This is a genomic window from Aquiflexum gelatinilyticum, assembly GCF_024741135.1.
Taxonomy (GTDB): Bacteria; Bacteroidota; Bacteroidia; order Cytophagales; family Cyclobacteriaceae; genus Cognataquiflexum; species Cognataquiflexum gelatinilyticum.
Window position 1 is genome coordinate 115344 of sequence record NZ_JANSUY010000010.1, and the last position, 105495, is coordinate 220838.

The 105495-nt window shown below is 38.5% G+C and carries 92 protein-coding genes (1 of these 92 cut by a window edge); 50 read left to right on the plus strand and 42 right to left on the minus strand.

The window, feature by feature from the left end; genetic code table 11:
• On the plus strand, positions 1-430 hold the 3' portion of the coding sequence (locus NU887_RS12160) for a DUF7010 family protein (protein ID WP_258423653.1). The gene continues 128 nt to the left of window position 1, outside the view; 430 of the gene's 558 nt are visible here — the last part of the coding sequence; the start codon falls outside the window, past its left edge; it ends in the stop codon at positions 428-430.
• Between the two features lie 318 nt (positions 431-748).
• Here NU887_RS12160 and NU887_RS12165 read toward each other — a convergent pair whose 3' ends face one another.
• The 9 genes from NU887_RS12165 to NU887_RS12205 all read right to left on the minus strand — a co-directional run bounded on the left by NU887_RS12165 (position 749) and on the right by NU887_RS12205 (position 9857).
• The gene (locus tag NU887_RS12165; protein ID WP_258423654.1) at positions 749-2758 is read right to left on the minus strand and encodes an alpha amylase C-terminal domain-containing protein; all 2010 of its coding nucleotides are present in this window, start codon (positions 2756-2758) and stop codon (positions 749-751) included.
• 310 nt (positions 2759-3068) lie between these two features.
• Complete coding sequence (locus NU887_RS12170) at positions 3069-3284, minus strand: hypothetical protein (protein WP_258423655.1); 216 nt, start codon at positions 3282-3284, stop codon at positions 3069-3071.
• A gap of 86 nt (positions 3285-3370) precedes the next feature.
• Positions 3371-4408, minus strand: coding sequence for a LacI family DNA-binding transcriptional regulator (locus NU887_RS12175; protein WP_258423656.1), 1038 nt, complete (start codon positions 4406-4408; stop codon positions 3371-3373).
• Between the two features lie 205 nt (positions 4409-4613).
• Positions 4614-6326, minus strand: coding sequence for an OmpA family protein (locus NU887_RS12180; protein ID WP_258423657.1), 1713 nt, complete (start codon positions 6324-6326; stop codon positions 4614-4616).
• Between the two features lies 1 nt (position 6327).
• Positions 6328-7299, minus strand: coding sequence for a deoxyhypusine synthase family protein (locus tag NU887_RS12185; protein WP_258423658.1), 972 nt, complete (start codon positions 7297-7299; stop codon positions 6328-6330).
• Positions 7300-7396: 97 nt separating this feature from the next.
• On the minus strand, positions 7397-8005 hold the full coding sequence (locus tag NU887_RS12190) for an OmpH/Skp family outer membrane protein (protein ID WP_258423659.1): 609 nt from the start codon (positions 8003-8005) through the stop codon (positions 7397-7399).
• 74 nt (positions 8006-8079) lie between these two features.
• Positions 8080-8322 (minus strand): hypothetical protein, encoded by a 243-nt coding sequence (locus tag NU887_RS12195; protein WP_258423660.1) that lies wholly within the window; start codon positions 8320-8322, stop codon positions 8080-8082.
• A 4-nt stretch (positions 8323-8326) separates the two neighbouring features.
• Positions 8327-9229: a histone deacetylase family protein gene (locus tag NU887_RS12200; RefSeq protein ID WP_258423661.1), complete on the minus strand. Its 903-nt coding sequence runs from the start codon at positions 9227-9229 to the stop codon at positions 8327-8329.
• 64 nt (positions 9230-9293) lie between these two features.
• Positions 9294-9857 (minus strand): hypothetical protein, encoded by a 564-nt coding sequence (locus NU887_RS12205; protein ID WP_258423662.1) that lies wholly within the window; start codon positions 9855-9857, stop codon positions 9294-9296.
• A 127-nt stretch (positions 9858-9984) separates the two neighbouring features.
• On the opposite strand from NU887_RS12205, the gene NU887_RS12210 reads away from it, so the two are divergent.
• On the plus strand, positions 9985-10416 hold the full coding sequence (locus NU887_RS12210) for an AlbA family DNA-binding domain-containing protein (RefSeq protein ID WP_258423663.1): 432 nt from the start codon (positions 9985-9987) through the stop codon (positions 10414-10416).
• A gap of 3 nt (positions 10417-10419) precedes the next feature.
• Here the strand turns inward: NU887_RS12210 and NU887_RS12215 are convergent, their stop codons facing one another.
• The gene (locus NU887_RS12215; protein ID WP_258423664.1) at positions 10420-10791 is read right to left on the minus strand and encodes a phage holin family protein; all 372 of its coding nucleotides are present in this window, start codon (positions 10789-10791) and stop codon (positions 10420-10422) included.
• Positions 10792-11125: 334 nt separating this feature from the next.
• Here NU887_RS12215 and NU887_RS12220 point away from each other — a divergent pair, with 334 nt between their 5' ends.
• Both NU887_RS12220 and NU887_RS12225 read left to right on the plus strand, forming a co-directional pair.
• The gene (locus NU887_RS12220) at positions 11126-11875 is read left to right on the plus strand and encodes an acyl-CoA desaturase (RefSeq protein WP_258423665.1); all 750 of its coding nucleotides are present in this window, start codon (positions 11126-11128) and stop codon (positions 11873-11875) included.
• 258 nt (positions 11876-12133) lie between these two features.
• Positions 12134-12499 (plus strand): BlaI/MecI/CopY family transcriptional regulator, encoded by a 366-nt coding sequence (locus tag NU887_RS12225; protein ID WP_258423666.1) that lies wholly within the window; start codon positions 12134-12136, stop codon positions 12497-12499.
• A gap of 250 nt (positions 12500-12749) precedes the next feature.
• Here the strand turns inward: NU887_RS12225 and sixA are convergent, their stop codons facing one another.
• Positions 12750-13229, minus strand: a complete 480-nt coding sequence (gene sixA / locus NU887_RS12230) for a phosphohistidine phosphatase SixA (RefSeq protein WP_258423667.1) — start codon at positions 13227-13229, stop codon at positions 12750-12752.
• A gap of 155 nt (positions 13230-13384) precedes the next feature.
• Here sixA and topA point away from each other — a divergent pair, with 155 nt between their 5' ends.
• The 6 genes from topA (at position 13385) to mgrA (ending at position 21454) form a co-directional block, all read left to right on the plus strand.
• The gene (gene topA / locus NU887_RS12235; protein WP_258423668.1) at positions 13385-15709 is read left to right on the plus strand and encodes a type I DNA topoisomerase; all 2325 of its coding nucleotides are present in this window, start codon (positions 13385-13387) and stop codon (positions 15707-15709) included.
• Between the two features lie 121 nt (positions 15710-15830).
• Positions 15831-16523, plus strand: coding sequence for an SIR2 family NAD-dependent protein deacylase (locus tag NU887_RS12240; RefSeq protein WP_258423669.1), 693 nt, complete (start codon positions 15831-15833; stop codon positions 16521-16523).
• The gene (locus NU887_RS12245) at positions 16516-17865 is read left to right on the plus strand and encodes a flavin-containing monooxygenase (RefSeq protein WP_258423670.1); all 1350 of its coding nucleotides are present in this window, start codon (positions 16516-16518) and stop codon (positions 17863-17865) included. The genes NU887_RS12240 and NU887_RS12245 overlap by 8 nt, the downstream gene beginning before the upstream one ends.
• 61 nt (positions 17866-17926) lie before the next feature.
• The gene (locus tag NU887_RS12250; protein ID WP_258423671.1) at positions 17927-19258 is read left to right on the plus strand and encodes a YfcC family protein; all 1332 of its coding nucleotides are present in this window, start codon (positions 17927-17929) and stop codon (positions 19256-19258) included.
• 134 nt (positions 19259-19392) lie between these two features.
• Entirely contained in the window at positions 19393-20415 is a 1023-nt protein-coding gene (locus NU887_RS12255) for a patatin-like phospholipase family protein (protein WP_258423672.1), read from the plus strand.
• Positions 20416-20434: 19 nt separating this feature from the next.
• A complete protein-coding gene (gene mgrA / locus NU887_RS12260) occupies positions 20435-21454 on the plus strand; it encodes an L-glyceraldehyde 3-phosphate reductase (protein ID WP_258423673.1) in 1020 nt (339 codons plus the stop codon).
• A gap of 59 nt (positions 21455-21513) precedes the next feature.
• On the opposite strand, the gene NU887_RS12265 is transcribed toward mgrA, so the two are convergent.
• The gene (locus NU887_RS12265; protein WP_258423674.1) at positions 21514-22305 is read right to left on the minus strand and encodes a hypothetical protein; all 792 of its coding nucleotides are present in this window, start codon (positions 22303-22305) and stop codon (positions 21514-21516) included.
• A 223-nt stretch (positions 22306-22528) separates the two neighbouring features.
• Here NU887_RS12265 and NU887_RS12270 point away from each other — a divergent pair, with 223 nt between their 5' ends.
• The 3 genes from NU887_RS12270 to NU887_RS12280 all read left to right on the plus strand — a co-directional run bounded on the left by NU887_RS12270 (position 22529) and on the right by NU887_RS12280 (position 24904).
• Positions 22529-23653, plus strand: a complete 1125-nt coding sequence (locus NU887_RS12270) for a pyridoxal phosphate-dependent aminotransferase (protein WP_258423675.1) — start codon at positions 22529-22531, stop codon at positions 23651-23653.
• A 9-nt stretch (positions 23654-23662) separates the two neighbouring features.
• On the plus strand, positions 23663-24223 hold the full coding sequence (locus tag NU887_RS12275) for a GNAT family N-acetyltransferase (RefSeq protein WP_258423676.1): 561 nt from the start codon (positions 23663-23665) through the stop codon (positions 24221-24223).
• 63 nt (positions 24224-24286) lie between these two features.
• A complete protein-coding gene (locus tag NU887_RS12280) occupies positions 24287-24904 on the plus strand; it encodes a hypothetical protein (protein WP_258423677.1) in 618 nt (205 codons plus the stop codon).
• On the opposite strand, the gene NU887_RS12285 is transcribed toward NU887_RS12280, so the two are convergent.
• A complete protein-coding gene (locus tag NU887_RS12285; protein ID WP_258423678.1) occupies positions 24905-26245 on the minus strand; it encodes a Gfo/Idh/MocA family protein in 1341 nt (446 codons plus the stop codon). It lies immediately after the preceding gene.
• 318 nt (positions 26246-26563) lie between these two features.
• On the opposite strand from NU887_RS12285, the gene NU887_RS12290 reads away from it, so the two are divergent.
• Positions 26564-27121: a ferritin gene (locus NU887_RS12290; protein ID WP_258423679.1), complete on the plus strand. Its 558-nt coding sequence runs from the start codon at positions 26564-26566 to the stop codon at positions 27119-27121.
• A 59-nt stretch (positions 27122-27180) separates the two neighbouring features.
• Here the strand turns inward: NU887_RS12290 and NU887_RS12295 are convergent, their stop codons facing one another.
• Complete coding sequence (locus NU887_RS12295; protein ID WP_258423680.1) at positions 27181-27819, minus strand: sterol desaturase family protein; 639 nt, start codon at positions 27817-27819, stop codon at positions 27181-27183.
• A gap of 602 nt (positions 27820-28421) precedes the next feature.
• Between NU887_RS12295 and NU887_RS12300 the strand changes: the two genes are divergently transcribed.
• The 3 genes from NU887_RS12300 (at position 28422) to NU887_RS12310 (ending at position 31226) form a co-directional block, all read left to right on the plus strand.
• Positions 28422-29426 (plus strand): helix-turn-helix domain-containing protein, encoded by a 1005-nt coding sequence (locus tag NU887_RS12300; RefSeq protein WP_258423681.1) that lies wholly within the window; start codon positions 28422-28424, stop codon positions 29424-29426.
• A 216-nt stretch (positions 29427-29642) separates the two neighbouring features.
• Positions 29643-30251, plus strand: a complete 609-nt coding sequence (locus NU887_RS12305; protein WP_258423682.1) for an HdeD family acid-resistance protein — start codon at positions 29643-29645, stop codon at positions 30249-30251.
• A gap of 483 nt (positions 30252-30734) precedes the next feature.
• On the plus strand, positions 30735-31226 hold the full coding sequence (locus NU887_RS12310) for a hypothetical protein (RefSeq protein WP_258423683.1): 492 nt from the start codon (positions 30735-30737) through the stop codon (positions 31224-31226).
• A gap of 91 nt (positions 31227-31317) precedes the next feature.
• On the opposite strand, the gene NU887_RS12315 is transcribed toward NU887_RS12310, so the two are convergent.
• Entirely contained in the window at positions 31318-33879 is a 2562-nt protein-coding gene (locus tag NU887_RS12315) for a glycogen/starch/alpha-glucan phosphorylase (RefSeq protein WP_258423684.1), read from the minus strand.
• A gap of 194 nt (positions 33880-34073) precedes the next feature.
• On the opposite strand from NU887_RS12315, the gene NU887_RS12320 reads away from it, so the two are divergent.
• Entirely contained in the window at positions 34074-34547 is a 474-nt protein-coding gene (locus NU887_RS12320) for a copper resistance protein NlpE (RefSeq protein WP_258423685.1), read from the plus strand.
• 38 nt (positions 34548-34585) lie between these two features.
• A complete protein-coding gene (locus NU887_RS12325) occupies positions 34586-35236 on the plus strand; it encodes a hypothetical protein (protein WP_258423686.1) in 651 nt (216 codons plus the stop codon).
• A 90-nt stretch (positions 35237-35326) separates the two neighbouring features.
• Here NU887_RS12325 and NU887_RS12330 read toward each other — a convergent pair whose 3' ends face one another.
• Complete coding sequence (locus NU887_RS12330) at positions 35327-36097, minus strand: DUF2490 domain-containing protein (RefSeq protein ID WP_258423687.1); 771 nt, start codon at positions 36095-36097, stop codon at positions 35327-35329.
• Between the two features lie 253 nt (positions 36098-36350).
• Here NU887_RS12330 and NU887_RS12335 point away from each other — a divergent pair, with 253 nt between their 5' ends.
• Positions 36351-37580, plus strand: coding sequence for a porin (locus NU887_RS12335; protein ID WP_258423688.1), 1230 nt, complete (start codon positions 36351-36353; stop codon positions 37578-37580).
• 316 nt (positions 37581-37896) lie between these two features.
• Here NU887_RS12335 and NU887_RS12340 read toward each other — a convergent pair whose 3' ends face one another.
• Positions 37897-39300, minus strand: coding sequence for a DUF1254 domain-containing protein (locus NU887_RS12340; RefSeq protein WP_258423689.1), 1404 nt, complete (start codon positions 39298-39300; stop codon positions 37897-37899).
• Between the two features lie 182 nt (positions 39301-39482).
• The gene (locus NU887_RS12345; protein WP_258423690.1) at positions 39483-40652 is read right to left on the minus strand and encodes a helix-turn-helix domain-containing protein; all 1170 of its coding nucleotides are present in this window, start codon (positions 40650-40652) and stop codon (positions 39483-39485) included.
• 203 nt (positions 40653-40855) lie between these two features.
• On the opposite strand from NU887_RS12345, the gene NU887_RS12350 reads away from it, so the two are divergent.
• The 4 genes from NU887_RS12350 to NU887_RS12365 are packed head-to-tail and all read left to right on the plus strand — an operon-like array spanning position 40856 to position 47626.
• Positions 40856-42805, plus strand: coding sequence for a site-specific DNA-methyltransferase (locus NU887_RS12350; RefSeq protein ID WP_258423691.1), 1950 nt, complete (start codon positions 40856-40858; stop codon positions 42803-42805).
• Entirely contained in the window at positions 42805-44004 is a 1200-nt protein-coding gene (locus NU887_RS12355) for an RNA-binding domain-containing protein (RefSeq protein ID WP_258423692.1), read from the plus strand. The genes NU887_RS12350 and NU887_RS12355 overlap by 1 nt, the downstream gene beginning before the upstream one ends.
• A complete protein-coding gene (locus tag NU887_RS12360; protein WP_258423693.1) occupies positions 44001-44975 on the plus strand; it encodes a ParA family protein in 975 nt (324 codons plus the stop codon). The genes NU887_RS12355 and NU887_RS12360 overlap by 4 nt, the downstream gene beginning before the upstream one ends.
• Positions 44972-47626: a restriction endonuclease gene (locus NU887_RS12365; RefSeq protein WP_258423694.1), complete on the plus strand. Its 2655-nt coding sequence runs from the start codon at positions 44972-44974 to the stop codon at positions 47624-47626. The genes NU887_RS12360 and NU887_RS12365 overlap by 4 nt, the downstream gene beginning before the upstream one ends.
• Before the next feature lie 581 nt (positions 47627-48207).
• On the opposite strand, the gene NU887_RS12370 is transcribed toward NU887_RS12365, so the two are convergent.
• Positions 48208-48687 carry a hypothetical protein gene (locus tag NU887_RS12370; protein WP_258423695.1) on the minus strand — a complete coding sequence of 160 codons (480 nt, stop codon included), beginning with the start codon at positions 48685-48687 and terminating at the stop codon, positions 48208-48210.
• Positions 48688-48960: 273 nt separating this feature from the next.
• Between NU887_RS12370 and NU887_RS12375 the strand changes: the two genes are divergently transcribed.
• On the plus strand, positions 48961-49170 hold the full coding sequence (locus NU887_RS12375) for a hypothetical protein (protein ID WP_258423696.1): 210 nt from the start codon (positions 48961-48963) through the stop codon (positions 49168-49170).
• Positions 49171-49258: 88 nt separating this feature from the next.
• Here NU887_RS12375 and NU887_RS12380 read toward each other — a convergent pair whose 3' ends face one another.
• The 5 genes from NU887_RS12380 to NU887_RS12400 all read right to left on the minus strand — a co-directional run bounded on the left by NU887_RS12380 (position 49259) and on the right by NU887_RS12400 (position 56621).
• Entirely contained in the window at positions 49259-50146 is an 888-nt protein-coding gene (locus tag NU887_RS12380) for a DUF2490 domain-containing protein (protein ID WP_258423697.1), read from the minus strand.
• A 57-nt stretch (positions 50147-50203) separates the two neighbouring features.
• Complete coding sequence (locus NU887_RS12385; protein WP_258423698.1) at positions 50204-51442, minus strand: BamA/TamA family outer membrane protein; 1239 nt, start codon at positions 51440-51442, stop codon at positions 50204-50206.
• A gap of 307 nt (positions 51443-51749) precedes the next feature.
• Entirely contained in the window at positions 51750-53870 is a 2121-nt protein-coding gene (locus tag NU887_RS12390; RefSeq protein WP_258423699.1) for an alkyl/aryl-sulfatase, read from the minus strand.
• A 124-nt stretch (positions 53871-53994) separates the two neighbouring features.
• Positions 53995-55149, minus strand: a complete 1155-nt coding sequence (locus NU887_RS12395) for a helix-turn-helix domain-containing protein (RefSeq protein ID WP_258423700.1) — start codon at positions 55147-55149, stop codon at positions 53995-53997.
• Between the two features lie 311 nt (positions 55150-55460).
• Positions 55461-56621 (minus strand): helix-turn-helix domain-containing protein, encoded by a 1161-nt coding sequence (locus NU887_RS12400; protein ID WP_258423702.1) that lies wholly within the window; start codon positions 56619-56621, stop codon positions 55461-55463.
• A 214-nt stretch (positions 56622-56835) separates the two neighbouring features.
• Here NU887_RS12400 and NU887_RS12405 point away from each other — a divergent pair, with 214 nt between their 5' ends.
• The 6 genes from NU887_RS12405 to NU887_RS12430 all read left to right on the plus strand — a co-directional run bounded on the left by NU887_RS12405 (position 56836) and on the right by NU887_RS12430 (position 61222).
• Complete coding sequence (locus NU887_RS12405; RefSeq protein ID WP_258423703.1) at positions 56836-57138, plus strand: DUF4136 domain-containing protein; 303 nt, start codon at positions 56836-56838, stop codon at positions 57136-57138.
• On the plus strand, positions 57104-57475 hold the full coding sequence (locus NU887_RS12410; protein ID WP_258423704.1) for a DUF4136 domain-containing protein: 372 nt from the start codon (positions 57104-57106) through the stop codon (positions 57473-57475). The genes NU887_RS12405 and NU887_RS12410 overlap by 35 nt, the downstream gene beginning before the upstream one ends.
• A gap of 4 nt (positions 57476-57479) precedes the next feature.
• The gene (locus tag NU887_RS12415) at positions 57480-58082 is read left to right on the plus strand and encodes a hypothetical protein (RefSeq protein ID WP_258423705.1); all 603 of its coding nucleotides are present in this window, start codon (positions 57480-57482) and stop codon (positions 58080-58082) included.
• A gap of 42 nt (positions 58083-58124) precedes the next feature.
• Entirely contained in the window at positions 58125-58586 is a 462-nt protein-coding gene (locus NU887_RS12420; RefSeq protein WP_258423706.1) for a hypothetical protein, read from the plus strand.
• 135 nt (positions 58587-58721) lie between these two features.
• Positions 58722-59789: a formylglycine-generating enzyme family protein gene (locus NU887_RS12425; protein ID WP_258423707.1), complete on the plus strand. Its 1068-nt coding sequence runs from the start codon at positions 58722-58724 to the stop codon at positions 59787-59789.
• A gap of 236 nt (positions 59790-60025) precedes the next feature.
• Positions 60026-61222 (plus strand): outer membrane protein assembly factor, encoded by a 1197-nt coding sequence (locus NU887_RS12430; RefSeq protein ID WP_258423708.1) that lies wholly within the window; start codon positions 60026-60028, stop codon positions 61220-61222.
• A 273-nt stretch (positions 61223-61495) separates the two neighbouring features.
• On the opposite strand, the gene NU887_RS12435 is transcribed toward NU887_RS12430, so the two are convergent.
• Both NU887_RS12435 and NU887_RS12440 read right to left on the minus strand, forming a co-directional pair.
• Positions 61496-62710, minus strand: coding sequence for an iron-containing alcohol dehydrogenase (locus NU887_RS12435; protein ID WP_258423709.1), 1215 nt, complete (start codon positions 62708-62710; stop codon positions 61496-61498).
• A 77-nt stretch (positions 62711-62787) separates the two neighbouring features.
• The gene (locus NU887_RS12440; RefSeq protein WP_258423710.1) at positions 62788-64212 is read right to left on the minus strand and encodes an aldehyde dehydrogenase family protein; all 1425 of its coding nucleotides are present in this window, start codon (positions 64210-64212) and stop codon (positions 62788-62790) included.
• Between the two features lie 265 nt (positions 64213-64477).
• Here NU887_RS12440 and NU887_RS12445 point away from each other — a divergent pair, with 265 nt between their 5' ends.
• On the plus strand, positions 64478-66898 hold the full coding sequence (locus tag NU887_RS12445) for an arylsulfatase (RefSeq protein WP_258423711.1): 2421 nt from the start codon (positions 64478-64480) through the stop codon (positions 66896-66898).
• 155 nt (positions 66899-67053) lie between these two features.
• A complete protein-coding gene (locus tag NU887_RS12450) occupies positions 67054-67464 on the plus strand; it encodes a hypothetical protein (RefSeq protein ID WP_258423712.1) in 411 nt (136 codons plus the stop codon).
• A 203-nt stretch (positions 67465-67667) separates the two neighbouring features.
• Here NU887_RS12450 and NU887_RS12455 read toward each other — a convergent pair whose 3' ends face one another.
• The 9 genes from NU887_RS12455 to NU887_RS12495 all read right to left on the minus strand — a co-directional run bounded on the left by NU887_RS12455 (position 67668) and on the right by NU887_RS12495 (position 72822).
• On the minus strand, positions 67668-68198 hold the full coding sequence (locus tag NU887_RS12455; RefSeq protein ID WP_258423713.1) for a DUF6586 family protein: 531 nt from the start codon (positions 68196-68198) through the stop codon (positions 67668-67670).
• Positions 68199-68913: 715 nt separating this feature from the next.
• Positions 68914-69390 carry a hypothetical protein gene (locus NU887_RS12460; RefSeq protein WP_258423714.1) on the minus strand — a complete coding sequence of 159 codons (477 nt, stop codon included), beginning with the start codon at positions 69388-69390 and terminating at the stop codon, positions 68914-68916.
• A 31-nt stretch (positions 69391-69421) separates the two neighbouring features.
• Positions 69422-69664 (minus strand): hypothetical protein, encoded by a 243-nt coding sequence (locus NU887_RS12465; RefSeq protein ID WP_258423715.1) that lies wholly within the window; start codon positions 69662-69664, stop codon positions 69422-69424.
• A gap of 41 nt (positions 69665-69705) precedes the next feature.
• Positions 69706-70131 (minus strand): hypothetical protein, encoded by a 426-nt coding sequence (locus NU887_RS12470; RefSeq protein ID WP_258423716.1) that lies wholly within the window; start codon positions 70129-70131, stop codon positions 69706-69708.
• A gap of 509 nt (positions 70132-70640) precedes the next feature.
• Positions 70641-70991, minus strand: a complete 351-nt coding sequence (locus NU887_RS12475; RefSeq protein WP_258423717.1) for a cupin domain-containing protein — start codon at positions 70989-70991, stop codon at positions 70641-70643.
• An 89-nt stretch (positions 70992-71080) separates the two neighbouring features.
• A complete protein-coding gene (locus NU887_RS12480; protein ID WP_258423718.1) occupies positions 71081-71641 on the minus strand; it encodes a helix-turn-helix domain-containing protein in 561 nt (186 codons plus the stop codon).
• Between the two features lie 207 nt (positions 71642-71848).
• Positions 71849-72073, minus strand: coding sequence for a general stress protein CsbD (locus NU887_RS12485; RefSeq protein WP_258423719.1), 225 nt, complete (start codon positions 72071-72073; stop codon positions 71849-71851).
• Positions 72074-72201: 128 nt separating this feature from the next.
• Complete coding sequence (locus NU887_RS12490) at positions 72202-72357, minus strand: lmo0937 family membrane protein (RefSeq protein ID WP_258423720.1); 156 nt, start codon at positions 72355-72357, stop codon at positions 72202-72204.
• Between the two features lie 153 nt (positions 72358-72510).
• Positions 72511-72822: a hypothetical protein gene (locus NU887_RS12495; RefSeq protein ID WP_258423721.1), complete on the minus strand. Its 312-nt coding sequence runs from the start codon at positions 72820-72822 to the stop codon at positions 72511-72513.
• 599 nt (positions 72823-73421) lie between these two features.
• On the opposite strand from NU887_RS12495, the gene NU887_RS12500 reads away from it, so the two are divergent.
• The 8 genes from NU887_RS12500 to NU887_RS12535 all read left to right on the plus strand — a co-directional run bounded on the left by NU887_RS12500 (position 73422) and on the right by NU887_RS12535 (position 80793).
• Positions 73422-74597 (plus strand): helix-turn-helix domain-containing protein, encoded by a 1176-nt coding sequence (locus tag NU887_RS12500; protein WP_258423722.1) that lies wholly within the window; start codon positions 73422-73424, stop codon positions 74595-74597.
• 308 nt (positions 74598-74905) lie between these two features.
• Positions 74906-75241, plus strand: a complete 336-nt coding sequence (locus tag NU887_RS12505; RefSeq protein ID WP_258423723.1) for a helix-turn-helix domain-containing protein — start codon at positions 74906-74908, stop codon at positions 75239-75241.
• An 11-nt stretch (positions 75242-75252) separates the two neighbouring features.
• On the plus strand, positions 75253-76815 hold the full coding sequence (locus tag NU887_RS12510) for an arylsulfatase (RefSeq protein WP_258423724.1): 1563 nt from the start codon (positions 75253-75255) through the stop codon (positions 76813-76815).
• Between the two features lie 115 nt (positions 76816-76930).
• Positions 76931-77641 (plus strand): outer membrane beta-barrel protein, encoded by a 711-nt coding sequence (locus NU887_RS12515; protein WP_258423725.1) that lies wholly within the window; start codon positions 76931-76933, stop codon positions 77639-77641.
• Between the two features lie 31 nt (positions 77642-77672).
• On the plus strand, positions 77673-78206 hold the full coding sequence (locus tag NU887_RS12520) for a hypothetical protein (protein WP_258423726.1): 534 nt from the start codon (positions 77673-77675) through the stop codon (positions 78204-78206).
• 16 nt (positions 78207-78222) lie between these two features.
• Entirely contained in the window at positions 78223-79233 is a 1011-nt protein-coding gene (locus NU887_RS12525; protein WP_258423727.1) for an HAD family hydrolase, read from the plus strand.
• A gap of 1 nt (position 79234) precedes the next feature.
• Positions 79235-79990, plus strand: coding sequence for a DUF3575 domain-containing protein (locus tag NU887_RS12530; protein WP_258423728.1), 756 nt, complete (start codon positions 79235-79237; stop codon positions 79988-79990).
• A 149-nt stretch (positions 79991-80139) separates the two neighbouring features.
• A complete protein-coding gene (locus tag NU887_RS12535) occupies positions 80140-80793 on the plus strand; it encodes a DUF4136 domain-containing protein (protein WP_258423729.1) in 654 nt (217 codons plus the stop codon).
• A gap of 153 nt (positions 80794-80946) precedes the next feature.
• Here the strand turns inward: NU887_RS12535 and NU887_RS12540 are convergent, their stop codons facing one another.
• From NU887_RS12540 to NU887_RS12555, 4 genes are all read right to left on the minus strand, one after another.
• On the minus strand, positions 80947-82500 hold the full coding sequence (locus NU887_RS12540; RefSeq protein WP_258423730.1) for an alpha-amylase family glycosyl hydrolase: 1554 nt from the start codon (positions 82498-82500) through the stop codon (positions 80947-80949).
• Positions 82501-82564: 64 nt separating this feature from the next.
• Positions 82565-83626: a class II fructose-bisphosphate aldolase gene (gene fbaA / locus NU887_RS12545; protein ID WP_258423731.1), complete on the minus strand. Its 1062-nt coding sequence runs from the start codon at positions 83624-83626 to the stop codon at positions 82565-82567.
• Between the two features lie 20 nt (positions 83627-83646).
• The gene (locus tag NU887_RS12550) at positions 83647-86424 is read right to left on the minus strand and encodes a DUF4961 domain-containing protein (protein WP_258423732.1); all 2778 of its coding nucleotides are present in this window, start codon (positions 86422-86424) and stop codon (positions 83647-83649) included.
• 257 nt (positions 86425-86681) lie between these two features.
• Positions 86682-87764, minus strand: coding sequence for a SusE domain-containing protein (locus NU887_RS12555; protein WP_258423733.1), 1083 nt, complete (start codon positions 87762-87764; stop codon positions 86682-86684).
• Positions 87765-88114: 350 nt separating this feature from the next.
• Here NU887_RS12555 and NU887_RS12560 point away from each other — a divergent pair, with 350 nt between their 5' ends.
• The 4 genes from NU887_RS12560 to NU887_RS12575 all read left to right on the plus strand — a co-directional run bounded on the left by NU887_RS12560 (position 88115) and on the right by NU887_RS12575 (position 94108).
• Positions 88115-89146: a LacI family DNA-binding transcriptional regulator gene (locus NU887_RS12560; protein WP_258423734.1), complete on the plus strand. Its 1032-nt coding sequence runs from the start codon at positions 88115-88117 to the stop codon at positions 89144-89146.
• Positions 89147-89356: 210 nt separating this feature from the next.
• Positions 89357-91783: a glycoside hydrolase family 31 protein gene (locus NU887_RS12565; RefSeq protein ID WP_258423735.1), complete on the plus strand. Its 2427-nt coding sequence runs from the start codon at positions 89357-89359 to the stop codon at positions 91781-91783.
• 43 nt (positions 91784-91826) lie between these two features.
• On the plus strand, positions 91827-93161 hold the full coding sequence (locus tag NU887_RS12570; protein ID WP_258423736.1) for an MFS transporter: 1335 nt from the start codon (positions 91827-91829) through the stop codon (positions 93159-93161).
• Between the two features lie 77 nt (positions 93162-93238).
• Positions 93239-94108: a substrate-binding domain-containing protein gene (locus tag NU887_RS12575; protein WP_258423737.1), complete on the plus strand. Its 870-nt coding sequence runs from the start codon at positions 93239-93241 to the stop codon at positions 94106-94108.
• On the opposite strand, the gene NU887_RS12580 is transcribed toward NU887_RS12575, so the two are convergent.
• From NU887_RS12580 to NU887_RS12590, 3 genes are all read right to left on the minus strand, one after another.
• Positions 94083-95963, minus strand: a complete 1881-nt coding sequence (locus NU887_RS12580) for a tetratricopeptide repeat-containing sensor histidine kinase (RefSeq protein WP_258423738.1) — start codon at positions 95961-95963, stop codon at positions 94083-94085. The two genes, NU887_RS12575 and NU887_RS12580, sit on opposite strands and share 26 nt — an antisense overlap.
• 149 nt (positions 95964-96112) lie before the next feature.
• Positions 96113-97351 (minus strand): S8 family serine peptidase, encoded by a 1239-nt coding sequence (locus NU887_RS12585; RefSeq protein WP_258423739.1) that lies wholly within the window; start codon positions 97349-97351, stop codon positions 96113-96115.
• A gap of 25 nt (positions 97352-97376) precedes the next feature.
• Positions 97377-98057 (minus strand): hypothetical protein, encoded by a 681-nt coding sequence (locus NU887_RS12590; RefSeq protein WP_258423740.1) that lies wholly within the window; start codon positions 98055-98057, stop codon positions 97377-97379.
• A 94-nt stretch (positions 98058-98151) separates the two neighbouring features.
• Here NU887_RS12590 and NU887_RS12595 point away from each other — a divergent pair, with 94 nt between their 5' ends.
• The 5 genes from NU887_RS12595 (at position 98152) to msrB (ending at position 104124) form a co-directional block, all read left to right on the plus strand.
• Entirely contained in the window at positions 98152-99045 is an 894-nt protein-coding gene (locus tag NU887_RS12595) for a class I SAM-dependent methyltransferase (protein ID WP_258423741.1), read from the plus strand.
• 233 nt (positions 99046-99278) lie between these two features.
• Entirely contained in the window at positions 99279-100460 is a 1182-nt protein-coding gene (locus NU887_RS12600; protein WP_258423742.1) for an aspartate aminotransferase family protein, read from the plus strand.
• A 243-nt stretch (positions 100461-100703) separates the two neighbouring features.
• Positions 100704-103094, plus strand: coding sequence for a penicillin acylase family protein (locus NU887_RS12605; RefSeq protein ID WP_258423743.1), 2391 nt, complete (start codon positions 100704-100706; stop codon positions 103092-103094).
• A gap of 154 nt (positions 103095-103248) precedes the next feature.
• Entirely contained in the window at positions 103249-103617 is a 369-nt protein-coding gene (locus tag NU887_RS12610) for a four helix bundle protein (RefSeq protein ID WP_258423744.1), read from the plus strand.
• A 90-nt stretch (positions 103618-103707) separates the two neighbouring features.
• On the plus strand, positions 103708-104124 hold the full coding sequence (gene msrB, locus NU887_RS12615; protein WP_258423745.1) for a peptide-methionine (R)-S-oxide reductase MsrB: 417 nt from the start codon (positions 103708-103710) through the stop codon (positions 104122-104124).
• Positions 104125-105495: the final 1371 nt, after the last annotated feature.

Consider the following 105495-nt stretch of genomic DNA (forward strand, 5'->3'; position numbering starts at 1 on the left):
CTCATACAACAAAAGTATATTGACTTTCATGGTAGGTGCTTTTTTGCTTCCACTTGCTTTAGGATTTTCCAAAATCATGGGAACAAATTGGAAGGTAACCAATAACCAACTTCAATCACTTGGACTTTGGTTAAACTTTGCCCAATTAATTTATTTTCCATTTTTGATTTTCATTTTGATTAAATATCCTGACTACTTCATCATGACCTATGCAATCATAACAGGTGCTCATTTATTTCCATACGCATGGTTTTATGATGAAATGGGATATGCAGTTTGTGCTATCACAATTTCCTTTGGGGTATTGTTGATGACATTCAATATGGATCAAGAACAGGTATGGACAATACCTCTTTTTACTTCAGCGATGTTTTTTTTACTGGGAGGTTGGATTGGAATGAGGATTATGAAAATTAAACTTAACACTTAGGAAAGTCTTTTTGAAAGTGCACCCCATAGGTCCTTAAAAAAGGGTCCCTTTCCAATCGGTCATTTTGAGGATTAAAGCCATATATATTGAAAAAGGAAACCAAATTAAATCCGAGGAACAACATCCCTCTTATTTGATCACTCAAAGATTTATATTACCTATTAATATTTTTAATTTAACAAACGCGGTTTTAGTTCGTTGATAATCTTGACAATGGCCCGGAATACCTTTCTGCTCATACGGAGAGTAAGGCTTTTCTTGAAGTTTAGTTGATACCTACTGTCATTGCTTATAAAAATAAAGGGGCTCTGTGCCCCTTTATTGTTTTTTGAAAACCAAACAAGTACGGTTTGGAAGATAAATCTGGAGTTGCTGCTTCTTATCCGTAGAATAAATAGGATTTCCATCTATTCTTGAAAATCCACCAAATTTTTTGTCGTCGGAGTTCAGGATGATTTTGTACTTTCCTTTCTCAGGAACCTTGAATTCAAAGCCAAAATAGGATTCGGAAACATGGAAGCAAAACGCAAAAATCAACCCAGCCCTTTCAAAAACGAGGATTTTTTTGTCAGGATCAAGATGTAATTGGTTTGCAGGAGGAGAAGCTAGTACCTGATGATCAGTGACCAATTTGATCATGGCTTTATCCCAATCAAACAAATCGCGGTAGCGGAGGTGATCTGTATCCACCAAGGACCATTGCCTTCGGGCATATTGATAGCTCCAATCATTGCCTTTTCTGGGAAAATCTATCCATTCGGGATGACCAAATTCATTGCCAATAAAGTTAAGATAAGCTTCCCCACCAAGTGAAATGGTAATCATCCGGATCATTTTGTGCAATGCTACTCCCCTGTCCACGACAAGACTTGACTGAAGCTTTGACATGCTGGAATACATCTCTTTGTCCATCAGCCAAAAAGCAATGGATTTGTCACCAACCAATGCCTGATCGTGGGATTCTGCGTAGGCAATTGTTTTTTCAGTTGCTGGTCTATTGGTCAACTCGTGCCACATGTTGAAAAGATCCCAATGCTCATCAGGTTGATGTTTCAGTGTTTTGATCCAAAAATCTGGAATTCCCATTGCCAACCGGTAGTCAAACCCAATTCCGCCATCCTCGATTTTCCGGCAGAGACCCGGCATACCGGTAACCTCTTCAGCTATGGAAATGGCATTTTGGGAAAATGCATGGATCAACTGATTGGCCAATTGCAGGTAAATCACCGCATCCACATCCACACCTGCGTCGAAGTATTTTTCCAAATTATCAAATGAAATGTTTCCATGGTGAAGGTAGATAATGGAGGTTGCCCCATCCCATCTAAAGCCATCAAAGTGAAATTCCTCAAGCCAATAGCGCACATTGGATAGTAAGAAATGCTTGACTTCCAATTTGCCATAATCAAACAGTTTGGAGTCCCAACCTTCATGGTATCCCCTCGGACCGGGATGAAAGTATTGGTGGTCCGAACCATCAAACTCGTTCAAACCTTCAAACACATTTTTGACAGCATGTGAGTGAACAAGGTCCATCACAACAGAAATTCCCATTTCATGGGCTTTGTTGATTAAAAACTTCAATTCTTCCGGAGTTCCGAACCTTGAAGTCGGACAGAAGTAATTGGAAACGTGATAACCAAATGATCCATAATAGGGATGCTCCATGATTGCCATCAACTGGATAGTATTATATCCTGCAGATTTGATTCTGGGAAGTATGTTTTCAGCGAATTCCATGTAGGTACCCACTCCCAGTTTTTCTTGAGCCATCCCAACATGGCATTCATAGATTAGGGGTTGCTTGAGATTTTCCGTAGGGTCAAAACCCAGGTCAGTCCATAAAAATTGCTCCTCCGGGAACCAAAGTTGCCCCGTAAAATCATGCGTGGCTTCATCCTGAATCACTCTCCGGATATAAGCAGGTATCCTGTCCAAGGCTCCATTTTCACCTTCGATGTGTACCTTGACCTTACTTTGATGGACAAATGAATTCTTATATTCATCATAAGGTAAAAATATTTCCCAATCACCTCTGGGCCCTTTTTTCAATGGATGGCTATACCGATTCCAATGATTGAAATCACCCATCAAAAATAGATTATTTGCTTTTGGGGCCCATTCACGATATACCCACCCTTTCCTAAAGTAGTCAAAATGGATACCATAGTGTTCATGAGCCCTCGCAAACTCCAATAGGTTACCATAATCATGGTTAATAAATCTAATTGTGGCTTGGTATCTTTCATACCTCTCTTGGATATCATCTGCATGGGCTTCAAGCCATGGTGAATCTTGAATTATCTGTAAAATCTTAGGGTTGCTCACGAAAAACCAATTTGTATTTTTCTAATTTAAATAATAATCATCAGGCAAACCAAATCTACAACTATTTTAAAGTTAAAAATGGACGACTCCAAGATGATTGTATCAGCATTTTTAAAATACTTTTTGAATTAAACTAGACTGACTTTTTGCGAATGGTCCGTTAGCATCATTACACTTTTACTTCAAAATAAAGAAGCGATGAAAACCCTAAATTGAATTTCTTTAAATTACTTAACCCATAAAAATAGTGTTATCAATTTAAAAAAATCAAAACTTTCAATTCAGGTTTCTTATTGAACCTTTTTTGATTTTAACTTATAAAAATAAAAACCATAGTTGCAGCCAAAGAATATCCCATCAAAAAAGAAAAGAATATAGGAGCGCTCAAAGAAAACTTACTGTATTCAGGAAAGTTTTTGTGGTTGTAAATGTGACTGATTTTTCTGAGATACTTTTCTGGATAGATAGATAAAAAAAACAAGCCATAGATGACGGTCAATAAGGCTAAGGTGAAGAAAGTCTCCATAAACTGTATTTTGAATACACAAATATAGCATTCAAATCAATCAGATGAACAAATTATTAAAATAACTTTATGAAAATGTTAAGGGATTATTTTATAAAGTCTTTTTTTAAAGAAGAATCTCTGATAACCAGTTTGGTTTTAAGTTCTATTGTTTCCTCATTTTCACAATCTTGGTTTTGGATCAATTCTATAAGCAACTTCATTGCTTTGATACCCATATCATATCCATGTTGGTCTACAGAACTCAATCCAGGGCTGACAACTTCCGCCAGTTTCCAATTACTAAAGCCCATTACTCCAATTTGATACGGGATCTCATACTTTGCCTCTTTAAGGTATCTGATGACACCCAAAGCCACCAAATCGGTAATACAAAAAAACGAATCGGGGGGATTTGCTGATTCCATCATTTCTTTTGCAAAATCATACCCCTCATTCTCACTGATTGCTGAACAGGATTTGACCCAATTTTCAGTAATCTCAACATGGTGGTCTTTCAATGCTTTGAGATATCCTTCATATCTTTCATTGGCATTTTTTACATTTTTTCTCCCCCGGATGTGTGCAATTTTCTTATATCCTTGCTTTATCAAATGATTGACTGCATTATAAGCTCCTTCAAAATCATCTACTGTAACTTTTGGGGTATTAAGATGATCCGTGATTTTATCAAATTGAACCACCGGTTTTCCCTCAGAAAGAAAATCTTGTAAATGCTCCCCTTCCAAAGTTTCATTGGATATTGAAATCAAGAGACCGTCGACGCTCGATGATAACATTGTCCGACACGCTACTTTTTCGTCCTTCAACAAATCATTGGATTGACTTACCAAAACATTATATCCATACTTTTTTGCCTCATCTATGGCTCCACTGATTACTGTAGAAAAAAAATGGTGAACCAATTCCGGTACTATCAATCCGATATTAAAAGTCCTGCTTTTTCTAAAATTAACCGCTAAAAAGTTGGGGACATAGTGGTGCGCCTCCGCATATTCCTTCACAGCCTTTATTGTTTCTTTGGCTATATCAGGATGTTCTTTCAACGCCCGTGAAGCTGTAGAAACAGATATTCCAAGTTCCTTTGCAATATCCTTTAAGGTTAATTTCTTTTTTTCTATCATCGGTTAATTTGGGTATATACTAATATAATCCCTTTAGATTATATTCACTATGCCATACCTGAATTTTTGTTTTTTGTTTTGAATTGAAATAAAATAGAAAAGACTATTCTTTATAAATTCATCTTGACATACAGAAAAAATGGGTATAAAATGTTGAAAAACAATATTTTATACCCATTATATTAAATTGATGAATTTTGTTTTACTAATTTTCTATCAACATTTCCACTCTTCTGTTTTTTGTTCTTCCTTCCTCAGTGTTGTTATCTGCAATCGGTCGAGTTCCGCCCCATCCGGATGTTCTGATTCTTTCAAATTCAATTCCATTGATCGTGAGGTAGGCTCTGATTTTTGAAGCCCTTTTCATTGACAAGTCTTTGTTCAGGGACGGATCACCCGCATTGTCGGTATGTCCCTCCAATCTGATTTTGATTTCAGGATTTTCTTTTAAAAAAAAGACAAAGTCATCTAAAACCTGGATGGATTTTGCATCTGCAAAATCTGACGTCCCTCTATTGAACTGAATATTTTCTAAGATTATCGCAGTTCCTGCAACTGCAGGTTTGAGCAAAATTTCTTTTCCTTCTGATTCAATCCAGCTGTTTTTATCCAATAGTTGTGGAATAAATCCTTTGGAACTGATAGAAAGATTGACCCATTGTGGATCCTCCAATTCATTCCAAAGTTGATTCTGGTTTGGTATTTCTCTTTTTATACCCCTTTCGTTACTTATTTCGATCTTATAGCCTATTGGACTTTGGGTTTGAGCATCCAGGATTTTTACTTCATTCCAATTACGGTTTGAAGTGGAAATTGGAGTTTCAATAATGGTTTCTTCAGGAATGGTTTCTACAATTTTTGAAACCGAATCAACCCTTACCTCAGGAATTACCTGAAGGACAGTGACTTTTTCAATTTTTAAAGTATCCTTTATTTCCGATGCGATGCTATTTTCTATTTTTGGTAGATCCTCATTTTCCAAAGGTTGGGGTATTTCGGTGATTGCGGTTTCTACCTGAACAATCAATGGTTGTATGGTTTGGAATTTGACAATAAAAAAGTCTCCGAAACCCTCACTGTTTTGGGTACTTGTAAAAATCGCATTGTTCTCTCCAGGAAATTTCACATAGCCCATTTCCGAGCCTTGAGTATTGGTAAACCCAATTGGTGTAGGGACAGTCCAACTATCCCATGATGAGCCTGACCTTTGGGAATAATAAATATCTTTTCCCCTCCTGTTTTCCTGGAAGTTTGATGAAAAATAAAGCGTTTGAAGGTCATCAGAAAGGTACGGGCTATGTTCCTGAGCAAAAGTGTTTACCTGTGAACCTACATTTAGCGGAGAGGACCAAACCCCTTCGGATTGCTTGAAACTCACATAAATATCTTCATTTCCAAAGCTCCCAAAAGAATTCATTGACATGATGAGAACATTTCCATCCAAAGAAAGTCGGCCACTGAAATGTGTCCCATTGTTCTTAAAATTACCCATTTCCAGGGGACGAAGGTAATTCCAAGAGCTGCCAAATCTTGAATAAAGGTGTATTCCCTGCTTTTTTCCATTTTGACCACTATGATAGACCATAGCTGTAAGTGCATCCGAAAAACCCACCAATACATCTAAACCATTTGTTGACAAGTCTGAAACTTTTTGGGGAATTTGCCATTCACCCTTATTGTCCGGCTTACTATACCAAATATCTCCAAAATCAATAGGTCCACCGTTATTTTGAGGATTAAAACCTACAGTAAAAAAGAGTTCACCATTGGAAGAGAAAACCGGATTTTGCTCATCATATGGGGAATTCAATGATTTGATCGGGATGATTTCCTGTCCGGTTACTGCCGAAAAAAGGAAAAAAGCAAGCAGGAAAAATCCGCTTGCTTTTAAATAACTACTTAAATTTTCTGAATTCATTTTATTGGTCAAGGACAATGGCGAAAATCAGGGGAGCAACAATCGTCGCATCTGATTCAATGATATATTTTGGTGTATCAAGTCCAAGTTTGCCCCAGGTTATCTTTTCATTTGGCACTGCACCGGAATAAGATCCGTAAGAAGTCGTAGAATCTGAAATCTGACAGAAATATCCCCAAAGTGGTACATTATCTCTTTGTAAATCCTGGTGAAGCATCGGAACGACACATATTGGAAAATCACCAGCAATTCCCCCGCCAATTTGAAAAAATCCTACGGTACTTTCATCTTTTGCATTTTGGGTGTACCATTCTGCAAGAAACATCATGTATTCAATACCGGTCCTTACCGTATGCACATTCTTCACATCGCCTGAGATTACATGACCTGCAAACATATTGGCGAGCGTTGAATCCTCCCATCCAGGTACGATGATAGGAAGGTTCTTTTTAGCGGCTTCCAAGAGCCATGAATTTTTAGGATCTATTTGATAACTTGACTCTAGCTTACCTGATAGAAGGATTTTGTAGAAAAATTCATGTGGAAAATAACTTTCTCCTGCCTGATCTGCTTTGACCCACTCTTCCAAAATCACATTTTCAATCCTTCTCATGGCCTCCATCTCAGGAATGCAGGTGTCGGTTACCCTATTCATGTGTCGGTTTAATAAATCTTGTTCTTGTTCAGGGGATAATTCTCTGTAATTTGGAATTCTCTCATAATAATCATGGGCAACAAGGTTGAAAACATCTTCTTCCAAATTGGCTCCTGTACAGGAAATAATCTGGATTTTATCTTGACGGATCATTTCGGCAAGTGATATTCCCAATTCGGCAGTGGACATGGCTCCTGCTAAGGTCACCATCATCTTGCCGTTGTTATCCAAGTGGGTTTTGTAACCTTCAGCAGCATCAATTAGAGCAGCTGCATTGAAGTGTCTGAAATTATGTTTTAAAAATTCTGTGATTTTCATAATTGGTTGTTGAATTTTTCGGTGCAAAAGTACCAATTTAATAGACATAAAAAAAGCCCGACAAGATATGCCGGGCTTTTCACTATCCACTGAGTAATTACTTGGTGGCTGCCGGAGTCTTTGATGCTTCGTACTTTTTGTTGATACCTTCTACCACAATATCAGTAATGTCCAATGCTTTATTTGAATACCAAATAGCTCCACCACGGGTATAGGACAATATCATTTCCAAGTTGTTGGCTTCCGCATATTCGGTTAAATATACCTGAATCTGATCGTAAACGTCACTGTATAATTTTGCTTCATCTCCTGACAACTCCTGCATGATATTGTCTCTGTAAGTCATCAGGTTTTGTTCTTTCTTGACCAATTCGTCCTGCTTGGCTCTCGCTTGGTTTGGAGTCATAGCTTGAGCCGTTTGTTGGAAGTTTGCAACTTCCTGTTCAAATCCTTTTGCTCTTGATCCCAATTCACTTTCGAAATTTTTTCCTTTTTGGGTGATTTCACCTGATTTTTCTTTGAAATAGGTGTATCTCGCGATCACACTGTCTGTCAGTACATAGGCCACCTTTAGGTCTGCAACACTTACTGACTCACTTGTTTCGGTCGATGCCGTTCCTTCTGTGCTTTTACCGGCTTGGTCACACGAGGAAAAAGTCAAAGCTGAAATACCTGCCAAGACTATTAATTTTGCTGTTCTTTTCACGATTGTCTTTTTTCTAATTGGCGCAAATATAAACAAAGTATCTTTTTTGCAAATTTTATTTAAAGTGACAATTGTTAATTTCCGTTAAAGTCATTTTTCTTTTGGTCCAAAATAGATTTGTAAACTATTCCCTGACCAAAAACTGATAATCCTGCAAAAAACAACAACAATCCCAATGTTCCGAGCAAAAACCAATTCATGAATCCTTTTTCAAATGCTTTGGCCATTGCAGCTTCACCCAAAACACTCAATCCAGCTCCCATGAATAAAATTCCGCTTACTGAATAGATAAGCCATTTTCTTTTTAATTTTTTCATCTTCTTAGAAATATAGATCTTGTGCAAGTCTGTAGGTATTGGCGTGTGCTTCGATAATGAGATTCAATTTTTCAGAATATCCACCTCCCATACAACACATTATTGGTATGCTATGACGCCTGGCAAGTTCCAACACTGTTTTATCTCTTTCCTTACAGCCTGCTATTGTCAATGCCAATCTTCCCAATTTATCTGATGCCAAGACATCCACCCCGCATTGGTACATGATGAAGTCAGGCTGAAATGTTTCTATCAACCGAGGTAAGGTCTCTTTTAAAATTTTCAGATACTGTCCATCATTGGTTTTGTCAGGCAAAGGAATGTCAAGGTCAGATTTTTCTTTGTGCATGGGATAGTTTGAAGCACCATGCATGCTAAAGGTGAATACCGAGGGGAGTTTTTCGAAAATACTTGCAGTGCCGTTTCCTTGGTGCACATCCAAATCCACAACAAGGATTTTTTTCCTTAATCCATTTTCCAGAAGAAAATTTGAAGCAATGGCAATATCGTTTAACAAGCAAAATCCCTCCCCTCTATCTGCAAATGCATGGTGTGTACCTCCGGCAATGTTCATTGCTATTCCATATTCAAGCGCAAATAAGGAAGCCTGTACTGAGCCATGCATAATATGGATTTCTCTATCAATCAATTCATGGCTTAGGGGAAACCCCGTTTTCCTGATTTCAGACTTATTGAGATTGAGGCTAGTTAACTTTCCAAAGTAGGAAGGGATATGTGTGTTTACTATCCATTTTTCTTCCAATTTTTGCTGAGAAAAAAAATTGCTTGACTTTACCGTACCCTCATATAAGAGTTGCTCGGGCAGGATATTATATTTTTCCATAGGGAAGCGGTGACCCTCGGGAAGCGGATGGCAGTATATAGGAGACCAGGCAATTTTAAGCATAACATAAAAAAACGCTTGTTGTGTAACAAGCGCTTTGAGAAATGGTTTGGAAAAGCATCACAATTCAATCATCCACATCCTCTTCTTCGGATTGGAAAGCATAAAGTGTATCATCCAAAACCAAAGTATCATCATTAAATTCTTTGATAAATTTCGTAATCACCTTTTCATTTATATCATCCACATTTAAAGCAGCGTCCAAACCAATTCCATAGTCGTGATTCATATCTACATCGACAAATTCCTGGACTTTTACAGATTCATCTTCTTCAATATCCATAATGATTTCAGTCATAAACCACCCTATCTCTTCCTCCTCGCTACTTAACGGTTTGAGGTTTCCATTTTCATCCTCTTCATAATGGATTCCTTTAAAATTAGAAAATTTCTTCGCCGCCTCATGTTCGGCAAGTTCATAAACCTCGGAAGCATGGTGAAGTCTTAATGTATATAAGGCCGCATCGTAAATTACTTCTTTACCTTCGTGCATGCCAATGAAGTAAAAATTTACAAATTCCTCGGAATTATCCTCTCCGGGAACAATCTTGAAGCTTTTCTTTGAGGCTTCAAGTTCTTTTTTCAAAGCTTCAATCGTTTCAGGTGCAAAACCTTCATTTTTATATTTCATAGGATAAAAGTTGGTAGAATTGGAGACAACATACAATGCTTTCTGTTAACTTAAAAGCATTTTGAGCAAAGAATAAACACTTTTTTAATTTAATTAATTAAAATACAAGTATTTACATTAAAAAAAAATGTTGTTACCAAAAAAAAACGAAGAATTTTTAAAAACCCTTCTGAAATCAAAAGAAGGCATTTCTATGGATTTTAAGCAATCCATCACTTCAGCACAAAAAATAGCAAAAACTCTTGTTGCATTTTCAAATTCGGAAGGAGGTACTCTTGTGATAGGGGTATCCGATAAAAGGCTAATAATTGGAATAGATCCCGAGGAGGAAATTTTTATGGTTGAAAAAGCGGCAAGAGAATTTTGTGATCCACCTATTCATTCGCTTCAATATGAAATCTTGGAAAACATTGAAATAGACCAAAATAAAATTGAAATCGAAAAAATGGTTTTGCTTGTTCATGTCAAAAAATCAAGTCAGTTACATTTTTTCAAAAACCAAAACGGTGAGAAAGTGATTTACCTAAGAAATGGAGATCAAACCCTCCCTCAATCATGATTTTTAATTCCCTCTTTTTCCCCCAACATTTACACCCAATAGGGAATTGACAATACTGAGTATCAAGCTAAACAACAAAGCCCACCAAAATCCATCAACGGAAAAACCCGGTATAATCTCAGCTGCCAATAAAATCAGAATTGCGTTAATTCCGAGCAGGAAAAGTCCAAGTGTCAAAATCGTGATTGGAATAGTCAAAAAAATCAAAATTGGCTTAATAGTCAGGTTCAATAACGTCAGTAACGCTGCAACGACAAAAGCTGTAAAAAAACCATCTACCTCTACTCCGGGAAGTATGTATTGGACAATCAAAACTGAAACAGCCCCCAAAATCAGCTGAATAATAATGTATGAAGCATCATTGGATTTGCTCATCGGAATGGAATTTAAAATTTTTTAAATTTAAGAATTGGATTTTATGGTTCAAATTTTTTACCTGTGCCATTTCATTCTGGGTTTATAATGGTTTCCTATACGCCATATAAATGATATAATAAGAATAGTTGATTCAATTGAGTATTTTTATTTTTCATTCCAATATGTTAGCCACAAACTCAAAGCAAAAAAACAAATGAGCATTGGTATCGGTTTATTATCATTACGAAATGAAAATATTTTAAATAAAATTTCCGTTCCTACAACTTTGATTTAAAATTTTGATTTATGGGTATATCTTTACATCCAGTTATTAATTCTTAATCCCGAAACAGTGATATTGATTGTTTTCTTTCTCTTGCATTGGTATTTCTCTTTGTTCTGCCAAAGTTTCTTCCTCCATAGGTATGCTGCCCATCAGATGTTTTCTATGAACAAATACTGGGAAAAGTTTTTCTATTTCTTTACCTGGGTTTGTCAGGGAAGTTCCTATCTGTCGCCGAGAGCTTATGCGATTCTGCACAGAATGCATCACGCGTACAGTGACACTCCAAAAGATCCACATAGTCCCCATCATACAGAGAATTTATTTACAATGATGTGGAAAACAAAGAATATCTATAATGATTACTTCAGCTTCAAACTGAAACCTGAAGAGAGATTTTCAAAGGATGTACCTGATTGGAATAAATTTGATTTGTTTGCAGACACAATGGCTGTAAGGCTAGCTTGGGGTGTATTCTACGTTTTGGTTTATGTTTTGAGCATATCTGTATTTGAATTGGCAGGTACCCATTGGTGGATGTACTTTTTATTGCCAATACACTTTATGATGGGACCTGTTCACGGAGCAATTGTAAACTGGAGTGGCCACAAGTATGGGTATTCTAACTTTGACAACAACGACAAATCTAAAAACAGTTTATTGCTTGATATTTTGATGCTTGGAGAATTGTTTCAAAACAATCACCATAAATTACCTAACCGACCCAATTTCGCAGTTAAATGGTATGAATTTGACCCCACCTATCCTATTGTGAAGTTACTTCATGCATCAGGAATCATTAAGCTACGAACAATTTAATTGGAATATTTATATTTCATCTCAAAAAACCTCCAAATGGAGGTTTTTTTATTTTGTATCTGTATATTCTATATTGAAATATAGATATTTGTTTTTTATAATTTTTAAATGATTTTTTTTAACTTATCTATCACTTGAACCATAACCGAAAACCTACCTAAAAAAAAATATTAAATCTTGAAAAAAGATTTAATTCCTTTCCTTGGAATTAAGAAACTAAATGGATAAGTTGGAAACGAATTTAAACTTAAACACATTATGAGAGAACTAACCCGCGCAGAAGAACAGATCATGCAGATTCTGTGGGATATCGAGAGAGGATTCGTCAAAGATATCTTGGAAAAAATGTCCGAACCAAAACCAGCTTACAATACGGTATCCACTATCGTAAGGATTTTGGAAAGAAAAGGATTTGTCAATCACAAAGCTTACGGAAAATCCCATGAGTATTTTCCCATAGTTTCGAAAGACGAATACAGAAGCTTTTCAATTAAAAACCTACTTGCAGGTTATTTCAGCGGATCCTTTGCCAAACTGATTTCCTTCCACTCAAAGGATAAAAACCTTGATACAAAAGATCTGGAAAAAATCATGGAAGAAGTAAAAGGTGATCTTAAAAAATAATCCTTGAAATTGTCTTATTTACGAAATAGTCGCTCTTCTTAAGAAGAGCGACTATTTTTTTACCAAATTGAACAGCCTAAAAAGATTTTTTATATAAAAAAAGTTATCATTCTTTCGACGTGTTCATTAATTTCAAACCAAAAGAAAATGAAACTATGGGATTTCTACCAATGAGATAGAGTCTTCAAGTGATTTTTGGTGTAAAAGAAGAATTCAGAAATAGAAAACAGAGAGAATAAGACAAGTAATATTAAAGAGATTCCCTCAGAACCCCAGTTTCACCACCAACCTGATCCCAATCCTCAACCTGAATTTCGATAATTGAAAGCATTCCTGGAAGCATATTAATGGAATCTACTCCTGTAATAAAGGAAACCAAGGAGCTCAATGCGGGATTATGGCCCACCAAAAGTAAATTTTCTACATTTTTATCTGTTTTGTTAATCAGATGCATAAGGTCTATGGTTTCTGCTTCATAGATTTCATCTTCGACCGATATTTTTTTATAATTAATATGTTTTGTTATTATTTCTACAGTCTCAGATGTTCTCGCAGAAGGACTTACCAAAATCAGATCAAAAGCCACACCTCTACTTTTTAGGATATTTGACAGCTGATTAATCTTGATTTTCCCTTTTTCCGAAAGTGGTCTGCGAAGGTCCCCGAGATGGCCGATTCCTGGTTCGGCATCTCCATGCCTAAGGATGAATAAAAGTTTTTGTGGTGCCATTTAATTGATTTTTAGTATCCGTAAAAATGGCTAAAAACGCACCAATTAAAAAGATGATGCTCCTCTTTATTTGGATAGGAATATATTGCAGTCTATTTTTAGGATTTTAATTGGATAGCTAAAGAAGCGAACCAATCTTTAAAAGCAACATACTTATGTCAAAAAATTTAGTAATAGTAGAGTCACCTGCCAAAGCGAAAACCATCGAAGGTTATCTCGGTAAGGATTTTAAGGTTGCCTCCAGTTATGGTCATGTCCGTGATTTGCCTAAAGGAGATCATGCCATTGATGTTAAAAACAAGTTTAAACCGACCTACGAAGTTACTCCTGACAAAAAAGATGTTATCAAACAGCTAAAAAGTTTGGTGAAAGATGCTGAGACCATTTACCTTGCAAGTGATGATGACCGCGAAGGGGAAGCTATTTCATGGCATCTAAAGGAAGTATTGAATCTAAAGGATGAGCAAACAAAACGAATAGTTTTTAGGGAAATTACCAAAAATGCGATCCTCAAAGCTATAGAAAACCCTAGGAAAATTGATATAGACCTTGTCAATGCGCAACAAGCCCGCAGAATCCTTGATAGATTGGTGGGGTTTGAACTATCCCCTATTCTTTGGAAAAAAATAAAAGCCGGACTTTCTGCAGGCAGGGTTCAATCTGTTGCTGTCAGGCTGATTGTGGAGAGAGAAAGGGAAATTGAAAAATTCAAATCGAAATCCTCTTATAAAATCACTGCAATATTTGACATAAAAGGCAAAAGGCTTTCTGCAGAACTCCCCAAAAAATTTGATACTCAGGCTGAAGCAGAGGAGTTTTTAAAGAAATGCCTTTCTGCAGATTTTTCGATTGAAAACCTTGAGAAAAAACCTGCAAAAAAATCTCCCGCACCACCTTTTACAACTTCGACTCTTCAACAGGAAGCAAGTAGGAAATTGAGTTTTTCAGTTGCTCAGACCATGTCTGTGGCTCAAAAGCTCTATGAAGCAGGAAAGATTACTTATATGCGAACAGATAGTGTGAACCTTTCTGAGGACGCTATCACAGCGGCTAAAAATGAAATCAATGCATCTTACGGTCCTGAATTTCATCAGCCGCGAAAGTTTACCACAAAATCTGAAAGTGCTCAGGAAGCTCATGAAGCTATCAGGCCCACTGATTTTTCTAAAAGTGAGGTCAACGGAGACAGAAACGAACAGCGTCTGTATGAATTGATTTGGAAGCGTGCCATAGCTTCCCAAATGGCAGATGCCCAACTTGAAAGAACAATTGTAACTATCGGAATTTCTTCGACCAATGAGAAATTGATAGCTTCCGGCGAGGTGATCAAATTTGAGGGATTCCTGAAAGTGTATCTTGAAGATACTGACGACGAACCTGAGGATGAAGAAAATGGCAATAAAGGTTTGATCCCTCCTGTAAATATCGGTCAAAATCTGGATTTGGAGGAAATGAAGGGTAGAGAAACTTTCTCCAGACCCGCCCCAAGGTATACGGAAGCTTCTCTGGTGAAAAAATTAGAAGAAATGGGAATAGGAAGGCCTTCTACTTATGCTCCTACAATTTCTACGATCCAAAAGAGAGATTATGTAGCTAAGGAATCCCGTGAAGGAACCGATAGAAACTACGTTGAAATGAAAGTTGTCCAAGGTCAATTTTCAAAAGAAACCAAAAAAGAAATAACGGGGGCGGATAAGAACAAGCTTTTCCCAACCAACATTGCCATGGTGGTCAATGATTTCCTTGTTGAGCATTTTCCCAATGTCATCGACTTTTCATTTACAGCCAAAGTTGAAAAAGAATTCGATGATATAGCCCATGGAGGACAGAATTGGGAGGATATGATCGAGGGTTTTTACAGTAAATTTCACCTCCGGGTTGAAGAAACTGCCAATGTTGCCCGTGCTGATATTAACAGTGCGCGTGAATTGGGCAAAGACCCCAAATCGGGAAAATCTGTATTTGCAAGACTTGGAAGATTTGGACCATTGGTCCAGATAGGTGACCAAGAAGATGAACAGAAGCAGTTTGCAAGTATGAAGAAGGGGCAGTTTATCGAGAATATTACCCTGGAGGAGGCTTTGGAACTTTTCAAATTGCCGAGAGAAGTGGGATATTTTGAAGATAAAAAGATCATTGCCGCTGTAGGTAAATTTGGCCCTTATCTCAGGCATGATGAAAAGTTTGTATCACTTGGAAAAGAACAAGACCCGATGACCATTACGGAGGATGAGGCCATCAAACTCATTGAGGACAAACGCGAAGCTGATGATAAAAAGCATATCAAAACTTTTGATGAAAATACAGAAATTCAAGTCCTGAACGGAAGATGGGGACCTTATATCAAGTTTGGAAAAAACAACTTCAAAATCCCTAAAGGAAAAGAAGCTGAAAGTCTTACTTACACTGAAACATTAGAAATAATTGAAAATCAACCTGACACAAAAAAGAAAGGTAAGTTTGCAAAAAAGAAAGCATAACTCAAAAGGGACTTAAAGTCCCTTTTTTTTATCCTTATAAAATTCTTTCTATTTTCTTTTTGTCATTTTTTTCTTGAGATTGAGTGCATTATCACCCTTTCACCTCAATCTGATTTTTGAAATGAAAAAATTAGTGGTTCTTACCGGAGCAGGAATATCTGCGGAAAGCGGTATCAGTACTTTCCGTGACAGCGGCGGGCTTTGGGAAGGCCATGATGTGATGGAAGTTGCTTCTCCTGAAGGATGGAAAAAAAACCCTTCTCTTGTTCTTGATTTTTATAACAAAAGAAGAAAACAGGCACTTACTGTGCATCCCAATAAAGCCCATTATGAACTTGCGCGCTTAGAGCAGTATTTTGATGTGACCATTATAACCCAAAATGTTGACAATCTCCATGAGCGGGCAGGCTCGTCCAAGATTATCCATCTCCATGGTGAACTTTTCAAATCTCAAAGTACCATAGATCCAAGGTTGGTTTACGAAATGAATGAATGGGAAATTAATTTGGGAGATGTGTGTGAAAAAGGAAGTCAATTAAGGCCTTTTATTGTATGGTTTGGAGAAAGCGTTCCGATGATGGAGGTTGCCATCAATGCAACTTTGGATACTGATATCTTTGCTGTAATAGGTACATCTTTGGCAGTTTATCCAGCTGCGAGTTTGATAGAATATAGCCCTGCCAATTCCTCAAAGTATATCATTGATGTTAAAATCCCTCAAATATCATCTTTTGGGAACCTTCGGAAAATAGAAGCTCCGGCGTCAATTGGAACAAAAATCATGTCTGAAGAAATCGTTTTAAATTATGTTTAAAAAAGTAGCTGTCATAGGTGCCGGACCATCAGGTATCACGGCTTTGAAAAATTTATTGGACCAAGGCATCCCTGCTGTTGGATTTGATAGAAATTCAGAGGTAGGAGGAAATTGGGTTTATTCTGAAAATGAAAGCCATTCAAGTGTCTTTGAAACCACACATATCATCAGTTCCAAAACCCTTTCCCAATATTCGGATTTTACTTTTGATGATTTTGACCCAACGGTTTCTGATTATCCTTCTCACGATGAATTGAGAGGGTACTTTCAGGCATACGCCAATCATTTTGGGTTGATCAAACACATCAGGTTCAATACCATGGTTATCCACTGCGAATGGCTAGGCCAAGAAAAATGGGAAATCACTACCGAAACTGATGGAATAAAAAAAGCAGAAGAATTTTCAGATTTGGTAGTCTGCAATGGCCATCATTGGAATCCAAGGTGGCCAAATTACCCGGGGGAATTTACAGGGGAATTTTTGCATTCGCATTCATTCAAAAAAGCTGAGCCTTTCAAAGACAAAAGGGTTCTTGTCATAGGTGGTGGCAATTCCGCATGCGATGTCGCTGTCGAAACTAGTAGGGTCAGTAAAATGACCGCCATTTCTTGGAGGCGTGGTTATAGAATCATACCAAAGTTCTTTTTTGGGCAGCCTTCTGATAAGATCGGCGAAAGAAGTGCTTGGATACCTTTAAAAATCAGAAGTTTCTTCTTTGATATTTTACTCAAAATAATGGTAGGTGATAACCACCTTTACGGTTTGCGAAAAGTGGAAAACAAATTCGGGGAAACCCACCCTACTATTAATGATGAACTGCTTTATAAAATCCGACATGGGAAAGTGAAACCTCGTCCTGATATAAAAAGACTGGAAGGGAAAAAAGTGATTTTTGAAGATGGGACAGAGGAAGAGTATGATACCATTATTGCCTGCACAGGTTATTACCTTTCCCACCCTTTCTTTGACAAAAAACTGATTGACTACAGTTCAGGTCCGGTTCCGCTTTACCTGAAGATGTTTCACCCCGAATTTCGAAATCTTTACTTTGTGGGTATGTTCCAACCTTTAGGCTGTATCTGGCCGGGAGCGGAATTACAGGCAAAGATCATGGCGAGAGAAATAGCCGGTAAATGGGTCAGACCTTCCAATATCAAAGATCTCTGTGAAAAAGAAGTCTCACAGCCCCATTATAAACAGATTGATACACCTAGGCATACCATTACTGTGGATTTTCATGTATTTAAAAAGCAGCTGTTGAAATATCTGCCAAAGGATTATGTTTCAAAAGAAAAAATTGAAACAGGCCAACAACCAATAGCAGTTCCATCTAATTCATAAGGCCTCTTTTCAAATTGTATATTCCACACCGCAAAACCCATATTTCAAAAATCCAACTGAAATGAAAATCTCCTTCCCCCACCCTTTGATTATCATGCTAGTCTTTATAGGATTTGCTGCATTGCTGACCTATTTCGTCCCTGCAGGTTCCTATGACAGGATATTGGATGAAGCTACTGGTAGGGAAATTGTCGTTCAGGGTAGTTACCGGCATATTGAAAATAATCCTGTGAGTATTGGGAAAATTTTTTTGAGTGTACCCGAGGGATTTATTGAAGGAGCAGATGTAGTAATATTGATTCTAATCATAGGTGGCGCTTTTTATGTGGTTGAAAAAACCGGGGCATTCAGTAGTGGCTTGGAGGTTTTGATTTTCAGATTTAGCAAAGCAAAATCTTATCTCATCATAATCTTAGGAATCCTATTTGCTACCATGGGGAATTTGAGCGGATTTCAAGAGGAAGTAATTGCTATGGTACCCCTACTTATGGTGTTGGCTAACAAAATAGGTTACTCAAAAACGGCCGTGATTGCCTTCAGTTTGGGTTCAGCGGTAATTGGGGGTTCATTTGGCCCAACCAACCCTTTTGGGGTAATCATTGCGCAAAAAGTCGCGCAAGTACCGGTTTTTTCAGGTGGTTTGTTTCGTATGGTTTTTCTCATTTTGGCGCTTTCTTTTTGGATCGGTTATTTTATAAAAAACGGGAAAGACAAATCTCTTTCAGAAACTATCTCTGTCAAGGTTCCAAAAAAACTATCTAACATCCATGTATTGATTTTGATTCTTGTTGGCCTGACTTTTGGAATCATGGTATTCGGTTTGACCAATTGGGGATGGAATTACAATGAAATGTCAGCTATTTTCTTTGTTTTGGGAATGACTGTGGGTTTGATAGGAAATCTTGGAATTAATGGAACTGCAAGGGCTTATTCTGAAGGTTTTGGAGAAATGATATTTGCAGGTGTAATCGTTGGTATGGCTAGGAGTATTTATTTGGTTTTACAGGATGGACAGATTATAGATACCATAATACTTGGTTTATTCAGTCCTTTAGAAGGATTGCCGCTCAGTTTATCAGGTATTTTTATGTTGGCAGGACAATGCATCTTGCATATTCCTGTACCGAGTACTTCAGGCCAGGCTGTTCTGACTATGCCTTTGTTGGCTCCTATTGCTGATTTGATCGGTATGTCTAGACAAGTCGTTGTGTTAGCCTATCAATACGGAGCCGGATTGATGGATTTGGTGACACCGACAAACGGCGCATTGATGGCGATATTGGCCGCATCGGGCATTTCTTACAAAGAATGGATGAGGGTGGCGTGGAAACCGATTCTAATTTTGTTGCTCATTGGGTCCTCCAGTATCCTGTTTGCAATTGTTGTTTTCTGATATCAGATTTATTTTTAGCACAAATTAATTAACCTTTATCAGATCTGTTTTTATTTGATTTTTCTTCTCAAAAAGCACCTTTAAATTATTAAATTTAAATAGTCACTATAAAATTTTTACTAAATCCTATCTAAATGAAAAAGGTAACAATCATCTCCATAGATGGAGGTGGCATCAGAGGGATAATTCCCGGGACTATCCTTGCACTAATTGAAAAAAAACTTCAAGATCAATTATCAGGTCCGGACGCCAGGCTCGTAGATTATATTGATTTTGTAGCAGGTACGAGTACAGGAGGAATATTGGGTTGCGGTATGCTTGTTCCTGATCCAAATAATCCAAGTAAGCCAAAATATACTATGGCCGAAGTGGTTGAACTATATTTGCAAAACGGTCAGGAAATTTTCAGTAATCCGATATCTCAAAAAGTCAGGACTCTTTATGGTTTAAAGGATGAGAAATTTTCAAATTCAAATTTGAAAAAAGCCCTTCGTGAATATTTTGGGGATACACTTTTGAGCCAACTGATCAGGCCTTGTTTATTTACATCCTATGATATTGAAAATAGAAAGGCGAAGTTTTTCAAACATGGGAAAGCACGTGAAAATGAAGCGGATGATTTTTATGTAAGGGATTTGAGTTTAGCTACTTCCGCTGCCCCCACCTACTTTGAAACAGCACTGATCCAATCTAAATCTGCGGAATCCTTTCCGTTAATTGATGGAGGTGTTTTCGCCAATAATCCTGCGATGTGTGCTTATGCGGAGGTCAGAAAATGTATATTTGGCGACATTGCCAATCCTACTTCAAAAGATATGCTCATGCTCTCGATCGGTACCGGATCAGTCAAAAAACCCATTCCATACAAAAAGGCAAAAAACTTTGGAATGGTAGAATGGATCAAGCCTTTGATAGATGTGATGATGTCAGGCAATTCAGAAACTGTTTCCCATCAATTGGAATGGCTTTTTGATGCCGGGAACAATAATGAAGGCTATATCCGGTTGGAACCTGAAATAGGAAATGCCAATTCCGATTTAGCTGATGCGACACCAAAAAATATGGCTGCATTAAAAAGAGCAGGTGAACAATTCGTGAAAAAAAATGAAGCCAAAATAGATGAATTGGTAAAGACACTGATTGAAAATAAATCCTAAAACTTATAAATAATATAAAATGAATATCAACGACCATCAACCTCTTCCAATGTACCGTGCTGATGAATCTAGATATGATTCCATGGAGTATAGAAGGTGCGGTAAAAGTGGGGTCATGTTACCTATGATTTCCCTTGGATTATGGCATAACTTCGGACATAATGCTGATTTCAAAAATGCAAGAAATATTCTTCGTCAGGCATTTGACTTTGGAATCACCCACTTTGATCTTGCCAATAATTACGGTCCTCCTTATGGATCTGCTGAAGAGACTTTTGGAAGGATCATGGAAAAGGATTTCAGACCCTACAGGGATGAATTGATCATATCTACCAAAGCAGGATGGGACATGTGGCCGGGACCATATGGAAACCATGGATCTAGAAAGTATTTAATCGCTTCCCTTGATCAAAGTCTGAAAAGGATGGGACTGGATTATGTTGACGTTTTTTATCACCATAGACCCGATCCGGGAACGCCACTTGAGGAAACAATGGGCGCTTTGGACCAAATTGTAAGACAGGGAAAAGCTTTGTATGCAGGTATTTCACAATACAATGCAGAAGACACTGCAAAAGCTTACAAGATTTTGAAAGAAATGGGAACTCCACTATTTATCCATCAACCTAGGTATAGTATGTTTGACAGATGGGTTGAAGGAGGCTTATTGGATGTTTTGGGAGAAAAAGGAATTGGATCAATCGCTTTCTCACCTTTGGAGCAAGGTATTTTGACTGACAAATACTTAAAAGGAATACCTGAAGACAGCAGGATTGCCAAAGACGGTAGGTACCTTAAAAAAGATCAGGTTACTGATGATGTGATCAACAAAGTCCGTGGGCTTAATGATATCGCTTTAAATAGAGGTCAAAGTCTGGCACAAATGGCAATAGCATGGCTGCTCAAAGATCCAAGGATTACAACTGTCCTAGTCGGAGTAAGCAAACCGGAGCAATTGGCAGAAAATGTCGAAGCAGTTAAAAACCTTCATTTCTCTTCCGAAGAACTGGAAAAAATAGAATTGATTCTAAAGAATTAAATAAAAAAACCACCGGATAGAACTGATTTAAATCCTCTCCGGTGGTTGATTTTTTGTGCTTATCGGACAGCGTTTTCCAAAGTCGCCAAATAAATATATTTCTGTTCTCTCGCCTGTATCCCTTTTTCTGCCGCAGCACGCTGTTCTGCAGTAGATTCCATATCCTCATATTCTTGGGCATTGAAAAATTGTAAATAGTCTTTATACATGTTCATGGTCAAGTGGGTATATTTTGCTTCACTTCCAAAAGGCAATGCAGTCCTGAGTAGACTCCAACTACCCATCAATCCCTTTTCAATCCTATTTTGATGTATTTTTAGAAAGACTTCCTTCTCTGCTTTTTCATACTCTTGGAATTTCCCTTCCACTGCTTTCATCATATCAAAAGAAGCCAATGAACCTTTCTTGAGATGAAAGCTGTCTCTCGTTCTTGCAATTTCCTGCATGTAAGCTCTTTGAGCCAAATCCCGGCTACTTATAGCTGCATTGAATTTTTCAACTACCTGTTTTTCGGTGAGGTGGGGATATGCCACCATTGCATATTTGACCATGTCTTCATCCTGAAGCCCGGTCATCATATTCACGGGGTTATCAAAATATGTGATAGTAATGTATTGGAATTCAGTTGGGTCCGCACCTGATTGTAAAGCCCAAAAGTCCCATCCCTTTATCTTTTTATCATTGACAGCAGCCATGTATATTTTTTCCATAAAATCTTTGAATTCAATGAAATCATAAGTTTGGTTCGATTCCACTTTGATAAATTCAAATACCAGATACGTCGGTTCTTGGGCTTTTGCCATTGATATGGCCATAATCCCCATAAACAAGAAAATGCTTAATTTTTTCATAGTATTATAATTTTGGGATTGAAGACTTAATGATAAGTATTTGATAAAATTTAGGAATTAAATTTTGAAAATGATAATTTTTACTGCTGTTTTTTTCTATCATTTATTAAATTGGTAAAATATTATCCAGTTAGGGAATAATTACCAAGATAAATCATTCTTGGCAATATGGATTAGGAATAAAAAACTGATATTATTACATTTTGGTACAAATTGGAATTATATGAAATTTTCAAGAAGAGATTGGTTAAGAAGTGCGTCATTGGCTAGTGGTGCTGCATTGCTTACAGGCACAGGAGCATTCAGTACACTTTCTGCAGAAGAAATCCGCAAATTCAACCCACGGCCATTGGACAACCCCATCAGGTTGGGATCGAATGAAAACCCATATGGACCTTCCCAAAAAGTGAGGAAAGCCATGATTGATGCTTTCGATGTCAGCTGCAGATACCCTTGGTCATATAATGCTCCTCTTGTAGAAATGATTGCAAAAAAAGAAGGAGTGACTCCTGACCATATTGTGTTGGTGGCAGGTTCTACCGAAGGACTTAAAATCACAGGCATTACCTATGCAGGCAAAGGCGATGAGGTAATTTCTGGATTGCCTACATTTTTGTCATTGATGACTTATGCTGAAACCTGGGGTGCAGAAATCAATTGGGTTCCACTTGACAAGGACTTGAATTATGACCTCAAAGAAATTGAAAAGAGGGTTTCACCCAAGACCAAGCTGGTATTCTTATGTAACCCAAACAATCCAACAGGAAAATTGCTGCCTGCAAACGAGGTTTTGGATTTTTGTGAAACTGTAAGCAAAAAAACAATGGTATTCAGTGATGAAGCTTATTGTGATTATATTGAGGATCCAAATTATCCATCTATGGTGAAGCTGGTGAAGGAAGGAAAGAATATAATTGTATCCAAAACCCTATCTAAAGTATATGGACTAGCAGGAATCAGACTTGGGTATTTGGTTGCAAGGCCTGATATTGCCAAAAAGCTCTCCGAACGAGTGGTTGCAAATACAAACATCATGGCAATTGAGGCAGGAAAAACTGCTTTGGAAGAAACAGAATTCTATCAATTCAGTCTTCAAAAAAATCTTGAAGCAAGAAAAATGATAGAAACAACCTTGGACGAATTGAAATTGCCATATCTCCCCTCCCAAGCAAATTTTGTTTTCTTTCATGCAAATCAAGATGCAAAAGAGCTGGCCAAAACGATGCTTTCCAAAGGTGTCATAGTGGGAAGACCATTTCCGCCATTGAATGATTGGTGTAGAGTAAGTACCGGAACTCTTGAAGAGGTGGCATATTTCAACAAGGTATTGAAAGAAACTTTGGGTTAAGGATAACAGATGATCGACTTTAACTTAAGACTTGAAAATGGGTCTGTATTATTAAGGCCATTGGAGGAGGCAGACTTGCCTCCTTTGCTGGTTTTATCTTCCAATCCCGAAATGTGGCGGTTTTTTACACATGACCTTTCAACTATGGATGGGTTATCAGAATGGGCAAGGCCTGCATTTGAAAAACAACGTCTTCAATTTGCTATCATCGAAAAAAAATCTGGAAACCTTATTGGGTCTACTGCCCTTGGAAATATCTCGGAAAGAGATAGCCGGATGGAAATCGGATGGACTTGGCTTGGGGTAAGTTATCATGGAACCGGTTTGAATTCTGTTGTGAAAAAGCTCCTTTTAACATATTGTTTTGAGAAAATCGGTTTAGAACGTGTCGAATTCAAAACAGATGTATTGAATGTTCAGGCCAGAAAAGCGCTTAAGAATATTGGTGCTATTGAAGAAGGGGTACTTAGGAGCCATACATTGATGACTAGTGATAGACGCCGAGATACGATTTATTACAGCATTTTGAAACAAGAATGGGAATATGTCAAAAGAGAAAATGATTGGTAATTGTTATTTTTAAATAAAGGTCTGATTTTTGCTTTTGGAAAAATAAAATTATCTCACTTTACTATGAATTTATATAAATTTTTGGCCTCCAGAACTCTTATTTTCTTAGCAATTTTAGTAGGGTTTTCTGCATGCACTATTACAGATACCGGAGAAGATCCATTTGCAGCATTCAGCAACTTTGACCTAGGGGAGAATCGGATTGAATTTAAATCAGCCAAACTAACCATCACCGGCCCGGTAAATTTCTCTGGAGAAGGTTCCCATGTTTGGGCAAAACTTGATTTATCAACAGATGTCAATTTTTCAATTCCATATATTCCCAATTCAACAATTATGTCAATAGGGATTTATTCTGTTTCCAATGGGAAAACATTACCTGACTTTCCTCTTCAAAGTGGCGAATATGCTGTTTTTCCGTCCTCGGGAATTTCGGATCCAAAAATTATCCCAGCTTTAGAAGGTAAAAATTTTGCATTTGGACCTTTAATCAGCCAAAACTATTTTCCTGATGAATTGGCTTTTCAAAGCCTATCGGATGCCCAAGATGGGAAAATCACCATTCAATTTGATATGGAAAAAAACATGTTAAAAATAACCCATGATTGGGTTACTAAAGATGGGGTGAAGGCTACTGGAACCAATAACCTCCCCCTCAATCTTTCTTCTTTTAATCCTTGATTATACAGTCGGCAATTTCCAGCCGTTGTGGTAATTGGCTTTCATCAAGGCATTCGCTTCAGGATCGGTAAATTGTCCTTTGTTAGCATCCCAATACACTTTCTTGCCTGTTTTGTACGCAATATTTCCCATTTGGGCATTGATAGCAGCAATACTTCCTGTCTCAATTCCACAGGTCAATTTAGAGGCATCGTTTTCAATTATTGAACTTACAAAACCTTTGGCATGGATTTCAAGTGCATTTCCGTTTGGTTTTATCAATTGGATTTCTTCAATTTTATTGACCCTTTTTCCATCCTTGTTTTCAGTTTCAGGAATTACTTTCCATCCTCCCCTATTGACTACCAAAGTTGCATTATTGCCAATAAAAGCAATGCCTTCTGTAGTTCCGTAGTTACCTCCATCTATACCAGTGGCATGTTCCCACAGCATATTGAATCCATCGTATTCATAGACAGTCTGTAAGGTATCAGGGGTTTCGGAAGCATCATCCGGATAGGCAAACTTGCCGCCAGATGCCATTACTGATTTTGGGGCAGTGACTCCCATTGCAAAAAGGGCAATGTCAATTTCATGAACTCCCCAATCCGTCATCAGGCCACCTGCATAATCCCAGAACCACCTGAAATTGAAATGGAATCTATTTTCATTAAATGGACGCTTCGGTGCCGGACCTAACCACATATCATAATCTACTCCCTGAGGAACAGGTCCATTTGGCTTAACCGGAACAGGCTTCATCCAACCCTGATAAGCCCATGTCTTTACCAATCTGATCTGACCCAATTTTCCTGACTTCACATAAGCAATAGCTTCCGCATATTGGGAACCGCTTCTTTGCCATTGCCCAACCTGAACCATTTTTCCATAACGTTGCTTGGCTTTAACCATCAGGTTACATTCTTCTATGGTATTTGCAATTGGCTTTTCGACGTAAACATGTTTTCCTGCTGAAAGACTGTCCACCATCGTTAAGCAATGCCAATGGTCAGGCGTACCGATGATCACCGCATCAATATCCTTATTTTCAAGCATTTTGCGGTAGTCCTTGTATACCTGAGGTTTTTTGCCTCTCTGTTTGTTGACATCCTCTGACCTTTGGTCAAGCACACTTTGGTCTATGTCTGCAATGGCCACACAATTGACGTTCGGCATTTTGAGATGGGCGTTCATGTTAGACCATCCCATACCTTTACATCCGATTACTGCAAAATTCAATTGGTCAGAAGGAGCAATTTTTTTGGTAAGGGCTGACAGAGAATCAGCATGGATCATTCCCGGCATACTTAAGCCTGCTGATAGCAAGATGCCGTTTTGGATGAATTTTCTTCTTGAATTCATGTTTTTCTTTTGGTTATTTATTTGTGGGTAGATGGATTGACATTCAATTTATTAAGTCGAATTCCCTTTGGAATTTAAACATATCAAATGAAATATAGAACATATGCCATAGACCAAAAAGCCGATGGTATAAATGTGTATAAATTTGCTTTGTGATGGTCAATTTCCTACGCTAAAGGAATCAGTTCAAAAGTATCTTTGGATAATTGAAATCGGTATTTAGATTTTTACTTATACCAAATCTAAATTTCTGAAAATATCCCATTTCAAGAACCATATCTTTCCAAATCAGTTAAGTTTGTATAAAATGAAATCATTATGAAAGCAAAAGAAATCGTAACGCTACAGCGTTCTTTGTTACTTGATACAGAAAAATTGTTGAACCAGCAGATAGAAATGGAAGGAAAATCTTCTGCCTATTATCTTTCAATGGCTTCTTGGTGCCACATGATGGGATATGAAAACGCATCCCAATACCTCTATGTCCATGCTGATGAGGAGAGAATGCACATGATGAAAATCTTTCATTATGTAAACGAGGCCGGTGGACACGCCATCCAACCTGAAATTACCGGAATCAGACACCATTTCAATTCTTTGCGAGAGGTGTTTGAACTTATTCTTGAGCATGAAATCAAAGTGACCAAATCGATCAATTCTATTGTAGACCACGCCTTTGGGATCAAGGATTTTGCTACTTTCAGCTTTATGCAATGGTATGTTACCGAACAAAGGGAAGAAGAGACTTTGGCCCGAAGAGCTTTGGAATTGTTTGACATCATCGGCGAGGAGGGAATTGGCCTTTGGACCATCGATCAAGAACTCGGTAAACTTCACGGAAAAGCTGCTGCGGCATCTGCTTCAAAAGCACAATAACAATATCAAAAAGGGAAAAGCGCCACCTGCACTTTTCCCTTTCTTTTTAATTTAGAATTTCAATTTCTGCTTTTTGATTCTTTCATTTCTTTGTCAGGTTTGAAATAAAATCCTAACATTCTTTCCGAAATAACTTCCTCTTTTGGAGGTAAGGTGTGAAACATCCAATCCCAGATAATTGTACTGAATGAAAATCCTTTGTCAGGATATTTTCCATGGTGGTGAATGTGGGCCTTTTGGACTTTGGGAAAAATATAGCGTCCCCACTTTTTGTGTAGCATGATGTGCATTAGGCTGTATAATGTTAGGCCAACATAAAAGCCTAGAAACAAAGTAAAATAATTGTTCCAAATCAAGGCAAAGTAAAATATCCAAATCCCACCCACAAATAAGATGGATCTTTGGGTTCCGTCAATTTTTATTTCCTGAGGATGCTTGTGGTGGTTCATGTGCATGTCGTAGATCTTACTATTGACATTCCTGAAGTGGTTGTGCATCCAAAACCTATGGAGAAAATACTCGGTAAAAGTCCATCCGAGCCAACCCGTGACCAATAGAAACAAAAACTTGAATGTGGACGAGGTGGTCAATCCTGCTCCCAAAACCAATACAGTGGCGATGATAGCGAATACCATGATGCAACTGATGGCTGCTTGAAGTTCTTTTCTTTTTTCTGAGGAGATTTTTTGAGTTTCCATCTTTTTTTGCATTTATGTGAATGAAAAATTCAAGAATGGCGGCTTGTCAAATAAGTACCTGACAAACTGTTTTTTCTTATCATGCCACCAAATTACCTGAGACTTCTACCATTGGCGAATTGAAAAAAAACGTGCCGATGGCCTGATTTGTAATTATTCAGAAAACCACTGGAAGGAAAAGCCCACTTTATTAAAAATTGAAAAAACCACGTCAGTTCGGGCTGACTTTGGATATTTCACACAAAAGTTTTATTCAAATTGGGATTTTGAATAAAAATCAAAAATTAAACTTCATACCTGACTAAAAAAAATTTAAAAAAATCAAAAGCTTGATCCATAAAATCAAATTTGAATAAATCTATTGATCCTAATCCGATCCGATAATGCATAAATTTTTCTTATAATAATCATACTTATTTTTTACAATCATTTTTACTTCTATAATTACACTTTTTTCTTTAGGAATATTCTGTGTACTTCTTTAAATTAGTCAATAACCTATTATTTCCTCAGCCACAACAAAATATTATTCTGATTAATTTAATTCCAATCAAAGAGATATTTTATAAGAAAACAATCAATTCACCACTTTTAATATTGTTATGGGCAATTCAGAAATTCAGGTTCAGTTTTTCCATCATGTAAGAAACCTTCTCCCTCCTTACAAATCCCTTGTAGATGAAGTCTCGGACTTATTGGAAATCAGCAATGATTCTGCCTACCGAAGGATCCGCGGTGAAAAGTTTATTGACCTGGAAGAAATCAAAAAAATCAGCCAACATTTTAATATTTCCCTTGATCAGGTTTTTAATCTTCAGACCAATGCCATAGTCTTCCACGGCAAACTGAATTCATTTACCAAAGACAGTTTTGACGATTGGTTTGAGGACGTCCTGAAGCAAATACAAATGTTTCATATCCAAAAAAAGAAACACATGTATTACCTGGTAAAAGACCTGCCTCCCTTCTACCACTTATATTTTCCTGAATTGGCCTCGTTTAAATTCTTTTTCTGGATGAAATCCATCCTCCATAATGAAAGTCTGAAGAATGAGAAATTCTCTTTCAATAACCTACTCTATTATAAGCTCAAAGACACGAGTACCAAAATGATCAATTTGTTCAATCAGATTCCGACAACGGAGATTTGGAATGAAGAAGGCATCAATGTCACCATTCGGCAGATTGAATTGTACAATGATATGGGTTTGATTCCTTCCCAGAAAGAATTGAAAATCTTGTTTGAGCAATTATTGGATGTTGTCAACCACCTCGAAAAAATGGCGGAATTCGGATTGAAATTTCCAATGGGAAAAGAACCCACAGCTGAGAGTGCGCCTTATACCATGTATGTCAATGACTTTGTCATCGGTGACAATACCATCATTGCTGAGTTAGACAATGTACAGATTACTTACCTCAACCATAGTGTGATGTACTTTATTGGTTCTATGGATCCCAAATTCAATGAAGCCATGTTTTACAATCTCCATAACCTGATCAAAAAATCAACCATGGTCAGTACTGTGGGTGAAAAAGAAAGGATCAGATTTTTTAATAAACTGAGGAAAAAAATTGAAATCAAATTGGCAGCAATTGAGGAATGAGTTGGAGGATATTAATTCATTTATCCCAATATTTTAATTTTGGGCCTTTCGTAAAAAGGAAGGGATAACCTTCCTCTTTCCAAAGAATTTCTTGGTTAAATTAATTAGGCATTTTTTTAACAATCTTTTGATGTGATCAACCTTAAACTGAACTCAAATTTTCTTACATTTTGGATTCAATATTTTTAAAAAACAAAAAATCTAAACAAAAAGAAAATGGAATCAGTACTTAAAAAAAGCAGATTTATGATCAAAAACTGGTGGCTTCCACTGTTGGTTGGTATTTTATTCATCCTAGTCGGAGCTTGGACCATTTCCACTCCTGTCAAAAGCTACATGAGTCTTGCTATCATTTTTGCTTCTTTTATGTTTGTTTCAGGGATATTTCAATTGATATTTTCCATCAATAATAGGAATGAAATCGACGATTGGGGATGGCATTTTGCCGGGGCTATGTTTGATTTTGTAGTAGGGGCAATCCTATTTTTTAACCCGGCAATCACCATGGCCGTACTACCGTTCATCATTGCATTTTATTTCATGTTCAAGGGCTTTGCCACTTTCGGTTTTGCTTTTGATATGAAAAAGTATGGTTCTGAAGGTTGGGGATGGTTGTTGGCAAGCGGTTCCCTATCCATCATATTTTCATTGATGATTTTATTCAATCCAACATTAGGAGGATTAACCATCGTTTTTTTTACTGCTTTGGCATTTTTCTCCCTTGGCTTATTCAATATTACATTGGCATTTGCGCTTAAGAAAATCAAAGAAAAAGGAGCAGACGCCAAAGAGCTTTTACATAACTTAAAAAATAAAATTTCCTAAATATCGGCATTTTCAAGCATTTTCTTTGAAAGAGCAAGGTCTTCGGTGCCTTAAATGTAAGGTGTCTAAAGATCGAAATCTTACATAGGAAACAAGTAACTTTGGCTAAAGGGTTTTTTCTTGCCAGGTCTGACATATATTTTTTAACCTCTTTTCCCGCACCTAGAAGGGCCAAAGAGAGAAGATTGGCTTGTATCCTTCGATATGCAATACGTGCTTCATACAGTGCACTATTTTTGGGTATGGTCTTTGCCCTCTATATTGAAAATAGTTTTCTGCTAAAAAAAAGGCAATTCTATTTGATTTTTCCTCGGCTATGTTTTTTGTTGGTTGGCTTAGAATTTTTCCAATTGAATCAACCAGCCCAAATCAAGAATGATAATCATAGATGAGCCAAACAAAAGTCATGAAATCAAAGGTGATCTATTTTTAAATTGATATAATCAAAAATCACAATATAAATCAGAACTCAACTACCTAAATATGAATAAGGAAACCAGCGTATTAAATATCAAACATACCGCCTTCAAAAAGGCTTTATTGGAAGCGGCTATAAACAAGCATCAATCTGTGATTGATGATTTCCAAAACAGCATTAGGGAAATGATAGGCAGCGAAAACGAAGCAAATCAAGCAGAACCTGACCTTTCCCAACAAGGTTTCAATTCAGAGCAGATTCATAGGGCAAATGCTGTGGGAGACCAAGTCAGCTTTGCCAACAGAGAAATGGAAATTCTTCAAAACATGCTTCCTACTATTGAAGATATCAATGACACAGTAAAATTGGGGAGCGTTGTGGTGACAGACAAGGACATTTTCTTTGTATCAACAAGTATCGAAAGAATGAAAGTCAATGGTTATTCAGTTTTTGGATTATCAACCGAAAGCCCAATATACCAAGTCATGAAAGGCAAAAAACAAGGAGAATCCTTCTCTTTCAAAGTTACCCAATACAGAATAAAGGAGATTTTTTGACATTCAATTTGATCAGAAAAAAGCAGGATTGAATCAAAACCTTAAAACGGTTTGCAAAAAAATGGGGAGGGATGAAATCCCCTCCCCTATCTTATTTTTCTATGATTTTGATTGAATCAATTTCCACCGGAACCGATTTGACCTTCCAAATCTCGTCACAATATTCTTTGATACTCCTGTCACTGGAAAATTTTCCCATTCTTGCTGTATTCAAAATGGACATTTTTGCCCACATTTCTTTATGCTTGAATGCTTCTGCTGCTTTTTCCTGTGCTTCAATGTAAGATTGAAAATCAGCAAATAATAAATACTGATCATCATACATCAAAGAATCAGTCAATTCCTTGAAAGTATTCACATCCAAATGAGAAAAATAACCTGAATTAATTTGATCGATGGCTTCTTTTAAAACTGCATTGGATTCATAATATTCTTTTGACTTATACCCGGCTGCTTTGGTTTGAGCCACTTCATCTGCAGTCAATCCAAAAAGAAAGAAGTTCTCCTCCCCTACACATTCTCTGATTTCCACATTTGCCCCGTCCAATGTTCCGATAGTCAATGCACCATTCAGTGAAAGCTTCATATTTCCGGTTCCTGATGCTTCCTTTCCTGCCGTAGAAATCTGCTCAGAAAGATCCGCAGCCGGATAAATCTTTTGTGCGTTGGTGACATTGTAGTTTGGATAAAAAACCACTTTAAGCCTTCCTCTTACATCCGGATCGTTATTCACAACTTCCCCAACCGAGTTGATTAATTTGATGATCAATTTGGCTTTGCGATATCCAGGTGCTGATTTTCCGGCAAAAATAAAAGTGCGCGGCACTATTTCCAGGTCCGGATTTTTCTTGATCCGGTTGTATAAGGCTATCACATGGAGTACATTCAGATGCTGTCTTTTGTATTCATGGATACGTTTGACCTGTATATCAAACATAGACTCGGGATCAACTTTAACCCCTAACCTTTTCTGAATTTTCTTTGCAAGGGCTTTTTTCTGATCCAATTTGACTTTCATCCAAGCTTGTTGGAATTCTGGATCATCGGCATATTTTTCCAATCCTCTCAATTCTTCCAAATCTTTGATCCATCCTTCACCGATTTTTTCGGAAATAAGTTTTGTCAAATTTGGATTGCTTAATACTATCCATCTTCTCGGTGTAACCCCATTGGTTTTATTGCTGAATTTTTCGGGTGAAAGTTCATACCAATCATGCAATACTGTTTTCTTCAATAAATCAGAATGCAAGGCTGCCACACCATTGATAGCATGGCTTCCAAGGCAAGCAAGATTTGCCATCCTGACATGTTTTCTTTTTCCCTCCCCAATTAGGGAAAGGTTACTTATTTTTTGATTGTCTCCAAAAAATCTCACCGTGACAAAATCCAAGAACCTTCTATTGATTTCATAGATCAGCTCAAGATGTCGTGGCAATACAGAACCAAACAATTCCAAATCCCAAGTTTCCAATGCTTCAGGAAGCAAGGTGTGGTTTGTATAGGCAAAAGTCTTGGTGGTAATATTCCAAGAGGTATCCCAATCCAACAAATGCTCATCCATCAATAGGCGCATCAGTTCCACAACTCCGATTGCCGGATGTGTGTCATTCAACTGAACAGCGAATTTTTTATCAAAGTCTTCAATTTTTTCACCTTGGTTTAGGTGAATGTTGATCATATCCTGTAATGAACATGACACAAAAAAGTATTGCTGCTGCAATCTCAGGATTTTTCCTTCCCGCTGCTCGTCATTGGGATAAAGAACTTTACTGATATTTTCACAGATGATTTTTTGGTTTACCGCATTGTTGTACTCACCTGCATTAAACGACTGAAAATCAAAGGAATGAGGCGCTTCAGATTTCCAAAGCCTTAAAGTGTTTGCTGTGTTGACTTTGTATCCCAAAATAGGGGTATCATAAGCGACACCTTTCACCACAAGCTCAGGAATCCAATTGCTGCAGAACTTGCCACTACGGTCAATGTAATGCTGGATGTGACCACCAAGTTTTACATCATGGCTTAATTCCCTTCTTGCGATTTCCCAAGGATTTCCCCTTCTAAGCCAGTTATCGGTATCCTCTACCTGCCAACCATCTCTAATATCCTGCTCAAAAATACCAAATTGATATCTGATCCCATATCCAATAGCAGGGACTTCCAAAGTAGCCAATGAATCCATATAACAAGCTGCAAGCCTTCCCAATCCACCATTTCCAAGTCCTGGCTCAACTTCCTTTTCAATCAGCCAATCCAAGTTGAGGCCAAGTTCTTCACAGGCCTGCTCCACCTCTTTATAAATTCCAAGATTAATCAGGTTATTTGCGAGGTGCGGTCCCAATAGATATTCTGCAGAAAGATACGACACAACCCTTTCTTTTCCCTGAATATACTGCTTCACTGAAGCTACCCAACGCTGAAGCAACCTGTCCCTGACAGCATATGCCAAAGCCATGTAATAATCATTTCTAGTTGCGATTTCAGGATATTTGGCTTGTACATAAAAAAGATTATTGGAAATCGCCTTTTTTAAAGTCTCAACAGACAGTCCTGTCCGAGAATCTTCCCTTTCGGTATATTGATGGGAACCTGAAGTATTTGATTTGTTTTCAGTACCGGATTCTTTTTCTGTGCTTTTGATATTCTTTTTCATCTATGTTTTCAGTTGATAAAGGCTTTTGAAGGCCGAAAGTTAATCAAAACAAAAGTCAATCAAAATTATAGACAAGGTCAGAAATCAAACTAATCTGCTCCTTTTTGTCCAAAATTGAAATAAAACAACAAACTATAATTGTCCCAGTCTCATTTTGATTGTATCTTGCAAAGTCATTAAATAGCCAAATTCAAATGATTTTCAAACATGTAAATGCGTTATTTGTTTTGCTTTCCCTCCTTACAATTTGTTTTTCGGGATGTAAGAATAATACAAAACAAGATGATCTGATTGTAGATGATGCCATGTTTGAGACTGTAGAATCAGTTGGAGATGACGGACATAACTCCAGTAATTCACTTGATTTTTTTGGAACATATAAAGGGATCATTCCCTGTGCGGATTGTGAGGGGATTGAAATCGTAATAGAGTTGGGAACAGGCAATTCCTACTCAAAGAAATCCACTTACCTTGGAAAAGAAAATCAAAATGTAATTGAATCATCAGGGACCTTTACATGGAATGAAGCCGGAAACACAATAACTTTGACAGGTGAGGCTATTCCCAATCAATACTTTGTAGGAGAAAACATTCTTTTCCACCTCGATGTGGAAGGGAATAGAATTACCGGAGATTTAGCAGAAAAATATCAGTTAATTAAGCAATAATAAACATAAAATCCTTTATCACAAACAACTACTCAAATATGAAAAAAACCTTAGTCTTCGCTTTCCTAATCCTGGCCGCAGCATGTTCTCCTGCCACTAAAATCACAAGGTCATGGACAAGCCCGGATAAATATCAAGGCGGATACAATAACCTTTATGTTGCAGCCATAATTGGTGATGTGACCAAAAGACAAACTATAGAAGATGATGTCAGGACAAAACTATCCTCACTTGGTATCAGGTCAACTACGAGTAGTGCGACTATCCGTCCCAACTTTTGGATGAGTACAGACTTGGATAAAAATGCCATGATGAATGTCGTGAACCAAAACGGGCAGGACGGCATCATGACCATGACCTTGATAGATGTACAGGATGAGCAGCGATATATTCCAGGTGCCATGATGATGGGCGGTCCGATGATGATGGGTGGTCCGGGATGGGGAATGCATGGAAATTTTGGCGGATTTTGGGGAATGAACCATGGCATGATGATGACCCCGGGACATATTGTCAATGACAGAAGGTACTTTATTGAAATCAATATCTACGATGTCAAGTCGGAATTATTGGTTTGGTCAGCGCAATCCAAGACCCTTAACCCGACATCCATGGAGAAATTCTCCTCCGAATTTGCCCAAGTAGTTTTGGAAAGAATGCTCGAAGAAGGAGTAATCAGGAAACAATAGAATTCACAAAGTGAATTTAAATCCCGGTTAAGGTGGCGAAACCCCTTCAACCGGGATTTTTATTTATATGCTGATTTGCTTTAGTCAGGTTCAATCAACATGATCTCCCGGGAATTCAACAAATGGAGATTCACTTTTTTTGATAGCCCTCAGGTTAATTGTCAGCCAAAACACCATACCGTGATTCAACCTTGCAATGACAGGGCTGACATTGATATACCTGACAATATATCCTACGGAATAGGTAATTGGACCTGAATTAAGCCCCATTATCAAATGAGTCCGGTGCTCATGTCTAACTCCATTGGGTCCTGAACCTGTTGTAAAAAGTGCTTCATTCAATAGACTTGTGGCCAAAACAGTTTTTTCACTGATGACATTTCCCCAATTATACCGAAGTGCATTGTTGAATCTCCACCTGTGGTTAAACGAAAAACCGTCTCCCGGCATGCCTGATTCAATATTCTGAATAAATCGGGCATCATAACGGAACCTAAAACTAGTACTTAACTTTTTTGTGGAAGGTATCCTAAAGATGGTTTGCATCCAAGGTCTATGTTCTGTTCGGATCAGTCTCCCTTCAGAGAGTGGTGTGGTAAGACGCAGCCAACTGTATCCTGCTGTGGTGACAACATTGTCCCTTTTGTTGTGGTAGGTCATCCCTGTCCGGTAAATAAAAAAAGTCTCATCCACAAAATGTGCATCATTCCAAACAGACCATTTTTCAGATACCCTCACGGAAGTCATCACACCCCACCAAGTTTCATAATTGTATTGAAATTGCTGCTGCGCTGAAACAATAGAAAAAGTAGATAAAAAGGAATACAGTAAAAGAAAAATTACTTTCTTGAAATTAAGCATGACACAAAAATAAACAAAACCTCAATCTTTTATGGAAAATCCCATCACGGATTGAAGTTTTATCAATAAAATTAAATCAATTTATGTACCATTAATCTATCTCCAAAATGCATGAAATCAAAATATTGATTTGGAAAAGGATGGTGTTTTCAAATAAATTTATCCCCTTCCTTTCTCCTTTTTCATCATAAAATCCAATTGATAATAACTATATACTTTCTCTTGTGCCTATATTTGACCTCACATTATAACTATGCATTCAATCAAGAGAATACTTTTTATCCATTATTTCCTGTTTTTAGGGGTATTATTCTTAGGCCCACAATCTGTGATGGCCCAAGTGGAGTCCGATGAGCGTCCCTTATCCGTAAGTCAGGAAGGGATAGGTTTCAAAAAGGATTCCGTTTTTCTTTTGAATCTTCGGTTTAGGATGCAAAACAGGTTTGGGTATTTCAGTACCATGGACAACATCGATAAACCGGGCATAGAGGCTGTAGTGAGAAGACTCCGCTTGCGCTTCGACGGATATGTTCTCAATTCTAAAATCGGGTACTATATACAGCTTTCCTTTTCAAGGAGCGATCAGGACCTTGTCTCAGGCAATGTGTCTCAGATCGTCAGAGATGCTATGGTATATTACAATGTGAGTAAAAAACTATACTTTGGATTTGGACAAAGTAAATTGCCGGGTAACAGAGAACGGGTGATTTCATCAGGGAATCTGCAATTACCTGACCGTAGTATTGCCAATTCAACCTTCACCATTGACAGGGATTTTGGATTTTTTGCCTACAGTACAATCAATTCAGGGCCTAAGCATACTGTATTTTTAAAAGGTGCGGTAACAAGCGGTGAGGGACGCGGACAATTGGTTTCTCCCGGCGGGCTTAGCTACACAATAAGGGCCGAATATCTGCCGTTCGGGGTTTTTAAGAATGTTGGTGATTATTCTCAGGGAGATCTGGAATTTGAAGAAAAGCCCAAACTTTCAATTGGCACATCCTATAACTTTAACGATGGGACAAACCGGGCCGGAGGTCAACTTGGAAGCATTTTGCCCAATGCTGTAGACCTACAAACCTTCATTGCAGACCTGATGTTCAAGTATAATGGATGGGGCATCATGTCTGAATATTTTGACAGAAAGGCCGGTGGTTTTGAGTATACTGCCGACAATGCTTTGGCTATGAATAGGATTCCAAGGGGGACAGGTTTGAATATTCAGCTGAGTAGGATGCTCGGACGCAAACACGAGGTGGTAGCCAGGTATTCGATGGTAACCCCCGAAAAGGGTTTTGAATCCTACCAATACAAATTGCAAAACAAGGCATTGGGATACAACTACTACCTGAACAAGCACCGCGTCAAGTTTCAATATTATATCGGACTTGACAACAGGCAGCATCCCGGAGAAATTGCCGAATTAAGACATACATTCACCAACCGCCTAAATACCATGATTCAAATTGAATTGGGCATTTAGTAATCTCCCAATAGAAAATTAAATCATAAAAGTTTTGTCAGAAAAATTCCTTTTCAAAAGCAAAAGAATCAACAAAGTTTCATTTCGCTTCTTAAATTTTTTATCGGGAGGTCTTTACCAGGATCATCCATTAATGGATAGGAATTACTTTTCGGCATTAGGTCTAATCGAATTTGTTATAAAATGAACACAGTTAAAAAACCTACTTTTTTAAAATATCCCATTCCCTAAAAATCAAAAAACCTCAACCCAAAATGGAAAGTACCATTTAAGGCTGAGGTTTTTTATTAAGAATCAAGAATATATTGGCAACAGATTATTGTACCCGTACCAAAGGCTTTGGCTTCCAGGTGCCGTTGAAGGCTTCCGGTTTTGGCCAATACAGGCGATTCACGAAAAAGAACGGACCATTGGGAGCAGGCAGCCAATTGGATTCCATTTCCTTGCCCGGAGATTCGTATTGGATATACAGGGTAATGCTATTGTCAGCGTTGCGCTTCAGATCCGGCAGCATAGGAGAATTGATCAAATAGCGGTTGATCGGGTTTTCCAGCATCAGCCTAGAGGGCAATTCATACATGGTATAAGACCAAAAAGCATTCACCGGGGGCATTTCATTTTCTTGCATAGTTAGTGTGTACTTGTTGGTGGAGGCATTCAAAGGCTGTCCATCCGAATCTGTTTGGTAAATGGGGTAAAGTGCTTCTTCTTTTGAATTGCCATAAATGCCCAATACTGCCCCGGCCATACGGAGAAGATAATTGTTATTTAAATGCTCCCTGGTGCCAAACGCCTCTGCACTCCCGACTTTTCCGGTCATTATTTCTGCTTCATTATAGGCCGCAAATTCCTTCCAGGCATCCTGCATTCCAGCCGCCAAAGCTTCCTTGATTTCGGGAGTAAATGATTCGGGATCAAAAGTCTTGCCGGGTACCACACCGATTTTGGCGAAACGTTCGAAAAGCTCTTTTTCAGACTCATGGATGGCCCAGAACTGTGACCAGAAGTTTAATAAATTAAAATACATCAGGTTGGATTTCTGTTCCTCACTGTTGAGTGGCTTCACCCAGGTAATGGAAGCGGGTTGCGCAGGGGCCGCCTGCTTCTGATAGGCAGACAATGGCATCAATTCATAACCAGACTGGATCTTGATAACATTATCAATATCATCCGGTTCAAACAGCTGGGTGCGGATTAGCGCCATCACCATATTGGTTTCTGATCGGATAACCTCGTCGAAACCGACCGGGGCTTCCCCTTTCCAATCCGGCCCCGCAATCAGGTATTTGCCACCTTTATTACCTGTAGTCCGGCTGCCTATGTAAGCAAAATTGTGGGTAAATCCATCTATCAACTGCACAGAGAAGTAGCGGGTGTCTTCAATAGAGGGAATGATGATCACAATAGGCTCTCCCCTGAGGTCCAGTCCCGCCCAAGAATATGGGGTATCCGAATTGGCTGTTTGGACCGATCGGTCCTCATGGGTATAAACCTTTGGAATGTTCTTTAATTGGTTGAACGACACTTTGAATTCGGGATCATTTTGGTCCACGAAATAGGAATAGAAAATCCTGTAGTGATCCACCAATGGAAACCCATAGATGTATGCCTCTTTGGCAATGGCCCGAGCCTCTTCGGGTGTGACTGATTTTTCCTTTGGCGCACACTGGACTAATATCCACAGAGCCAAGACTGCAAAGGGTAAATAATTGATTTTCATAATCTTTGTTTGGATAAATTCTACTCCAAATTTAATTCAAATGGGTGCAGAACAGACATACTCCTTGCATGTTTTTAGCAAAACCATGCAAGAAGAAATATCAACATAGGGTGATGGAAATTCTTCCTTTTACTAAAAAAATCCCTTGTATATTTCTCTAAATATCCTTTTTAAAAAATATATCAGGGTCGAGCCATTTTTTCTAACTCAAACCTAAATTCCGAGGGAGAGACTCCGGTTACTTTTTTGAATGCCTTGGTAAAAGAATTTCTGTTGCTGAATCCGCACTCAGCCGCGACAGCTTCCAAAGTGAAATGATGCCATTCACCTTTTTCAAATTTGGATAGACAGTATCGGATTCGTTTTTGGTTGACATAGTCTACAAAGCCAAGTCCTTTAGAGGTGTTTAGGCTTTTGGAAATTTGATAGGCAGGCAAATTGATATCTCTCGAGAAATCATGGATGCTGTAGCCTGGTTTCAGAAAATGCATGTTCCCCTCCATTTGAGATTCAATGGTTTGCATCATTTCCTCCATTTTCTTCCCTTCCCCTTCTGTGATCGGCATTTTGATGATGACTTTAGAAGCCTTGGAATTTCCGTCAAATGTTCTTCCATACAGCAAAGAGGGGAAAAAAAACAACGAAATACTTGAAATCAACAACCAAATGACCGCAAATGAATTGGCAATGTGGTAAGTGGTCAATTGATCCAACCAAATGAGGCTAAGGTAGAAGGGAAACCACATAAAGAACTGACATCCCAAAAATATAAGCATCCAGTTTTTCCATACCTTGTTTTCGGTAGTGAATGAGGCAGTTTTTCGAAGCCACCTGACAAAAACCACCACCTGTGCCACCCAATAGGCACTCAATAAAAATGTTCTGAATTCCAGATGAAAACCCGGACCCAAATATTTGCTTTGATTAAACTTTCCGTAAACAGCCAAATTATTGATTTCTTGAAGAATCAATTCCTTTTTTTGCGCTGAAGACAGCCACAAAACGTCTCCTAAGTCAATCAAATAGATAATGAGTGGAATCGCATGTAATAAGTCGTACCATTTCCATTTGCGTTTGCGGGTATAAAAATCGGCATGAAGAAATGCCATTACGATGAAAATCATCACGAAAATATTTCCTGTTCTATAAAAAACAGGCCAATAAACAAGTAATTGGGAGATCAGGGAGAAACTGACCCAAATAGCCATGGAGACACTCAATTGGGCAATTCCTAAAGGCAAGTTGGCGGGATTGGTCTTGATTCCGAAATAAAAAATTACCGCGGCAGACACGATCCCAACGCCTACCGCAACAAGATGAACAAGGGTGATAATATCAAAACTGATTTCCATTATTATTGTATTCCCTGTTTATACTTTTCAGACGAATAACTCCCCAATTAATGAATATATAAACAATTTAAAAAGTCAATGAGATGAAATAATCAAGATCCAAAATAGGAATGAGGATTATCCTCACTTAAAAAAACAACCAATCATTTCCACATTAAAAAGTAAATTTGATATTTAGGTCAGAATTAGAAGATAGAATATATATGGAAGGAACAAGTTTGACTCCCCAACAAGAAAAAGTCAATGCACTTCGGGAGATATTGCCGGAGGTATTCAGCGAGGGTAAGGTAGATTGGGAAAAACTGAAAGCCACACTTGGGGAAAATATCAACTTTTCAAACGAACGCTATGTATTGAATTGGGCTGGGAAAAGCGATGCCTTTAAAGTATTGCAGACCCCTTCAACCAAAACTTTGATTCCTGCCAAAGACGAGAGTATCAACTTTGACCAAACCCAAAACATTTTTATAGAAGGAGAAAATCTGGAAGTGCTCAAAGTACTTCAAAAAAGCTACTTCGGAAAAGTGAAAATGATCTATATAGATCCGCCTTACAATACTGGAAATGATTCTTTTGTCTATCCGGACAAGTTCAGTGAAAGTAAAGCCGACTATGAAAAGCGTGTAGGAGACAAAGATGAAGAAGGCTTCCTGACCAAAGATGGTATGTTCAAAAAGAATAACAAGGAAAATGGACAATACCACAGCAATTGGCTCAATATGATGATGCCAAGACTTTATCTAGCCAAGAACCTATTGCGGAAAGATGGGGTGATTTTTGTTTCTATTGATGACAATGAAGTACATAATCTGCGCCTATTAATGAATGAAATTTTTGGGGAAGAGAATTTCGTTGAAGAAATAATCTGGAAAAACAAATATAATTCAGGGGCCTTAACAAAAGGATTTTCTAATATCCATGAATACATTTTATGTTTTAGCAAACAGGAACTTATAAACATTGAATCTCCCTTAGATGAGGAAACGATAAAAAAATACAATAAAGTTGATGACAAATTCCAAATTCGGGGAGGCTTTGTTACTCAACCATTAGCCACCGGCAGCAAAGATGAAAGGCCAAATTTGAGATATCCTATTGAATACAATGGAACTGTTATTTGGCCTGAGAAACAATGGATTTGGTCAAGAGAAAGAGTTGAAAAAGCTATTAAAAATAATGAAGTAGTATTTAATCAGGCAGGCGACTCCTATAATCCGCGAGTAAAACAATATTTGCGAGATGAAAAGGGAAAAATTAGAAAAGGGAAACCGATTTCAATTCTTGTTGGCCCATATAATCAAGAGGGTTCAAAAGAAATAAAAAATTTATTTTCGGAGAATGTATTTGGTTTTCCAAAGCCATCAAGTTTAATCAAATACTTAATGTCATTTACAACAAATGATATTGAGGAAACAGACGGTATTTATTTAGATTTTTTCTCAGGTTCTGGAACAACCGCCCACGCAATAATGGATTTAAACAAAGAAGACGGTGGAGCCAGAAAATATATCTGTGTCCAACTTCCCGAACTAACAGATGAAAGAAGTGAAGCCTTCAAAGCAGGGTATAAAACCATAGCAGATATCTCCAAAGAACGAATCCGTAGGTCCGCCCAAAAAATCAAAGAGGAAATCGACACTGAAATTAAAAAGCTATATTCCGAAATTCAAAAACTATTGGGTGAACTTCCTACGGATGAAACGTTAGAGAAAATCTCAAACCTTGAGTCCCAAATATCCAAATTAGAAAATCAGGACTTGGGTTTCAAGGTGATGAAATTGGAAGAAAGCAACTTCAAACAATGGCAGCAGATAGAGGGTCATGATGTCAAAGCCCTTGCCGAACAAATCAAAATGTTTGTTGATCCTGTTTCAGAATCTGCTATCATTGAAAACATGGTGTACGAACTGTTACTAAAAAGCGGAAAAGACCTGAACAGCACTATCTTAGAGAAAGAGGGCTATTTTGTAATCAATGACTATGAATTAATATTGATATTAGAAAAAGTAAATCAGGATATTTTGGATGAGGTGTTGACACTAAAACCAATAAAAGTGATTGCTTTGGATAGACTTTTCAAAGGCAATGATCAACTGAAAACAAATGCTGTATTGCAAATGAGAGATGCAGGGGTTGAATTTAAAACGATTTAATGATGACAAAGGAACAAGTAATAATGCTAATGCTCGATTTAGAATCTGACAGAATTGAGCGAACCATATCCTTTAGAGAAGATAAACTTGGACCGGCAGTTTGTGCTTTATCAAATGATTTTCCAAATCATCGAAAATCTGGATATATATTATTGGGTGTAAATGATGATGGTTCAGCAAAAGGGATTAAAATCAGTGATGAGGAACTCCAGAAGATTGGCAATATTAAATCCAACGGAAATGTATTACCTCAGCCTTCTTTAACTGTAAGCACAGTATTTCAAATTGACGGAGGGGATGTTGTTGTAGTTGAGGTCAGACCTTCATTGTATCCGCCAGTTCGATATGATGGTAGATGTTGGATTAGAGTAGGTCCCAGAAAAGCTAAGGCAAGTTTAGAAGAAGAACGAATCCTGATTGAAAGAAGAGTATCTTATGCAAAAACATATGATCTGGTACCTGCACTAGGTTCAACATTAGAAGATATCAGTTTAGAATTATTTAAAATCAACTACTTACCTTCAGCTATAGATAGAGAAACCTTAAGTGAAAACGGTAGATCTATTGAGGAACAACTAGCCTCACTTCGGTTTTACGACACAAAAGAAAAGTGCCCTACCAATGCTGGGATACTGATGTTTGGATTAAATCCTGAATTTTATTTACCCGGCGCATATATTCAATACCTGAAGTTTTCAGGACAAGAAATGACAAGTGACTTAGAGTTTGAAAAGAAGTTTTCTGGTGCTATGATAACTGGAATGGGACAGCTTGATGATTTTATTAAGGGCAACGTAGTCAAGGAACGTCCTATAAGAAAGGATTCATTTCAAGAAGAAAATGTCCGAAATTATCCATATTGGGCACTAAGGGAGCTAGTAATGAATGCATTAATGCACAGAAGTTATGAATCCAATGCACCAATTTATATATACGAATTTTCAAACCGAATCGAAATCATAAATTCAGGGGGTCTATATGGAGAAGCCACACCACAGAATTTCCCAAATGCCAGTGATTATAGGAATGTTGTATTAGCCGAGGCAATGAAAGTATTGGGTTATGTCAATAGATTTAATTACGGAGTAAAAAGAGCAAAAGAGGAGTTAATACAAAATGGAAATGGAGAACCAAATTTTGATTTGTCTTTAACTACAAAGTTTAAGGTTACAATTCCTATAAATCAACAATGGCTATGAGAACAATTACATTTTTCAATAATAAAGGAGGCGTTGGGAAAACAACAACAGTTTATCATGTTGCTTGGATGTTATCAGAATTGGGAATTAAAACCATTGCAATTGATCTGGATCCTCAATCAAATTTGACATCAATGTTTTTAACTGACGAAAGGCTTGAAAAAGTTTATGATGAAAACTTGCCTGTTACGATTTTAGATGCAATAAATCCAATTGTAAATGGTGACCCATCAGTTCCGGTACACATTGAGAATATCACAGACAATCTTGGGTTAATTCTTGGAAATCTTGCTTTATCTACATTTGAAGATAATCTCAGCGATGCGTGGCTCAAATGTTTGAATGAGGAAATTTATTCTTTCCGAATTACCAGTATTTTTAAAACTATCATAGATGAGGCAACCCGACGGTTTCAAGCGGAGGTTATCTTAATAGATGTAGGCCCCAACCTTGGTGCTATAAACAGAGCTGTGACAATTAGTTCTGATTATATAATCATGCCTGTAGCTTCTGATTTATTTTCATTGCAAGGAATAAAGAATCTAGGCACAACCCTCAATATTTGGAAAAGACAATGGAACCAGAGGAAACAACTTAGACCAATAAATCTATCCGTACCAATTCCTGAAAACAACACCAATCCCGTGGGATACATTGTCATGCAATACTCTGCTAAGGAAAGTAGACCTGTTAAGTCATATTTAAAGTGGGCCAATAGAATCCCAAATGTTTTTAGAGAATTTGTTTTAGGGGTAAACAATGAAACTATATCAAATGTCGAACTGGACTCTAATTGTATTGCTCTATTGAAACATTATAGGAGTTTAGCTCCTATGTCAATGGAGGCTCACAAACCAATTTTTCTTTTAAAACCTGCTGATGGGGCAATCGGAGCCCATGTCTATGCTGTGCGAAAAAGCTATGAGGAATTCAAAGCTTTGACTGAAAAAATACTTGAAAAATGCCCATGAAATTAACTTTTGAATCTAACCTTGCTTATCAGCAGGAAGCCATAAAATCAATTACTGATTTATTTAAAGACCAACTTTTAGAAAATTCCCTCAATAAATTTAACCTAAAGGAAGAAGGCACTTTGAACCTGATCAACGGATTCGGCAATAACCTGATTTTATCCGATGAACAAATCCTTGCCAACCTGCAAGGCATACAATCCGCCAATGAAATAGCGGTTTCTAAAAAGTTGGATGGCATGCACTTCTCCATCGAAATGGAAACAGGCACCGGAAAAACTTATGTTTACCTGAGGACTATCTATGAACTGAATAAACTTAATGGTTTCAAAAAATTTGTCATCGTAGTTCCCTCGGTTGCTATCCGTGAAGGGGTTTTGAAAAACTTGGAAATCACCCATGAACATTTTCAAACACTCTATGACAATGTTCCCATAAACTACCAAGTCTATGATGGAACAAAACCATCTACACTGAGAGGATTTACAACAAATAATAACATTGAAGTCTTGGTTATAAATATTGATTCCTTTGCCAAAGACATCAATATTATCAACAAACCCAATGACAAGCTAAACGGACAAAAACCGGTTGAATTTATCCAAGCTACCCACCCTATTGTAATCGTGGATGAGCCTCAAAATATGGAAACCGAAAAACGTAAAGCAGCAATTCAAAACCTGAATGCTCTTTGCACGCTCCGTTATTCTGCCACCCACAAAAACCAATACAACCTGACTTATAGCTTAAATCCTGTAAAGGCATACGATTTGGGCTTGGTCAAGCAAATAGAGGTTGATTCTATCATTGAAGAAAATGCATTCAATGATGCTTTTGTTTTTGTAGAATCCATCACCGCTACAAAATCCAAAGTATCGGCAAAGATTACCATAAACAGCAATGATAAAGGCGGAGTAAAGAAAAAGACCTTAACAGTAAACGTTGGAGATGATTTATATAAGCTTTCCAATGAGCGGGAAATCTATGCAGATGGGTATATTATAGAAGAAATTGACGCTACAAATCAATGCATTTCTATTTCCAATGGAAATTTACTTTATAAAGGAGACACCCAAGGTGGATTGACTTATGAGGTGATGAAATTCCAGATTAGGAAAACCATCGAAGAACATCTGAAGAAAGAAAAGCGCCTCAATAAATTAGGGATTAAGGTTTTGTCCTTGATCTTTATAGATAAAGTGGCCAATTACAGAACTTATGATGATTCCGGTAATCCCAAAAAAGGAAGGTTTGCAGAATGGTTTGAGGAGATATACAAAGAATTCATTTCAAAACCTGCATTCAAGGAATTGGATAGATTTTCTGTGGAAGAGACACACAACGGTTATTTTTCGCAGGACAGCAAAGGCAAAGTAAAAGACACATCAGGAGAAACCAAAGCCGATGATGACACTTACAATTTGATCATGAAAGACAAAGAAAAATTGTTGGGAATAGACAATCCCTTACGGTTTATCTTTTCTCATTCTGCTTTGCGTGAAGGATGGGACAATCCCAATGTCTTTCAGATTTGTACCTTAAACGAAACAAAATCCGATATAAAAAAGCGTCAGGAAATAGGACGGGGGTTAAGATTGGCTGTAGACCAATCAGGAAAACGTACTTATGACCCAAATGTCAACCGGCTAACAGTGATCGCAAATGAATCCTATGATGATTTTGCCAAAGCCCTTCAAAAAGAAATTGAGGAAGATTGTGGAGTTGCGTTTACAGGAAGAATCAAAAGAACAATAGATCGTACTCCTATCAAATACAGAAAGGGATTTGAAGCCGATCCAAGATTCCTGGAGATATGGGAAAAGTTAAAAAAGAAAACCACATACCGGGTTGATTACAAGACAGATGAATTGATTGTATTGGCATCAAAAGCTGTAAAAAATATTCCAGAAGTAAAAGCACCTTCTATACGCTCTACAAAAATCGGAATCACCATGACTGGTGAGGGAATCGGGACAAATTATGTTGGTCAAGGAATAGAAACCTATGACCGTCATACTTGGAAAATTCCTGATGTTTTGGGTTACATCCAAAGTAAAACTGAATTGACCAGATCAACTATAGAAGAAATTCTAAGCAAATCAGGTAGAATAGAAGATGTCCTTATCAACCCACAATTGTTTTTAGACTTATCTACCCAAGCCATAAACAGAACTTTGAATTCTTTAATGATTGAGGGAATCAAGTATCAGAAAATCGGTGGTTCAGAATATGAAATGGCTTTATTTGAAGCACAGGAATTGGAAGTGTATCTCAACAGTTTTTCCTTCAAAGTTTCCGATCCATCAAAAACAATTTATGAAGAATTTGTTCCCTTGGATTCAGGTGTAGAAAGTCAATTTGCAAAGGACTGTGAAACCAGTGATCAGATCAAATTCTATTTCAAATTACCCAATTGGTTCAAAATCCCGACTCCTATTGGGAATTATAATCCTGATTGGGCTTTGGTATTCGAGGATGATAAAAAAATTTATTTCGTTGCTGAGACCAAAGATACCGGAACACCAAATGTTGACTTATCAAAATTAGGTGGCGACGAGCAAATGAAAATCAAATGCGGCAAAGCCCATTTCAATGAGTTTGAAAACCTGGAATACAAAGTCGTAAATAAAGTCAGTCAGTTGATTGACTAATCTATACTCACCGATTTAGGTTTATTTCCTGTCCCAGCCAATGTCAGTGTCCCCACTGACATTTTTTTTGTCTTTATTTTTTATCCATGAGGATAAACATTGGAAAGAGATGTAGTCAAAAAGGTTCGATTTGTACCCTCCTCACCTACTTGAGTACCTTATTTTGGTACTGCAGTATGCTCAGAAGGTACTCGTGTATTCTAAAAGACTTCAGGGGTAATCTTTTTGAATACTGAAGTAGTCTTTTTTATTGCTTCAGTATTCTTTTTTAGTACAGGAGTATTCTTTTTGAGAACAGCAGTAATAAATTTTAATACAGCAGTAATCTGATTCAATACAGCAGTAATAAAATTTATTACACGAGTTATCTTTTTTGATACTGCGGTATTCTTTTAGTCTTTCTCTGTATCAAATTTTAGTACTCAACTATACTCCGAGAGTACTCGAGTATGCACCGAGGGTACTCGAGTACCTTCTAAAGGTACTGAAGGAGTATTTTAGGCTAGTGCAGTAGCCTTTTTACACAAAAAAAGGCCGGATCTTGCGATCCGACCTGGAATAAAGGGTAACCCACGACTCTTTTATATTTCCTCACTTGGTTTTGACTTCCTTTTTCCCTGTGCTTCAAACCTCTTGCTGAGGTCTTCATAGATGGTTTTGGCATCGGGAACATTCATTTTGGCTGCCATCTTCACCGAGTTGTAATAACTGAGTGAACCTTCAAATGTTTCAGACCCTGTTAGCATCACGGTGTCACTAAGGTTATTTTCAAGTTGCTGTACGGTACGGAAGATAGGAACCAGTGCAGAGTAGGCATCCCAGTCTTTTTCCAGTTCGGCGAGCTGTACAAATGACGGAAGAAACTGTGGATCAGAGACAGCATAATCCATGACCTTGCTGACAAAAGGTTCGGACCCATCTCCCATTTTGAGAAGTTTGCGGCGGTCTTCGGGGGTAAGGGCTTTGAGATAAGGCTTCAATATACCGTTAATGGTAGCTAGGGCATCTTTGACTGCTTGCAGTTCTGCGGGTGGGATGGTGATTGAGATTGAATTGTCCATGTTGTTTGTTAAAGTTTATGAGTTAAAAATACTTATCAAACTAAAGTAACAATGCAATTCAATCTTTCCTACTTAAACACTAGTCTCAGAAGCAACTTATCCGATTTAAACGTTTATACACGGATAATCAAAAAATTTCAATAAATTTAAACTTCTCTCTAGAGTTTGTTTGAATCATACAATTTACGACCCACTTTGTATCCCGCTTTCTCCCAACCACAATTGACGTTTACCCTCTGACGTTTAAAAAAAAATTCTTAACCTTCATTTCAAATGAAATCCGAAGAAGAACTTAACCGGGAAATCATTGCTATCACGCTCAAAATCCGGGAATATTCCCCAAAATTCCAGCATGGCCCGGGAGGGGATTCTGAGTCCGATACCAATTTGGATAGCAACCTAGAATACAACAAATACTTAGACAGTTACCTTGATTCTTTGAAACAGATTCTTAAAAAGTACGAGGAGAATCACAGGGAATAAGATTATCAATTAATTAAGTCCGATTTATTTGTTCCATCCTGTTCTGATTTTTTAACCTCACTGCTGAATATGTCCTAGCAAATGATTCTCAATCAATAACAGGTATTTCCTCCACCGTAATGGTCTTCCTTTTCCTGAAATCCAATTGGTGAAAAAGTGTGATCCTAAAGGAATTGATGGTGCGGGTTTCCTTGAGAAAGGGCTGCTGCTGTAAGATAAGCTGGTAAAGTACCGCCAAACTGAGGGTTTTGGAAGGCGAAATCAGTACTCCTGCCAAAGTCCTGTTCTGGTCAAAAAGCATATACCCTATTTCCTCCTTGTTATGGATAAAAAACTCATTGGCCACTTGCCAACGAAAATAAGTCTGTCTATTGGGTCTTCTTGCAATCGGACCATCTAATTGGATAAGATAGCGGTACCTGTTGGTCAAGAAAACTTCGGTTTTATCCAAAGCCGCATCAGTAAACAATTGTCTCCACCGATGCTCGATCCGGATGCGGTGGGTGAAATTGACCTTACCGGAAGAGTGGCTGTATTGAACCTGTTCATAAAGCCTGTTTTCATGCAGCCAGATCCGTTCTTGTTGGGGCACAAAAGTCCCAAACCAGGCATACCCTGCCGTAATCCTGAATCCTGTTTTGCTATGGTAGTTCATCCCCATCCTTGCCGCACTCAGACTGGAATTGAAAGGAATGATTCCGTTGGTACGGTGATTAAGGTCAAATCCATAACTCCACCTATCAGCAAATCTTCCGGTGTGGTTATAAGTGAACCAATATTGGGGTTTATTGGATTGGGCCTGAACCTGAAGCCCTACAAATAGAAAAATAAAAAAGGGGAAAAACATCCTTTTGGCCCTTTTCATTTTGGTACCTTTCTCGTCCATTGGTTTCATTGCTTCAGCTTGGGTATTGACCCGCTGAAACCAAGAAATAGACCCCAACTTCATGTACCCTGACCTTGGTATGTTTTTCACCCTTTTAACTAAATCCAAACCAAATATAAACCCACTATCTATTAACTACTAAATTTGTTAAAAGTACTCATTGAGGTTGACAAACAATCCCTGTGCTCCATTAGCACCGAAAGCATAATCAAGACCTAGATTGACCCTTTTCTTTTCATTGATCATAAACCTCAAGCCGCCTCCATATCCAAAGACAAAATTACTTGCCAGACTAATGTCTTCAGTTCTGCTGCTTGCGGTGGAGGTATTCACGAATAGTACACCACCCCACTTATTCTTTTCTCTTTGCAATGGAAACCTCCATTCTGTTTCTGCATACATAAGGTCTTCCCCCCTGATTCTTCCTTGTGTGTAAGGCCTTCCAGAACGGGCAAACATGTCCCATCCGATAGCAGGCAAAGCAAGGTAAGGCGAAGTGCCGCTTGTAACAAACCAACCGTATGTCCAAAAAGCCAATACATTACGGGCGCGGTTCTTATCCAGGTTGACATAGGTTCGGTATTCCATCCACAATTGGGAGGCGTTGGTGGTGCTTCCCAAAAACTCAGGAAAAGCCCTCAAAGAAACAGCGGCCAATTGACCGACATATGGGTTTACAACATTATCCCGGCTGTCAAAGGTGACATTGGCCGAAAGGCCTGATTGGGAATACTTTTCGGTATTGATTCCTTTTAGGGTTTGATACCGGTAGTGATGGGTTATTCTCTGAGGGTCGGCTTCAAGATCAAGCTGTTTGTCATTGATATTCCAAAAGATATCCAAATGGTAACCTATTCCATAAAACAGATTGGTCTGTTTGTGTCTTTTTTGGACAGTTTGATACAGCCTGAAATTATTAAATGACATCATTTCCTGTTTTTGAAACCCGGGATAGGGATTGTCCGAAGGAATGTCGTTTCCTCCAACCAAAGTACTTTTATCCAAAACGGAACCAAGACCATAGGTGGGTTGCGCATTGAGGTTAAAACGGATGTCAGTCAACAGATTGAATCTATCTTCATTGGTAAATGCATTGGCGCGGATGGAAGTAAATAGTTGATCTAACGTCGTATAATAGATTCCGGCCAATGCTGTCGAATTTCTTGTATTCTCCTCGGATCCCATATTCCAGTTGAACCCAGGCAAAACACCGAATAAAACACCCACAGTTGGGTTTGCTGCAATCACCGGTAAAATAGTAATATCCACTTTCTTTTCTTTTTTCTCTACTTTTTCGGGAGCCTTCTCTTCCTCTTGACCAAATGTAACTAGAGGTCTAAAAAAAAGGAAACCAAAAAACAATGCAACAGTAAGGGATTTTTTCATTTTTGGCAGGAATATATTTTTTGAATAAATAAATATAGTGGCATTGGATTTGGCATTTCAATTATTATTGCACCTATTAAAGCAATCATTGCAAGAATTGAGGAAAGCTTTGATAAATTCTTGAAAAGGCTTACCGGATCCTTAATTATCCCTTGATAAATCCCAACAAATAGAACATTTTGGGATAATCTTTTAAATCAAAGCCATTGTCAAATTACTTCTTGACAATGGCTTTGATTCCATATTTTTTCAAAGATCGGTGTAAGCAATCCCTTGAAGACCCGCGGCAAGGGGCTCCGATTAATTCTTATTCCGGTGAATTTCGTCCTAAACCTCCAGCAGAATAAGCATCTACAGTAGGAGATGCCTGAGAACCACGAATACGGGTGCCGGGCATAATCGGAAACCGTAGATCAAAGTTGACGATTGCGGAACCTATCTTGGCAAGGATCGAAGGATCACCTTCGGTCTTTGCAGTTCCGTCCTTGATCATATCAGCCAAAGTCTTGAGGCCCATCATTGCCTTCTCGAGGTCTTTTCGTTTAATCGTAATTGTCAGATCCGGATCAGGCAAAAGGTAACCTTGGATGTTGGTCATCGTCTCATTGCTCAATTCAACGGCGTACTTCTCACCATTGTCAGGTGTGATAAGATTGATACCATACTTCATGCCTTGGGTTTTTCTACCATCCATTCTGATCGCGAGGAAGTCGAGAAACTGGCCTGTTGTCATGACGCGGATCACATCCGGACTACTGGAATTTGGAATCGCTGAAGTCGGAATATCATTCCTTAATTCATATGCAGCAGCAAGGAAGCTATTTCGAAGACCAGGATTCTCCTGTTGGTAACCAAGCTGCTCAAAGGCGTCTGCCAAAAGATCTTTTGCATTTTGATTGTCCGGCTCTGCCAGGACAAGGCGGTTTAGTATCTCAGTGGCTAGTTTGTATTTACCTTCGGCAATCAGTTCTTTGCCCTTGTCCAATATTTTTTTGGAGCCTCCCATCATTTCCACATACAGAGGGGCCGATTCTTCAGGAGACAGAGAAATCAGGTTGGTTGGATTGCCGTCCCAATAACCCAGAAAACGCTGTATAACCGCACGCGCATTATTTTCGGCAGAGCCGTGATAGTCACGCGAATGCCATGCGGATTTTTGCAGACTCTGCGGTGGGGCATAAACGTTGTGGATCTGATTGATGGTTACGCCCTGATTGGCATGGTGCAGGACCTGATTGTTCAGGTGCGCATAAGCATCGCGGGCGTCGCGCAGTACTTCCCGGATGCGTTCGTTGCCCCAACGGGGCCAGTGGTGGGAAGCGAACATCACTTCGGCCTTGTCACCGAAAAGATATAAAGTCTCATTGATATATTTCGACCACCTTAGGGCATCGCGCACCGGTGCACCGCGTAGCGTGTAGATATTGTGCATGCCATGCTGTACATTCTCTGCCATCCACAAAGCCTTCAAGTCTGGAAAATATGTATTCATCTCTGCGGGTGCTTCGGTGCCCGGTGTCAATTGGAAGATCATTCGGACGCCGTCCACCATTACTTCCTCAATAGGCTTGGTGATCAATTTAGTAGGAGCAATCAGTCCTACCGAACCTGCTGAAACAGCATGCCCAAGGCCTTGGGTCACATAACCATACTCACTCCTTGGCAATAAAAGACCATACTGGTAAAACATACGACGGTTCATCGCATTGCCTGCAAATACATTCTCAGAGACAAGATGGTCCATAAAGCCATCGGGTGCAATGACCTGAACTCTCCCGGAGGATACATCTTCATCAGTTATCAGTCCACGAACACCTCCCCAGTGGTCACCGTGATTATGGGAATAAATGACCGTTGAGATTGGCAAGCCTTCACCAACATGCTCCTGAAGCAGCTTCCAAGCAGCCCTTGCTGTCTCTGCACTAACCAAAACGTCATAAGCAATCCATCCTTTTTTTCCACGGATGAAAGTGATCTGCGACAGATCGAGGCCCCTCACCTGATAAATGCCCGGAGTTACCTCATAGAGCCCATAGTTCTGATTGAGTTTAGCCATGCGGTGCAAGGAGGGGTGAATGCTACTATATTGTTCCTGTTCGTCGATGAAGTTATAGGCATCCATATCCCAGGTAACATGACCTTGATCGGCCATAATTTGTCGTACCGACATCGCTGCGATGAAACCCTTTTTGTTCTCTTCAAAATCACGTGTGTCGGAAAAGGGAAGAGAGTTCCTCGCTTCGTCGAGGATTTTCTTGGTGAATTCTGAAGGAGCCTTTCCCTTCGAATCAAAGTGGCCACTTACTGATAAATCCGATCCTGAAGTTTCGGCGTCTGAAGTTTCGGTACTCTGATTATTACAACTGATTTGGCTAAATAACATCACTATCAAAAACGGAATCAGTAGGGTTTTATAAACTGGTTTCATGCCCATAAATCTTTTATAAGTTTTTAAAATTTAAATAACCTCTAAATCTACTACGGCAATAAGAGGAACGGAAGATAGGAAGGACTTTGATGCCAATTTTTAAACAAAATTGGCGAGATTGATTTCAGGCTTTTGTCTTTAAAGATTTGATATATACTGAGGGAGAAACATTTTTGAACTTTTGGAAAGCTAAAGTAAAAGAGTTCCTGTTATTAAATCCCGATTTTTCTGCAAGGCCGGTTAGGGAAAGATGCTCAAACTTTCCTGTTTCAATCAGCTTACAGGATTCGGCTATTCTCTTTTGGTTGATCAAATCAGAAAAATTGGTTTTAAGGTGGTGGTTGATATATAGAGTTAGTATATATACAGGAATATCGATATCTGCAGCCAAAGAGTGAATAGAATAGCCATGAAGAAGAAATTTCTTATCCTTGATTAAGACAAGATCGAGTTTTGATTCAATCTCTTTTGCCTTTTGTTCGGACAGGGTTTCATTCTTTTCAGGTTTGCTTTTTATAGATTGCTCCACAAACAGGTTTTGGTCCATCCCATAAAGGATTTTTGGGAAAAACACCAAAGAAAAACCTGTAATCAAGGTTATAATCACAATAGTCAAATGAATAAGAAAAAAATTAGTGAGAGGGTCAATTGCCCAAAACAAGAAAAGGAAAGGAAAGAAAATTAAGAATTCCAATCCCATGAAAATTTTAATCCATACAAACCACTCTTTAGCAAAACCTTTGATATCTTGCTTTTTTGCGTTAGCCCAAATCAAGATGACCGAAATCCCCCAATAAAATGCCAAGACAAGTGACCTGAAGGGAGTATAGAAATCAAAAGAAAAAAAACGGCTCTGGCTGTAGCTAGTAAACAAAACAGGATTGGAAATTTCTGATTGGATCAATAACTGCTTATCAGCATTGTCTAGCATAAATACCGGCCAAAAATCAAAAATAAACACCAAAACAGGTAGCAAGTGAATAAGGTCTTTACTAGTAATCCCCCTCCCTGTCAAAACCATACGGATATATACATACATCAATGGCATAAAGAGAAAGGCAACCAAATTACCCGTTCTGTATAAAAATGGGAAATGTGGGTAATATCCTGAAGTAATAAGCCATACAATCAAAGACATGTAGGTAAGCAATAAAAAATTGATCCCAAGAAGGATATTATGTCGGTTTTTTTGAAAGCCAAAAAAAATCAAAATCAACCCCACCAAGGAACCAATAAACATCGAAAAAAGGTAGAAAAGATTTACTGCTGTGATCTCCATAATCTAATTTTTTTCAATATTTAGGTGGCTGTAAAGTCTCTAATTTAGTTTAATTTCATTCATCAAATTTAAAGACTTAAAAAAAATCAGAGGCAATAATAATTGTAAACATTGATGGGAAATAACTTTTTTTTCAGTTGGGAGAATATAAATTGATTTCAAACATACAGGGAATTTTGTGTTAAAATCCTTTTTTGAAGGCCCTTTTTTTGAATTCCTTCTCATTCCCACGATATGTATCGTATTTACATCCCTACACTATTTGATTAGAATACAACTCTTCATTCCTAAAACCTTCCAACGGTCAAATGCTAATTGATTTGGGTTTTATAATAGGCAGAGGGAGACATATCTTTAAACTTCTTGAAAGCCAAAGAAAAGGAATTGCGATTATTGAAACCGCTGAGCTTGGCAAATCCTTCGATTGCCAAGTGCGAATATTTTCTCGATGCCATCAATTGGCAGCATTCTTCGATTCTCTTCTTATTGATCAGGTCTGTAAAACTTGTGTTCAAAACATTATTTATATACAGCGTAAGCAGATAAGTAGGAATGCCAGTGTCATCAGATAGGTCATGTATTGAGTAGCTATGTTGCAGATATTTCTTTTGATCTTCAAGTACAACCTTAATTTTAGTTTCTATTTCAGAGGATTTTTCCTTTGAAAGATTTTCAAGGATTTCTGTCTTAGATTTTTGTTTTTTAAGATGCGAGAAAAACAAATCCTTATCTAATCCATAGAGGATTTTTGGAAAGAACAAAAGAGAAAATGCAGTAGACAAATTAAGAAGTACTATGGCAATATGGACCAAATGGAAAGCTGTTATCGGGTCCACGGTCCAGAATAGTAAAAAAAAGGGGAAAAAAACCAAAAATTCCAAAACCAAGAAAACTTTAATCCAGGCAAACCATTCTTTTGAAAAAACTTCTTTACCAATTTTCATTGATCCTTTCCTGACCCAATACACTGAAAGAATCCAATAGATAGATAGAACGAAGGATCTGAAAGGCGTGTAAAATCCATCGGGAAAAAATCTTGACTGGTTAAATGATGTAAATAGAGCAGGATTGGATATTTCTGACTTGATTAGTGCCAGCTTTTCGCTGCTATCCAAGAGTAAGACGGGCCAATAATCCACCAAAAAAACAAAAGGGATGATCAGATGAAAAGCGTCCTTCCATTGGAGCTTTTTTCCTGATACCACCATCCTGATATATAAATACATCATGGGCATATACAAAAGACCGGTAAAATTACCTGTTCTATATAGCTGTGGAAAGTAGACAAAATAGGAAGTGGTAATCAGCCAAATAATAAAAGAGCTGTAAGTGAGAACCAAAAAATTAAATCCAAGTAATATGTTTGGCCTATTCTTCCGAAAACCAAAGAAAATCAAAACCACACCTACCAAAAAGCCGACAAACTGGGAAAATATGTAAAAAAAATTTTTCCAATCAAGGGATACCTCCATGGGTAAAAGTGTTTATTGTTTACAATCTAGGTGTTTATTTTTTATTCTAATTCGAATTGCAAATTAAAAATTAAATTTCAATTCAGATATATCCTGCCAATTTTCCAATAATGTTTTCAGGAAAGTCAATCAGATAATATGCTGTTTTGCTTTTTCCAAAAAACTATTCATACATTTGAAGCACTGTTTTTAATATTTAAAATTACCTTATTTAATGAAATTCAATTTAACTTCATTAGCACTAGTCTTTGTTTTACTTGTTTCAATTGGTTGTGCTCCGGGACTTCCTGAAGATGCCACAACACTTGATGTAGTCTACACCAATTTCAATCCTGACTTTGATTTTGCTCAGGGAACCACTTTTGCGATTCCGGAAAATGTGGTCATTGTCAACGAAACACCTATATCTCCGGGGCAACAACCTCCATTTCTGGATTTTGTAGCCGGAAGAAGTATTCTCGGTGCAATCAGGTCAAATATGCTTGCAAGGGGCTTTTACGCAGGTCAGCCAATTTGACAATCCCGACTATATTTTATTGCCTTCAGTTCCTGAAAGCAATTCACTTTTGTTCAACTACAATTGGTGGTTTTGGGATTGGTGGATACCTAATTTGGGATCCGGTCTAGGTTGGCTTTATCCGGGATACCAGCCATTGGTATCCAGCTCAGTATCTACAGGTTCATTACTGATCCAAATGGTCAATATGAAAAACGTATCGGCAACCAATCAGCTGGAAGTTGATTGGGTGGTAATTGTCAATGGTGCACTTACTGGGTCACAGACCAGCAATACTGAAAGAGCTGTTGCAGGTATCAATCAGGCTTTTATCCAATCTCCTTACATCCAAAAGTGATTTTATGAAAATATATATATACCTGTCAGTAATATTGTTGGGTCTTTATTCCATTCCTGCTGCCGGTCAAGGATCAATGATTCAGTTAAATTTTGCACCGGCTTTACCTGTTGGAAAGACGGCTGATTTTACAAAAAATTTTACAGGCCGAGGGGCTAATTTTGAGTTTTACAAAATGAATGAAAATCAGACTGGATATGGAGTAGAATTTGGAACCATGAATTTTTTTGAAAAAGTACCTGACCAATTGTTTGAAAGTGGCTCAGCCTCCCTTCATGGAACCCAATACAGGTATTTGAAGATCACTCCTATTATGGGATCTTTCATTTATGTCTTTAATGCAACCAAACCATTCAAACCTTTTGTGGCTTTTGGTGCAGGGGCTGCCATCAATACCCAAACCGTCAGTATGGGAATATTTGTTGATAAAACAGAATCAAGACAATTCATTATCCGTCCGGAGCTTGGCGCCATCTACCAATTGAGTGATTATGTCGGAATCAAGCTTTCCTCCAAATACTACCAGACTTTTGAAAACAATTCCATGAGGGCACAGTCTATGCTAGGCTTCAACCTTGGATTTGTAATGCTAAATTTTAATAAATAAACCATAGTCAAAACCATTTAACCTTTTAAATCAATCCCTATTATGAAAACAAAATTATTCCTTGCAATGGTGCTTTTTGCATTACCTTTTATCAGCAATGCACAGCAAATCAATGATGAGATCAAATTGATCCAATCCGCTTTTGGAATGGAAAAGCGTGCATTGGTCGAACAGTACATGGGCCTTCCCGCAGATTCGGGATTTTGGACAGTTTATGAAACCTATGAAATTGAAAGAAGGGCATTGATGAAAGATAGGATTTTACTTATCGAGGAGTACCTGACTAAGTTGCCTACGCTTTCTGAAACTGATGCAGATATGCTAGCTTTAAAAGCAATGAAAAATAGCGCTGGCCTTACAGGATTAGCAGCAAAACATTACAAAAAAATCAAAAAAGAAATCGGTGCAGTGAATGCAGCCAAGTTTGTTCAACTTGAGAGCTATGTCCAAAACACCGTCCTCCTTGCCATCACTGAAAGTCTTCCATTTATAGGGGAGCTTTAAGGCTTTTTTGTTAAAGAAAAATTCTGACCTGCTCTTTTCCAAAGAGCAGGTTTTTTTGATTTCATTGCAAAAACAGGATATTGCAATTATTCAATGACACACCTAACTTTAAAAAATAAAACAAACCTTATCGAGATGAAGAATTTCCAAATTTTAACTTTTGCATTATTGCTGGCTTTTTTCCTTTTGGGCTCATGCGAACCAAAGGAAAAAGAAGAAAGTACTGCGGAAATTGAAATTAAACAAGCTTCTGATTTTTCAAAAGAAGGGATGGTTTGGATTGAAGGTGGTTCATTTTATATGGGTACCAACGAACAAGAAGCCTATCATGTAGAAAGACCTGCTGTACGAAGTGAAGTCAAAGGATTTTGGATGGACGTTTCCGAAGTGACCAATGCCCAATTTGCTAAATTTGTAGAAGAAACAGGATATGTGACAGTTGCTGAAAGAAAACCTGATTGGGAAGAAATGAAACTTCAACTTCCTCCAGGGACGCCAAAACCAGCAGAGGAAGACTTGCAGCCCGGTTCTTTGGTATTCTCACCTCCTGCCCAATCTGTTTCTACCCAAACTAATGACCTGAGTCTTTGGTGGAAATGGGTAATTGGCGCAAATTGGAAACATCCGGAAGGTCCAGAAAGCAATATCAAAGGCAAAGAAAACCATCCTGTTGTACATATGGCTGCAGAAGATGCCGAAGCTTTTGCAAAATGGGCGGGAAAAAGATTGCCTACGGAAGCAGAATGGGAATATGCCGCCAAAGGGGGAAAAGACCACCAACGCTATGCGTGGGGTGTAGACTTTCGACCAAATGGCCAATTTATGGCAAATACTTTTCAAGGAGATTTCCCCCATGCCAATGAAGGAAGAGATGGTTTCTTGGGAACTGCACCGGTAAAAAACTTTCCACCAAATGATTTTGGACTTTATGATATCATTGGCAATGTATGGGAAATGACAAGCGATTGGTTTGATGCAGCCACCTTTTTGAGAATCTCAGGTGAAGCTCCTGCTCTTGACAGTGCAATCAGCAAATGTTATAATCCTGACAATCCATACGCCATGGAAAAAGTAATCAAAGGTGGGTCTTTTCTATGTGCAGATGATTATTGTATCAATTATAGGCCATCCGCAAGACAAGGACATGCCTACGACAGCGGCACTTCCAATGTTGGATTCAGGTGTGTTGCGGACAAAAAGTAATTTCATTCTTTAACTGCTTCTTAATTTTGAAATCAATTGAATTTATTAAAAATTCAAACATTTCCCCCCCGTTTTGGTGATCTTGTATCGGTTTAATTCTACCTAAAAGTAAGTTCTATTTAGGTTGAAGTAAACTGGATTTTCCAAAGGAAATCCATGTTACTTCCTGATTTTTATCTATTATATTTGACTATAAGCCTTAAAATAACCTTCCACCATCCCCTATTCCGGCTAACATGAAGACTATAATTTTCACCTTGGCATTCTTTGCTTTTCTGCTTGAGGTAAATGCTCAGGACACCACTACCTACAAGTCCAACAAAATCAATAACCTCAAGTGGGTTCCCCTTCCTGCTGTAGGCTCCAATCCGGCAAACGGGTGGATGTTTGGTCTTGCCCCTTCCGCTACATGGTACATGGGTAATCCTGCGGATACCAAGATGTCGAACCTCGTCGGCAATTTTCTTTATACCACCAAAAAACAATGGATCTTCAGTTCAAGAAGCAATATCTTTTTAGATAAAAACAAGTGGATTTTGGTCGGAGATTGGAGGTATTTCATCACCTCCCAGCCTACTTTTGGATTGGGAAGCAGTGCCCCAAACATTCCTGAGGAAGATCCTGCCAGGCCTGGGGTATGGCGTGGGGAGCAACAAATGGATTTCAATTTGATCAGATTTTATGAAACTGTATTGAGGAGAATTGGGGATTCAAAGTTTTACTTGGGTATGGGGTACCATTTTGACCAACACTCCAAGATCAACAGTTTTACAAATGAAGAAAACTCTCCAACTTTAGGGTTTTCTCATGATGCATATAACCTAGCTCGGGGTTTTTCTACTGAAAGATATATTCTGTCCGGAATTACCTTGAACGCCATCATGGAAAACAGGGACATTGCTGTTTCCCCCTATGAGAAAAACTTCGCTCTCCTTTCCTACAAGATTAATCCCACTTTCCTAGGATCTGACCAATCCTCAAGTACACTTTTATTGGATTATAGACACTATTTCAACCTGAGTGAAAGAAGAAAAAGGCATCTTATCGCAGTATGGGGATATGGCAACTTCCTTGTAAGCGGCAATCTCCCCTATATGAACCTCCCTTCCATCGGATGGGACATGTTTGGCAGGTCAGGACGTGCCTATGCCCAAGGTAGATTCCGGGGTGAAAGCATGGCTTATACCGAAGCAGAATACCGATTCCCCCTTCAAAAAAACAAGGAAACTTTTGGCGGGACAGTTTTTGTCAATGCAGGGAGTTTCAGCAGCAGAGACACCAATGAAAAACTTTTTGAACAATTCAACCCGGGATATGGGTTAGGTCTTCGCGTCATGATCAATAAGAAAAACCGCACAACAATTACAGCAGATTATGGTTGGGGCCAAAAAGGCAATTCGGGCTTTTACCTGAATGTGAACGAGAGTTTTTGAAAAATGAATAATTCAGAATGAGGAATTCTGAATGAAATTCATTAGCAGCTTGTCTTAGCCTTAAATTACCATCTTCTTTAGTTGGTGAGTTAAGTGAAAATAAAATGCATTTTGGCAAAAGCCAAAATGGATAAATAATTCAAAATGTTAATGGTGACACAACCATTGTCTGAACACAAAAAAATCAACCAATCGTGCAAAAACTCGAATATCCGTGTTCGGTGCAACGAATTGGTTGATTAAGAATTATTTCCTATCAATAAACCAAGGTTTTTACTTCCCCTTGATTTTTAGATAAAGCTTTTTTAAATCCTCTCGAAACAAAATTTTTGGTACTGGGTAAAGTGGGTTGGCTTCTGCTAATGCCCTACTAATCATTTCCGGTAAATCGCTTTCCTCGATTTCTGGAATATTGCTTTGGATACCCATTTTTTTATTCATGTCTTTCAGGTAAAGAACAAAAGCATTTGCTTTTTGGGCGTTAGTTAAATTTCCGTTGGCAATACCAATATGGTCAGCAAGTTCCGCAAGTCTGTTGCTTGCTGCATTTCCATAAAATTCCAACACATGGGGCATGATGATGGCATTGGCTTGTCCATGCGGATATCCATAAAAGCCGCCAATTGTATGTGCAATGGCATGAACATATCCTACGTAGGCACGTGTGAAAGCCACTCCTGCCAGATAGGAACCTTTAAGCATTGCTGCCCGGGCCTTCAGATCTCCCGGGCTGTTATAAGCCTGAAGCAGGTTTTGGTGAATAAGGGTTATTGCTTCCAATGCTGCTTTTCTTGTTTCTTTGGTATTACTACGACCGATGTAGGATTCTACAGCGTGGGTCATTGCATCCATTCCGGTTGCTGCAGTAATATGGGGTGGAAGTTTTAAAGTAAGCTCGGGGTCCAGTACTGCATAATGGGGAATGAGACAAAAATCATTGATGGGATATTTTTCGTGGGTTTCGGAATTGCTGATAACAGCTGCCAATGTTACCTCACTTCCTGTTCCGGCAGTGGTAGGGACTGCAATCAATGTCGGGATTTTGAAAATCACTTTCAATACACCTTTCATCTTCCCGACCGGTTTATTTGGACGGCTGACCCTCGCTCCTACTGCCTTGGCACAATCCATAGGTGAGCCTCCTCCAAAAGCAATAATGGCTTTGCAATTGTACTGATGATACATTTTCAATGCCTCCTCGACATTTTCAATGGTCGGATCGGGCACAGTCTTGTCAAAAACAGCATATTGGCAGCCATTGACGCCAAGTTCTGTGATCAGGTTATCCAATAAACCCAACTTCATCAATGTACTGTCTGTCACGATCAAAACATTCTTGATTTTTAACTGCTGAAGCAAGTCCGGCACATTCTTTACACATCCAGCACCCTCCAACACCACCGGTTTCCTCCAGGGAAGTAATGGCATGGCGAGTTTAAACGAGGCTTGATAAAGTCTATAATATAATGTTAGAATGGTTTTTCTCATTTTTTCTTATTGATTGTTTGGCATTTAAAAAGTACCCGAACTTCTTTATTCTATTGCTTTCTTGGATTGAATCCCTATCAAAACCATTTTAACAGACCATCGATTAATACCTCTTTTGCTTTGTTATAAGGTGGGAATAAAGGTGTCACAGCGGTGAAGCCGACTCTTTGCTTGAGGAGAGATTTTTGATTGGTAAACTCCAAGAAACCAAAATGTCCATGTGACTTTCCAATCCCGGAATTGTTTACCCCCCCAAAAGGAAGTTCCGGATGGATGAAATGCAGCACACAGTCATTAGCAACAGCACCACCTGAGCTAGTCTTTCTAAAGATGTATCCCAACTTTTTGTCACTTTTTGAAAATGCGTACAGGGCAAGAGGTTTTGGCATTTTGTTTACAAAATTCAAAGCCTCATCTATATTTTCATAGTCCATCACCGGAAGTATGGGTCCGAATATTTCATCTTCCATTACTTCCATGGATTCCTTGACCATGGTAAGGATAGTCGGCTCTATAAAATTTTCTTCTGGTATATTTTTACCTCCTTTGGCAATTGTGGCTCCATTTTCACAGGCATCTTCTACCAATTTGTTGAGCCGGTTGAAATGTCTTTCATTGACTATTCGGCCATAGTCAGGACTTTTTTCCACTCCCTGTCCATCGCTGACATACAGTGTATCAATGGCTTCATTCAGATTTTGGACAAATTCATCCCGTAAGGATCTAGGCACCAAAACAAAATCAGGAGCTACACAGGTCTGTCCGCAATTGATGAATTTGGTTGAAGCAATTTTCCTTGCAGCGTCTTTGAGGTCCGCATCCGGTGCTATAATTACAGGGGATTTCCCTCCCAATTCCAAGGTTACAGAGCCCAGATGATCTGAAGCCGATCGCATCACAATCTTCCCGACCATGGGACTTCCAGTAAAAAAGATGTGGTCAAATGGTTTGGCAAGGAGCAGCTGACTGGCCTCAAGCCCGCCTTCAATAACACACACCATGTTTTTTTCGAAGATCTCCCCTATCATCTCTTTGATCAATGCAGAAGTATGGGGCGTCATTTCCGAAGGTTTTATCATCACCGTACAACCTGCACTCAAAGCAGATACCAATGGACAAATTGCCAGATTGAAGGGATAATTCCATGGGGCAATGATCAGACTTGAACCTTTTGGTTCATATTGAATCGAAGCTTTGGTACCAAGAAAAGTGACCGGTGTAGGAACCCTTTTTGTTTTCATCCAATTTTTAAGATGCTTAATGGTATGCTTGGCTTCTGATACCACCGGGTAGATTTCTGAAATATCTGTCTCCGTGTAAGGTTTGCGATAATCCGCATACATGGCTTTTCTGATATCCTCCCTATGGTTCAATATCCAATCATGAAGTTTACGGATGAGTCCGATCCTTTCCTCTGCAGTGCTGGATCTCATATTTAAAGAATGAGTTTTTTGTAAATCGAAAACCTTATCTATTTCGGTTTTCATCAATTCCACTTCCATTTTTTCTAAAATTTGATAAGCAAACAATTTTCATCCTTATTAATTAGAAACCAATTTTTTGAAATCCCATGTGGTATTCATTCCAATAATGCTTCAAACATTCCTTGAATTATGGCAAGATTTTCCAAAGATTCTTTTCGGGAAACAATAAGTTTGACAGAATAAAAAAACTCTTATAAAATAAGAAAGTAGAAACTTTTGAGTATTTGAGAGAAGTGATAAAAGCTGGAAAAGTCTTTTTAAAAATTACAAATAAATATTCCATATGAAAAATCGATTAATACAATTGTTCATGATATCAGGCTTGCTTGCATTTTTTGCCTGCGGACCCAGCCAAAATGAGTCTGATTCGGAAATAGGTGCTGAAGGCATTGAAATTTCCGAAGGCATAGACAGAACAATACTACCTATCAAACACCCGGAAAGGGTAAGGTACAGCGAACTCGATGTGCGCAATACCACGCCGCCACCAAAATTTGAAGTTACGGCTCCAAAAGACGCTCCAAACGTAGTTATAATTTTGATGGATGATATGGGATTTGCTGTTCCCGAGACCTTTGGCGGTCCGGCATATATGCCTACCCTCGACCGTCTTGCCAAAAACGGCTTGACATATAACAGATTTCATACCACTGCACTTTGTACCCCAACAAGGGCAGCCTTGCTTACGGGTTACAATCCACACTCCGTAAACCTTGGCATAATTACTGAATTAGCAACTTCTTATCCCGGTTACACTTCTATTCGCCCTCAATCTATTACCCCGTTGGCTGAAGTCCTCAGGCAAAACGGATATAGCACGGCCCAATTTGGAAAAAGCCACGAGACTCCTACTTGGGAAAAATCAAGTAACGGACCACAAGACAGATGGCCCACCCATTCAGGCTTTGAGAAATTTTATGGATTCTTAGGTGGAATAACCAACAACTGGGCACCGGTCATTTATGATGGGGTAACCATGATAGAAACTCCCAGCTATCCTGGCTACCATTTCACCAACGATATGACCAATCAAGCCGTTTCTTGGGTAAACAAGCAACAAGCTTTGCAGCCCGACAAACCATTTTTCATCTACTATGCACCGGGTGCAACACGAGCCCCGCATCATGCCCCTAAAGAGTATTCTGCCAAATATAAAGGCAAATTCGACAAAGGTTGGGATGTATTGCGTGAAGAAACACTGGAGCGTCAGAAAAAATTGGGCATCGTCCCTGCCAATACAATCCTTCCTCCAAAACCGGAGCAGATTCAGGATTGGGCCGATTTATCACCTGTTGAACAAAAATTGTTTGCCCGACAAATGGAGGTTTTTGCAGGGTTTGCCGAGCACACCGACCATGAAATCGGCCGCTTGATCGATGCGATCGAAGAAATGGGTGAATTAGACAATACCATCATCTTCTTTATTGCCGGTGACAATGGCTCAAGCGCCGAAGGTCAGCAAACAGGTATGTTCAATGAATGGACCTACTTTAACCGGGTAAAAGAAAATGTTGATGATATGATGAAGCTCTATGACGAATGGGGAACAGAAAGTACCATTCCACACATGGCTTCCGGATGGGCAGTAGCTACCAATAGCCCTTTTACATGGACAAAGCAAATGGCTTCAGATTTTGGAGGAACCCGCAACGGGATGGTGGTGCATTGGCCTAAAGGCATAAAATCCAAAGGGGAAATGAGAAACCAATTTGGCTTTGTCGCTGACGTGGCTCCGACAGTTTACGAAGTGACTGGAATCCCTTCCCCCAAAATGGTAAACGGCATTGCACAGGATCCTATCGAAGGTACCAGTCTTGCATATTCCTTCAACAATGGAGACGCACCGGAACAACATACTGTGCAGTATTTTGAAATTGGCGGAAACAGGGCTGTTTATCAGGACGGTTGGTATGCCCGAACAATTCACCAGGCTCCTTTTTTGCCAGAACCATTTAATACACTGCAAAATGATGTTTGGGAATTGTACAACACCAAAGAAGACTTTAGCTTATCCAATGACCTTTCGCAAAAAGAGCCTCAAAAACTCAAAGATATGCAGTCTCTATTTATGAAGGAAGCCGAGAAATACCATGTATTACCCATTGATGATCGCACGGTAGAGCGAATGATAGCAGAGGTCGCAGGCAGGCCAACTGTGATGGCACCAGGTAGAACATCTATGAAGCTTACAAAGGACATGAAAGGTCTGGGGGTGGATGTATTTCCTAACTTACAAAATACCTCCTACACCATTACCGCTGAGGTTGAAGTCGGACCCGGGGGAAATGGGGTTTTGGTTTGCCAAGGAGGACGGTTTGGAGGATTATCATTCTATGTCAAAAACGGAAAGCCATTCTTTACCTATAATTTCCTAGGATTGAATTCCACCACCATTTCTTCAACCCAGACTTTGGCACCCGGAAAACACACCTTGGTGTATGATTTCAAATATGATGGCGGCGGACCAGGCCGCGGTGGTGTTGGAACGATTACCGTGGATGGTCAAAAATTTGGAGAAGGCCGCATTGAAAGGACCCAACCTGGAATTTTCTCTGTGGTGGATTTGGCAGATGTAGGTGTTGATTTAGGAACTGTTGTGGCAGATTATGGTACGTCAAGTAAGTTTAATGGTAACATCAAAAATGTAACAATACAGCGCATTGCTGCAACCGTTCCATCAGAAGCCCCGGCCATAATTGATTAAAAGGTAAGTTCAGCTTGATGACTTGCTCCAATTGGCTATTTAGTCACGGAGGTTTTAAAGGAAGAATTTCAGTGAGCATTTACCGCGGTAATCTCATTGAAATTCTTATTTATTTTCTGAATTAAAGAGAAAAGATTATAAACGGCTTAAAGAAAATGATCATAGATAAATTTTTATCAAATTTCAAATGGATCATGGCCCTTTGCGGCTTATTAACCTGCAGCATGTTTCTTGGGCTTTTTTCACCGGAAGCATCACTTCAAATGAATTTTGGGGAAATTCCCGGTTCATCACCATATGAAAGTATTATCGTGCGAAATTGGTCTGCTTTATTAGGGCTAATCGGAATAATGTTACTTTATGGGGCATTAAATCCCTCTGTCAGGTCTTATTCATTGATTATTGCAGGAATAAGTAAAGTCATTTTTATCGCTTTGGTGCTAACCATTGGCAGCCAATACCTTAGCAACCAAGTCGGCACGGCAGTAATGGTGGATTGCCTCATGGTATTTTTATTTACCTTTTATCTTATTCTTTCTGCATTTATAAAAAAAGACACTGTTTAAGAATTACAATAAGGCAAAGACAAGAACCGAGATTCGAGAGCCGAGAAGCGAGAAAAAATGAATAATTCAAAATGATAAATGCGACTTAAACGCTGCGCAGTCTTGATTTATTTAGCCACTTTCTTAAGCTGTTGGTTATAAAAATAAAAAAACTCCCAAGCATGAAGACCTGGGAGCATTAGAATAAGGAGTACAAGATTTTTTTATTTTTTAGGAGCTTTGCCGCTTCCAAGCAGGGCTGATTCTCTCAGTTCAGAAATTAGCCTCCTCATTTTTGCCTGCCAATCTTCAAATCTCTCCATTATTGGATTTGTAGGGATTATAACCACCTCTTCTACAAGGTTAGAGACTTCCTTGTCCACTTCAGATTTCTTTCCTTTTTTTGCTGGCTTTACATTGTTGGGATCAAAGGACCTCAATTCTGCAAGCCAATTCTTTTTGCCCAATAATTTCCCGAGTTTTTTAACTTCCTTGAGGGACTTTTTTGATTCCGGTTTGGCTGATTTGAGGTGATCGATTGTCAGGTGTTTTCCTTTAAGTCCAAGGCCGTATAATTCATTGATCTCTGCCAAGAAAGCATCCACAACTCCGTTTAAGTGAAAAAGAAAAGATCCTTGGTGTGCTTTTTCAAGGTCTGAACCTACTACTTTGGGTTCTTTCAAGGCATCAAGATACAGCTGTGCATATCTCAATTTGGCATCCGTATGTTCCTTGAGGGGGGAATATTTCTTCATTTTCATGGGTTGTCTGTGTTTTTGGTAAAAGTACCCAAATTCAATAATCCAATTTCCAATGTTAAGTGATTTTTTGGAAAATTGAACAAAGGGAATCTGTTATGAAAATCCTTCAAATTATTTTTTTATTAAAAATGAATCTCTTGTGGAAACAAAAAGACAGTGATTTGATAACCGATTAAAAAGTACCCTAATTGAAAAAGAATGTAATTTTGAAGCAGATATCAAGTGTATTTTTAGGCTTCACGGGTATAAGGCACTGCTAATGGCAGTGCCTTTTTTTTGGCCATCCCATAATTCCGGTCAATTTTTACCAAAATTCTTTTGGGTTATTTTAATGTTAAAAGAAAGCTTCTCAGGTCAATAAAAGACTAAAATTTGATAACCCTGTAAAAAGAGATTCCATTAAAAGAGGGGGTAAATTTGTACTTCCAAAACATGGAAGCTTTTTAGACTGTATGGGTAAATAGGCACTGTCAATGACGGTGCCTATTTTTTATTCTTGGTCTATCCGGTAAAATAATTGAAAGGATTAGAATTGGAAATGATCTTGGGAGGATAGACAAAGAATCGTTAAAAATTTTCCTGAACTGCCACAGCGGATATTATTGTCAAAAAAAGCAACTAATTCAGGTTCAGGATTATGCCGGAAACAAAAAAAATGGCCGGTATTACCTGCCATTTTTTTCCCGTTCTCAAGCCCTATTAATTACTGTTATGGTTTAATCGTAACCTTTTCCTTCAGTTCTGCGATGGATTTTTCCAAATCATCCATTTGTTGGTTCAATTCGACCCTGACGTTTTTCCAGGTATCGCTTTGGATAGCCGGAGTATCATTGACCACTGCTATGAGTGCACGATTTTGATTGATCAAGCTTGTCAGTTCTTCGTCATAAGCAAGTTTGCGGTCTGTTTTGTCGGAACTGAACCCTTCTTTGATTTCCTCCAGGTTTTGGGTATTTTCCTTTAGCCTTTCTTTGGTTACCATCAGGTATTCAGTGACTTGGGTGGCTGAGTCAGAAGCGACTTGGTATAGGTCCACTTTTGCTTCGGTTACCTCATCCTGCTTTTCTTCTACTTTTGATTCAGCATCGTCCATTTTCTCTTCTATTGGCTTGGAGCAACTGCCAAAGCCAAACCCAATTGCCGACACTAGCAGCAAACTGCTTACTTTAGATTTGATATTCATCATCGTGGTGATTAGTGGTTTTTAATGCCAAATTTCAATTGGATACTTCTTCCAAAGCTGTTTTGGAAGCATCTATCCTGCTTTTTACTTTGTCTTTTAGGATTCTGCCTTCTTTCTTAAGCTTTTTTGCAAGGTATTCACCTGTTTGCTTTACCTTCTTCTTGCTTATGTTATTTCTGTTTTTTTTGAAAAAAAAACCAATGATTGCCCCTGCACCGATCACCATCAGTACACTGCTGACAATCAATCCGGTTGGATTTGAATCTGAAATTTTCATAGTGTGTTTCTTTTTATTTGTTAAAAATTCGAATTCAAGTTTTATCTGGGGATAAAATGCAGTTCGAGAGTTCCTCCGTCTTGTTTAAGCCACATTTCAGAACTTTCAAGCTTCAGTATTTCATAAATCCCATCTGCGAGGTTGTTGTCAAAATCAAAAGAGATTTTTTCTTCATCACTCATAAATATCCATACTCCGTTAGTCACGAAGTCATATTCCATACCGAGCAAAGTATACTGTGCAGTGAGGGTGGCAGCGCCATCTTCTGTAAGGTCCAATTCATATTTCGTGTAATCCGCCGTGACATTGGTGCCATTATCCAAAGCCTCTGCTACTTTCCAATCATTGCCCACTCTATCTGCTTTCGGTATTAGGCTTACAGCCGGTCCATCCGGGTAATCTTCACATCCAAATGCAAGCAATCCCGACAGCATAATTAATACAGTAATTGATCTGATTTTTTTCATAATACTTGTGGTAAATAATCGTTGGTTTAATTTATTCAAAGGTAGGCTTAGGAGGTCTTTTAAAATTATAGATTATACTATAAAGCTTACAGATATTACTTATTGGGGGAATCTGGAAGGGTTGAGGGGACATAGACTATGGTGACACAGAATCAGGAATGTTTGTAGAGACAGAAAAATTGGCTGGTAGAAAACTAAATCTTGGTGGGGATTAAAAAAAGAAAAGACAGGTTTGACCTGCCTTTCTTACCATTTTATAAGCCCTAATAAAATCTTTAAATATTCTTTCTACTCGTTAGGTAATCTCATCCCGAGATTGCACTAAGGAAAATAAAAATTAAAAAATGTGATTATCCATTTGTCGGTAAGCATCGGTATCATTTAATTCACCCAAACAAATTCCACCGAAGGAAAAATAGCAGGCGATCCATGTTAACCTCTAAAGTAACAGAGACCTTCCAAAGCTTGTCGCTGACCTACAAATAGATAATCTGAAATCAATCAAAAAGTTAATCCTCGTAACCGCTTTTGATGATTGTCGAAACCATCTTAAACTGTTTGTTTGCATTGAAAATATAATTGGAGTTGGCAGGGATAATGATTCCCTGTCCACGAGTCAGTGTAAACTTTTTGATATCTATCGTAAGTTCTGCACTGCCATCGATAATCTGGATATAATTGTCAAAATGGGAAATCCTTTCTTCAACTTGGGTACCCACATCCATAGCCGAAGCTGTAACGCTTCCGGTGACTTTGCTCAGTATCCTCTTGCTGACAACCGAATCTGTGAGGTATTCGATGATTTCTGTGATCACATGTTCTGATCCTTTTGCCAGTTCCAAATTCCCTTTTCTTTCCATCTTCTGTACTTTTTTGCAATTCTTATGATACAAATGTCAGGAATATTGGAGTGGTAATTTTGCAGATTATATGGTAAAACTTACATATATCATACATTTTCCAAATTTTCTTTGCGTATTTTTTTCATCTGCTTAAAAAATGAAGGAGTCAGTCCCGTGATTTTCTTAAACTGATTGGAAAGGTGGGATACACTGCTGTAATTTAACCTGTAAGAAATCTCTGTCAGGTTGAGTTCGTCATACAGCATCAGTTCTTTGACCCTTTCGATTTTATGAAAAATAATAAACTGCTGTATGGTGATCCCCTTTACATCAGAAAAAATATTGGAAAGGTAAGTATAGTCATAACCGAGTTTTTCACTGATAAAGACCGAATAATTGACTTTGGGTACTTCCTCATTGTAATGGACCATTTCGATGATGACATTTTTGATTTTATCAATAAGGATACTTTTCTTGTCATCAAGAAGCTCCAGCCCTATCTTTTTTAAGTTGGCTTGAAGGTCATCATGCTGTTGCCCTGTCAATTCAGTTTTTAAATCGACTATTCCGATGTCAATGGTAAGAAAGGGAATACCTAGCTTTTCCAGTTCCATTTGGACTATCATTTTGCAGCGGAGGCTGACCATATATTTGATATAGATTTTCAAGCTCTTTGAGTTTGGTTAACTTAAATATTCTAAAAAATTAATTGGCTGAAATCCGTGGTGGGAGTATTTGTAATTTACTGATTCTCTTTGATAAAACTTAAAATATTATTGAAATCATAAGTGGGATTAAAAAAACTCACAGAAAATCTATTTCTGTGCAATTGTTTCAAAAAAAAAAATTAGGATTCACTCTAAGGTCAAAAAAAATCAGACTGTGGCCATGTGGCCTATTCTTAGAAATTTGACAACTTCGTTGTAATTTTTGTTTAACCTGACTTCAATTCTCCTGATAAGTTCGTCTTCTTTTCCCTCTTCAAACTCCAGGTCTTCGTCAGTCAGTTCAGGAAATCTGGTTTGCAGGTGGGTAGATTGTCTCCCCCAATCACCGTATACCTTGAAAGGTTCTTTTTTTACACTTTTTCTAAATTCCATATTAAGTTTTGGGTTGGTTAATATAAAAACAAAGGTCGGCTTAAAACCGACCTAAAAGATTATACAATGACAGAATAGGCTTACAAATATTACATATTCTGTCATAGACCTAAGCGGATACTGTTATATCAGACACCGCTTCCTCCCCTGATGACACGCAGCAAAACTACTACGATCGCAATGACCAAGAGGATGTGGATGATGCCACCGCTGCCATAGCCAAGAAAGCCTACGGCCCAGATGATAACTAAAATAACGGCAATAATATAAAGGAGATTTCCCATAGTTTTGGTTGTTGAGAATTGAATTAAGAGTTTATGAAATATTAGATTCGGGTAAATGAAATTTTAAAGGCCAAAATCAAAATGAATTCTTACGGTTTCAATTTCGAATACCCGAATTCAGAGGTAAGAAATCTGCCATTCCGGTAGGACCGATTACAACAACAGGATCAATAAGATGATGACCAACAAAAGCGCACCTATGGAAAGGTAAACTCCTCCCCCATCTCTTTTTATTTCTTCATTGATTTCTCGCACTTCAGACCTCAGTTCTTTTTTCTCGGTTCTGTCCATCATGGACCTATCCATAGTTTTGATCTCTTCGAGCCGGTCCACCAAAATCTTCATTTCGGCCTCAGGCATCTTGGGCTTGGTCTCTACTTTATCTTTGCCTCCAGCTAATACTAAAGCAGAAGAGAAAAAGGTGAAAGCTATTGCCAGCATTAAAATCAGATTGAATCTTTTCATCTTAGATGTTTATTTATGTGGCAATTTTGCAGGATTTTAGTTAACAACTCTTATAATTTGCTCGCCAAAAGTTTCATATTTAACAGATTTGCTTAGGTGGGAAAAAGGATGAGTAACCAGGAAATCAGAATAATAGACTTATCTATTCGAACTATAGGTTAATTAATTTTTTTCGGCACACCCTTCAAACTGAGAAATCTATTTTTTGACAAGGATATGAAAAAGTGAACTCTGGAAATATAAAGACTTGGAAGATAATTTATTTGCAATATTTTGATAAATACGGTATTTAATCATATTTCAATGGTTTTTTTTTCATTTTGAATAATTACATTTGGTTGGTTTAACGTAGAAACCAGGTATTCACGGCAACCACAATTAGGCGCAGTCATTGGCTGCGCCTTAATTACTTAATAAATATGATATGAAGTTTTATTATTATCTCTTCAAAACCCATTCCGCATGTTTCCCCTCAGAATTTTTTCATTTAGCTAAGAAACTTGAGATTGTAAACCCGGGAAAAATCAGGTTTAATCCAATAGTGTTTATTTATTATATTCCATACTGTTTCACCATTTCACTTTTTATCAATTTTTGAAATGAATTCGGGTTTGGATTTCAACAATATATTTTTCTTGGTTTCGGTTGTGATAGGCCTTCAGACAGGAGTTATTGTGATGGTGTATTCTTTCCGCAAAAACACAAAGAGTATCCCGCTCGCCCTTACTTTCTTGAGTCTTTCTTTGGCCATTTTTTTCAGCATGTTGATCAGTTCGGGTATGATGGTTCATTTCCCGGGAATTTACAGAACCGGAAATATTTTTGCATTGATATTCGTGCCCATGCCTTTTATCTACATGCATTGTGTCACCCATAACAGGGACTTGAAATGGAGCGATGCTTTTCATTTTATTCCGATGGCTATCTATATCATTGACTATTCCCCTGTTCTTTTTTTATCATCCGCAGAAAAGTTAGAATTAATCCTACAGGACATCAATGACCCTAATAAGTTCACAGAATTTAGACAAAGCATGTTTTTTCCAAATGGATTCCATCAAACTTCGAGAACTATTCTGATCAATATTTATTGGCTGTTGCAGATGAGGCTTTTGGTCAAGTGGCAAAAAAACATCAACAGGTCTTTCAATAAGTTTGAAAAAGACTGGCAGGTATGGATTATTTTCTTCATGACCTTTCAATTCTTTTTGTTTATGCCTTTCTATCTGACTTATTTTTGGTTGGAAAAAGAATTGGTTTTTATGCTGGTTCACTTTACGGGAGCGGTTTTATTGATGTCAAGTGCAGTATTGCTTTATTTTTTTCCACAGCTTTTATATGGTCTGGATGAAATCAAATTTGTGACGGACCAAATAATTAAATTGGAGTATTCTCCCAAAACAGAAAAATCAGGTGTCCAACCTGATGATAAAATGAAAGAGCTTGGACAGATAATTTTAAATTGGATGGATGAAAAGAAAGTCTATCTCAATCAGCGGTATTCAATTCAGGATTTTGCAAGAGAAACAAACATCCCTTACTACCAGCTTTCTGCCTGTATCAATCATTATCTGAATACTAATTTTGCAGATCTTTTAAACAAAAAGCGTATTGAGCACAGTATGGAATTGCTCCAAAAAGGTGAATTTTCCCATTACACTTTAGAGGCTTTATCTGCCGAATGCGGTTTTAATAACCGAAATTCATTTGTAATTGCTTTTAAGAAATTCACCGGAAGGACACCATCAGATTATAGAAAAAGCCTAGTAAAATAAGCTTTGTCCTTACCTATGTAGAAAAATAGATTTTACAATATTTTGAAGCTGGACAAAAAACAAAATGAAAATTTTTTCGGCCCTTCATTTTTAGCAATTTCCTGATACTAGTTTGACAATATTCGATAAAAAATGTCAAGTAGACCGATAAAGCCCTCATTGCAATAGATTTACATTCCTATTTTTGATCCCAAAGACGCAAATAAAAAAATCAGCGCTTAGGGTATTATTTGATTGATACAATTTTTATAAATTATATGGAAATAAATGAAAATAAAACAAAACAAGCATTCTCAAGTCGCGAGCTTGTGATAAAGTCAATTGAGATCATGCATCTCAATGTTGGTAATAAGTCCGAAACTGATTTGGATGAATTGATCAGAAAGTTGGGAATGCCGCAGCGGACTTTTTATTATACCTTCAAAAAATTGACAGGAGAAAGTCCCAAAAGATTTATAAAGCATCTGAAGATCAAAAAAATTCAACAGGAATTAAAAATAAAAGGCCCAGGTCAAAACATCAAAAAAATAGCTTCTGAATATGGGTTTAGCCACATGGGGCAATTCAGCCAGGATTATAAAGATGTAATTGGTGAAAATGCTTCTTTAACAGTAAAAAACAATACAAAAACCAAATTATACTAACAAATCAGACTATGAAAAAAAACCTTTTAACCTTTTTTGCCCTGATAATAAGCGTCAGTATGGGATGGTCCCAACAGAAGAAACCCAACATTTTGGTTATCTGGGGAGATGATATCGGTACTTGGAACATCAGCCACAACAACCGGGGTATGATGGGATATATGACTCCAAATATAGATCGGATAGCGCGCGAAGGGGTTGGTTTTACAGATTATTATGCGCAACAATCCTGTACAGCAGGTAGGGCAGCTTTCATAGGTGGAAATGTTCCTGTCCGTACAGGAATGACCAAAGTAGGTATGCCGGGAGCTAAAGAAGGTTGGCAAAAAACTGACATCACCATTGCGACAGTGATGAAAAATCTTGGATATGCAACAGGGCAATTTGGAAAAAATCATCAGGGAGACCGAGATGAACATCTCCCAACAATGCATGGGTTTGATGAATTTTTCGGAAATCTTTACCACCTCAATGCAGAAGAAGAGCCTGAAAATGAAGATTATCCTTCAGATATGGTCCTTGCCAATGGAAAAAAATTTAAAGAGGTTTTTGGACCACGGGGTGTCATTCATTCTTGGTCAGATGGAAAAGGTGGGCAGAAAATTGAAGACACAGGAGCACTTACCAAAAAGAGAATGGAAACTATAGATGATGAATCTGTTGCTGCCACTAAAGAATTCATCAAAAAACAAGTTGCTGCCGGAAAACCATTCTTTACCTGGTGGAATGGAACAAGAATGCATTTTCGTACCCATGTCAAAGAAGAACATAGAGGCATCAGTGGTCAGGATGAATACAGCGACGGAATGGTGGAGCATGATTTACATGTAGGAGAACTTTTGTCTTTATTAGATGAATTGGGAATAGCAGACAATACAGTGGTCATGTATTCTACTGACAACGGTCCTCATTATAATACCTGGCCTGATGCAGGGACTACACCTTTTCACGGTGAAAAGAACAGCAGTTGGGAAGGTGCCTATAGAGTTCCTGCTTTTGTAAAGTGGCCTGGTAAATTTCCCGCAGGAGTTACTTTAAACGGTATTGTTTCCCATGAAGATTGGCTTCCGACTTTTGCTGCTATCGGCGGTGACCCGGATGTAAAAAGTAAAATAATGAAAGGAGTTTCAATGGGTGGCCGAACTTATAAAAACCACATTGATGGAGTAAACCAATTGGATTATTTATATGGTAAAGTAAAAGAGTCTCCCCGAACAGGATTCATTTATGTAAATGACGCAGGAGAAATAGCTGCTTTGAGATACGGAGACTGGAAGGCAATGTTCCTGGAAAATAGAGCTGATAAATTACAGATCTGGCTTGAACCATTTGTTGAACTGCGTGCTCCATACTTGACCAATCTTAGGCGCGATCCCTTTGAAAAAGCTTTATATGGTTCGAATACCTATTATGACTGGTATATTGACAGAGCTTATATATTAATGGCAATCCAAGGATATGCACTTAATTTTCTGACTACATTCAAAGATTATCCACCTAGTCAGACGGCGGGAGATTGGAGTTTGGGAAAAGTCCAAAAGCAAATTGAAAACATGGTTAAACCTTCAAATTGATTGAAGTCTTGATAAAACCGGACCTTCTGTTGGTCCGGTTTTTTTATTACAAATATATCTTAACCTCATTAGGATATGATTTGATTGGCCTTTTAAAAATCTAATGGATACTAGTATGAAAAAAATATTGCTTAAAAGTATTGCTACAGTGTTTTTATTAATCTTGTCGCTGACGCCATCATTTTCTCAGGCGGCACTGATTGCTTTGATATTTGGTGATAAAGTGGCATCGGAAAAATTTCACCTTAGCGTCGATTTGGGTATGAATATTTCCTCATTGCCGGGATTGGAACAACAGCAGCATACCAGAGGCTTGTATTTTGGACTGGGAACTTTTATCAAATTGGACGATAAATGGACCTTAAATCCTGAATTCAAACCTTTGTCACCTCGGGGTGCTCGTTCCGTTTTGCCCCTCAATGATTATTCTGCTGTCTTATCCGATGTGAGCTACGATTTTGATTTAAACTATATTGATATCCCTGTTTTGATCCAATATAGGTTCAATGAGAAATTTTTTGCCTCTGCAGGACCTCAGGTAAGTTTCCTTACTTCTGCCACTCAAGTGGCCTCAGGCAACCTGCCCTTGGGAAATGTGGTGGATATAGAAGAATCGGTCAAATCAAGTTTCAAACCGATTTACATAGCTGTTCCTCTAGAGATTGGATATTCCCTTTCTGACGCGAGGAAAGGGAAAGGCATGAACATCAAATTCAGGTATAATATTGGAGTCAGCCAGGTAATCGCTTTGTCCTCAGTTGGAACAAGCAGTGGATCTACATTTCAGGTTTTCGCTTCCTTCCCATTTATCCAAGTTGAACAATAGGTCCTTTTCTCAATTAAACAAACTACCTCCTATGAAAATGCTTCTTCTTTTTTTGCTTTTTTCTTCAGCAGCCTTTGCTCAAGAGGAAGATCATAAGGAGGAATCAAATGAAAGAAAACACAGCATTTCGGCACTATTAAGCCATACTTATGTAAGTGAGGCTGTTTTGGAAGGTAAAATATCTTGGCGTGCCTTGCCCTCAATCGTTTTGGATTATAACTATACCTTGTCTCACCAATGGAAAATCGGTTGGCACAATGACTTGGTACTCGAAAATTTTGTAGTAGAAAGATTAGGGGGAAGATCCGAAATAGAAAGAAAGAAGCCGCTTGCTTCAACCATAGTGGCCGGATTCAAACCAGGTAAGCATTTTACTTATGAAATTGGGTTTGGAGGTGAATTTGAAACAGGAGAATCCTTTTTCTTAACAAGATTAGGAGTCGAATACAGCCTTGAAATCAAAGAAAATCTGGAATTTGTTTCCAATTTCATTTATGATATTAAATGGAACGCCTATGACAGTTTTGCTATCGGAGTCGGCTTATCCAAATCATTTGGTAAATAAAAACATTAAATGCAGTATGAAAAATTTAATTAAATTCTTTGTTTCATTGCTTTTATTGGCCTCATGCACTACTAAATCCCCTACTCTTTCAGAACTACCAAAGTCCGAAACGGATCCTTTGCCAAGCTGGAATGAAGGGACTTCCAAGTCAGTAATCATTGATTTTGTCACCAAAACCACCACGTCAGGAAATTCGGATTTTAAACCTGAAGCAGATAGAATTGCAGTTTTTGACAATGATGGCACCTTATGGGCTGAACAACCCATGTATTTTCAATTGGCTTATGCCATTGATTTTATAAAAAAAGAATCTGAAAACCATCCTGAATGGAAGAAAAAAGAACCTTTTAAAAGCCTTATTGAGGATGATATCAAACATGTGATGGAAGGTGGAGAAAAGGCATTGTTTGAAATCATGATGGTTTCTCACGCCGGAATGACCTCCGATGAATTTCAAAAATCTGTCAGTGATTGGCTCAATTCCGCTACCCATCCCAAGACAGGCAAGCCTTATAACCAAATGATTTACCAACCTATGGTAGAATTGTTGGAATACCTCCGTGCGAATGGATATAAAACATTTATCGTGTCAGGTGGTGGAATTGATTTTATGAGGGTATGGGCAGAAAATGCATACGCAATCCCCCCTTACCAAGTCATTGGAAGCTCCATTAAATCCAAATATGAAATTGTAGATGGAATGCCTGTCATCACCAAACTTCCGGAACTCAATTTTATCGATGACAAAGCAGGTAAGCCAGTCGGTATATACCAACATATCGGAAAAAGGCCAATTTTGGCAGTTGGTAATTCAGATGGGGATTATGAAATGCTTAAATATGTCACTACCGGCGAAGGAGCAAGACTTGGGATGTTTATCCACCATACAGATTCCATCAGAGAATTTGCATATGATAGAGATTCGCATATCGGAAAATTATTAAAAGGACTCGATGATGCCCCTCAAAACAACTGGTTAATAGTAGATATGAAATCAGATTGGAATAAAGTATTTAACTTCAAATGACATGAAAAATTTATTGTTGATTTTCATTTTAACAATGTTTGCCGGCAATTTATTTGGTCAGGATTCTGAACCTACTGAAAAAAAATTTCAAAATACCCTCCGGTATAATATTTCCAATCCTGCGATCTTTGGGATTAAGAATATCATATTCGGATACGAAAGGGTTTTGAAAAAAAACAGGAGTTTTAGCATTGACATAGGCCTCAATCAACTTCCCGGTTTTAATTCAGAGGGAAATAATTCACAGAATGAATCCCTCGTTCTTTTGCGAGGAGGAAAAAACAGAGGAGTCCATTTTTCGGCAGATTATAGATTTTACCTGAAATCAGAAAACAAATTTGATGCTCCGAGAGGTGTATACATCGGCCCTTATTATTCCTTCAATTCCTTTGATAAATCTAAAAACTGGCAGCTAACATCCGACAACTTTGAAGGTGAGGTTGGAACAGAATTAGGTTTTAGGATCCATACCATAGGTGCAGAACTTGGTTACCAATTTAAGCTATCTAAAAGATTTATGTTGGATTTTGTTCTTTTTGGACCGGGAGTCGGGATATATAAATCCAAGGTGGATTTTGAGAGCACCTTAGATCCTGATGATGAGGCCCTTATTTTGCAAAAAATCAATGACCTATTATCTGAAAAAATCCCAGGATTCAATACGATAGTTGATGGTAGCGGATTCGAAAATACCGGAATTGCAAATGTTACAGGTCTTGGTTACCGATTCATGATCAATGTTGGCTATAGATTTTAAGTAAAAGTATTACCTTAAATAGCGAAAAATTATTCAAGAGAAAATATATTGATTGATATCTTGATAAATTTGTTTGTTTCTGGCTGTTAAAAGGTTATTCCAAGTCCAATTTAAAAACATTATTAAAAAACTGAAAAACCAAATAAAATATGAAAACATTAATTTCAAAAAGTTCATTCCATCTCCTCATCCTGATTGCAATAGTTTCTGCATGTGCCCCTTCTACCAAAATCATTGGCTCTTGGAAAAGCCCTGAAGCAGAAGCATCCGGATATTCCAATCTTTTTGTCGCAGCTATGATCAGTGACAATTATGTTACAAAAAAAACCATTGAAGACGACATTGATGAATTATTGATCGAAAAAGGAATACAAGCAATCAGCAATCTTGAAAAAGTAAAACCGGGATTGATGCTTACCAATGACAACAAAGATCAAGTCGTCCAAGCAATCAGGGAAAGTGGTCGTGATGCCATCATGACTATAGCCATCATCGATCAGACAAATGAAACAAGATATGTTCCCGGCACAGCATACACTCCTATGTACTATGGTGGCGGATATGGAAGATTTGGTGGCTATTATGGAATGTATGGCCCTATGACTTATTCTCCTGGTTATTATGCCACAGACAAAAATTATTATGTTGAGATAAATTTATATGATTCGGAAACCCAGACTTTGGTCTGGTCAGCCCAATCTGCCACTACCAATCCGTCAAGCATAGACAAAGCTGCTAGAGAGTTTGCTTATGTGGTAGTGGACAAAATGATCAAAGACAAAATTATAATCCCTACCAAATAGGATTAACAGGAAACTCTCAATTTTCATAAAAAAGCCCGATTCAATTATGAAATCGGGCTTTTTCAATTGTATTTCCTAGTGAATAAAACAAAACCAGCCTCATTTGACCAAGATGAAATTTTTCTGTTGAGACTATTTTCATAAATGCAAAAATCAGTACTCCAAAACAATACTACTGTAAGCCGGGAGAATGATTTTGTCGCCTTGCTTTTTGGCTTCTCCAAATGAATAAATTTCAGTTTGGAATTCTTCAGGTGCGTCTAATTCAGTTGAAACTCCGCTAAGATTGTGGACCACAAAAACCTCTTGGTCATCATGGTTCCTGAAAAATGCCATCAATTGCTTGGGCAATTCACCTTCATACAATTCCAATTTACCCAAAGCCAATGCTCTGTTGCTGTTTCTGATTTTTATGATTTCTTTGTAATGATTGAAATAACTCGTGCTCATTGACTTTTGGATCGCAAGTGGGGTCACCATGTCATCTTTCGAATAAGTCGGAATCATCCATGAGGTCCGTCCCTTATCATTAGCTTTCATGTCCCACAGAAACGGCTCTCTGATATTTTCATCGGGCTTTTTGCCCAACATACCGATTTCTTCTCCATAGTATAAGTAGGGTGCTCCCGGCATAGTCATTAGGATATTGATAGCCTGCTTCAATTTCCTTGGATTTTCATCCAACGAATTGAGCAACCTCGGTTGGTCATGATTGGAGGAAAATGTGGCATCAATAAATTCATTTGTAATTCCATTATAAAAGTCTAAAACTTCCTTTTGCTTTTTTGCCAAAAGCATCCCGTCCTCCTTTTTGAAAGATTCGATCAGGGTGTAATGGAAATCAAAATTGAATAACGCAGGTAATCCCGGAAGATATGGGGCTACAATTTCTTTTTTGTCATAAACTTCCCCGACAAGATAAATATCAGGTTTGATTGCTGTCATTTTATCTCTGAATTCCTTCCAAAAGGAATGGTTGTCCTGTGGCCTGTCATCCGGAAAAATGTGCTTTGCTGCATCAAGTCTAAAACCATCTACCCCTACTTCTTCCAGCCAAAACCTTCCTATTTCATATATTTCCTCCCTTACCTTAGGATTGTCAAAATTAAGGTCAGGCATACCTCCATAAAAAAATCCATAATAATAATCTTCTCCAAATCCAGGATCATGCCACTGCCGGATATTATCACTGTCAAGGGTAATGGTTTTTTTATCAATGTAAGCTGCAATGGTATCTTTTTGAGCCCAAACATAATAATCCCTATAGGGGTTTTTCCTTCCTTTTTGAGACTCCAAAAACCAAGGATGCTTGTTGCTTGTGTGGTTGATGATCATGTCAATCACCACTTTAATGTCATATTTATGGGCTTCATCCAAAAACGCCTTAAAATCTTCCATGGTCCCATAATCCGGGTGGATACTTTTGTAATCAGTCACATCATATTTATGATAACTCGGAGAGGCCATTATCGGCATAAACCAAATTGCATTTGCGCCTAGTTCCTTAACATGGTCTAACTTCTTTTTGACTCCATTGATATCCCCTATGCCATCACCATTGGAATCGTAGAATGATTGGATAAAAATCTCATATGTAATTCCTGCATTCGGCCAATGGTTCTCAACTTTTTTCTCTTTGTTACCTGAACAGGATACTGCGATGTATGTCAAAATCAATAGAATAATGTGGAAGGGTTTCAATTTCATAAGGTATGGTGAAAATAGAAAAAGTCACCTATAGTGACTTTTTCAAGGTTTTTAATGGATAAAATTAATTTCGGTTGATAGCATTTAGCATGTCAAACGCAAGTTCCAATCTTTTCATAAAGGTTTCCTCGCCTTTTCTCAACCAGACTCTAGGGTCATAATATTTCTTGTTTGGACTGTCCGGTCCTTCAGGATTACCTAATTGCGACTGGAGATATCCTTCATTTGATTTGTAGTAATTTTTGATGCCTTCCCAAAAGGCCCACTGCTGATCTGTGTCAATATTCATTTTGACAGAACCGTAGCTGTTGGCTTCTCTGATTTCGGCTTCTGTTGAACCTGAACCTCCATGGAAAACGAAGAACAACGGCTTACCTGTGGTTCCGTACTTTTTATTGATATAATCCTGAGAATTCTTCAAAATGATTGGCTTCAGGGACACATTGCCGGGCTTATATACACCGTGGACATTGCCAAATGCTGCTGCAATCGTAAACAAATCATCCACTTCTTTGAGGTGTTCATAAGCATAGGCCACTTCCTCAGGTTGGGTGTAAAGTTTGGAGCTATCTACATCTGAGTTGTCCACGCCGTCTTCTTCACCACCGGTTACACCCAATTCAATCTCAATTCCCATTTCAAGTTTTTTGAATTTCTTGAAATATTCAACGGAGATTTCAATATTCTCTTTTACCGGCTCTTCAGAAAGATCCAGCATATGAGAGCTATATAGCGGCTTTTTATAAGCCGCATAATATGCCTGCCCTTCTTCCAAAAGCCCATCGATCCAAGGAAGCAGCTTTTTGGCACAATGGTCAGTATGTAAAACCACAGGTACACCATAAGCTTCGGCCATTCTATGAACATGAAGCGCTCCTGAAATAGATCCTTGTATCGCTCCGATTTGATTTTGATTTCCTAATCCTTTTCCGGCAAAAAACTGTCCGCCACCATTAGAAAATTGAATGATTACAGGAGAATTGACCTTTTTTGCTGTTTCAATGACGGCATTGACGGTACTGGTATTGATGACATTTACCGCAGGAAGGGCAAATTCACTTTCTTTTGCATACGACAATAGGTCTTTGAGTTCTTCTCCGTACTTAACTCCTGGTTTGAATTTCATGTTGATTTAAAATAGGTTGATTATTTCTTTAAAAACCGTTTTCTCATTAAATGACGGTTATCACTGATTTCAAAGATATAAAGACCTGATGTAAATTCCTGTATATCCACTTGCAAATTCTTGTCTGTGGCCAAATATACATCCTCACGAATTACTTTTCCTGTCACATCAATTATCCTGAAATTACCCGAATTCATAGTTTCAGGAACCTTTATTATTAGCCTGTCAGAGGCAGGCACCGGATAAATTTTAAACTCTGACTGATTTGAAATTTCTGGATTTATAGAAAGAATCGGATCTTGAAGGATTTCACCTTCCGGCAATGGAAGTTTTTTATTGGTAAACATCAGGAATTCATTAGCCCTCACCCTGAAAGCCCGGGAATTTCCTGACAACACGATTTCTTCTCCTGTGAAGTAATTATACCAAGTTCCCGATGCGGGAAAAGTAAGGTTGGCACTGGCAATGTCTGTCAGTCCAAAATTTCCATAAAGGACCACTTGAAGGTCAGCGTCTGTCAGTTTGATGCTTTTCAATGGCTGGCTAAGATCCAAGGTTGCATTTTGTGGATTGTTAAAAGCATTGTTGCTGCTTTTGAGATCCATCATTGCCCGATACATATTGAAAAGGCGCTGTCTTTCGGGATTGTCCAAATACTCCCATTTGGTAGGCTTGATACCAAGTCTGTCGTTATTAAGCTCTTGGTCGTAACCAAACTCTTCAAATTGCCACATCATTTTTGGACCCGGAATGGAAAAGAAAAAGGCTGCCATCAATTGGTTCCTGTTTATGGCATTGCTGAGTTGACGGATATTGACAGGAGAGGTCTGTCCCCAAGTGAGTGATTCCCACATGGTCCTTTCTTCGTCATGGCTTTCCATGTAGCTGACTAAGGTATTATTGTCCCATCCACGGGTTTTGTAATATCCCCAATCAAAATTCCGTGAATTCCCTTTGGCAATATCCCTAAAATCAAAATTCATATTTCCCCAAAACATCAAGCCATGAGTAGATAATTCTTTCTCCTCAATGTTGTCTGCAAAATGCTCCAAAATCAAATAGGCTTCAGGATGGTTTTCCTTGATTTGATCATATATGTTTTTCCAAATCGCAATCCTTGACGCATCATATTCTCCCCAAAAACCTACATTGTCTCCAGAATTGGTCTGGGTAAATCCTTTGCTCAAATCAAACCTAAATCCATCCACTTTGTATTCTGTCAGCCAATAATTATTGACAGAATCCATTAAAGCTTTGGTATAAGCACTCTCATGGTTGAAGTCATAACCGACATTGAATGGATGTTTTGCCACTCTGTTTAGCCAAGGATTATCCAAAGTCGGTGCTCCATAATCTCCATCATTATACAACCTTACAAACGGAGACTGACCAAAAGCGTGGTTGAGAACCATGTCCAAAATGACCACCATGCCTCTTTTGTGAGCCTCATCGATCAATTCCTTCAATTGATTTTTTGGACCGTAAAATTTATCTACCGCAAAAAAGAAAGATGGATTGTATCCCCATGAAAGATTCCCTTCAAATTCCTTGATCGGCATCAATTCAAGTGCATTGATCCCCAATCCTGCCAAATAATCCAAGCGCTCAATCACAGCTTTGAAAGTTCTTCTATCATCAAAATCCCTAACCAAAAGTTCATATACCACCAACTCCTCTTTGTCGGGTTTTTCATAATCAAGGTATTTCCATTGGTATTGGTCTTGGGCTGTCTGTAGGAAAGTTGCCTGGAATTCAGTTTTTCCCTTTGGATAGGGCTTCAATCCAGGGTATCTGTTTTGAGCTATGATTTCGTCATCATGGAAGGGATCTGAAACCTTGTCAGCATATGGATCACCTATCCTGATACTTCCGTCAACCAAATACTGAAAAATATATTCCTGCTTGGGAGTCAAACCTGTCAACCTATACCAAAACAATTCCTTATCAGGAGTTTGGTTCATTTGAAAACTCGGAAGCACTTCCCAGTTATTAAAATCGCCAATAACAAAAACGTTTTTCTTCAAAGGAGCTTCCAAAACCAAAACCACCTCTGTGTCAGAAATGTAATTGATCCCTTTTCTTACACCAGAAGGCAAAGGAGCCTGAGGGCTAGGTCCAACTACTGTCAGGGTGATTTCAGCAGTATCTTCCTCCCCCGATTTCAAAGCCTTGGCAACTACATTAAAGGATCCTTCAGTGGTGGCTTCAAAAGTATAAAGTAGACTTTCTGCTCCAGCTGCAGATGCCACTACTACTCCATTGATTTCTAAGCTAAGATCAGCAACATCCGATGAAGCAATCCTAATTTCTTGAGATTCCCCTATTTCCAATAATTTGGAGGAATTAGGATTGGTGAATGTCACCTCAAACCCTTGGCTCAGGTCTACAAAAAAATCTCCGTTGGTATCTGTTTTCCCTTCTAAAGACCCCGTGGCATTTCTAAAAACCATCCCCAACCTGTATATGGTTTGTCCGGCCGTAGGATTGAAAAAATCATTTGGTGTAAATTCCCATTCCCAGATATTTGGAGCGGTTTTTACCATCCTTGCATCAGGATTGGCAGTACCCCAAGCAAATGGCACGATGGCCCAAGTAGTCGATGTAGGGCCTGCTACTACTGCTCCGATATGGATATATACCGGGTCTACATCTTTTAGTCCTGTTGTCCCCTTGGTGGCATCATAAATGATTTTGATTTTTTGGTCTGCCCGTGGAAAAGCAGGTTCTGTGGTTACTTGGGAAAACCCAAACCTCAAGGTCATTAAAAATAAAACGGGAAATATTATTCTGAATTTCATTGTTTGCAAAAACTAAATAACGATACTGATAATAAGGAATTTATTTGTCTGGAATTTTTACATTTACCTGAATAATTGCCAATCATAAATGCTGAATTCGTCACATTTTTACCTGCCCACAGCATACATCTGTGATATTGGATTGATATTAAATTTTCCTAAAATTTAATTAACTGCTGGCAAGATTGCATTGATTCAAATAAAAAAAAAGAAAAAGGCTACCTTAAAGTAGCCTTTTTAGAATTAGGTGAAACTATTTAACCACCTATGAAAATATATCTTCCGTCTAGTGAATTGAACCACATTTTATAGGTTCCGGCTTCAATTGGAATATTGCTTGAACTTCCCAATTCAGCTTTACCTGATATAGGAGTAACAGCTCCCCAATTGATTGTCCAAGCATCGTTTGCTCTGAATTTTATTTCTCCGTTTGTAACAGTAGCTGTAATGTGCCAGATATGCTTGTCAAAAGTCAAGTTTGTCATTGCAGTGCTTGAATCCCAACCACCAGCTGTTGAACTTCCAATGATACCGACTGTTGGATAATACACATCTGCTGCTCCTGTAAATGGCACCAAAGTAAAGGTGTTATTAGCCAAGTTTAAAGTAAAAACATAATGTCCTGCTGTAGTAATGGCAAATGCTCCGGGATCGGAACCTCCTCCGGGGTTGACCGAAACTGCTGACCCGCCGTTGGTACCATATTGAGGCTGCCATTGACCCAATTTTTCTAGAACTTTAAATTCTCCGACAGCGAAAAATCCTGTATATACATAAAGATCTTTATTGGCAGGATCGCGAAACAAAGCAGGGTTATTGTTATCATTGCTCCATCCTGGGGCAGTGGCATTACCTACAAGGAATAGATTTCTTAATATGACTGCGTCTTTGTATGCAGTTAGTGACAGTGTGGTTGCCGTACCCACCAAAGGGCTCAAACTTCTGTCAATAGTTGTTTTAAAACGGAAGTCTACATTTCCCGCAACGTTTGGTTCAAGACCTGCCGTTACAATTTTTTTATTTAAATCACCAACTGCAATTTTAACTGTAGGTGTAGTGGAGGTTCCGACTACATCAACTGTTGCAAAATTGGTTCCGCCTTTAGCCATTTCCAAGGTGTACGTATAGTTTCCTGAAACTCCAAAATCAGGAATAGATGCCTGAAAGAAAATAGTATCTTCTTTTTCGGCCTCAGTAAGCACAATTGCAGTGCCTGCAGAAGGACTCGTCAATGTTGATGCCGTTTGGGGAATGATAGCAGGTTCGTCTATCGGACCGCAAGACCACATAATAAATGGAAGCATTAAAGCTGCCCAGACTAATTTTGATAGAACTCTCATACAAATTTGTTTTTGGTATTTATTGTTTCAAACTTTAATTAATTTAATCCTATTTTATATTACTTTATTTTTATTATTAATTTAATCATCTTTACCTAGCAATACACAGCCTACCAATCAACAAGGAAATATTACACAATGAAAAATGGCAAAACAAACAATCCACATTGATTTTTTTAAGAAATATTTGTGCAAACGTAACCGCAAACGATTGCACATTTTTTTGTAATCTTCCTTTAGTTTGATGGTGCTGATTTTTTAAAAACAAATTGAAAAAAAATAACACCTCTATTAACTACATTATCACCCAAAAACTTATATATTTAAATTCTTAGAAAAATCTAATTTTCATGAAATCAGGTCAGGCTACTATTAAAGACATTGCCAGAGAACTTAATGTATCTACATCAACAGTTTCAAGAGCACTTAAGGATTATCCGGGAATAAGTGACGAAACTAAAAGAAAGGTCAAAGAACTTGCTGATAAGCTACATTATCGTCCAAATGCCGTTGCACTGAGTTTAAGAAAAAGCAAATCTTTTACGATCGGGGTGATTATCCCCGAAGTTGTCCATTTTTTCTTTTCCACTGTTATCAGTGGTGTAGAGGAAGTTGCATTTGCGAATGGCTATAATGTGATTTTATGCCAGACAAATGAAAAATTCAGCAGAGAAAGAAGCAGTGTAGAAACCATGCTTTCCAATCAAATTGACGGTGTTTTGGTGAGTTTTTCCAGAGAAACCACAAACTTTGACCATTTCAAAAAAATGATAGACCGGGAGTTTCCGATTGTTTTTTTTGACAGGATCCCGGATTTGGAAAACACCATTAATGTCACCGTCAATGATTATCAAGGTGCATACAATGCAGTAAAACATCTCATTGATCAAGGTTTTAAAAAAATCGTGCACCTTTCGGGCCCTGACAACCTTGCTATCAGCAAACAGCGAAAAGAGGGCTATTTGGATGCTTTGAAAGATTCAGGTATTGTAGCCAAACCTGAATGGATTTTGGAATGCCCTTATGGTACAGAAAAAGAAAGCATTTCGATAACGACAGCATTGTTTAAAAACAATGAAAATAGACCCGATGCTATTTTTGCTCATCATGATATCGTTGCCGCAGGAGCCATGATGGCATTGAAATCCTTGGGATTAAAAATCCCGGAAGATGTAGGAGTTGTCGGATTTTCAAATTGGCAGTTTTCATCAATGATAGATCCCCCCCTATCTACTGTATCTCAGCCGGGATTCCAAATCGGAGAAACAGCTACAAAAATTCTTCTCGACCTAATCCATAAAAAAACCAATATGGAATCCATCTCACAAAACATCGTGCTTGATACTGAACTTTTGATAAGAAAATCATCTGTGAAAGTCTGATTTTTTGATAAAAATAATTTTTTTGTGCAATCGTTTGAACATGTCCATCAATTCAAAAAAAGACATTTTCAACAATCCTAGGCTAGTTTTAAGCTCCCTTGGCATCTTGCATAAATTTTATCATTTGACTTTATATCATAAATTAGAACCTCAATTTCAAATAGAATAAATAAAAGCCTCAGGCAAAACCTATCAAATAAGACTTTACAAATGCCCCAAGCCACCGATCTATCTAATTCATCCCAAAATCTTGCCATTGGAAACGTAATGTCTTGGGAGAAAAAATCAAATGGGATTCATGGAAATACTTCTGTCTCTGATTTTGAAATTACGATCTATAAAGATGATACTATAAGAGTTCAGGTTAGACGTGGTTCCAAGTTCAGCCCCAACCCTTACAGTGTAGTTTCCTTCCCCCAAGAAATCAAATTCATTACCACTGAGGAAAACGGGAAGGTATGGCTTAAAACCTCCAAAATTCACCTTTGTGTAAACTTGAATCCCTTCTTTTTGACATTTTTTACTCCTGATGGGAAAGTTATCAACCAAGACGATCCCGCTTTTGCAGTATCGTGGTTGGGTACAGAAGTAAGCAATTATAAAAAAGTGCAGCCTAAAGAAAGATTCATTGGTTTAGGCGAAAAAACCGGACATCTTGACCGGTCCGGTCGGGCCTTCACCAATTGGAACACGGATTATTTCGCTTATGGCATTGGTGATGATCCTTTATATATGAGTATTCCTTTTTATATCGGCATCCATAGCGATTTGTCATATGGGATATTTTTTGACAATACCCATAAGTCTGTTTTCAATTTCGGAGCTTCAAACAACCGCTTCATTTATTACTCCGCAGATGACGGAGACATGGATTATTACTTTTTTCATGATGATTCTGTAGCAAAGATCATAAGCACCTATACTGAATTGACCGGGAAAATGGAAATGCCTCCCCTATGGTCTTTAGGTTTTCAGCAATGTCGGTATTCTTATTATCCGGATTCAGAAGTACTTACATTGGCTAATACTTTCAGAGACAAGGATATGCCTGCGGATGTCATTTACCTTGACATTCACCACATGGAAAAATACAAGGTCTTTACCTTTGACAACGAAAAATTCTCTGATCCCAAATCAATGATTAAAGCGCTTAAGCAGAAGGGATTTAAAGTTGTGGTAATCATGGATCCGGGGATCAAAACCCAACAGGGATATTTACCCTATGAGGAAGGAAAAGAAAAAGACCTTTTTGTAAAATATCCGGATAATGAAATCTATGAAGGCCAAGTTTGGCCTGGTTGGTGTGCTTTCCCGGATTTTACCAAGGCAGAAACCCGTCAGTGGTGGGCCGAAAAAATGGCTTTTTATGAAGAGGCAGGTGTCGATGGATATTGGACTGATATGAACGAACCTGCTTCCTGGGGTCAATTTACCCCAAATATCATCAATTTTGACTATGAGGGGGAAAATGTAAGTCATAGAAAAGCTAGAAATATCTATGGCTTTCAGATGGCCCGAAGTGCCAAGGAAGGCTGTGAATTGCAAAGGCCTGAAGAAAGACCCTTTGTATTGACAAGATCGGGATTTTCGGGAATCCAAAGGTATGCTGCAGCATGGACGGGAGATAATGTTGCTTCAGAAGAACACATGATGGCAGGCATCCGGTTGGTAAACAGTCTTGGCTTAAGCGGTGTAGCATATTCAGGTTATGATGTTGGCGGCTTTGCCGGCGAATCGACCAAATCTCTTTTTGCAAGATGGATGAGCATCGCCACTTTTGCACCATTGTATAGGGCTCATTCAATGATAAACAGCAATGATGCTGAACCTTGGGCATTTGGTGAGGAAGTAGAAGAGATCTCTAGAAACTACATGAAATTAAGGTATAGGATGCTTCCAACCTTATATAGCAGTTTCTACAAAAGTACCCAAACAGGCCTTCCGATAGCAAAGAGTCTTGCAGTGGATTATCCTCATGACAAGTATATTTATGAAAGTGCTTTTGAAAACCAGTATCTTTTTTGCGATACCCTTCTGATTGCTCCTGTAGAAAGTTATAAAGAAATCACAAAGGTTTACCTTCCTGAAGGTGAATGGTATTATTTATATGATAATCAGAAACATATAGGAAATCATGTCATTTATCAAGACTGTCCATTAAACTACCTCCCTGTTTATGTAAAAGCAGGTTCCATTTTAGCATTACAGTCTGATGTATCTTATACAGGACAAGCACATGACGGCATTCTCAGGCTCCATGTATATGCAGGAAAAGAACCTTCTACGTACCTTCATTATGAAGATGATGGAATCAGTCATGAATACAAAAAAGGAGATTTTTTAACGCGGGAGATCAAATGGAATCCTGAAAAGAACACTTTGACCTTTTCAAAATCCAAAGGAAATTTTGAAAGTAAGTTTGAAAAAATTAAGGTCTATTTCCATGGCTCAAATCCAAATGCTGTAATCATCAATGGAGGATCTGAAGAAATTGATAAAGAGGATTTTGAGTTTTTGGGAAAATTGACTGAATTTGACCCACTTCCTGACAGTAGTCATCCATACTTGAAAATCAAAAATATTCCTACAGTGATATTTAAAAATAACCATAGCTCTTTTGAATTAGAAATCCAATAATCGCCCGGATTCCGAATTAATCATCAAACTACAACCCAAAATAATGCAAACAGTAGATAAAAAACCAAAACTCAGTTTTTGGCAAATCTGGAATATGAGTTTCGGATTTTTGGGAATCCAATTTGGATTTGCGTTACAGGGTGGATTCATGTCACGGATTTTTCAGACCCTCGGTGCAGAAAAAGATGCGATTCCTATGCTTTGGATAGCTGCACCCCTCACAGGATTGCTCGTGCAGCCAATAGTCGGGTATCTCAGTGACAGAACATGGCACCCAAAATTTGGAAGAAGAAAGCCATTCTTTCTTATTGGAGCTATTCTGAGCACGATTGCATTGTTTTTTGCACCTTATTCCTCAGCACTTTGGATGGCTGCAGGGGCCCTATGGATCCTTGATGCTTCTATCAATATCAGCATGGAACCATTTAGGGCATTGGTGGCAGACAAACTACCTGATAGTCAACGTTCCTATGGATTCGTCGTACAGACACTCATTATTGGAATCGGAACATGGGTTGCAAGTAACTTGCCTTGGCTAATGACACAATTAGGTGTACCAAACACCGCTGCGACGGGTGTAGTACCTGATTCGGTCAAATTTGCTTTTGCAATTGGCGCTGTGGTGCTTTTTGGTTCAATTCTTTATACAATACTGACTACGGATGAATATCCTCCCGAGGATCTTGAGGCACTAAAAAGAGAAAATGAGGAAAGTAAAGGCATCTTAAACGGTTTTAAAGAAATATTCAAGAATATTTCAGGAATGCCCAAAGTCATGAAACAATTGGGGGTCGTCCAATTTTTCTCTTGGTTTGCCTTCTTTACGATGTGGAGTTTTGCCACTCCGGCCATTACCGAACATATATTTAAAGCCACGGATACCGCATCTCAAGCATATAATGATGCTGCTGATAGTGTCGGTAATTACCTGGGCACATATGGATTAGTATCCATGTTTTTTGCTTTGATACTTGCCTTTGTAACAAGTAAAATCAAAATCAACAGGAAGCTTTTGCATATGTCTAGCTTGATTGCAGGCGGTTTGGGTTTTATTCTTATCTACTTTATATCTGAACCTTGGATGCTTCACCTTTGCTTTGCTTTGGTAGGCATAGCTTGGGCAAGTATACTTTCTATGCCTTATGCAATGCTGTCAAGTGCTGTCAACCCCAAGCAAATGGGCGTTTACATGGGAATATTCAACATGTTTATCGTCATACCTCAAATTGTGGCGGCCTTGGGTGGGATTAATTTCATGTATAAGCTTTTATTTGGAGAAGAAGTGGTATATACCATGGTGTTGGCAGGATGTTCTTTGATCATTGCCGGATTGAGCAATCTTTTCATCACAAACAGAAATGCAACCCATGACATATAATTTTCATTTGAATTCATAATTTATAAATACCGCTATCAAAAAATAGCGGTATTTTTGTTTGATTCAAAGTTTGGAAAATGAAAAAAATAACCGTCACCGGAGTACCTGAACACTTTAATTTTCCTTGGTTACAGGTTGTTGAAAAACAGCCATTTTTGGATGAAGGAATTCAATTGGTTTGGAAAAATGAACCAAAGGGCTCAGGAGCGATGAATAAATCCCTAAGAGATGGTGAGACAGACATTGCTATTGTTTTGACTGAGAGTTTTATCAAAGACAAGATCGAAGGAAATCCTGCCTTGATGATCGGATTTCATATAGAATCTCCTTTGATTTGGGGAATACATGGCTCAGCAAGATCAGAAATTGACGATATCTCCCAACTTGGACACGGAGATTTTGTCATAAGCAGGTATGGTTCGGGTTCCCATTTGATGGCGTTTTTATTGGCCAAAAGAGAAGGTTGGAATTTAGATAAAATTGATTTTGAAGTAGTTGGTGATTTGGAAGGTGCTCAAGAAGCCTTACAGGATGAAATACATAAGCTTTTCCTTTGGGAAAAATACACCACCAAGCCTTTGGTAGACCGCGGTATTTTCAAGCGAATCGGCGAAATACCTACACCTTGGCCATGTTTTGTCATTGTTGCAAATCCTACCGTTTTAAAGCAACATGCAGCAATAATTGGAAAGTTGCTGGACTTGGTTTATCTACAATCAATAGAAAACCTTCAAAAAACCGAATTCCCTTTATTGATCAGTGAAAAATACAAAATCAAACTTGAAGACATTAAGGCTTGGCTGCAACAGACAAGTTGGGCAAAAGATGAACGAATCTCAAAAAAGGTATTGGAAGAATCCATGGAGATTCTGAAAGATTTAGGCCTTATTCAGAAAAAAATTAAGGCAGAGGACCTTATTTTCAAATCACTTGCTGTGCTTTATTGACAGTTATGCTTTGTAAAAGCAAGATTGCTTTTGTCCCTTCTCCTTTTTTGCTTTCTAAAATCAAAGCACCTCCCATCAAACCCAAAAATTCCTTACATAAATTCAAACCAAGTCCTGTACCCTTTTCTTTATCGGTCCCAATGCTCGATTCAAGCAATGAAACATTCTGATTGATTATGGTATCCAATTGAACTTCACTCATCCCTATTCCATAGTCTTGGATAACTAGCCTGATCAGGTCCGTGTCTTTTTGGGAGTAGATATCTATATTGGAGCCCTTGTTTGAAAATTTGATGGCATTGCTGAGCAGGTTTCTGATTATCAATTGGAGCAAATCCTGATCAACTAAGGCAATTTCTTCTATGATATTGATGGTGATGGTTATTTCTTTGGTATTAGCTTGATACTGCAATAATTCCAAACAAGGCCTAATGACTTTTTTTAGGTTTGTAGGTAATAATTGGACTTTAAATCCTTCCATTTGGGATTTGGACCAACTCAAAATATTGTCAATGTTTTCAAAAAGTCCATCTACATTTCTTTTTAGTATATGGGAAATGCCATCAAACTCCTCCCTACTGAGTTCTTGAGAATGTAAAAGATCCAAAACCCCTTTTAGCTGGGCCACAGGACTCTTTAAATCATGGCCAAGAATGGAAAGTATCCTGTTTTTACTTCTGTTTGACTCGGTAAGTTCTTCAGATTTTTTCTGTAATTCTCTTTTCTGTTCCTCAAGAATTGTTCTCTTTACATGAAGTCTCTTGTTGGCCTCCTGTTTCTTTTTGAAAATGATACTCATCCAAAATAAAAAGCCGATCGAAATCACCGTAAAGACGGTAAACATGATCCAAATTTTATTGAAACTCTTGATTTCAACTTCTTTTAAGGTGTTTTGAATCTTTAAATAATTTATTTCGGCCTCTGATTTTTCTATCTCAAATTTGGCGAGTAAGAGCTCCATCTTTTCTTTATTAGAGGCCGCTTCTCTTTCTGCATTCAATTCCGTATATGCTTTTTGGTATTGAAAAGCCTTTGGGATATCGCCTTTTGAATCATAGATTTTGGCAAATGTCTTGTAAGTCTCCACCAATTCGTCCAAAAATCCGTTTTCCTTCGAAATTATTAGGCCCTTGTTTAGGTATTCAATGGCCTTCGTAGAATTCCCTTTGATAAAATAGGCATTCCCCAATCGGTTCAATACCAATGCCTCAGAAGTTTTTAAAGATTCCGGCGTAGAAATCTTAAGTGATTGTTCATAACTCTGAATAGCCTTATCTATTTCCCCTTTTCCAAGGTAAATATCACCAAGAACCCTATGTGTAAATGTGATGAAATATTTTTCATCCAATTTCTCATTGAATTTAAGTGCCTCTTTTGCAAACAGATAAGCTGAATCAAATTCACCTTTAAGTGAGTAATTCAAGGCAAGATTATTGAGGCTTCGGATTATGAGATAAGGCTCATCAGCTTCTTTACCATATTCATAGGCTATTTTAAAATCCTTGATGGCTTCATCATAATTATCCTGCCTGTAGTACAACGAACCGAGGTTGTTTAAAGCCATTCCAAGTTCGTATTTATAATTTTGCGTGGAGGCGATTAAATATGAGTCCTTGGAATAACGGAAAGCTTTATCCCAAACCCCGAGTCTAAAATAAATCCAACCGAGATTGCCTTTAGCCCTGCTGATCTGTAAACTGTCATTGATTTCTATGGCTAACTCCTCTGCCCGCTGACCCCAAATCAATGCCTGATTCAAATCTTTTTCTCTCGTTAAAAAGGTCAATTGGTTTAATGCTGACAACCTTTCTTCCCTTGATACTTCATGGGATAAAACGTTATTCAAACTGTCCATCTCTTTAGTTTGGGCAAAAAGATGAAAAGAAATACAACAGAAAAGTATGGTAATAGAAAGAAATTTATTCATTAATAAAAGTATTGAAGGAAATCTAAGCAGGCTTAACATTAGTAAAATATTCAATAACTACCAAATTATGTGTTGAATCATTTTTCTTTAAACCTGTGGGCAATCGGGTCTGCAGGAGAAATTGGATAATTTAAAGCAAGACCATCAGAACCTATTTCTCCCAAAACTCTAAGCCCTGAAACATGTGGCGCTGCCATCGAGGTTCCTGATAAATACCGGTACTTTCCACCAATTGTAGTGGAATAAACATTGACACCGGGAGCTGCAAACTTGATTGGAAATCCAAAATGGGAAAACCATGCATATTTATCAAGGGCATCAATTGCTGAAACAGTTATGGTATAATCACCATTGATTCTTGCAGGACTAAATGATATCCCGGGAAGACTTGAGTTACCTGAAGCGATAACCATCCAGATTTTCTTTTTATTTGAAGCATTTAATACTGCGTCGTCCAAAGCCCTGCTTTTATCAAATCCTCCAAAACTTAAATTAGCCACATCACCAGGAATGCCAACTTTTCCAACATGGTCAATACCCGCAATCATTCCTGAATATGTAAATAGGGCTGATGGACCAAAAAATATTTTTACAGGAACAACTTGGACCCCTGCTGCCACGCCTACCACTCCAAAGAAATTATCCAATGCTCCGATAGTTCCGGCAACATGTGTTCCGTGCCCATGCTCGTCGATAAAACATAAATCTTTATTCACCGGGTGATAAGCGTCAAATGCCTTTTCGATACATACATTCAAATCAGGGTGATTCAACTGAATCCCTGTATCTACCACAAATACCGAATTCTTCCCTTCATAAGAGAATGGACCTCCTACCCTTTTGATTCCCCAAGGTATGATTTGGGTATTTACCGGATCAGAAGTTCCTTTGATTTCAGTGGCTTTTGGTGATTCTCCAAGCATTCCTGACCGGTCCTGTTCCACATATTTTACCAAAGGATCATTTTTTACCTGTTCCAATTTGTTTTTATCCATTTTTACACAAAATCCATTGAGAACAGACGAATAAACCCACTTAAGGCTATCCTCGGAAATCCTGTATTTGGACAATAAATTGATAGTTTCCATTCGCATGGACATTTCCTGTGAAAAATTATCCGTCGAATTGATTCTTCCGGAAATCTTTTCCTCATTAAAAACCACAATATATTGGTCCTCAACAGGTACTGTTTGGACAAACGATGAAAACTCTAATTTTTGGATCGGTCCAATATCTGAGGTCTCATCAGGCGAACAAGAAAAAAACAGATAAAATGAAAAAATGCAAACAAGTCCAAAAGCCTGGGATGACTTCATATAGTTAAGATTTCGAGTGGAGAGACTAATTTACTATAAATGAAATGATTTTTTTCATGTCCAAAGGTTGATTCGGATCAAGTTTATTTTCTTTGATAAATTCTTTCAACTCGTCATTCTTGTTTCCTGCCCATTCTTTCAGTCCCGAACTGTTTGTTTTTATTTCAGCTGACTGCATTCCCTTGATTTTGAAATACTTGATATTATGACGGAATTCGTCATATTGTGGTCCGGAATACCCATCCCGTTGTCCGCTTGGCCTAATCAAAGTCTTTTTGTGGGAAGCAATATATTTTTCCCCCTCTTTTTCAAAAAGGATCTCGACCACCTGAGGTTTGCCTTGAAGATATTCTATTCTAAAACTCCTTACCTCTTCTCCCGGAATCTCAATCCATTTCCAGTTACGCAATAACAAAGGCTCTGAATCTTCGCCACCTGTTTGGATATATACTTCGTTCTTTTCCAATAGAATATTGAATGGAATCTCGCTGTAATCTTTTCCACCATCCAAGGCTATTTTTCCTAAAGGTGGTGTATCAAATAAAAATGGTGTTCCCTTCAATCCATCGCTTTTGGGATTGACACGAAAAGTCCCAAGGTAATCCTGATATTGCTTATTCAAGGATTGGATGGCTTGGCTGCGTACATGCTGGGAACCAGACAAGCTTACAATCACCAAAATCAAAGTCAAGAATCTTTTTTTCATCGCTTAAGAATCGACAGAATTATAGCCAATTTAACTAAACTATTCCCAATTATAAAATACTTCCGCTCTCCGATTATATAATTACTTTTGCAGCATGAAAGAAACCATCCTCTCGCTCTCCCCGCAGCATTGGGAAGATTATGAACTGATTGATACCGGTGGATTTGAAAAACTGGAAAGGTTTGGAGATTATATCCTCAGCCGACCGGAACCACAGGCAATTTGGGATAAAAGTCTTGATGAAAAAGAATGGAGGGAAATGGCTCATGCCCATTTTGCAAAGGAAAAAAACAATCCCGAAAAAGGGCAATGGAATGAACTCAAAAAGATTCCACACAATTGGCAGGTCAGCTACAAAAATCCCGATGGGCTGAAGATGAAGCTCAATCTTGCCATGACTTCCTTCAAACATATCGGGCTCTTTCCCGAGCAAGCAGTCAATTGGGATTATATTTCAGACACACTCAAAAACTTTCCTGTTAAAAACCCCAAAGTCCTCAATCTATTCGCCTATACAGGAGCTTCATCTGTTGCTGCCAAAGCCTGCGGTGCAGATGTCACGCACTTGGATTCTGTCAAGCAGGTGGTCACTTGGTCCAAACACAACATGGAATCTTCCGGTCAGGATGGAATCCGTTGGATTGTGGATGACGCGATGAAGTTTATCAGAAGGGAAGTTCGTCGGGGAAACAAATACCACGGAATTATCCTTGACCCACCGGCATATGGACGTGGTCCGGATGGAGAAAAATGGATATTGGAAGAACAGATCAATGAAATGCTCAAACTTTGTGCGGAGCTTTTGGACCTTGAGCATCACTTCCTGATTCTCAACATGTATTCCCTCAGTTTCAGTTCGATGATCGCTGCCAACCTTGTCAAGTCCAACTTCAAAGAAGTCAACAATGCCGAGCACGGAGAGTTGTACCTTGTGGATAGATTTAAAAAGAACTTGCCATTAGGGATTTTCTTTAGGTTTAGGAGTTAGTGGTTGTAATGGTTGTAGTTGTTCTAATGGTTGTAGGGGTTGTAATTGTTGTAGGGGTTGTAATTGTTGTCTGCTTCGCGTTGTCATTGCTGTCAGGTTCTTGGGTTGTCAAGTTTGGGATGTCCTTACTTGGTTCATTGTACTTTGTACTTAGTACCTGGTTCAATTTTCTCGTTTCTCGCTTCTCGGCTCTAAGTCTTGCATCTTGTGTCTTACGTCTTGTATCTTAAAAAATGAATAACCGTCAGCTTTTCCTCTCTCACCTCGCGCAGACTACTGACTTTCCTTTGATGATAGAAATCGAAAAGGCAGAAGGGATCTACATGTATGGGCCGGAAGGAAAAGAATATATGGACCTGATTTCGGGAATCGGCGTCAGCAATGTCGGTCACCGCCATCCAAAAGTCCTCGAAGCGATCCAAAACCAGTTAGACAAATACCTTCACCTGATGGTTTATGGAGAATATGTACAAAGTCCTCAGGTTCAATTGGCTAAAGCACTTTGTGAAACTCTACCCTCCCACCTTGACAACGTCTATTTCGTCAACTCAGGAAGCGAAGCGGTGGAGGGCGCGCTGAAATTGGCGAAGCGCTATACCAACCGCCGCGAAATCATCTCCTGCGTCAATGCCTACCACGGTTCTTCCCATGGTTCACTTTCTGTCGGTGGCAATGAAATCTTCAAAAGAGCCTACCGACCTCTCTTACCAGGAATCAAAAATGTGGTTTACGGGAGTTTTCAGCAACTTGATGAAATCACCGAAAACACTGCAGCTTTCATAGTCGAGACCATTCAGGGCGAAGCCGGGATTATGGTAGCCTGTTCGGAATATTTTAAAGCTTTGCGAAGAAAGTGTGATGAGACAGGCACGCTTTTGATTTTGGATGAGATTCAAGCGGGTTTTGGAAGAACAGGAAAGTTTTGGGCATTTGAGCATTTTGGGATTGTTCCTGATATCTTGGTCTGCGCCAAAGGAATGGGCGGAGGCATGCCGATCGGTGCTTTCATTGCCAACAAAGACGTGATGGGCGCATTCAAAAACAATCCTCTATTAGGTCATATCACAACCTTTGGAGGGCATCCTGTTTCTGCTGCGGCTTCATTGGCAACGATTAAAGTTATTCAGGAAGAAAAGCTTTTGGAACAAGTGGAGACAAAAGCAAATCTTTTCAAAAAACTGCTTGTTCATCCCAAAATCAGATCCATCCACAACAAAGGGTTGATGATGGCTGTGGAGTTTGAATCCTTTGAAGTCCTAAAACCAATCATTGACAGGGCAATCGAAAACGGTGTCATTACCGATTGGTTTCTTTTTTGCGATGATGCCATGCGTATCGCACCGCCTCTGATCATTACCGAGGAAGAAATAGAAAAAGCCTGTGGGGTGATTTTGGAGGCGATTGAGGGGAGATAAAAAGGGTTGTAGTGGTTTTAGTGGTTGTAATTGTTGGAGTGGTTATAGTGGTTGTAATTGTTTTGGGTTGTCAAGTTGTCGGGTTTTCGGGTTGTCAGGTTCGAGTTGTCAGGATGGGGAATCCGTCATTCTGAATTTATCATTCTTAATTCTGAATTTCCTTAAGTCTTTCATCTTGTGTCTTCCTTGAGATATATTTACATTTAATCCCTCTTGAAAAATTCCCCACCCATCAATAAACCCATGAAAAAATTCCTCATTGCCCTAATCGTTCTATTCGTGTTGCTTTTTGTCGGATATCAGGCAGTCAAGCTGAGCTTCAAACCAAAATATAACGGCGAAATCAATATGCCTTCCATGTCTGCGGAAGCGGAAGTCTACTTTGATGATTTCGGTGTTCCCCACATCTATTCTGCCAATGCAGAAGATGCCTACCGCTCCTTGGGCTATGTCCATGCACAGGATAGGCTTTTTCAGATGGAAATGATGCGCCGTGTAGGCACAGGTACTTTGGCGGAACTCCTGGGTGCCGATTTGGTGGAAGTGGATAAATTTTTCAGGACTTTGGGCATTCCCAAACATGCCGCTTGGAGTACCGAAGAGTGGAACAAAGCAGGAAATTCGGAATGGAAATCCGCTACCGAAGCCTACATCGAAGGTGTAAATCATTTTATCCAACATGGAAAAATCCCCATTGAATATACCCTCTTGGGATCAGAACCGAGGGAATTCACCATCAATGACATCCACGCCATCACGGGATATATGTCCTTTACTTTTGCCATGGCAATGAAAACAGATCCTTTGGTCACCAAAATGGCCCGCACCTTGGGTCCTGAATATATGAAAATGGTTTCGGTCCAAACTTTGCCGGAGCACCATGTCATCCCCAACAATTACCCGAAAAGAGATTCCATCACCACTGATCTTGTCATCGAAAATTCCCTTTCTGCCCTGTTGGAAAAACTTCCCGTTCCCCTGTTGGAAGGCAGCAACTCATGGGTGATTTCGGGAAGCAGGACGGCTTCAGGGGAAGTACTGTTCTGCAATGATACCCACATTGGCTTTGCCCAGCCATCGGTATGGTATGAAGCGCATCTCGAATATCCGGGTTTCAGCTATTACGGCAACCATCTCGCAGGAATGCCATTTGGCTTGGTCGGACATACCCGCCACCACAGTATCGGACTGACGATGTTTGAAAATGACGATCAGGATTTCTTCGAAGAAAAACTCAATCCCAACAATCCCAACGAAACCATTTACGGAGAGGAATTCAGGCCATTGACATCCAGAACAGAAACCATCCATGTCAAAGATGGGGAGTCTGTTATTTTTGAAATCAAAGAATCCATCCATGGACCCATTATGAATGATGTCCTTCCCGAAATCGGCAAACTGACTCAAAATCCTGTGGCTTCATGGTGGGTGTATGTACTCGAGCCGACAGCTGCTTTGGAGGCGACTTGGAAGATGGCAAGGGCAAAAAACATTCAGGAAACCGAAGCTGCTGTCCGCATGATTCACGCGCCAGGACTCAATGTCATGTATGGCGACAAGGCCGGAAACATAGCTTGGTGGGCCACTGCCAAATTGCCCATCCGACCCAGCCATGTCAACAGCAAAATCTTCTTGGATGGCACCAACCCCACCGACGAACCGACAGGATGGATTCCATTTGAGCAAAACCCCATGAGCATCAACCCCGAATCGGGTTTTGTGGCGTCCGCCAATAACCAACCGGATACCCTTTCCAACGGGACTTTCTTCCCGGGATACTATTATCCCGGTGACCGTTGGGACAGAATCTCCAAAACCGTCACTTCCCGAAACGATTGGACCCAAGAAAGTATCAAAGCACTCCAAATGGAAGCCATCAATGAAAACCACCCCATCAACGCCAAAAGCATGTTGGCAGTGGTGGACTTAGCCGCATTCAAAGGTTTTGAACCTGCCCAAAAGGCCATCGAAAACTGGAACGGCAGCCATGACCTGGAATCCATCGCTCCTACCTTTTACTACAAGTGGCTTTACCATACCCTACACGGCATGATGGCGGATGAACTTGGGGAAGATGATTTCCAAAATTTCATCAAGACATTTATGTACATCCGAAGTGTACCGACACTGATCAGAACCGATAATTCTCTTTGGTGGGACAATAATAAAACCGAAGCCAATGAAAGCAAGTCCGAAATTGTCAAAATCGCCTTGGGCAAAACCATCTCAGAACTCAGCGAACAGTTGGGAACAGACAGTGAAAAATGGCTTTGGGAAAAAGTCGTCGTTCTCGAACACCCCCACCCTCTTGGTGCCAAAAAACCTTTGGACAAGATCTTTAATGTCAAAGCCCCTGCAGTCACTGCCAATGAAGAATCGGTCAACAAACTACCTTTTACCCTCAATCCTGATGGTATCTATAAGGTCAATTCAGGACCTGCAATGCGAATTATTTTAGATTTTGCTGACGTGGAAGCCTCAGAATCCGTCCTACCCACAGGTCAGAGCGGCAACCTTTTCAGTCCCCACTATTCCGACCAATCCGTCCTATACGCCACCGGCAAATACCGTCCTATGCTGATGAATGAGGAGGTGATTAAAGGGGGCGGGAGGAGGTTGGTGGTGAAGCCGTAAGGATGGGTTGTAATTGTTGTAGTTGTTGTAGTTGTTAGGGTGATTAAGAATTGGGTAAGTTTTGGGAAGCTTGAGAAAATAATTTTATTGAATAACTATTAATTGAGTCAGGATTGATTAATTTAGACAATCGCTTATTTCAAACTTTTGTCAAATGAAAAGTTATCAGGACTTGGATATCTACAAAATTTCATTGGAGTTATTTTTTGAAACACATCGGTTCAGTCTTAAGTTACCCTCTTATGAAAAATATGAATTGGGTAGTCAGTTGCGAAGATCATCTGACTCAATCAATACCAATATCGTGGAAGGTTATGGAAGAAAATCCTACAAACAAGATTTTGTGAAATTCTTGGTTTATGCCCACGCAAGCAACTTAGAATGTCATAATCACCTAGAAAAATTAAAGGTTTTGTATCCTGAGTATGATGCAGAAGTTCAATTGATCCAAGAAGAATATAGAAAGCTTGGTGTCAAAATCCACAATTTCATTGAATACGTAAAAACCAATTGGAAAACATAGACTAAGTGGAAAACCAAAACCCTCCAATAACGGACCCACTTAACAATTACAACCATTACAACAACTAGAACAACTACAACCATCTTACCCATGAAACCGAAACCAACAAAATCCTACCCCATCACCAAATCAGAAAACGAATGGAAGCAGGAACTTGATCCTCAAGCCTACCATGTTTTGCGGGAAAAAGGAACTGAAAGACCCTTCACCGGACAGTATTACCTCAACAAAGAAACCGGAATCTATGAATGCCATGCCTGTGGCAATGAGATTTTTCATTCCTCAGCCAAGTATGATAGTGGTTGCGGTTGGCCGTCCTTCACCGAACCGGTCCGACCTGATGCCATCGACGTGCATATGGATTATACCCATGGCATGATCCGGGAAGAAATCCTCTGCGGCAATTGTGGCGGGCACCTCGGACACCGTTTCCCCGACGGCCCAAAGGACAAAGGGGGTATCAGGTATTGTATCAATTCGGTGAGTATGGGGTTTAAAAAGTTGTAATTGTTGTAGTGGTTGTAATTGTTGTCTGCTGCGCGTTGTCAGGTTGTCTGCTGAGCGTTGTAAGGTTGTCTGCTGCACGTTGTCGGGTTGTCAGCTTCGCGTTATCAAGTTGGGGACCGTCATTCTGAACCGCAGCCTGCGGAGGTGAAGAATCTCATAAAAATGTAATTGTTGTAGTTGTTCTAGTTGTTCTAGTTGTTCTAGTTGTTGCCGAGGTACCAAGTCTTGAATCTTGTGTCTTGAAAAAGTACAATAGTAAAAATTATCGGAATAATTATATGGTTTCTTGGAAATTGGTCAAAAGGTAACGAATGGGTAGGGAGGGTGTAACGGGTGGGTAGGAGAAGGGTAAGGGAAGGGTAGCGGAAAGTGGGAGGAAATTGGGGTTTTTGGCAAAATTTATTGAATTATTTTTTATAGAATTGACCTTTTCTAAGGAATTGGAGATTGAATTTTTCGGGGAAATTGGTAAGCTTTTATGTTGTCTAAAAATCAGGTCTTGCTCTAATTTTAGTAGTTGTAATTGTTCTATTGGTTGTAATTGTTGTCTGGTTCGCGTTGTCAGGTTATCGAGTTGTCAGGTTGTCTGCTGCGCGTTGTCAGGTTGAGGACCGTCATTCTGAGTGAAGCGAAGATTCTCGATCAATATTTTTGTTCTAATAGTTGTAGTTGTTGTAGTTGTTGTAGTTGTTGTAATTGTTGTAGTTGTTGTAATTGTTGTAGTTGTTCTATTTGTTGTAGTTGTTCTAATTGTTGTCGAGGTATCAAGTCTTGAATCTTGTGTCTTGAATCTTGTGTCTATTTTTTCTCTTGATTCTTGTGTCTTATTTTGTCGGGGAATCAAATCTTGTGTCTTGCATCTTGTGTCTTGTGTCTATTTTTATTCTTGTGTCTAGCATATTTTTTGGTTGTCAGCGTGAAAAAACCCCGAAGGGGTAACATTTTTATAGAATAAAATGAAGCGTGAGATTGTATATAGTTTTGGCTAATTTGATGGGAAATTGTAAGTATAGTTTCCGCCAAAACAGATCTAGTTTTTTTTACCACAGATAAAAAAGATGAACACAGATCTTGTGTCTATTTTTAAAAGTCTTGAATCTTACGTCTTGTATCTAGTGTCTATTTTTAAGTCTTGTATATAGTGTCTATTTTTAAGTCTTGATTCTTGTGTCTTATTTTGTCGGGGAATCAAATCTTGTGTCTTGCATCTTGTGTCTTGTGTCTATTTTTATTCTTGTGTCTAGCATATTTTTTGGTTGTCAGCGTGAAAAAACCCCGAAGGGGTAACATTTTTATAGAATAAAATGAAGCGTGAGATTGTATATAGTTTTGGCTAATTTGATGGGAAATTGTAAGTATAGTTTCCGCCAA

What these genes read in the sequence shown, in the direction of transcription:
- NU887_RS12170 (WP_258423655.1), bottom strand. Translation starts at nt 3,284, where the DNA reads ATGGAGACTTTCTTCACCTTAGCCTTATTGACCGTCATCTATGGCTTG.
- NU887_RS12175 (WP_258423656.1), bottom strand. Translation starts at nt 4,408, where the DNA reads ATGATAGAAAAAAAGAAATTAACCTTAAAGGATATTGCAAAGGAACTT.
- NU887_RS12180 (WP_258423657.1), bottom strand. Translation starts at nt 6,326, where the DNA reads ATGAATTCAGAAAATTTAAGTAGTTATTTAAAAGCAAGCGGATTTTTC.
- NU887_RS12185 (WP_258423658.1), bottom strand. Translation starts at nt 7,299, where the DNA reads ATGAAAATCACAGAATTTTTAAAACATAATTTCAGACACTTCAATGCA.
- NU887_RS12195 (WP_258423660.1), bottom strand. Translation starts at nt 8,322, where the DNA reads ATGAAAAAATTAAAAAGAAAATGGCTTATCTATTCAGTAAGCGGAATT.
- NU887_RS12200 (WP_258423661.1), bottom strand. Translation starts at nt 9,229, where the DNA reads ATGCTTAAAATTGCCTGGTCTCCTATATACTGCCATCCGCTTCCCGAG.
- NU887_RS12205 (WP_258423662.1), bottom strand. Translation starts at nt 9,857, where the DNA reads ATGAAATATAAAAATGAAGGTTTTGCACCTGAAACGATTGAAGCTTTG.
- NU887_RS12210 (WP_258423663.1), top strand. Translation starts at nt 9,985, where the DNA reads ATGTTGTTACCAAAAAAAAACGAAGAATTTTTAAAAACCCTTCTGAAA.
- NU887_RS12215 (WP_258423664.1), bottom strand. Translation starts at nt 10,791, where the DNA reads ATGAGCAAATCCAATGATGCTTCATACATTATTATTCAGCTGATTTTG.
- NU887_RS12225 (WP_258423666.1), top strand. Translation starts at nt 12,134, where the DNA reads ATGAGAGAACTAACCCGCGCAGAAGAACAGATCATGCAGATTCTGTGG.
- sixA (WP_258423667.1), bottom strand. Translation starts at nt 13,229, where the DNA reads ATGGCACCACAAAAACTTTTATTCATCCTTAGGCATGGAGATGCCGAA.
- topA (WP_258423668.1), top strand. Translation starts at nt 13,385, where the DNA reads ATGTCAAAAAATTTAGTAATAGTAGAGTCACCTGCCAAAGCGAAAACC.
- NU887_RS12240 (WP_258423669.1), top strand. Translation starts at nt 15,831, where the DNA reads ATGAAAAAATTAGTGGTTCTTACCGGAGCAGGAATATCTGCGGAAAGC.
- NU887_RS12245 (WP_258423670.1), top strand. Translation starts at nt 16,516, where the DNA reads ATGTTTAAAAAAGTAGCTGTCATAGGTGCCGGACCATCAGGTATCACG.
- NU887_RS12250 (WP_258423671.1), top strand. Translation starts at nt 17,927, where the DNA reads ATGAAAATCTCCTTCCCCCACCCTTTGATTATCATGCTAGTCTTTATA.
- NU887_RS12255 (WP_258423672.1), top strand. Translation starts at nt 19,393, where the DNA reads ATGAAAAAGGTAACAATCATCTCCATAGATGGAGGTGGCATCAGAGGG.
- mgrA (WP_258423673.1), top strand. Translation starts at nt 20,435, where the DNA reads ATGAATATCAACGACCATCAACCTCTTCCAATGTACCGTGCTGATGAA.
- NU887_RS12265 (WP_258423674.1), bottom strand. Translation starts at nt 22,305, where the DNA reads ATGAAAAAATTAAGCATTTTCTTGTTTATGGGGATTATGGCCATATCA.
- NU887_RS12270 (WP_258423675.1), top strand. Translation starts at nt 22,529, where the DNA reads ATGAAATTTTCAAGAAGAGATTGGTTAAGAAGTGCGTCATTGGCTAGT.
- NU887_RS12275 (WP_258423676.1), top strand. Translation starts at nt 23,663, where the DNA reads ATGATCGACTTTAACTTAAGACTTGAAAATGGGTCTGTATTATTAAGG.
- NU887_RS12280 (WP_258423677.1), top strand. Translation starts at nt 24,287, where the DNA reads ATGAATTTATATAAATTTTTGGCCTCCAGAACTCTTATTTTCTTAGCA.
- NU887_RS12285 (WP_258423678.1), bottom strand. Translation starts at nt 26,245, where the DNA reads ATGAATTCAAGAAGAAAATTCATCCAAAACGGCATCTTGCTATCAGCA.
- NU887_RS12290 (WP_258423679.1), top strand. Translation starts at nt 26,564, where the DNA reads ATGAAAGCAAAAGAAATCGTAACGCTACAGCGTTCTTTGTTACTTGAT.
- NU887_RS12295 (WP_258423680.1), bottom strand. Translation starts at nt 27,819, where the DNA reads ATGGAAACTCAAAAAATCTCCTCAGAAAAAAGAAAAGAACTTCAAGCA.
- NU887_RS12300 (WP_258423681.1), top strand. Translation starts at nt 28,422, where the DNA reads ATGGGCAATTCAGAAATTCAGGTTCAGTTTTTCCATCATGTAAGAAAC.
- NU887_RS12305 (WP_258423682.1), top strand. Translation starts at nt 29,643, where the DNA reads ATGGAATCAGTACTTAAAAAAAGCAGATTTATGATCAAAAACTGGTGG.
- NU887_RS12310 (WP_258423683.1), top strand. Translation starts at nt 30,735, where the DNA reads ATGAATAAGGAAACCAGCGTATTAAATATCAAACATACCGCCTTCAAA.
- NU887_RS12315 (WP_258423684.1), bottom strand. Translation starts at nt 33,879, where the DNA reads ATGAAAAAGAATATCAAAAGCACAGAAAAAGAATCCGGTACTGAAAAC.
- NU887_RS12320 (WP_258423685.1), top strand. Translation starts at nt 34,074, where the DNA reads ATGATTTTCAAACATGTAAATGCGTTATTTGTTTTGCTTTCCCTCCTT.
- NU887_RS12325 (WP_258423686.1), top strand. Translation starts at nt 34,586, where the DNA reads ATGAAAAAAACCTTAGTCTTCGCTTTCCTAATCCTGGCCGCAGCATGT.
- NU887_RS12330 (WP_258423687.1), bottom strand. Translation starts at nt 36,097, where the DNA reads ATGCTTAATTTCAAGAAAGTAATTTTTCTTTTACTGTATTCCTTTTTA.
- NU887_RS12335 (WP_258423688.1), top strand. Translation starts at nt 36,351, where the DNA reads ATGCATTCAATCAAGAGAATACTTTTTATCCATTATTTCCTGTTTTTA.
- NU887_RS12340 (WP_258423689.1), bottom strand. Translation starts at nt 39,300, where the DNA reads ATGAAAATCAATTATTTACCCTTTGCAGTCTTGGCTCTGTGGATATTA.
- NU887_RS12345 (WP_258423690.1), bottom strand. Translation starts at nt 40,652, where the DNA reads ATGGAAATCAGTTTTGATATTATCACCCTTGTTCATCTTGTTGCGGTA.
- NU887_RS12350 (WP_258423691.1), top strand. Translation starts at nt 40,856, where the DNA reads ATGGAAGGAACAAGTTTGACTCCCCAACAAGAAAAAGTCAATGCACTT.
- NU887_RS12355 (WP_258423692.1), top strand. Translation starts at nt 42,805, where the DNA reads ATGATGACAAAGGAACAAGTAATAATGCTAATGCTCGATTTAGAATCT.
- NU887_RS12360 (WP_258423693.1), top strand. Translation starts at nt 44,001, where the DNA reads ATGAGAACAATTACATTTTTCAATAATAAAGGAGGCGTTGGGAAAACA.
- NU887_RS12365 (WP_258423694.1), top strand. Translation starts at nt 44,972, where the DNA reads ATGAAATTAACTTTTGAATCTAACCTTGCTTATCAGCAGGAAGCCATA.
- NU887_RS12370 (WP_258423695.1), bottom strand. Translation starts at nt 48,687, where the DNA reads ATGGACAATTCAATCTCAATCACCATCCCACCCGCAGAACTGCAAGCA.
- NU887_RS12375 (WP_258423696.1), top strand. Translation starts at nt 48,961, where the DNA reads ATGAAATCCGAAGAAGAACTTAACCGGGAAATCATTGCTATCACGCTC.
- NU887_RS12385 (WP_258423698.1), bottom strand. Translation starts at nt 51,442, where the DNA reads ATGAAAAAATCCCTTACTGTTGCATTGTTTTTTGGTTTCCTTTTTTTT.
- NU887_RS12390 (WP_258423699.1), bottom strand. Translation starts at nt 53,870, where the DNA reads ATGAAACCAGTTTATAAAACCCTACTGATTCCGTTTTTGATAGTGATG.
- NU887_RS12395 (WP_258423700.1), bottom strand. Translation starts at nt 55,149, where the DNA reads ATGGAGATCACAGCAGTAAATCTTTTCTACCTTTTTTCGATGTTTATT.
- NU887_RS12400 (WP_258423702.1), bottom strand. Translation starts at nt 56,621, where the DNA reads ATGGAGGTATCCCTTGATTGGAAAAATTTTTTTTACATATTTTCCCAG.
- NU887_RS12405 (WP_258423703.1), top strand. Translation starts at nt 56,836, where the DNA reads ATGAAATTCAATTTAACTTCATTAGCACTAGTCTTTGTTTTACTTGTT.
- NU887_RS12415 (WP_258423705.1), top strand. Translation starts at nt 57,480, where the DNA reads ATGAAAATATATATATACCTGTCAGTAATATTGTTGGGTCTTTATTCC.
- NU887_RS12420 (WP_258423706.1), top strand. Translation starts at nt 58,125, where the DNA reads ATGAAAACAAAATTATTCCTTGCAATGGTGCTTTTTGCATTACCTTTT.
- NU887_RS12425 (WP_258423707.1), top strand. Translation starts at nt 58,722, where the DNA reads ATGAAGAATTTCCAAATTTTAACTTTTGCATTATTGCTGGCTTTTTTC.
- NU887_RS12430 (WP_258423708.1), top strand. Translation starts at nt 60,026, where the DNA reads ATGAAGACTATAATTTTCACCTTGGCATTCTTTGCTTTTCTGCTTGAG.
- NU887_RS12435 (WP_258423709.1), bottom strand. Translation starts at nt 62,710, where the DNA reads ATGAGAAAAACCATTCTAACATTATATTATAGACTTTATCAAGCCTCG.
- NU887_RS12440 (WP_258423710.1), bottom strand. Translation starts at nt 64,212, where the DNA reads ATGGAAGTGGAATTGATGAAAACCGAAATAGATAAGGTTTTCGATTTA.
- NU887_RS12445 (WP_258423711.1), top strand. Translation starts at nt 64,478, where the DNA reads ATGAAAAATCGATTAATACAATTGTTCATGATATCAGGCTTGCTTGCA.
- NU887_RS12450 (WP_258423712.1), top strand. Translation starts at nt 67,054, where the DNA reads ATGATCATAGATAAATTTTTATCAAATTTCAAATGGATCATGGCCCTT.
- NU887_RS12455 (WP_258423713.1), bottom strand. Translation starts at nt 68,198, where the DNA reads ATGAAGAAATATTCCCCCCTCAAGGAACATACGGATGCCAAATTGAGA.
- NU887_RS12460 (WP_258423714.1), bottom strand. Translation starts at nt 69,390, where the DNA reads ATGATGAATATCAAATCTAAAGTAAGCAGTTTGCTGCTAGTGTCGGCA.
- NU887_RS12465 (WP_258423715.1), bottom strand. Translation starts at nt 69,664, where the DNA reads ATGAAAATTTCAGATTCAAATCCAACCGGATTGATTGTCAGCAGTGTA.
- NU887_RS12470 (WP_258423716.1), bottom strand. Translation starts at nt 70,131, where the DNA reads ATGAAAAAAATCAGATCAATTACTGTATTAATTATGCTGTCGGGATTG.
- NU887_RS12475 (WP_258423717.1), bottom strand. Translation starts at nt 70,991, where the DNA reads ATGGAAAGAAAAGGGAATTTGGAACTGGCAAAAGGATCAGAACATGTG.
- NU887_RS12485 (WP_258423719.1), bottom strand. Translation starts at nt 72,073, where the DNA reads ATGGAATTTAGAAAAAGTGTAAAAAAAGAACCTTTCAAGGTATACGGT.
- NU887_RS12490 (WP_258423720.1), bottom strand. Translation starts at nt 72,357, where the DNA reads ATGGGAAATCTCCTTTATATTATTGCCGTTATTTTAGTTATCATCTGG.
- NU887_RS12495 (WP_258423721.1), bottom strand. Translation starts at nt 72,822, where the DNA reads ATGAAAAGATTCAATCTGATTTTAATGCTGGCAATAGCTTTCACCTTT.
- NU887_RS12500 (WP_258423722.1), top strand. Translation starts at nt 73,422, where the DNA reads ATGAATTCGGGTTTGGATTTCAACAATATATTTTTCTTGGTTTCGGTT.
- NU887_RS12510 (WP_258423724.1), top strand. Translation starts at nt 75,253, where the DNA reads ATGAAAAAAAACCTTTTAACCTTTTTTGCCCTGATAATAAGCGTCAGT.
- NU887_RS12515 (WP_258423725.1), top strand. Translation starts at nt 76,931, where the DNA reads ATGAAAAAAATATTGCTTAAAAGTATTGCTACAGTGTTTTTATTAATC.
- NU887_RS12520 (WP_258423726.1), top strand. Translation starts at nt 77,673, where the DNA reads ATGAAAATGCTTCTTCTTTTTTTGCTTTTTTCTTCAGCAGCCTTTGCT.
- NU887_RS12525 (WP_258423727.1), top strand. Translation starts at nt 78,223, where the DNA reads ATGAAAAATTTAATTAAATTCTTTGTTTCATTGCTTTTATTGGCCTCA.
- NU887_RS12530 (WP_258423728.1), top strand. Translation starts at nt 79,235, where the DNA reads ATGAAAAATTTATTGTTGATTTTCATTTTAACAATGTTTGCCGGCAAT.
- NU887_RS12535 (WP_258423729.1), top strand. Translation starts at nt 80,140, where the DNA reads ATGAAAACATTAATTTCAAAAAGTTCATTCCATCTCCTCATCCTGATT.
- NU887_RS12540 (WP_258423730.1), bottom strand. Translation starts at nt 82,500, where the DNA reads ATGAAATTGAAACCCTTCCACATTATTCTATTGATTTTGACATACATC.
- fbaA (WP_258423731.1), bottom strand. Translation starts at nt 83,626, where the DNA reads ATGAAATTCAAACCAGGAGTTAAGTACGGAGAAGAACTCAAAGACCTA.
- NU887_RS12550 (WP_258423732.1), bottom strand. Translation starts at nt 86,424, where the DNA reads ATGAAATTCAGAATAATATTTCCCGTTTTATTTTTAATGACCTTGAGG.
- NU887_RS12555 (WP_258423733.1), bottom strand. Translation starts at nt 87,764, where the DNA reads ATGAGAGTTCTATCAAAATTAGTCTGGGCAGCTTTAATGCTTCCATTT.
- NU887_RS12560 (WP_258423734.1), top strand. Translation starts at nt 88,115, where the DNA reads ATGAAATCAGGTCAGGCTACTATTAAAGACATTGCCAGAGAACTTAAT.
- NU887_RS12565 (WP_258423735.1), top strand. Translation starts at nt 89,357, where the DNA reads ATGCCCCAAGCCACCGATCTATCTAATTCATCCCAAAATCTTGCCATT.
- NU887_RS12570 (WP_258423736.1), top strand. Translation starts at nt 91,827, where the DNA reads ATGCAAACAGTAGATAAAAAACCAAAACTCAGTTTTTGGCAAATCTGG.
- NU887_RS12575 (WP_258423737.1), top strand. Translation starts at nt 93,239, where the DNA reads ATGAAAAAAATAACCGTCACCGGAGTACCTGAACACTTTAATTTTCCT.
- NU887_RS12580 (WP_258423738.1), bottom strand. Translation starts at nt 95,963, where the DNA reads ATGGACAGTTTGAATAACGTTTTATCCCATGAAGTATCAAGGGAAGAA.
- NU887_RS12585 (WP_258423739.1), bottom strand. Translation starts at nt 97,351, where the DNA reads ATGAAGTCATCCCAGGCTTTTGGACTTGTTTGCATTTTTTCATTTTAT.
- NU887_RS12590 (WP_258423740.1), bottom strand. Translation starts at nt 98,057, where the DNA reads ATGAAAAAAAGATTCTTGACTTTGATTTTGGTGATTGTAAGCTTGTCT.
- NU887_RS12595 (WP_258423741.1), top strand. Translation starts at nt 98,152, where the DNA reads ATGAAAGAAACCATCCTCTCGCTCTCCCCGCAGCATTGGGAAGATTAT.
- NU887_RS12600 (WP_258423742.1), top strand. Translation starts at nt 99,279, where the DNA reads ATGAATAACCGTCAGCTTTTCCTCTCTCACCTCGCGCAGACTACTGAC.
- NU887_RS12605 (WP_258423743.1), top strand. Translation starts at nt 100,704, where the DNA reads ATGAAAAAATTCCTCATTGCCCTAATCGTTCTATTCGTGTTGCTTTTT.
- NU887_RS12610 (WP_258423744.1), top strand. Translation starts at nt 103,249, where the DNA reads ATGAAAAGTTATCAGGACTTGGATATCTACAAAATTTCATTGGAGTTA.
- msrB (WP_258423745.1), top strand. Translation starts at nt 103,708, where the DNA reads ATGAAACCGAAACCAACAAAATCCTACCCCATCACCAAATCAGAAAAC.